The sequence below is a fragment of the Sorangium sp. So ce381 genome (assembly GCF_051473845.1).
Taxonomy (GTDB): domain Bacteria; phylum Myxococcota_A; class Polyangia; order Polyangiales; family Polyangiaceae; genus Sorangium; species Sorangium atrum.
On record NZ_CP150336.1, the window covers coordinates 7,942,401 to 8,057,743 of the forward strand.

Genomic DNA, 115,343 nt, shown 5'->3' on the forward strand with positions numbered 1-115,343 from the left:
TCTACGAGATGCTGACGGGCGCCCTGCCCTTCCAGGCCAGCGATCCCGTCGAGTGGGTCTATTGCCATATCGCGCAGAGCCCGGTCCCACCCCACGCGCTCGTCCCCTCGATTCCACCGGTCCTGTCCGAGGTCGTCCTCAAGCTGCTCTCCAAGGCCGCCGAGGAGCGCTACCAGAGCGCGGCGGGCCTGCGGCACGACCTCGACGAGTGCTTCGCGAGGTGGCGGGCGAGCGGCGCCATACAGCCCTTCGCGCTCGGGGAGCGCGATCTCTCCGACCGGTTCCGCGTCCCCCAGCGGCTCTACGGCCGCGAGCGCGACATGGAGGCGCTGCTCGCCGCGTTCGAGCGCGTGGTGGCGAACGGCCGGCCAGAGCTCGCGCTCGTCTCGGGCTACTCGGGCATCGGCAAGTCCTCGCTCGTCGCCGAGCTGCACAGGCCTGTCGTGCGCGAGCGCGGCTTCTTCCTCTCCGGAAAGTTCGATCAGACCACGAGGGATGTCCCCTACCTTCCTTTCCTTCAGGCGTTCCGGGCGCTGTTTCAGGAGATCCTCGGCGCGACCGAAGAACAGGTCGAGCGCTGGAGACGCCACCTGCGGGAGGCGCTCGGCCAGGACGGCAGTCTGCTCGCCGATGTGCTCCCCGAGCTCACGCCCCTCCTCGGCCCGCAGCCGCCGGTGCCCGAGCTCCCGCCCACCGAGGCCCAGAGCCGGCTCCTCGCCGCGCTCCAGCGCTTCGTCGCCGCCTGCGCCCGGAAGGAGCACCCCGTCGCGCTCTTTCTCGATGATCTCCAGTGGGCCGACGCGGCCAGCCTCCTCTTGCTCGAACAGCTCGCCACCTACGCCGAGCCCGAATACCTCCTGCTGATCGGCGCCTACCGGGACAATGAGGTAGGCCCGGCGCACCCGCTCCGGCTCACGCTCGCCGAGGCCCGAAAGCGCGGCGCCGCCCTCTCCGAGCTCGTCCTCGCGCCGCTCTCCGCCGCCCACGTCGGCGCGCTCGTCGCCGAGGCGGTCCACGCGCCCGAAGCGCAGGTCGAGCCGCTCTCGCAGCTCGTCTACGAGAAGACCGGCGGCAACCCCTTCTTCGTGCTCCAGTTCCTCTTCGAGCTGCACCAGGAAGGTCTCATCACCCTCGACGCCGAGCAGCGCGTATGGCGCTGGGACGTCGCCGCCATCCGCGACAAGGGCTTCACCGACAACGTCGTCGAGCTGATGGTGGGCAAGCTCAAGCGGCTCTCCATCCCGGCGCGGGACGCGCTCAAGCTCGCCGCGTGCATCGGCAACACGCTGGACCTCGACCCCCTCGCGATCATCGCACGCCGTCCGGCGGAGGAGCTCCGCGACGCGCTCGGGGAGGCCGTGCGGGAGGGGCTGCTCCTCCGCCGGGGCTCTGGCTATCGCTTCCTCCATGACCGGGTGCAGCAGGCCGCGTATTCGCTGATCCCGCCCGAGCAGCTCGCCGAGGTGCACCTCTGCATCGGCCAGCTGCTCGTGAAGGCGCAGCGCGCCGACGAGCGCGACGCGTCGCTCTTCGACGTCGTCGGCCACCTCAACCGCGGCGCCGCGCTCCTCCGTTCCCGGGCCGAGCGGGACGAGGTCGCCGCGCTGAACCTCCGCGCCGGCAGGAAGGCCAAGGCCGCCGCGGCCTTCCAGGCCGCCGCCGCGCTCTTCGCCGCGGGCCTCTCCCTGCTCGCGCCGGACTCCTGGGAGACGCGGCACGCGCTGACGTTCGAGCTGACCTTCGAGCGCGCGCACGTCGCCTACATCACCGGCGGCTTCGACGAGGCCGAGCGGCTCCTCGAAGCGCTCCGCCAGCGCGCGAGGACCCATGGCGAGACAGCCGCCGTCGTCGAGCTCGCGCTCGCCTTCTACCTGACCCGCGGGCAATGCGCCCGCGGGGTGGAGATCGGGCTCTCGTGGCTCCGCGGCTGCGGCATCGAGCTCCCGCTCCACCCCACCGACGCACAGCTCGAAAAGGAGGCGGAGTGCGTCTGGCGGGTCCTGGGCGAACGGGCGATCGAGGACCTGATCCATCTGCCCCCCGTGACGCGCCCGGAGATCAAGATCACGATGGGCGTGCTGCATGCGATGGCCACGCCTGCGTTCTTCGCGGACGTGGACCTGCACTGTCTCATGGTCCTGCGCAGGGTCGAGCTCAGCCTGCGCCACGGCAACGCCGAGAGCTCCGCTTACGCGTACGCCGACTTCGCGAGGGTGCTCGGCCCCAGGTTCGGGCGATACCAGGAGGGGTATCTGTTCGGCAAGCTCGGCCACGACCTGGCGGAGCGGAGCGGACTCCTCACCACGAAATCGGCGGTGTTCACCGTCTTTGGACAGCATGTCCTGTTCTGGACACGCCACTACCGAGAGGCGTATCCGTACTCGCGCGCCGGCTTCAGCGCCGCGGTCGAGTCCGGTGACCTGAACATGGCGTGCCTCAACTGCATCTGGGTCGCGCTGTTCAGGCTGCTCTCCGGCGAGCCGCTGGAGGACGTGCTCCGCGAGGTCGACGAGCGGCTCGGCTTCGTGCGGAGTGCCGGGTACGCGTACGCGCACAGCTCCCTCCTCGGCGCCCACGCGATGATCCAGGCGCTGCGCGGGAGGCCGGTCCGCGTCTCGATGCTGGACGGGTCCGAGCTGGATGCGTCGGCCTTCGAGGCGCGGCTCGACAAGGGGGATCTGCACCGGATCCGCAGCCGCTATTACAGCTTGAAGGCCCAGGCGCTCTTCGTGCTCGGCGCTCACAGCGAGGCGTTCGCGGCGGCGACCCGCGCGATCCACGAGAACCCCTTGAGGACCGAGCCGCACGCGCTCATCGCCGAGAATTGCTACTATCTCGCGCTCTCGCTCGCGGCGCTCGTCGACGCCGGGCGGGAGCGCGAGGCGCGCGAGGCGCATGATGCGCGGCCCTCCCCGCCGGTGGAGCTCCCCGAGCAGCTCCTCGAGTGCGAGCGGCAGCTCGGCGAGTGGGCCAGGAACGGCCCTGACAATTTCCTCCACAAGCACGCCCTGGTCCGCGCCGAGATCGCCCGGCTCCGTGGGCAGGAATCGGAGGCGATCCGGCTCTACGAGCAGGCCGCGTCGTCTGCGCAAGAGGGCGGCTTCGTCCAGCACGAGGCCATCGCCAGCGAGCTCGCCGCGGCGTTTTACCGCGCGCGCGGCCTCGCCACCCCCGCGGACGCCTGCCTGCAAAAGGCCCGCTCCGCCTATTTCCGCTGGGGCGCGCACGCCAAGGTGGAGCAGCTCGATCAGCGCTATCCCCACCTCGCCCCGCGCCAGGCGATCGCGCCCACCGTCACGTTCGCCGTGCGAGCCGAGCAGTTCGACGTCCTGTCCGTGGTCAAGGCCTCTCAGAGCATCTCCGGCGAGCTCCAGCTCCCGCGCCTGCTCGAGATGCTCCTGCGCGTCGCGATCGAGCACGCGGGCGCCGGAGAGGGGCACGTCCTCCTGGTCCGGAAGGATCGCCTGTCGATCGCGGCCGCGCTCTCGACCTCCGGTGGTACGGCGCGGCTGCTCGACGCGCGCGAGGCGGCGGCGGCCGCGCTACCGCAATCCGTGCTCAACTACGTCCGCCGCAGCCACGAGCGTGTGCTGCTCGATGACGCGACCGCGAGGCACCCGTTCCTGGAGGACGAGTATTTCAGGCAGAGGGGGTCGAAATCGGTGCTGTGCCTCCCGATCGTGCGGCATACCCGGCTGCTCGGCCTGCTTTACCTGGAGAACAGGCTCATCACCGGGGCGTTCACCCCCGGGCGGCTCAGCGTGCTCGAGCTGCTTGCGTCGCAATCGGCCATCTCGCTGGAGAACGCCATGCTGTATGCCGAGGTCGAGCGGGAGAACGCCGAGCGGCGGCGGGCCGAGCAGGCGCTGAAGACCAACCAGGCGACCCTCCAGGCCATCGTCGACAACTCCGCTGCGTCCATCTACGTCAAGGATCGCGAAGGCCGGCTCCTGCTCGCCAACCGGCACGTGCGCGCCGTCATGCGCATGCCGATCGAGGCGATCGTCGGAAAGACGGTCGCCGAGATCGTGTGTTCTCCGGTCGTCGAGACCTTGCAGGACCACGACAGGAAGGTGCGCGAGACGGGCGCGCCGATGGAGTGGGAGGAGGAGCTGCCGCTGGAGGACGGGCTTCACACCTTCCTGTCGGTCAAGTTCCCTCTCGGGGAGGAGGTCATGCCCGGCGGGCTCTGCGGCATCTCCACCGACATCACCGAGCGCAAGCGCGCCGAGCTGGCCGAGCGCTTCCTCGCCGAGGCGAGCCGCAAGCTCATGGCCCTCGGCTACGGCGCCACCCTCGAGAGCGTCGCGCAGCTCGCCGTGCCCGCGCTGGCCGACTGGTGCGTCATCCACGTGGACCTCGCCGACCGCGCCCCGGGAACCACGATCACCGCAGGTGTGCCGGACGGCCTCGAAGGTGCGGTGATGGACGCGCTGCGGTCCCCGGCGGCGACCTCGCCGGATCGCCCCGAGGTGGGCGACGTCCGCGCCGCTCCCCGCCTGGAGCAGCTCGGCGTTCACTCCTTTCTCCGCGTTCCGCTCCTCGCGCGCGACCAGTCTTTCGGGGTCATGACGTTGCTGGCGACCGCGCCTCGACGCCGTTATGGCCCTGCCGACCTGCGGCTCGCCGAGGAGCTCGGGAGCCGCGCCGCGCTCGCGCTGGACAACAGCCGTCTGTTCGCCGAGGCCCAGGCGGCGATCGAGCGCCGGAACGAGTTCCTCCTCGTCGCCTCGCACGAGCTCAAGACACCGCTCACCTCGCTGAAGATGCAGGCGCACCTGCTCGAGCGGCTCCTGCCCCGCTACCGGCGCGCGGAGATCTCCCCGGAGCGCATCGACGCCGCGCTCCAGGTCCTCAACCGACAGATCGCGCGCCTCGCCCACCTGGTCAACGAGCTGCTCGACGTCACCCGACTGAACGCCGGCCGGCTGACCCTCACGCGCGCGCCGTTCGATCTGGCGGCCCTGACGCGAGAGGTCGTCGAGCGGATGAGACAGCAGCTCGCGAGCGCGCGCTGCCGCGCCGAGCTCGATCTGGAAGGGCCCGTGGTCGGGCACTGGGATGCCTCTCGCATGGAGCAAGTCCTCATCAACCTCCTGTCCAACGCGATCAAGTACGGCGCGGGGGCTCCCATTCACATCGTCGTGCGCGGCCTGGAAGGCCGCGCGCTCCTCGTCGTCCGCGATCACGGCATGGGCATCGCCGAGGCCGATCAGGCCAGGATCTTCGAGCGCTTCGAGCGCGCCGTCTCCGTCCGCAACTTCGGAGGTCTCGGGCTCGGCCTCTACATCGTCCGGTGGATCGTCACCTCTCACGGCGGCACCATCCGCGTCGAGAGCACGCCAGGCGCGGGCGCCACGTTCGTCGTCGAGCTCCCTTTGCATGCGGCGGAGACAGAGACAGACGGCCAGGATGCGCTGCTCCCGCAGGCGTAGGTGCGCGCTGCGCGCTGCGTGCTCGCTACCCGACTGCGCCTCAGCAGCTCCCTTTCCGTCCCCGCTATCGCCGTGTATGGGCGAGGGAGTCGCCGCAGGCGAGCTGGCGCGAGAACGCGCCGCCGTTTGCTCGTGACGAGGCGCACCGCTTTTGGCAGTGTAGCGAGTTGAGCCGCAACGCGTCGCTGGCGCCTCGGTTTTCAAAGCTCTTCCTATGCCCGATAGTCCACGCTACCGCGTGCTGGAGGTGCTGCACCAAGGTGCGGATACCATCCTCTACCGCGCGCGGCGCGAGGAGGACGGCCGGCCGGTGGTGCTCAAGGCCCTGCGGCGCGACCACGCGAGCCCACGCGCCCTCGGCCGGCTCCAGCACGAGCTCGAGGTCGCCAGAGCGCTCGATTCGCCCGTCGTCATCAAGGCCTATGGGATCGAGCCGTTCCGCGACCAGATGACCCTGGTCCTCGAGGACTTCGGCGGCCGCTCGCTCGACCGGCTGCTCGATGGCGATGGGCCGATGTGCGGGATGCGCGGGATGTCGATCGAGCGCTTCTTCCCCCTCGCCCTCCGCCTCACCGGCGCGCTCGCCGAGCTGCATCGGCACCGCATCATCCACAAGGACATCAAGCCCCAGAACCTGCTCTACAACCCCGACTCCGGCGAGGTGAAGATCACCGATCTCGGCATCGCCTCCCTCTCCCCCCGCGAAGCCCAGGAGCTCGCCCACGACGGCCTCATCGAGGGCACGCTCGCCTACATGGCGCCTGAGCAGACGGGCCGCATGAACCGCCGGATCGACGAGCGGACCGACCTGTACTCCCTCGGTGTCACTTTTTACGAGATGCTAACGGGCACCCTGCCCTTCCAGGCCAGCGACCCCGTCGAATGGGTCTATTGCCACATCGCCCAGGCGCCCCAGCCGCCGCACGCGCTCGTCCCCTCGATTCCACCGCAGCTCTCCGCCGTCGTGCTCAAGCTGCTCTCCAAGGCCGCCGAGGAGCGTTACCAGAGCGCCCTCGGCCTGCGCCACGACCTCGACACGTGCTTCGCAAGGTGGCAGTCGGCCGGCGCCATCGAGCCCTTCGCGCTCGGCGGTCGCGATCTCTCCGACCGGTTCCAGGTCCCGCAGCGGCTCTACGGCCGCGAGCGCGAGGTGGAGGCGCTGCTCGCCGCGTTCGAGCGCGTGGTCGCGAACGGCCGTCCAGAGCTCGTGCTCGTCTCGGGCTATTCGGGCATCGGCAAGTCCTCGCTCGTCGCCGAGCTGCACAGGCCCGTCGTGCGCGAGCGCGGCTTCTTTCTCTCCGGCAAGTTCGAGCAATTCAAGCGCGACGTCCCTTACCACGCCTTTCTCCAGTCGTTCCGGGCGCTCTTGCGGGAGCTCCTGTGCGCGAGCGAGGAGCAGCTCGAGCGCTGGGGACAACGCCTCCGCGAGGCCCTCGGCCAGGACGCCAGTCTGCTCGCCGACGTGGTCCCGGAGCTCGCCTTCCTCCTCGGCCCGCAACCGCCCGTGCCCGCGCTCCCCCCCGCCGAGGCCCAGAGCCGGCTGCTCGCCACGCTCCAGCGCTTCGTCGCCGCCTGCGCCCGCAAGGAGCACCCCGTCGCCCTCTTCCTCGACGACCTGCAATGGGCCGACGCGGCCAGCCTCCTTTTGCTCGAGCAGCTCGCCACCTATACCGGCTCCGAGCACCTCCTGCTGATCGGCGCCTACCGCGACAACGAGGTCGGCCCCGCGCACCCGCTCCGGCTCACGCTCGCCGAGGCCCAGAAGCGCGGCGCCGCCGTCTCCGAGCTCGTCCTCGCGCCGCTCTCCGCAGCCCACGTCGGCGCGCTCGTCGCCGAGGCCGTCCACGCCGACGCCGAGCAGGTCGAGCCGATCGCGCAGCTCGTCCACGAGAAGACCGGCGGCAACCCCTTCTTCGCGCTCCAGTTCCTCATCGCCTTGCACGAAGAGCGGCTCATCACCTTCGACGCCGACGAGGGCGCATGGCGGTGGGACATCGCCGCCATCCGCGACAAGGGCTTCACCGACAACGTCGTCGAGCTGATGGCGGGCAAGCTCAAGCGGCTCTCGGCCACTGCGCACGACGCGCTCAAGCTGGCCGCGTGCCTCGGCAGCAGCCTCGACCTCGAACCCCTCGCGGTGGTCGCGGGCCGTCCAGCGGCGGAGCTCCGCGACGCGCTCGAGGAGGCCGTCCGGGAGGGGCTCCTGCTCCGCCGGGGCTCTGACTATCGCTTCCTCCATGACCGGGTGCAGCAGGCCGCCTATTCGCTCATCCCGGCAGAGCAGCTGGCCGAGATGCACCTCCGGATCGGCCAGCTGCTCTTGAAGGCACGGCGCGCCGACGAGTCGGACGAGGCGCTCTTCGACGTCGTCGGCCACCTCAACCGCGGCGCCGCGCTCCTCCGTTCCCAGGCCGAGCGCGACGAGCTCGCCGCGCTGAACCTCCACGCCGGAAGGAAGGCCAAGGCCGCCGCGGCCTTCCAGTCCGCCGCGGCGCTCTTCACCACGGGCCTCTCCCTGCTCGCGCAGGCCTCCTGGGACGCGCAGCACGAGCTGACCTACGACCTGACGCTCGAGAGCGCGCGCGCCGCGTACATCACAGGCAGCTTCGACGAGGCCGAGCGGCTCCTCGAAGAGCTCATGGAGCGCGCGAGCACCAGGACCGAGACGGCCGCCGCCGTCGAGCTCATCGTCACGCTCCGTATGATCCGCGGGCAATCCGCCCGGGCCGTGGAGATCGGCCTCTCGTGGCTCCGCACCTGCGGCATCGATCTTCCGCGCCTCCCCACGGACACACAGCTCGAAGAGGAGACGAAGAGCGTCTGGCAGGCCCTGGGCGACCGGGCGATCGAGGACCTGCTCCACCTGCCCCTCATGACCGACCGGGAGATCAAGCTGACGATGGGTGTGCTGGAGGGCACAGGGATCGCTGCGTCCTTCATGACCCCGAACCTGTTCTTCCTCGTTTTCCTGCGCATGGTCCAGCTCAGCCTGCGCCACGGCAACGCGGAGAGCTCCGCTGTCGCATACGCGGCTTTCGCGAGGATGTTCGGCCCCAGGTTCGGGCGATACCAGGAGGCCTATCGGTTCGGCAAGCTCGGCCACGACCTGGCGCAGAGGAGCGGCCTCCTCACCACCCGATCGATGGTGTTCGCCACCTTCGGACACCATATCGCCTTCTGGACACGCCACTACAGAGAGACGTATCCGTACGGGCGCGCCGGCTTCAGCGCCGCGGTCGAGTCCGGCGTGCTCAGCATGGCGTGCTTCAGTTGCATGTGGGACGCGCTGTTCCACCTGCTCTCCGGCGAGGCGCTCGAGGACGTGCTCCACGAGGTCGAAGAGCGCCTCGGCTTCATACGCAGGGCTGGTTTCGAGTTCGCGCATGGCGCCCTCCTCAGCGCCCACGCCATGATCCAGGCGCTGCGCGGCAGGCCGGTCCGCTTCGCGATGTTCGACGGCTCCGAGCTCGATGCTCCGGCCTTCGAGGCGCGGCTGCAGGAGGGAGCGCTGGAGAGCACCCGCGAATTCTATTACAGCTTGAAGGCGCAGGCGCTCTTCGTGCTCGGCGCTCCCGGGGAGGCGCTCGAGGCGGCGACCCGCGTCGTCACCGAGCAACCCTTCTGGAACCAGCCGCACGCGCTCATGGCCGAGAGCTTCTATTATCTCGCGCTCTCGCTCGCGGCCCTCTCCAGCGCGCCGCACGCGGAGCGCGACCCCCCGCCGCGGGAGCTCCCGGACCAGCTGCTCGACTGCGAGCGGCAGCTCGGCGAGTGGGCCGCGAGCGGCCCAGACAACTTCCTCCACAAACACGCCCTGGTCCGCGCCGAGATCGCGCGGCTCCGCGGGCAGGACCTGGAGGCCATCGGCCTCTACGAGCAGGCCATCGCCTCGGCGCGCGAGGGCGGCTTCGTCCAGCACGAGGCCATCGCCTGCGAGCTCGCCGCCCGGCTCTACCGCGACCGCGGCCTGTCCACGCCCGCCGACGCTTACCTCCAGAAGGCCCGCGCCGCCTACTTCCGCTGGGGCGCCCACGCCAAGGTCGAGCAGCTCGACCAGCGTTATCCCTTCCTCGCCCCGCGAAAGCCGATCGCCCCCACCGTCACCTTCGCCGTCCGCGCCGAGCAGTTCGACGTCCTTTCCGTCGTCAAGGCCTCTCAGAGCATCTCGGGAGAGCTCAAGCTCCCGCGCCTGCTCGAGATGCTCCTGCGCACCATGGTCGAGCACGCGGGCGCCGAGCAGGGGTGCGTCCTCCTGGTCCGGGGCGAACGCCTGTGGAGCGCGGCGATCGAGGCGCCGAGAGGCGCGGTGCGGGTGCGCGACGCGGGCGAGGCCCCGCCGGCCGCGCTGCCGCAATCCATTCTCAACTACGTCCGCCGGAGCCACGAGCGCGTCCTGCTCGACGACGCCTCCGCCAGACACCCGTTCTCGGAGGACGAGTATTTCAGCCGGAAGAAGCCGAGATCGGTGCTGTGCCTCCCCATCGTGCGGCAGGCGCGGCTGCTCGGCCTGCTCTATCTGGAGAACAACCTCGTCACCGGCGCGTTCACCCCAGGGCGGCTCACGGTGCTCGAGCTGCTCGCCTCGCAGTCGGCCATCTCGCTCGAAAACGCGATGCTCTATACCGATATCGAGCAGGAGAACGCCGAGCGACGCCGGGCGGAGCGCGAGCTCCGCGAGAGCCAGGCCACGCTGCAGGCCATCGTCGACAACTCCGCCGCCGCCATCTTCCTCAAGGATCGCGAGGGCCGGTATCTGCTCGTCAACCGCCAGGCGAGCAACGTCGCCGGCCTGCCGGGCCATCGGCTCCTCGGGAGGACCGACGCCGAGCTCTTGCCTGCTGCGCTCGCCGAGATCATCGGCGATCACGATCGTCGCGTGCTCGAGGCAGGCGAGCCGCTCGAGTTCGAGGAAGAGGTGACGATGGAGGGCGAGCCGCGCACCTACCTGTCGCTCAAGTTCCCTCTCGGCGACAGCGTCATGCCCGGCGTGCTCTGCGGCATTTCCACCGACATCACCGAGCGCAAGCGGGCCGAGCTCGCCGAGCGTTTCCTGGCCGACGCGAGCCGCAAGCTCATGGCCCTCGGCTACGGAGCCACCCTCGAGAGCGTCGCGCAGCTCGCCGTGCCCGAGCTCGCCGACCGGTGCGTCATCCACGTGGAGCTCCCCAGCTGCACCGCGGGACACGCGGTGACCGCGGTCACGGCGGGCGTGCCGGCCGAGCTCGCGGTCGCGGTGACGGACGCGCTGCGGCCCCTGACAGCGACCTCGCCGGACCGCCCAGAGGTGGGCGACGTCCACGCCGCGCCCCTCCTGGAGCCGCTCGGCGTTCACTCCTTCCTTCGCGTCCCGCTCGTCGCCCGCGACCGGCGCTTCGGGGTCATGACCCTGCTGGCGGCCGCGCCCCGGCGCCGGTTCGGCCCTGCCGACCTGTGGCTCGCCGAGGAGCTCGGGTTCCGTGCGGCGCTCGCGCTCGACAACACCCGCCTGTTCGCCGAGGCGCAGGAGGCGATCGAGCGCCGGAACGAGTTCCTCCTCGTCGCATCGCACGAGCTCAAGACACCGCTCACCTCGCTCACGATGCAGGCTCACCTCCTCGCCCGGCTCCTGCCCCGCCTCCAGCGCGCGGAGGTCGCTCCGGAGCGCATCGACGCCGCGCTCCAGCTCCTCAACCGCCAGATCGCGCGCCTCGCCCACCTGGTCAACGAGCTGCTCGACGTCACTCGCCTGAACGCCGGACGGCTCTCCCTCGCGCGCGCGCCCGTCGACCTGGCGGCCCTGACGCGCGAGGCCGTCGAGCGAATGAGACAGCAGCTCGCGGACGCCCGCTGCCGCATTCAGCTCGATCTGGACGAGCCCGTGGTCGGGGACTGGGATGCTTCTCGCATGGAGCAGGTCCTCATCAACCTGCTGTCCAACGCCCTCAAGTACGGCGCGGGGGCCCCCATTCACGTCGTCGTGCGCGGCATGGAAGGCCGCGCGCTGCTCGTCGTCCGAGATCACGGCATGGGCATCGCCGAGGCCGACCAGGCCAGGATCTTCGAGCGCTTCGAGCGCGCCGTCTCCGTCCGCAACTTCGGCGGCCTCGGACTCGGCCTCTACATCGTTCGGTGGATCATCACCTCCCACGGCGGCAGCATCCGCGTCGAGAGCACGCCAGGCGCGGGCGCCTCCTTCATCGTCGAGCTGCCTTTGCACGCGGCGGAGGCAGAGACGGACGGCCAGGGCACCTTCCTCCCGCCGGCGTAAGCGTTCTCCGGGAGCCTCAGGCGGCGCTGACGCGCCGCCGTTTGCTCGTGACGAGGCGCGGCGCTTTTGGCAGTGTACCGGGTTGAACGGCAGCACGCCGCCGGTGCCCCGGATTTCAAAGATCCTCCTATGCTCGATAGTCCACGTTACCGCGTGCTGGAGGTGTTGCACCAAGGCGCGGACACGATCCTCTACCGCGCGCGGCGCGAGGAGGACGGCCGGCCGGTGGTGCTCAAGGTCCTGCGGCGCGACCACGCGAGCCCACGCGCCCTCGGCAGGCTCCAGCACGAGCTCGAGGTCGCCACCGCCCTGAAGTCGCCCGTCGTCGTCCGGGCCTACGGGATCGAGCCGTTCCGCGATCAGATGACCCTGGTCCTCGAGGACTTCGGCGGCCGCTCGCTCGACCGGCTGCTCGATGGCGACGGGCCGATGCGCGCGATGTCGATCGAGCGCTTCCTCCCCCTCGCCCTGCGCCTCGCCGCCGCGCTCGCCGAGATGCACCGGCGGCACGTCATTCACAAGGACATCAAGCCCCAGAACCTCCTCTACAACCCCGACTCCGGCGAGGTGAAGATCACCGATCTCGGCATCGCCTCTCTCTCCCCCCGCGAGGCCCAGGAGCTCGCGCACGGCGGCCTCATCGAGGGCACGCTCGCCTACATGGCGCCTGAGCAGACGGGCCGCATGAACCGCCGGGTCGACGAGCGGACCGACCTGTACTCCCTCGGCGTCACCTTCTACGAGATGCTGACTGGCACCCTTCCCTTCCGCGCCAGCGATCCCGTCGAGTGGGTCTATTGCCACATCGCCCAGGCGCCGGAGGCGCCACACACGCTCGTCCCATCGATACCACCGCAGCTCTCCGCCGTCGTCCTCAAGCTGCTCTCCAAGGCCGCCGAGGAGCGCTACCAGAGCGCCCTCGGCCTGCGCCACGATCTCGACCGGTGCTTTTCCCAGCTGCGCCAGAGCGGCGCCATCGAGCCCTTCCCGCTCGGACAGCGCGACGTCTCCGACCAGTTCCAGGTCCCGCAGCGGCTCTATGGCCGCGAGCGCGAACTCCAGGCCTTGGCCGCCGCGTTCGAGCGCGTGGTCGCGAACGGCCGGCCAGAGCTCGTGCTCGTCTCGGGCTATTCGGGCATCGGCAAGTCGTCGCTCGTCGCCGAGCTGCACAGGCCCATCGTACGGGAGCGCGGCTTCTTCCTCTCCGGCAAGTTCGAGCAGCTGAAGCGCGACGTCCCCTACCGCCCCCTCCTTCACGCCTTCCGGGGGCTCGTGCAGGAGATCCTCGGCGCGAGCGAGCAGCAGGTCGAGCGCTGGCGAGAGCGCCTCCGCGAGGCCCTCGGCGCGAGCGGCGGGTTGCTCACCGACATGGTCCCCGAGCTCGCCCTGCTCCTCGGCCCGCAGCCGCCCGTGCCCGAGCTCCCGCCCGCCGAGGCCCAGAGCCGGCTGCTCGCCACGCTCCAGCGCTTCGTCGCCGCCTGCGCCCGCAAGGAGCACCCCGTCGCCCTCTTCCTCGACGACCTGCAATGGGCCGACGCCGGCAGCCTCCTTTTGCTCGAGCAGCTCGCCTCGCTCTCCGGCGACGCCCACCTCCTGCTGATAGGCGCCTACCGCGACAACGAGGTCGGCCCCGCGCACCCGCTCCGGCTCACGCTCGCCGAGGCCCGAAAGCGCGGCGCCGCCGTCTCCGAGCTCGTCCTCGCGCCGCTCTCCGCAGCCCACGTCGGCGCGCTCGTCGCCGAGGCGGTGCATGCCCCCGAAGCGGAGGTCGGGCCGCTCTCACAGCTGGTTTACGAGAAGACCGGCGGCAACCCGTTCTTCGTGCTCCAGTTCCTCATCGCGCTGCACGACGAGGGGCTCATCACGTTCGACGCCGACGAGGGCGCATGGCGGTGGAACATCGCCGCCATCCGCGACAAGGGCTTCACCGACAACGTCGTCGAGCTGATGTTGGGCAAGCTGGAGCGGCTCCCCGTCCCCACGCGCGACGCCGTCAAGCTCGCCGCCTGCCTCGGCGGCAGCTTCGCCCTCGACACCCTCGAGATCGTCGCGCGCCGGCCGGCGGAAGCGCTCCGCGAGGCGCTCGAGGAGGCCGTCCGCGAAGGGCTGCTGCTCCGCCGGGACAGCGCCTATCGGTTCCTCCACGACCGGGTGCAGCAGGCGGCTTATTCGCTCATCCCGCCAGGACAGCTCGCCGAGGTGCATCTCCGGATCGGCCAGCTGCTCTTGAAGGCGCAGCGCGAGGACGCGCTCTTCGACATCGTCGGCCACCTCAACCGCGGCGCCGCGCTCCTCCGTTCCCAGGCCGAGCGCGACGAGCTCGCCGCCCTCAACCTCCGCGCCGGCAGGATGGCCAAGGCCGCCGCGGCCTACCAGTCCGCCGCCGCGCTCTTCGCCGCGGGCATGGCCCTCCTCGCGCAAGATCCCCGCGAGCGCTGGGAGACTCGGTACGATCTGACCTACGACCTGAGCCTCGAGCGCGCGCACGCCGCCTACGCCACCGGCAGCTTCGAGGAGGCCGAGCGGCTGCTCGAAGAGCTCATGGAGCGCGCGAGGACCAGGATCGAGCGCGCCTCCGTCGTCGAGCTCGCCGTCGCCTTGCACGTGACCCGCGGGCAGAGCGCCCGCGCCGTCGAGCTCGGGCTCTCGTGCCTCCGCGCCTGGGACATCGAGCTATCGCTCCCCGTCACCGACGCGCAGGTCAAGGAAGAGACCGAGGGCGTCTGGCAGGCGCTGGGCGACCGGAGGATCGAGGCGCTGGTCGACCTGCCGCCCATGGATCACCCCGAGATCAAGGTCGCGATGCGCATCCTGCTCGGCGTGATGATCCCTGCCTACTTCGTGGATCTGAAGCTGCACTATCTGCTCCTCGTGCGCATGGTCAAGCTCAGCTTGCGCCACGGCAACGCGGAGAGCTCCGCCCAGGCGTACACCGCCTTCGCGCGGATGTTCGGCCCGCTCTTCGGTCGTTATCGTGAGGCGTACCTGTTCGGGAAGCTCGGTCACGACCTCGCGGACAGGGGCCACGCCCTCGCCACGAAGGGCGCGGTGTTCACCCTGTTCGGGCAGCAGGTCGTCTTCTGGACGCGCCACTACCGGGAGACCGGCTTCACTGCGCGCCGCGGCTTCAACGCCGCGCTGGAGGGCGGCGACTGGAACAACGCGTGTTACAACTGCATCTGGGCTGCGATGTTCCCGCTGCTCTCCGGCGAGCCGCTCGAGGACGCCCTCCACCTGACCGAGGACCGCCTCGGCTTCGTGCGCAAGGCCGGCTACGCGTTCGTCTATGACGTCCTCCTCGGCGCACGGCACCTCATCCAGACGCTGCGCGGCAGGCCGGTCCATTACGCGATGCTGGATGGCGCCGAGCTGGATCAGGCGGCCTTCGAGGCGCGGCTCGTCCAGGAGGGCGGGGTCGTCCCTGGCTGCTTCCACTTCAGCATGAAGGCGCAGGCGACGTTCGTCCTCGGCGCGCCCCGGGAGACGGTCGCGGCGACGGCCCATGTGGTCGTCGACTACGACTGGAAGATGGACACGAACGCGCTGTACGCCGAGTGCTTCTATTATCGCGCGCTCGCGCTGGCCGCGCTCGCCGACGACGACGAGGGCCGCGCCGCGGCGCCGTCGCCCCGGCCGGAGCTCCCGGACGGGCTGCTCGCCTGCGAGCGGCAGCTCGGCGAGTGGGCCGCGAGCGGCCCCGACAACTTCCTCCACAAACACGCCCTGGTCCGCGCCGAGATCGCGCGGCTCCGCGGCCAGGACCTGGAGGCCATCGGGCTCTACGAGCAGGCCATCTCCTCGGCGCGCGAGGGCGGCTTCGTCCAGCACGAGGCCATCGCCTGCGAGCTCGCCGCCCGGCTCTACCGCGACCGCGGCCTGTCCACGCCCGCCGACGCTTACCTCCAGAGAGCCCGCGCCGCCTATTTCCGCTGGGGCGCGCACGCCAAGGTCGAGCAGCTCGATCAGCGCTATCCCTTCCTCGTCGAGCGGAAGCCGATCGCCCCCACCGTCACCTTCGCCGTCCGCGCCGAGCAGTTCGACGTCCTCTCCGTCGTCAAGGCCTCCCAGAGCATCTCGGGAGAGCTCAAGCTCCCGCGTCTGCTCGAGATGCTCCTGCGCATCGTGGTCGAGCACGCCGGCGCCGGAGAGGGGTACGTGCTCCTGCTCCGGGAAGATCGCCTGTCCACGGCGGCGGCGATCGCCGCGTCCGGGAGCGCCGCGCGGCTGGTCGACGCGGGCGAAGCGGCGGCGGACGCGCTGCCGCAATCCATCCTCAACTACGTTCGCCGCAGCCACGAGCGCGTGCTGCTCGACGACGCCGCCGGGCGACACCCCTTCTCGGAGGACGCGTATTTCGCGCGCAAGAGGCCGAGATCGGTGCTGTGCCTCCCGATTGTGCGGCAGGCGCGGCTGCTCGGCCTGCTCTACCTGGAGAACAAGCTGGTGGCCGGCGCGTTCACCCCCGGGCGGCTCACCGTGCTCGAGCTGCTCGCGTCGCAATCGGCGATCTCGCTCGAGAACGCCATGCTCTACACCGATATCGAGCAGGAGAACGCAGAGCGACGGCGGGCTGAGCGCGAGCTCCGCGGAAGCCAGGCCACGCTGCAAGCCATCGTCGACAACTCCGCTGCGACCATCTACCTCAAGGATCGCGACGGCCGGCACCTGCTCGCCAACCGCGAGGTGGGCCGCCTCCTGGGCGTGCCGCCCGCTCAGATCATCGGCAAGACGACCGCCGAGCTCTTCCCTTCCACGAAACTAGAGATCATCGCCGACAACGACCGGCGGGTGCTCGACTCGGGCGAGCCGCTCGAGTTCGAGGAGGAGGTGATGATGGAAGACGGGCCGCACACCTTCCTCTCGCTCAAGTTCCCTCTCGGCGAGAGCGTCATGCCCGGCGTGCTCTGCGGCATCTCCACCGACATCACCGAGCGCAAGCGCGCCGAGCTCGCCGAGCGCTTCCTGGCCGACGCGAGCCGCAAGCTCATGGCCCTCGGCTACGGCGCCACCCTCGAGAGCGTCGCGCAGCTCGCCGTGCCCGAGCTCGCCGACCGGTGCGTCATCGACGACGTGCACCTCGCCCAGGACACCGCGGGGCGGACGGTCACCGCGGTCACCGCAGGCGTGCCGGCCGAGCTTGCAGGCGCGGTGATGGATGCGCTGCGGCCCCTGGCAGGGATGTCGCCGGACAGGCCCGAGGTGGGTGACGTCCGCGCGGCGCCGCTCCTCGAGGGGCTCGGCGTTCACTCCTTCCTCCGGGTCCCGCTCCTCGCGCGCGACCGGCGCTTCGGCGTCATGACCCTGCTGGCGACCGCGCCGAGGCGCCATTACCGCCCCGCCGACCTGTGGCTGGCCCAGGAGCTGGCGAGCCGCGCCGCGCTCGCGCTCGACAACAGCCGCCTGTTCGCCGAGGCCCAGGTGGCGATCGAGCGCCGCGACGAGTTCCTCCTCGTCGCTTCGCACGAGCTCAAGACTCCCCTCACCTCGCTCAAGATGCAGGCCCACCTCCTCGCCCGCCTCCTGCCCCGCCTCCAGCGCGCCGAGGTCGCTCCGGAGCGCATCGACGCGGCGATACAGGTCCTCAACCGCCAGATCGCGCGCCTCGCCCACCTGATCAACGAGCTGCTCGACGTCACCCGCATGAACGCCGGACGGCTCTCGCTCGCGCGCGCGCCGGTCGATCTGGCGGCCCTGACGCGCGAGGTCGTCGAGCGGATGCACCAGCAGCTCGACGACGCCCGCTGCCGCACCGAGCTCGATCTGGACGGGCCCGTGGTGGGCGACTGGGATGCGTCGCGCCTGGAGCAGGTCCTCATCAACCTGCTGTCCAACGCCCTCAAGTACGGCGCGGGAGCCCCCATTCACGTCGTCGTGCGTGGCCTGGAAGGCCGTGCGCTGCTCGTCGTGCGCGATCACGGCATGGGGATCGCCGAGGCCGATCAGGCCAGGATCTTCGAGCGCTTCGAGCGCGCCGTCTCCGTCCGCAACTTCGGGGGTCTCGGCCTCGGCCTCTACATCGTCCGGTGGATCGTCACCTCTCACGGCGGCACCATCCGCGTCGAGAGCGCGCCGGGCGCGGGCGCCACCTTCATCGTCGAGCTGCCTTTGCACCCGGCGGAGGCTGGGTCGGAGACGGACGGCCGAGGGGACTTGCTCCCACAGGCCTAACTCCCTTGAACAGTCGCTGGATGAACGTCATGCGCTGAGCTCCCTCTCCTCCGCGAGCTTGCCTCCAGCGCGAGATCGAAATGGCGACAAGCGCATGAAGGCAGTACGTTCAGGCTGACGGGGAAGGCTGGCGGGATCGATCGAGCACCATGATCCCGCTGGCGCGCAGCGGGCCCCGATCGGCACAAGTCGGCACGACTCGGCACGAATTCACGGGGCGGCCAGCGCCGAGCGCCGCGTCTCCAGATGAGCGGAATCAGCGGGAGACGAGGTCCGTCATCCAGGGCACGTCGGGGGTCGTTCTCAGGACCGTACGGGCCCACTGCTGGTCGTCCATCCGCTCGAAGTCCTCGGTGACGGCCTCGAAGTACGACGAGGCGAGCCCCACGAACGCGCGAGGCGCGCCGCCGCAGGGATCGGCCGTCACGACCATGAGCCGCGGCAGGCCGGTGCCCACGTGCAGCACGCGGCCGACCGGCGCGCCGTTCTCGGTCGGCTGGGTGTGCACGTCGGCGATCGTCGGATCCTGCTCCAGCATCTTCATCCGGTCGAAGAAGAGCTGCATGTACCACCCCTCGACATAGGGCGCACCGCACCCTACCGACTGAACCTTCACGGCCTGGTTGATGAAATCGAGGTGCTCCTGGGTGAGGGGCAGGCCGGCGCGCTCGTTCGCGGCCATCTCGCCGAGCGTCCGCGCGACGTCGTGGAGCTGCGAGAAGTACGCCGACACCCTCTCCCCGAGCTGCGGCGCGCTCGACAGATCGAGCGCGCCGACGATCTCGACGCCGTGCTCGGCCAGCTCGGCGATGCGCGTGAAGAAAGACGGGTACGGGTCGACGTACGCGTCCGGGAACTCGCACGTGTCGCCGCCCGTGTACGACTGCTTGGCGTAGAGCAGGGTGTCGTGGCGGAGCTCGGCCCAGGAGGCGAGCTGGGTGCTCAGCAGGCGACGGCCCCACGCCTCGGTCTTCGTCACGCCCGGCAGCCCCTCGCCGTCGCCGATCGCCCGCGCCGGCGACAGCTCCCGCAGCGCGCCGAGCCAGCGGTTGTAGAGGTTCTTGCCCCAGAAGTCCTCGGGGTGCGCGTCGACGAGCACGCGCATCATGTGCAGATCGGGCGCGTAGCCGAACTGCCCGAGCTCGGGGGCGAGCAGCTGGCCCGCCTGATCGTTGCCGAGCGCGGCGAAGCCCACGTCGAGCGGGTCCGGCATCATGCGCTTGACGGCGCCGCCCTGCACCCGGTCGAAGACCACGTTCGAGAAGACGTGGGAGTCGACGACGTACCGCTGGCCGAGCAGCGCGAAGCTCGACGAGAGGGGCAATGTGCCCTTGCCGAGCCCGTTGATCATGATGTGGCTCGAGATCCGCTGGGTGCCGTAGCCCTCCTTCACGATCACGTCGGCGATCCGCGCGTCCGGGACGCCGGCGAGGCCGGAGGCGTCGCTGAGGCCGAGGTCGGCGAGCAGGTCGTCGAGCTCCGGCAGGGTCATGTAGTCGCTCTCGCCGACGAAGGCCTGGACGGCGTCGTCGATGCGCTTGTAGCGCGCGAGGGTCTCCGCGTCGGCCAAGGCGCGCAGCACGTAGGCGCCCTCGAGGTGCCGCCGCTGGAAGCGCTGGGTGCCGTCCTGCTGGGTCTCGAGGAAGCGGAAATCCACGCGGCCGAGCCACATCATGCTGCGGAAGTAGCGCGCGAGCTCGGGGTACAGCTCGTCGACGTAGTGGCCGCGGGGCTCGAACTGCGAGAAGTCCATGAGCCGCTCCGAGCCGAAGAGGCGGACCGCCGCCATGCCGTCGTGGGCCTCGGCGCCCGCGACGAGCTCGTCGATCACCGCGGCGCTGGCGCCCGCGACGGGGGCGACGGGCGCGCCCTCGAGCAGCGCGAGCGCGACGGCCGTGAAGAGATCCGCGTCCGCGCGCGCCTCGGCGCCGAGCTCTGCTCCGGCGCCCTCGGCGAGCCGCGCGCGCATCTGCTTCAGCATCGTCCCGAGCTCGGGCGCGAGCGAGGCGTGCTCCACCTCCTTGAGGATCGCGTCGTACGAGCGGTGGACCGCGAACAGGATCGAGTCCGCGGACACGTAGAGCGGCAGGTCGAGCGCGTAGATGCTGCTGTAGCCGTAGGCGAAGGTCGGGAAGGACTTCTTGCTCGAGATGACGAAGCCGTTCTCGGAGAGCTTCGCGAGCTCGCCCTCGTCGAGGGCGAGCGCGGTGCCCTGGAGGAGCGAGAGGCCCGCGGCCTCCGCCGGCGCATAGGACAGGCCCGACGCGAAGGGGACGGGGTACCGCGAGGCGAAGTCCTCGGCCGTCATGCTCGCCGAGGCCTCCTGTTCGGCGAGCAGCGCGGTGAGCTCCGCCTGCTGCTCGGGCCCGAGCTCCGTGGCCGGCAGCTGGGTGCCGCCGGCGCCGGGCGCGGGCTGGCTCCCCTCGCCCGAACAGCCGGCGGCGAGGGCAACGAGGATCGGGACGACGTGAAGGCGAAGAAGCAGGTTGCGCATCGTGCTCCCCTTTCGAAGCGTGCCCCTCGGCCCGGGGCGCGACGGCCTCGCAGGCAAAGGTGGTGCCGTGGGCTCTTCTCCGGCCTCGGGGACGATCGCGCGACCCCCTGAGCCGTGAGCCTCCCCTCGCGGGACTTCAGCAGAGGAGCCCCGTTTGACCCGCCCCTTGAAGCTCGTCCGACCACCGCCGCCCGCCCCGAAGCGGGCCTTCGCTGGCGACGATGCGACCCTCGTGCACGCGTTCCGGCGGGGCGACCCGGGGGCGCGCGCCGCGCTCTACGACCGGTTCGCGGATCACGTCCACCGGGTGCTTTACCGGCTGCTGGGCTTCAGCCACGACCTGGCCGACCTGCACCACGACGTCTTCGTCCGCGCGCTCGGCTCGCTGCCGGGCCTGGAGGACCCGAGCGCGCTCAAGGGCTGGCTCACGATGATCGCCGTGCACGTGGCGCGATCGTCGATCACCCGCAGGAAGCGGCGCAGCTGGCTCTGGTTCCTGCCGAGCGAGGAGCTGCCCGAGGTCGAGTCCGGCGCGGCGTCGGGCGACGTGCTGGACGCCTTGCGCGCGACCTACGCGGTCCTCGACGCGCTCCCGGTGGACGAGCGCATCGCCTTCGCGCTCCGGTTCATCGACGGGATGGAGCTCACCGAGGTCGCCGCGGCGTGCGAGACCTCGCTCGCGACCATCAAGCGGCGGCTCGCCCGCGCCAGCGCCCGCTTCGAGGCCGAAGCCCGCAAGCAACCCGCGCTCGAGGCGTGGCTGGATGGAGGTACCCGGTGGGGCAATCCGAGCGCCCGCTGACCGCCCTGGGGCGGCACGTGGCCGAGCTGCAGGACCGGACGCCGGCGGCGCGGCTCGATCGCGAGCGCGGGCGAGCGCGGCTGCTCGCGGCGGCGCGGCTGCCCGATACGGAGCAAGCCGATCGTGGATGGGGGCTCCGCCACGGGTCCCCCGGAGCGCCGCGGCTGGCGAGGCTCCGCGGCGATGGCGCGGCGAGCGGCCCCGGACTGCCGGCGCCTGGAAGGCCGTTCGCGGCGCGGCGCGCCGTCTCGCTGGCGGCGGCGGCGGCGCTGGTCGTCGCCGCGCTCGCCGTGGCGTTCGTGGCGCGCCCCCGCGCTCCCATGCGCTTCGAGCTCGGGACGGCCGAGCCAGGGGTCGTCGGCGCGTGGATCGCCGCGCCGACCACGGCGGAGCTGCCGATCCGGTTCTCCGACGGCTCGCTGCTCCGCCTCGCGCCCGGGGGGCGCGCCCGCGTCGCCTCGGTGGACGCGGACGGCGCGGAGCTCTCCCTCGAGCGAGGCGCGCTCGATCTCTCGGTCATCCACCGCGAGGGCGCGCGCTGGACGGTGCGGGTCGGGCCGTTCCAGGTCCACGTGATCGGGACGCGCTTCGAGACCCGCTGGAACCCGGAGACCGAGCAGCTCGTGGTCGCGCTGCGCGAGGGGGAGATCACGGTCTCCGGGCCGGTGGTGGGTGATGCGCGCGCCGTCCGCGCCGGCGAGCGGCTCACCATCTCGGCCGCGACGAACACCCTCGCGGTGGGCTCGATCGACGCCGCCTCGGGCCTCACCTCGACGGCGGCCCCCCAGGGCGCGCCTGCCCCGAGCGAAGCCGCTCCAGGCGCGGCGGCCACGAGCGCGGCCGCTCCGAGCGCGGCGCCCACGACGAGAGGGCCTTTCGCGACCGCCCGCGCCCCGGACGCCCGGACGGCCGCGCAGGAACGGCAAGCGGGCGGCGGGGGCTCGGTCGCTCCCCTGCCCGCGCGCCGAGAGGCGTCGTCGTGGCGCGCCCTGGCCCTCGAGGCCAGGTACAGGGACGCCCTGGCCGCCGCGGAGGGCGACGGCTTCGACGCGCTCTGCGATGCCGCGAGCGCGAGCGATCTGCGCGCGCTCGGCGACGCCGCCCGGCTCGGCGGGAGCCCGGCGCGCGCCGCCCAGGCCTTCGCCTCCCTCCGCGCCCGGTTCCCTGGCTCGCCCGAGGCGGCGTCGGCCGCGTTCATGCTGGGGAGGATCGCCCAGGACCAGAGCAAGGACCACGCGGCCGCCGCAGGCTGGTTCGCCCGGTACCTGAGCGAGCAGCCGGCGGGCCCGTTCGCCGCCGACGCCGCGGGGCGCCTCGTCGAGGCGGAGGACAGGCGGGGCGATGAGGCAGGCGCCCGGAGGGCGGCCGAGCAGTACCTCGCCGCTCATCCGAGCGGCTCGCACGCGGGGTACGCGAAGCACGTGCTCGCGCGCGGCGCGAAGGCGGTCACCCCCGGAGGCTCGCCTGGCAGGCCAGTCACCCCCGGAGGCTCGCCCGGCGAGCCGGGCCCTGCCGCCGAGCCTCCGACGCCGTGAGACGCCGCTCCGCGACGCTCCTCTTCCTCGCCGGGGCCGCGCTCGCCGCCGGGGCCTCGCTCGCAGAGGGCGCGCGCGCCGACGAGACCCGGACCGAAGCCCCCTCGACCATCGCTGTCCTCTGCGCCCCCGGTGATCGCTTCGGCCTGCGGATCGTGGCCGAGATCGAGTCGCTGGGCTTCCGGGCGGAGCGCCTCGACCCCGCGGCCGAGCCCGCGTCGCGCGCGTCCCTCGAGGCCTCGGCGCGCGAGGTGGGCGCCATCGCCGCGATCCGCGCCGTCCCCTCCGAGCGCGGCGTCGAGATCTGGATCGCCGATCGGGTGACCGGCAAGACCGTCCTCCGCGAGATGGCGGACGACGGCGGCACGCCCGACCGCGACGCGGCGCTCGCGCTCCGCGCCGTCGAGCTCCTGCGCGCCAGCCTCCTCGAGGTCGGCCTGCCCGCGCCCCCGCCCGGAGAGGTGCCCGCGACGCCCGAGATCCGCGAGAAGCTGCGGGTGCGCGCGCCGGACACGCCGCCCGCGCCGGCCCAGAGGCCGTCGCCGGCGCTCCGCCTCTCGCTCGCTCCCGGCGTGCTGCTGAGCCCAGGCGGCTTCGGCGCGGAGGTCAGCGTCGACGTCGGCCTCTCCTGGATGCCGAGCGAGCACGTCGGCGCGATCGCGTTCGCCGCGATTCCGCTCAGCCCTCACCGGGTCGAGCGATCGCAAGGCACCGCCGATCTCTCCGTCCTGCTCGCCGGTGGGGGCGCGCGCCTCCAGCTGGCCCCGCGCGACAGCCCATGGACGGCCTCGGCAGACCTCGGCCTCTCGGCCGTGTTGCTCTGGAGCTCGGGGGTGTCCAGCCAGGGCTTCCGCTCGAGCGCATCCGCCGCGGTGGCCGCCAGCCCCTTCGCGGGCGTCGGCCTCTCCTTCGCCCTGACCCCGCGTCTCCGGCTGCGCGCCGACGCCCTCGCCAGCGTGCTCGTCCAGGGTGTCTCCGTCCGGTTCGTCGAGCGAGAGACAGCGACCTGGGGCAAACCGTTCATCCTCTCTTCAGCCGGCATCGAGCTGGATCTGTTTTTATGAGCCGCCGTCACGCGCCGGAGGGACTTCACCTCTGGAGCCTGACCTGGAGGTCGTTCGAATGAAACGATGGATGATGGTCCTCGGAGCGATGGCGGTGATGAACAGCGGATGTGGCGAGATCGTCTTCAATCCCATTCAGAATGGGGATTGGGAGGGCTCTCCGGAGGCCATCACGCCTATTGACGAGGCCCCGGACGAGGAAGACAACGACGCCTCGACCCCCCACGTGATCGCGCTGCGAGGCAGCGACGTGGACTTCGAGTCGCTCCCCTTCAGACCCACGCTCAACCCGCACCCCTGGGCTGATCCCGACGCGCTCGTACTGTTCTTCAGCAGCGCTGTCCAGCAGTGTACCCAGCCCGTGATCCCGATCGAGATAGAGTCCGACGGCACGTGCAAAACCGAGCCTGTCTGGCAACACATCTTGATGATCCCGCCCGAGCTCAACACGCCCGGGTTGATCGATCTTTCCAATCCACGGATCGGCTTCCATCAGTTCATAGCCATGGCCGGGTGCGCCGGCGGCGGCGGGGGTGGGACAGGCAACAGGTACTGGGGCACGCTCGAGATCGTCGAGAGCGACGAGACCTCGCTCTTCGTGAAGGTGCGCGGCACGGAGAACCCGAGCTTTCCGATCGACGGAGATCACACGGTCCAGCGCTGCGGCTCGTAGCTCCACGGTCGCACGGCGGCTTGCCGTCAGGCTCCCGGAGGAGCAGCGCAGCGCGCCCGTGCGGTAGGCGTCGGAGGATCCTCGGCGAATTCCCTCTCTTCCCTCGTCGTCGCAGGCGAGCCGGCGCGAGGGCGCTTCGCCATTTTCCATGGCGGAGCGCGGCGCTTTTGGCAACATGCACCCACGCTCGACGCCTCGGAGGCCGCCGCGTTGGCCTTCGAAGATCCCCCTATGGCCGATAGTCCACGCTACCTCGTGATCGAGGTCCTGCACGACGGGCCCGAGACGATCCTCTACCGAGCCCGGCGCGAGGAGGACGGCCGGCCGGTGGTGCTCAAGGTCCTGCGGCGCGACCACGCGAGCCCCCGCGCCCTCGGCCGGCTGCGCCACGAGCACGAGGTCGCCAGGGCGCTCGACTCGACGGCCATCGTCAAGGCCCACGGGATCGAGGCGTTCCGGGACCAGATGACGCTGGTCCTCGAGGATTTCGGCGGCCGCTCGCTCGACCGGCTCATCCAGGGGCCGACGCCGCTCGAGCGCTTCTTCCCCCTCGCTCTCCGCCTCTCGGACGCGGTCGCCGAGCTGCATCGACACCACGTCATCCACAGGGACATCAAGCCCCAGAACCTGCTCTACAACCCCGACACCGGGGAGGTGAAGATCACCGACCTCGGGATCGCCTGCCTCTCGCCCCGCGAATGCCACGACCTCTCCCACGACGGGCTCATCGTGGGGACGCTGGCGTACATGGCGCCCGAGCAGACGGGCCGGATGAACCGCCCCATCGATGAGCGGACCGACCTGTACTCCCTCGGCGTCACCTTCTACGAGCTGCTGACCGGCGCCTTGCCCTTCCAGGCGAACGATCCCGTGGGATGGGTGTATTGCCACGTCGCCCTGCGCCCATCCCCACCCCACGCGCTCGTCCCCTCGATTCCCCCGCAGCTGTCGGCGGTCGTCCTCAAGCTGCTCTCCAAGTCCGCCGAGGATCGCTACCAGAGCGCGCTCGGCCTGCAGCGCGACCTCGAGGAGTGCTCCGCCAGGTGGCGAGCGAGCGGGGCGATTCCGCCCTTCCCGCTCGGTGAGCGCGATCTCTCCGATCGGTTCCAGATCCCGCAGCGGCTCTACGGCCGCGAGCGCGAGCTGAGGGACCTGCTCGCCGCGTTCGACCGGACGGTCGCGAGCGGCCGCCCCGAGCTCGTGCTCGTGTCGGGCTACTCGGGTGTCGGCAAGTCGTCGCTCGTCGCCGAGCTGCGCGGGCCGGTGGTGCGCGAGCGGGGCTTCTTCCTCTCCGGCAAGTTCGAACAGCTGAGGCGCGACGTCCCTTACCACGCCTTCCTCCAGGCGTTCCGGGCGCTCTTGCGGGAGATCCTGTGCGTGAGCGAGGAGGAGCTCGAGCGCTGGCGGCAGCGCCTCCGGGAGGCCGTCGGCTCGACCGGCGCGCTGCTCGCCGGCGTGCTCCCCGAGCTCGCGCTGCTCCTCGGCCAGCAGCCGCCCGTGCCGGAGCTCCCGGCCGTCGAGGCCCGGCACCGGTTCCACGCGGCGCTCCAGCGCTTCGTGGCGGCGTGCGTCCAGAAGGAGCACCCCATGGTGCTCTTCCTCGATGATCTCCAGTGGGCCGACGCCGGGAGCCTCCAGCTGCTCGAGCAGCTCATCACCTACACCGAGACCGAGCACCTCCTGATCATCGGCGCTTACAGGGACAACGAGGTCGGCCCGGCGCACCCGCTGCCGCTCATGCTGGCCGACGCGCGGAAGCGCGGCGCGACCTTCAGCGACCTCGTCCTCGCGCCGCTCTCCACCTCCGACGTCGGGGCGCTCGTCGCGGGGGCGGTCCACGCCGCGGCCCAGCGCGCCGAGCCGCTCGCGCGGCTCGTCCACGAGAAGACCGGCGGCAACCCCTTCTTCGCGATCCAGTTCCTCTTCGAGCTGCACCAGGACGGCCTCATCGCCTTCGACGCGAAGGCCGGCGCCTTTCGCTGGGACATCGCCGCGATCCGCGACAAGGGCTTCACCGACAACGTCGTCGATCTGATGGTGGGCAAGCTGAAGCGGCTCCCCGTCTCGACGCAGGACGCGCTCAAGCTCGCCGCGTGCCTCGGCGCCAGCCTGGACCTCGACACCCTCGCCCTGGTCGCGAGCCGCCCTGCGGCCGAGCTCGGCGAGGCGCTCGCCGAGGCCGTGCGCGAGGGGCTGCTGCTCCGCCGGGGCGCCGCCTACCGGTTCCTCCACGATCGGGTGCAGCAGGCCGCCCATGCGCTGATCCCCGCCGGACAGCTCGCGGAGGTGCACCTCTGCATCGGCCGGCTGCTCCTGAAGGGTCAGCGCGCGGACGAGCGCGAGGAGGCGCTCTTCGACGTCGTGGGGCACCTGAACCGCGGCGCCGCGCTCCTCCGTTGCCAGGCGGAGCGGGACCAGGTCGCCGCGCTGAACCTCCGCGCCGGCAGGAAGGCCAAGGCCGCCGCGGCCTTCCAGTCCGCCGCCGCGCTCTTCGCCGCGGGCCTCTCCCTGCTCGCGCCCGGCTGCTGGGAAGCGCGGCACGCGCTGACCTACGATCTGACCTTCGAGCGCGCGCACGCCGCATACATCACCGGCGGGTTCGACGAGGCGGAGCGGCTCCTGCGAGAGCTCATCGATCACGCGAGCACCGAGGCCGAGCGAGCCGCGGCCGTCGAGCTCGCCATCGCCCTGAGCGTGACCCGCGGGCAGTGCGCCCGCGCGGTGGAGATCGGGCTCTCGTTCCTCCGCTCCTGCGACGTCGACCTGTCGATCCCGCTCACCGAAGCGCGGCTCGCGGAGGAGACCGAGGGCGTCTGGCAGGCCCTCGGCGACCGGGCGATCGAGGGCCTGATCCGCCTGCCTCCCATGACGCACCCGACGTGCAAGATCGCGATGAGCGTCCTGGCGAGCGTGTCTGTCCCCGCGTACTTCGTGAACCCGGACCTGAACTACCTCGTCGTCGCGCGCATGGTGAAGCTCAGCCTGCAGCACGGGAATGCCGCGAGCTCCCCTCACGCGTATGGGGCCTTCGCGAAGGCGGTCGGCCCGAGGTACGGGCGATACGAGGAGGGATATCTGTTCGGCAAGCTCGGTCATGACCTGGTGGAGAGGGACAACCTCCTCGCCATGAAGGCCATGGTCTTTTCCTTGTTCGGCAATCTGATCATCTTCTGGAAGCGCCACTACCGAGAGACGTATCCGTACACGCGCGCCGGCTTCAACGCCGCGGTCGAGACAGGCAACCTGAACGAGGCGTGCTTCCTCTGCATCTGGGCCCCGCTGTTCCCGCTGCTCGCCGGCGAGCCGCTGGAGGACGTCCTCCGCGAGGTCGAGGAGCACCTCCGCTTCGTGCGCAAGATCGGATACGAGTTCGTCTACAACATCCTCCTGGGCGCCTACGCGCTTGTCCAGGCGCTGCGAGGCAGGCCGGCCCGGCTCCCGATGATGGATGGATCCGAGCTGGATCCGGGCGCGCTCGAGGCGCGGCTGCCTCCCGGGGACATGGGCGGCGTGCTCAGCTTTTATTGCAGCTTGAAGGCCCAGGGGCTGTTCTTGCTCGGCTCCCCCGCGGAGGCGTGCGAGGCGACGCGCCGGGTGATCGTCGACAGGCCCTGGAGGACCGAGCCGCACGCGCTCGTGGCGGAGGACTTCTATTATCACGCGCTCGCGCTCGCGGCGCTCGTCGACGACGACGAGGCGCGCAGCCCGCACGAGGCGCGCAGCCCGCACGAGGCGCCGCCGTCGCCGGAGCTGGAGCTGCCGGACGAGCTGCTCGACTGCGAGCGGCAGCTCGGCGAGTGGGCCAGGAGCGGCCCCGAAAATTACCTCCACAAGCACGCCCTGGTCCGCGCCGAGATCGCCCGGCTCCGCGGGCAGGAACCGGAGGCGACCCGGCTCTACGAGCAGGCCGCGTCGGCCGCGCGGGAGGGCGGGTTCGTCCAGCACGAGGCCATCGCCTGCGAGCTCGCCGCGGCGTTTTACCGCGCGCGCGGCCTCGCCACGGCCGCCGACGCCCACCTCCAGAAGGCGCGCGCCGCCTACTTCCGCTGGGGCGCCCACGCCAAGGTGGAGCAGCTCGACCAGCGTTATCCCTTCCTCGTCGAGCGAAAGCCGATCGCCCCCACCGTCACCTTCGCCGTCCGCGCCGAGCAGTTTGACGTCCTGTCCATCGTCAAGGCCTCTCAGAGCATCTCCGGAGAGCTCAAGCTCCCGCGCCTGCTCGAGATGCTCCTGCGCACGGTGATCGAGCACGCGGGCGCAGAGGAAGGCTATGTGCTCCTGGCCCGAGGAGATCGCCTGTCGACGGCGGCGGCGATCGCCGCTTCCGGGGGCGCCGCGCGGCTGCTCGACGCGGGCGAGGCGGCGGCGGCCGCGCTGCCGCAATCCATTCTCAACTACGTTCGCCGCAGCCACGAGCGCGTGCTGCTCGATGACGCCGCCGGGAGGCACCCTTTCCTCGAAGAGGAGTATTTCACGCGGAAGAATCCGAGGTCGGTGCTGTGCCTGCCGATCGTGCGCCAGGCGCGGCTGCTCGGCCTGCTCTACCTGGAGAACCGGCTCGTGGCCGGGGCGTTCACCCCGGGGCGGCTCACCGTGCTCGAGCTGCTCGCCTCGCAGTCGGCCATCTCGCTCGAGAACGCCATGCTCTACGCCGATATCGAGCAGGAGAACGCCGAGCGGCGCCGGGCGGAGCGCGAGCTCCGCGAGAGCCAGGCCGCGCTGCAGGCCATCATCGACAACTCCGCGGCGGCCATCTACCTCAAGGATCGCGACGGCCGGCACCTGCTCGCCAACCGCGGGGTGAGCCGCGCCCTGGGCAGGCCGCTCGATCAGATCATCGGAAAGACCAGCGCCGAGCTCATGCCTGCCGCGCGCGCCGAGGCGCTGGACGCGCACGACCGGCAGGTGCTCGACGGGGGCGAGCCGCTCGAGTTCGAGGAAGAGCTGATCATGGAGGACGGGCCGCACACCTACCTGTCGGTCAAGTTCCCGCTCGGCGAGGACGTGATGCCCGGCGTGATCTGCGGCGTCTCCACCGACATCACCGAGCGCAAGCGCGCCGAGCTGGCCGAGCGCTTCCTCGCCGAGGCGAGCCGCAAGCTCATGGCCCTCGGCTACGGCGCCACCCTCGAGAGCGTCGCGCAGCTCGCCGTGCCCGAGCTGGCCGACCAGTGCGTGGTCGACGTGCGCCTCGATCCGGACGCTCCGGAGCGCACGGCCACCGCGGGGGTGCCGGCCGAGCTCGCAGCGGCGGTGATGGACGCGCTGCAGCCGCTCTCGGCGGCGTCGCTGAGCCGCCCCGAGGTGGGCGACGTCCGCGCCGCGCCCCTCCTGGAGCCGCTCGGCGTTCACTCCTTGCTCCGGGCTCCGCTCCTCGCGCGCGACCGGTGCTTCGGCGTCATGACCCTGCTGGCAACCTCGCCACGGCGCCGCTACGGCCCCGCCGACCTGTGGCTGGCCCAGGAGCTGGCGGGCCGCGCCGCGCTCACCCTCGACAACAGCCGCCTGTTCACCGAGGCCCAGGAGGCGATCGAGCGCCGGGACGAGTTCCTCCTCGTCGCATCGCACGAGCTCAAGACTCCCCTCACCTCGCTCAAGATGCAGGCCCACCTCCTCGCCCGGCTCCTGCCCCGCTTCCAGCGCGCCGAGGTCGCCCCGGAGCGCATCGACGCCGCCATCCAGGTCCTCAACCGACAGATCGCGCGCCTCGCCCACCTGGTCAACGAGCTGCTCGACGTCACCCGCATGAACGCCGGCCGCCTCACCCTCGCGCGCGCGCCCCTCGACCTGGCCGCCCTGACGCGCGAGGTCGTCGAGCGGATGCACCAGCGGCTCGCCGACGCCCGCTGCCGCGCCCAGCTCGACCTGGACGAGCCCGTGATCGGGCACTGGGATGCTTCTCGCATGGAGCAGGTCCTCATCAACCTCCTGTCCAACGCGCTCACGTACGGCGCGGGAGGCCCCATTCAGGTCGTCGTGCGCGGCCTGGAGGGCCGCGCGCTGCTCGTCGTCCGCGATCACGGCATCGGCGTCGCGGAGGCCGACCAGGCCAGGATCTTCGAGCGCTTCGAGCGCGCCGTCTCCGTCCGCAACTTCGGCGGCCTCGGCCTCGGCCTCTACATCGTTCGGTGGATCGTCACCTCCCACGGCGGCACCATCCGCGTCGAGAGCACGCCGGGCGCGGGCGCTGCGTTCATCGTCGAGCTCCCTTTGTGCCCAGCCGAGGCGGAGACGGCGACCCATGGCCGAGGGGCTCTGCTCCCATCGGCCTAGGCGCTCATGCGCTCACGACAGCGCTTCCCGAGCCCGCCGTGCACGCTCACGCGACGGCGCTGACAGGCGCTTTGCTCCTCTGATAGGGTAGTCGTCCTAGGAGACTGCCATGCCTCGCTTGAACCAGATCATCGCCATCGAGAAGGGCGTCAAGGCCCGCTCCCACCAGCGCCTCACCGAGGCGCACCACGCGCTGCAGAAGCCGGCGCTGCTCTCCGGGATCTCGCGCACCTACCGGTCGAAGGACGAGGAGGGCGAGCAGCTCCCGCCCGAGGCGACGAGGGTGCAGGCGAAGGCCGAGGACATCATCCGGAGCACCGTCGACATCCTGAGCGAGCTCTTCGACGTCACGGCCACCAAGGACTACGCGAACTGCAAGGCCCGCGCGGACGTGGTCGTCGACGGCAAGGTGCTCCTCACGGGGGCGCCCGTGACTTACCTGCTCTTCCTGGAGAAGCAGCTGGTCGACATGAACACCTTCATCAAGAAGCTGCCGGTGCTCGACGCGTCGGAGAGCTGGACGTTCGATCCCTCCGCGGACTCCTGGGCGACGGAGCCGGTGCAGACGGCGCGGACCAAGAAGATCCCACGCAACCACGTCAAGGCCGAGGCGACGGACAAACACCCGGCGCAGGTGGAGGTCTATCACGAGGACGTGGTCGTCGGTTACTGGAAGACGGTCAAGTTCTCGGGCGCGCTGCCGGCGCGGCGCATCAACGAGCTGCTCGATCGGGTGGAGAAGCTGCAAAAGGCGGTCAAGTTCGCCCGCGAGGAGGCGAACAACCAGGCGGTCGAGGAGCAGAAGGTCGGCGCCGCCGTCCTCGGGTACCTCTTCAGCGCCTGACGCGCGCCGCCCAGGCCGCGCTTGCGCCGCGGCCGCCGGAGCGATATCGTGGCGGCGGAGTGCAAGTTGAAGCTCAAGCTCAGCTTGATGGGCTCGGCGCCCAAGCGCAGGTTCGAATCCTGCCCCCGCCACCTCATCTTCTCTCGCGGCGGGGTAGCCCAACTCGGAAGAGGCAGCGCCGGCCCGTTCAATGGTCTCAAGCTCTCACTCCAGGCTCGAGCATTCGCCGCCGATCACCCAATCGAACGGGAGGAGGCTTGAATCGTCGGATGCTGGTTCAATTCCAGCCTGGCCAGCCCGCGCCGAGGTGAGGCGTCGCCTCGCCTCGCGCGGCGCCGGGGCGCTCCCGCCCCGGCGCGCAGTCCGTGATGGCCGGTAGTTCAATGGCAGAACACGGCGGTGTAAGGACTGACCTTCGACCTTAAACGTGTGGGTGTGCGCAGATGGCGGCAAACCGAGGCCCGGGACTAGGCCACAGTCCCGGGTCTCACCTATTTCAGGGGCCTTCGGGTCGCGGGAGCGCGATCGACGACGCCTCGTTTTCCGCCGCTGACGACCGCGGGGCGGGGTGAAGCTGGGCGCAGCGCGCGAGAGCGCCGGCGGTTCAGGCCCTCAGGAGGAGCTCGAACCCTTCGGCCGCGAGCCCCTTGAACACGGTCGGGCCGGTCCGGCAGAATCCTAGCTTCTCCAGCACCTTGACCGACGCGACGTTCTCGAGCATCGCGTGCGCGACGAGGCGTGGGAGCCGGAGCTCCTCGGCTGCATACCGGATGCACGCGGCGGCCGACTCCGTGGCGTAGCCCTTGCCCCAGTGCTTCCGGAAGAAGCGGTACCCGAGGTCCGCGACCTCGAGGTCGTCGTGCCACCTGAGGCCGCACCAGCCGAGCTTTTCCCCCGTCTTCCGGTCCGAGACGATGAGCCGGCCCATGCGGAAGTCCTCGAACTGGCGCGCGAGCCGCGCGACGACCGCGCGCGCTTCGTCCTCGCACCCGAACGCGGTGTCGCCGGTGTAGCGGACCACGTCGGGATCCGAGTTCAGCTCCATCATGAACCGGACGTCCGCCAGCCGGTGGGGGCGGAGGCGCAGGCGCTCCGTCAAGAGGAGGGCGTCGTCGTCTGTGTCGAGGCTGGGCACCCGGCGATCCTACCCGGTCCGCCGCGTGTTCGCCATTTCCTGCCCCGTGCGCGGTCGTCTCCTGATTCTCGCCTTGGTGCTCCTTGGCGCCATTGCGCGCTCCCAGGCGCGAGTTGCGGCCTTTCCACGCGTTCGCCCTGATCTGCTCTCGATGCCTGCAAATACCCCGGCTTCGCGTGGAGGCGCGGCGTTCCTCCGGCGCGAGGACGAACGATCGCCGGCGGCTCGACGGGCGCCGTGGCCGTCAACCCCTCCTCAGGGGCTTGGTGAACCGCCCCCATCAACTTAGGATCGCTCCAGACACAGCGGGTTGGCGACTGGAGCCTTCGAGCGCTGGCTGCACCTGGTCACGCCCGCGTCGTGGCGTGGCCTGTCGGGTGCCGCATCGACGAATCGCCCTGACTTTTCGTGCCGGCAATTGGTGGGACTCTCATCGAGAAGTCGGTGCAGGGCACGGGCGGAGATCCGTCCCGCAGTCGGCCTTCGCCCGATTCACTCGCCTTCTGGGCTCCACCTCATCTGAACGCGGCTGTCTGCGGGATCGAGCGCATTGAAGCTCGGAATCGATAGAAAGGCGGAGTCACATGCGAAAGTATCGAGCGAGTGCGGTTTCTGCTGGAATCCTTGCCGGGCTTGCCGGCGTGATGGCCAGCGCAGGCGCGAGCTGGGCCGGCGATTCGCGAGACGTCAAGGCGGAGGCCGGGGCGTCCGACGAGGTCGGGCACCACATCCCCGGCACGGGCAAGGGGTTCGTGGGCCAGCAGTATCAGCAGTATCAGAAGGGGGAGCGCGGTCCCCAGGGGCCCATGGGGCAGCGGGGGCCCGCTGGGCCTCAGGGCGAGCGCGGTCCGCAGGGGCCCAAGGGTGAGCGTGGCGAGCCCGGCCCGCAGGGGCAGGCAGGCGCCGCAGGCACCGCGGGGCTCATCGGTCCCCAGGGCCTCCAGGGCTTCAAGGGCACTGACGGCGCGCGCGGTCCGCAGGGGCCCAAGGGCGAGCGCGGCGAGCCCGGTCCGCAGGGGCCGGCAGGCGCCGCGGGCACCGCGGGGCTCATCGGTCCCCAGGGTCTCCAGGGCTTCAAGGGCACTGACGGCGCGCGCGGTCCGCAGGGGCCCAAGGGCGAGCGCGGCGAGCCCGGTCCGCAGGGGCCGGCAGGCGCCGCGGGCACCGCGGGGCTCATCGGCCCGCAGGGCCTGCAGGGCTTCAAGGGCGTCGACGGCGCGCGCGGTCCGCAGGGACCCGCGGGGCCCATGGGACCCAAGGGCGAGGTCGGCCCCCAGGGGCCGGCGGGCACCGCGGGGCTCATCGGCCCGCAGGGCCTCCAGGGCTTCAAGGGCGTCGACGGCGCGCGTGGTCCGCAGGGACCCGCGGGGCCCATGGGACCCAAGGGCGAGGTCGGCCCCCAGGGGCCGGCGGGGCACACCGGCCTCCAGGGGCTCAAGGGCGTCGACGGCACGCGTGGTCCGCAGGGACCCGCGGGGCCCATGGGACCCAAGGGCGAGGTCGGCCCCCAGGGGCCGGCGGGCACCGCGGGGCTCATCGGCCAGCAGGGCCTCCAGGGCCTCAAGGGCGTCGACGGCGCGCGCGGTCCTCAGGGACCCGCGGGACCCGTGGGGCCCAAGGGCGAGATGGGTCCTCAGGGGCCGGCGGGGCACAGCGGTCCTCAGGGCCTCAAGGGCACTGACGGCGCGCATGGTCCGCAGGGGATGACAGGGCCCAAGGGCGAGATGGGTCCTCAGGGGCCGACAGGGCCCAAGGGCGAGATGGGTCCTCAGGGCCTCAAGGGCGCTGACGGCGCGCGTGGTCCGCAGGGGCCGGCAGGGCCCAAGGGCGAGATGGGTCCTCAGGGCCTCAAGGGCGCTGACGGCGCGCGTGGTCCGCAGGGGCCGGCAGGGCCCAAGGGCGAGCGCGGCGAGCCCGGTCCCCAGGGCCCCGCGGGGCTCGTCGGTCCTCAGGGCCTCCAGGGCATCAAGGGCGTCGACGGCGCTCACGGCCTCAAGGGCGCTGACGGCGCTCAGGGCCTCAAGGGCGCTGACGGCGCGCGCGGTCCTCAGGGCCCCGCTGGACCCAAGGGCGAGCTCGGTCCCCAGGGGCCGGCCGGACCCAAGGGCGAGCGCGGCGAGCGCGGCGAGCGCGGCGAGCGCGGCCTCCCGGGGATCGTCGGTCCTCAGGGCCTCCAGGGCATCAAGGGCGTCGACGGCGCTCACGGCCTCAAGGGCGCTGACGGCGCTCAGGGCCTCAAGGGCGCTGACGGCGCGCGCGGTCTTCAGGGTCCCGCTGGACCCAAGGGCGAGCTCGGTCCCCAGGGGCCGGCCGGACCCAAGGGCGAAGCAGGTCCTCAGGGGCCGGCCGGACCCAAGGGCGAGCGCGGCGAGCGCGGCCTCCCGGGCATCGTCGGTCCTCAGGGCCTCCAGGGCCTCCAGGGCATCAAGGGCGTCGACGGCGCTCACGGCCTCAAGGGCGCTGACGGCGCTCAGGGCCTCAAGGGCGCTGACGGCGCGCGCGGTCCTCAGGGTCCCGCTGGACCCAAGGGCGAGGCGGGTCCCCAGGGGCCGGCCGGACCCAAGGGCGAGCGCGGCGAGCGCGGCCTCCCGGGCATCGTCGGTCCTCAGGGCCTCCAGGGCCTCCAGGGCATCAAGGGCGTCGACGGCGCTCACGGCCTCAAGGGCGCTGACGGCGCTCAGGGCCTCAAGGGCGCTGACGGCGCGCGCGGTCCTCAGGGCCCCGCTGGACCCAAGGGCGAGGCGGGTCCCCAGGGGCCGGCCGGACCCAAGGGCGAGCGCGGCGAGCGCGGCCTCCCGGGCATCGTCGGTCCTCAGGGCCTCCAGGGCCTCCAGGGCATCAAGGGCGTCGACGGCGCTCACGGCCTCAAGGGCGCTGACGGCGCTCAGGGCCTCAAGGGCGCTGACGGCGCGCGTGGTCCTCAGGGCCCCGCTGGACCCAAGGGCGAGCGCGGCCCCCAGGGGCCGACCGGATCGCCTGGACTCGTGAAGATCCACGTGGTCTCCGTGACGCGCGAGGCGTCGCCCGGGAGCGCGTTCGTCAACGTCAAGGCGCTCTGCGACGCGGGTGAAGTCGTGCTCGGCGGCGGATTCTCGATCTCCGGCGGCGCACAGGCGACGAGCAGGGTGGTCGAGAACTCGCCGTCCGACGCCACCGAAGGCCGCACGGGCTGGACATCGACCGCCGTGTTCGAGAGCGGCTACGGCAAGAAGGCGCAGACGGTGTCGCTGACCACCTTCGCCGTGTGCGCCGAGCTGTCCGAGCGCTGATCCCGGAAGACCGGAGGGCCCTGCTCGCGTGAGCACGGGCCCATCGCTCGACCCGCTGTCCCCCGCCCGTCCACCGTGATCCGAGGGCGGGGGGCAGCTGGCTCAGCACCTCACCGTTGCTCTCTGCACGCCGCACGGCAGCCGTGCCATCGCCGCACAGCCCCACCTGCCGCCCCGCCTGGACGGGTCACCGCGATCCGCCCGTGCTCCCCAGGAGCACGGTCAGCGACGCCGCCGGACCCCGGTCGCGGCCCTCCCCGGAGCCCCTTACACCGCCGCATCAGCGGCCCCGCGCCACCAGAGAAGCGCCATCGCCACACATTCACCCACAAAAGACGACATCCCTCGCCGTCGTGGCACCGGGGGTACAGCTGTGCCGCAGGGACGCGTGAGGCAGCTTGCACGCTTTTCGCATGAATTCCTGACCGGTGACTGCGTGAACAACGGGCTCTTCCATGTTCCGAAAAAAATGCGCGGCTTCCGGCATTTCTGCCGGAATGTTGGCGTGGCATCGCTGCTGCCCTGGCTCAGGGAGAGCTGCGATGGCACGCACGTGAAGCCGCCGCGACGCTCTTTGTCACAGCTGTTGCCATCTGCCACAGGCGCGATTGCACGTAGTCAGCGGACGGCCCGATGAAGACATCCCCTCACGTCAATCCAGCGATACCCGGCATATCGAGGAGACACACAGAGAAATCTCCTCGCTTCGTAAATGCTGTGGTAATTTGCCCCTCCCCGGGGACGCGGACACGAAGGAGGGGTTTCTCTCAGGTCGGACCACATGCGCCCGAAGCGCACCCCAGAGGGGAACCATGAGCATAGATTACGATATGAAGACCACCGAGCATGCGACGATGACCGGAGCACGCCGCCACGACCGTCTCGTGATTGCACACGTGCTGAACTCCTTCCAGGTGGGCGGCGCCGAGCAGGTCGTGGTGGATCTGGCCGGGCTGCAGCGCGCCGCCGGACATGAGGTGATGGTCGTGGGCATCGAGACGAACCCCGACGGGCCGCGCGCGGCGCAGCTCCGGGAGCGCGACGTCGCGGTGCACATGCTGCCGAAGCGCTCCGGCTTCGACCTCAAGCTCCCCGGGAAGCTCGCGGCGTTCTTCGCGAAGCACGGTGTCTCGATCGTGCACTCGCACAACCAGCTGCCGCTCATCTACGCCACGGCCGCGGGCCGGCTGCACCGTGTACCTGTGTGCCACACGCTGCACGGCGCCATGTTCGATCAGGGACGCAGGGCGTGGCTGCGGCACATGGCGGCCAGGCTCGCCGACGCGCACGTGGCCGTGTCGCAGTCCACGGCCGACTTCATGCTGAAGCACAAAGAGGTGCCGAGCTCGAAGCTCCATGTGGTCTTGAATGGAATCGACCTCTCCCGGTTCAGGCCGGACGCCGCGGCGCGGCACCGCATCCGAGCCGAGCTCGGGATCCCCCAGGCCGCGTGGGTCGCCGGGGCGGTCGGGCGCCTGTCGCAGGTCAAGAACCATGCGCTCTTGCTCCGTGCGGCCGCCGCCGCGGGGGTCCTGTCGGGCGACTCGGACGACGCGCGCCTCCTCCTGGTCGGAGACGGGCCCGAGGCCGCCGCGCTGCGCGCCCTCGCCGAAGAGCTGGGCATCAGCGACCGCGTGGTCTTCGCAGGCGAACGGCACGACGTACCGGGGCTCCTCTCCGCCAGCGACGTCTTCGTCCTGTCGTCGAAGTCCGAGGGTCTGCCGCTCTCCATGGTGGAGGCCATGGCCACAGGGCTGCCGGTGATCTCGACCGCCGTGGGCGGCATCCCTGCCCTGATCGCCGACGGGGAGACGGGCTTCCTCGTGCCGTCGGACGACGAGGGCGCGCTCGCCGCCAAGCTCGCCCTGCTCAAGGGGGATCCCACGCAGTCCGCAGCGATGGGCAAGCGCGGAAGGAAGCTCGCGCTGCGGCGCTACTCGGCCGAACGCATGATGGCGAGCTACATGGATATCTACGAGACCCTCCTCGCCCGGCGCGAGTCGGAGCGGCGAGGCGTGCTGCGGCCGAGCGAGCTGCTCGCAGGCCTGAACGCATAACCCAGCGAGCGGCTCGCAGGCTCGCCCCCATCACCCAGCGAGCGGCTCGCATCCGCCACCTAACGAGCGGCTCGCAGGCTCGCATCCACGATCCACAACCCAGGCGAACCGCGAACGGCGCGGCAAGCGCGTCGCCAGGCTCCGGGGGGCAGGCTGTGGCTGCCTCACGCTCGCTTCAAGGCACGCGGGGGATCGTCGAGCGCGCACGCCGGCTCGTCGCGAGCGACGGCGGCGACGAGAGCGCCGCCGTCCGGGAAAGCCGCGCCTGGGGACGACCCGTAGGCGGCCGTTCGTCCAGCGCGCCGAGGTCGCGCGGGTCCGTCACCGGCGCGAGCGTGCTCCGGGGCGGTGGCACCAGCGTGCTCCGGGGCGGCGGCACCAGTGTGCTCCGGGGTGGCGGCACCAGCGTGCTCCGGGGTGGCGCGAGCGCGAGCGCGGCGTGCGCCTCGCGCAAAGCTGCCAGCATCGACCGCGCATCCGGCCAGCGATCCGCCTGCGCGAACTCGAGCGCGCGGTCCACCACCCGCACCACGGCCGGAAACATCGACGGCGCGACCCGCGCGAGCGACGGAATCGGGCAGGTCATCCTCAGGAAGAAGAGCTCGTTGACGGTCGGCGCCTCCTGGACGTAGCGGTCCGTCAGCAGCGAGAACATCGTCGCCCCCAGCGCCCAGAGGTCCGTCCGCGCATCGACGAGATCCCAGCGCGCGCGGGCCTGCTCGGGCGGCATGTACGCCGGCGTGCCCATCGCACGGAGCCCCACGAGGGAGGTTTGCCCCGAGGGGGCCCGCAGGCGCGCGATGCCGAAGTCGAGGATCTTCACCCCGCGCTCTCGCGTGAGGAAGATGTTGTCAGGCTTCAGATCCCGGTGAACGACGCCCCTCGCGTGCGCCGCCGCGAGCACCTCCAGGATCTGCTCGCTCACGGAGAGGACCTCGGCCGGCGGGAGCGGGCCCCTCTGCGCCTTCCAGCGCTGGAGAAGGCTCTCTCCCTCGAGGAGCTCCATCACGAGGAACGGCGAGCCGTCCTCGGTCACGTCGTCCGCGATCACCGCCGCGACCCCCGGGTGATCGACCGTCTGCGCGATGGCCTTCTCTCGGAGAAACCGCGCGCGATCGCCCCGGTCCCTCGCCCTCTCGGGGTGCAGCAGCTTGATCGCGACCCGCTGGCCCTTCCGGTGCGTCGCGGCATACACGGCCGCCATCCCGCCGAGGCCGATCAGCGCGTCCAGACGCCATGCGCCGTTGAGCGACGTTCCCACCCGCGCCTGCGCTCTCTGGGCGTTCGTGACATTCTCGAACTCCATCGCTGGTCCTCTCCGTACCTCGACCCAACGGCCCTCCCGGCGCAGGAGAGCCTCTCTGCTCTGCGTTTCCCGTGTCCCGGCGACGGCGCTACGGTCGAATCGGCGCTCCACGACGGAAGGCCGGGGTTGCAGCTCGTCGGCACCGCGACCCGCCCGGCCGTCCCGCGTCACCGACACGAGAGCCGCAGGGGGTGGGCGATATCCAACAACACGTCATTTCATGGAAAAGTTCAGCAAAACCCGAGCCACGCCGGCGCGCCTGGAGCGCCGCGGCGAACGCGCGACCGCGTGGGGCGAATCGCCCCATGCGGCAAGATGCCCCGACCATTGTGCCCTCGCCGGGGCCTCCGCCTCGTCATCGTGAGGCTGCCAAGGATGTGCTCGGATGTGCTCGGAGTCGTGGGGCCGCGATCGGACAGGATCGGATGTGCTCGGGCGTGGGCTCAGTGGAGGCCCTTCATCGTCGGATCACCCAGCTTGAACGCCGCCAGCGCTTGCCGGATGAAGGCGGGCACCGAGAGGTAGCTCTCGAGCGCGCCGCAAGCGCGGTTCGAGGAGCACGTGCACTTGTAGAAATCGCTGAAGTCGTCGTCGTCCGCGTCGGCGTCCGCCTTGCAGCCGTCCACGCCTTCCCGCAGGACCTCGCCGTCGTCCGCGATGGCGGCGATCGTCGGATCCCACCGCACGATCGGCTGACCGGTCTCCGGGTTCGGCTTCACCTTGTACCAGTCCGCCTTGCCGTCGCCGTCGAGGTCGGGTCCAGGCTCCGTGACATACGCCTTTGCCAGGAGCTCATTCCCGTACTCCAGGACGCGCGCGCCGATGCCCTTCTGCACGACCTTGCCAAAGACGGTCTCGGTCCCGTAGGCCTTCGCCACGAACACCTTCCCGGACGGGTGGTGGAGCTCGATCCGGTCCGGGAAGCCGGGATCGGTGTCTGCCCCGGCCTCCCAGACGTGCATCATGTCCAGCCACTTCTGCTTCTGGTTCTCCGGCAGGTAGAGGAGGGTCCACGCGATGAGGAACTTCTGCTGCTCCCAGCCGATCTGCGGGTCGAGGATGGCGACCTTGGCCGGGGCCCGCGGGTTCCACGGCGCGCTGTCGGGCGCGCCGTAGGAGCTGCAGACGATGCTCCCGGCCCCGGGGAAGCAGCTCTCCGGCCCGCTCTCGGCCCACCACGAGGTCCAGCCGAGCGCGCCGGCCGGGTACCCGCTCGCGTCCCGGACCGGCCGCCCGCGCTGGTCGGCCTCGACGCGCACGCCCTTCAAGGCGTCGTCGCCCGTCAGGTTGTTGGCGAGCCAGCGGCGGTACCCTTCCGGGAAGACGTCGGCGAGCGAGACCGCGCGGTAGCGCGCGTCGAGGAAGTCGTGCCGCGAGTCGCTGATGAAGTTGTCGACCGACTCGGTCATCAGCATCGACACCCACGCCTTGTCGTAATAGGCCCCGGCGTTCATCGTGTACGACGAGTCGTACTCGCCCTTGTCCTCCGCGAGCGCGTTCTCGAGCGGCTTGCCCCCGATGGCGATGTCGCCGAAATAGCCCGTCGCGCCGTTCGGCACGACCACCAGCGGCTCCCCGGGATCGCCGAAGACATCGCTCGATGACCGGAGGACTGTATCCCCGTCCGGCAGGAAGTGCTCACCCGGCTGCGGGCGCGCCATCTGGAGCGAGAAGTGATCGAACGCGATCCCGGCCGCGAGGGTGTTCTCCTTGAAGAGGCTGTTCGCGGCCTGGACCCAGAACGTGTCGAAATCGTAGCCGCGGCCCAGCGCGAACTCGCGGTAGATGTTCATGATGAGCCCGAGGCCCTTCGCGCCGTCGCGCATCTTCGCGTTGTACCGGTTCAGGGTCCGCTCCGACGCCGCGCGCACGCTGAACGCCTGCCGGCCGCGGCGGTAGTTGTCGAAGATGTGGTTCACCTCCTGCTGCGTGACGAAGAAATTGAAGAGCTCGTAGGCGTCCGCGCCGTTGTCGTGCCGGTACACGCTCAGGTTGCCGAGATCGGCCCACCGGTCGCTCGCGAAGCCGTAGGGCAGGCGCGTCCGCCCCGCCGGGTCCACCGAGGGCCCCTTCACGTCCTTCGGCGTCGCCAGCGCGCGCCAGGTGACATAATCGACCTTCTGCTGCCGGCACCGCGTGGTCTTGCCGCCGATCGACACGATCTGGCCGTCGAGCAAGGGGTGCCAGGCGCCGTTCCGCTCCTCGTCCCAGTCCGAGGGCACGTACGCGCTCGGGTCGACCTCGACGCAGCTGCGCGGCTTGATCAGCTCGTACTTGCTCTGCAGCTCGGAGTAATGGATGTCCTCGTCGTCGTACTCGGGCTGGATGCCGAGGATGCCGCCGAAATCGTCGATCTTCGCGAGCATGCCCTTGCCGCGCGGGGTGGTCGCCTTGTAGCTCGGGTCGGCGTGCACGGCGACGGCATCGCCGTAGAACATGCGGGCCGCGGCGAAATCGTAGGCGCCGAGCCCGATGAGGTCCTGCGTGGGCTCGCCGGCGTAGTCCATCGTCGACGACTGCATGAACATCCAGATCAGGTTCTTCCGCTCGTTCTCGGTGACGGGGTCGTAGTACCTCGGCCCGACGCAGGCCTCGCCGTCCTCCGAGAGCGTCTCGCATTGCGTCTTCACCCGTCCATCGTTCGTGCGAAGCTGCCAGTACTGCGGCCGGTAGCCCCAGGCATCGGAAGAGCTCACGAAATTGTGCCGCAGCCCGACGGAGTGGCCCATCTCGTGGAGGATCACCGAGGTGTGCGCCCGCTGCGCGAGGTAGCGCCGCATGGCCTCGGCGCGCCGCGCCTTCTGCGCGTCGTCCCCCTCGCCGAAGCGCCCGTATTTACTCGCGAATTTTTCCTCGAGGACGTCCGCCAGGTTGGCGGTCGCGAGCGGCGCCGGCGCCTCCTGCATCACGCACGCGCCGCGCTCGGCGAGCGCGAGCTCCTTCAGGTTCCCGAGCTCGCGCCGCACGCTCGGGTTCGCCCCTCGGAGCGGCGAGGCGAAGCGCATCACCTCGTCGGTGAGCGGCAGCCCCTCGACGCCGGTGAGCTCCTGGATCGCCTTCGTCGTGAGCTCGGCCTCGAGCTCGGTGCCCACGGCAGCCCTGCGGCGCGCCTCGTAGACCCCGCGCATGCTGTCGGGCGCCGTGGCGTCGGCCGCGATGCCGCGCACCTCCTTCGAGAGCCGCCGGAGGCTCTCGCGCAGCGCCGGGTTCTGCGGCATCTGGCCGGCGCCCTCGGAGACGGCGGCCTCGTCCACCCCGGCGGAGCGGGCGATCCGCCGCGCCAGCTCCTCCCGCGTGAGCCGCGGCAGCGCGCCGCTGCGCGACGCGCCCTCGCTCGCCTGCGCCCAGTCCCGGACGTAGTCGCCGTCGGTCACGTCTTCGGTCTTGAGCTCTCCCTTGATGTAGCGGGCCGTGTCGACGACGCCCTGGCTCCAGATGTCGCTGACGTGCGTCCAGACATTGATGCTCGCCGCGACCTTCTCGCCGGTGAGCGGGTCTTCCGAGTCGCTGTAGATGCCCCAGGCGGAGGGCGATTGCGGCGCCTGGAAGTTGTTGATCTGGTGGTAGCGCAGGTCGCCGATCCGCGCGTTCAGCGCGTCGCCGCACGACTTCATCAGCTCGGGATCCCGCCCTGTCTCCTTGCGGCGCTCGTCGCTGCACATCCTGGCGGTCACGCCCGCCGGCAGCCGCGGACCGCCGCACGCCTCGGGGTCGGCCGCCTCGACGGGGCTGTGACAGAGCACGATCATCTCGGGCATCTTCGCGAGCGCGATGACGCCCCTCGAGTACCCGCGCCGCGCGCCGATCTCGTCGGCGAGGGCCTCGCAGCGCTGCCCCTCGCGCGCCGCGCCGCGCCGGCACGCGTCGACCTCGCGCGCGAGCGCGACGGCGTCGGCGTCATCGTCCATCTGCCCGTCGTAGACCGGGAACGCCTCGCCGCAGCGCGCCGCGTCCCCTTGCGTCCGGACGCACTCGGCGTACTTGGCGGTGACGACGGCGCTGCGCAGGGCGACGTCCCACTCGTGGGCTGCCATGTCCGTGGCGGCGAAATAGTCGGGGTTGCTGTCCGAGGTCACGTACCACGCCTGCGGCACGGCCTCGCGCCGCTGGTACGGCAGGGTGCACCGTTGCTTGAAGGTATCGCACCGCGAGCCGGGCCCCACTGCCTCGATCCCTCCATCCCGGGCCATCGAGGCCCCGGTGACGGCCTCGCACTCGTCCTCGGTCCCGTTCCGGTCCTGGTCGCGGTGCGGATCTGCGCCGGCGGGGGTGGTCTCGGGCGTGAAGCACGGGATCTCGCCCGTCATGCTCTCCGGATCGTCGTAGTAGTGGCTGCGTTCCCAGATGTTGTAACGGGAGATCATGCGGTGCCACTTGGCGTCGCTCATGCCGTAGTTGCGGGCGTAGCCGAAGCGCTCTCGCACGAAGGCGCCGAACGCTCGGAACCGGTAGCCGTCCCACTCGGCCGGCTCGTAGTCCCGATCGACGACGCGCCGGAACGACTGCCGGAGGGTGATCTCGACCGGGTTGCACGAGCCGACCGGCGCGGTGCCGCCCGCGAAGTCCGTGTCGAGCATGCAGGCCGGGAAGCTGTCGATGCCCCACCCGAGGTGGCTGAGATCGACGAGCTGGGGCACCGCGAAGGCCTTGTTGGTGACGTCGAAATACCCCTCCTCGGGGTCGAAATGGGGCGCGTCGGGGTGGCTCGGGTCGCTGACGTAGTAGGAGAGCGGCTCGTACTGCACGCCGCCGTAGACGCCGATGAGCGACAGCGTGTCGAAGTCGTAGGAGTCGACGTTCAGGTTCTTCGACCAATCGACCCGCATGTACTCGCGCTCATACCATGGACGGTCGGTCGTATTTTCGACGACGACGTTGCTCTCTTCCCCCGTCGCCCGGTTGTAGTCGCGCTGGATGTCGAAGTGCGAGAGGATCTTGTAGGCGACGACCACGACGCCATCGTCCGTGGCGGCGCCGGCGCCCTTGCCGTCGCTGTCTTTCACGCGCTCGTAGGTGAGGCGCCCCAGCAGGAGGTCTTCCTGGATGATCCACTTGATGCGCGCGACTTCGGCCTGAGCGTACGAGGAGGAGAAGAGCCCGTCCTGCGAGGCGCCGTAGCCCACGTCGACCACCGTGGTCCGCGCCCAGAACTCTGGATCGTCCTCCTTGCTCTGCAGATCCGCGCCGACGAAGAACGATTTCGCCAGCGCGTTCGCCTGAACCTGGCGGATGGCCGGCCGCTCCTCGGCGCAGCCCGCGATCGAGCACACCGCTGCCGCGAGCAATGCCTGTCTCACAATCCAACTCATCGCAGAGTCCTCCTCTGGCAGCTCGGTCCCGAGCGCGCATGCCCCCATGAGAACCTCGGCGTCAGTCGCCGCGACGACCGCCCCGGTCGCGCGAGGGGCGTGCCTGCTCGCCCTCGCCGGCACAGCGGCATACCACGTACCACGCGCGCAACACCCTCGCCATTCCTGGCCAATCCACGGGCATTCAATGCCTTTTCGCCGCGCGTCCCCCTCACCGCGCGACGGCGCTGCGCCGCCGGGCGTTAGGCGATTGACAGCCGCTACCCCCTTTGTCGCGCGCCTCTCCGTGCGTGGACGGAATAGCCTGTTCCAATCGTCCAACAGCCCGGGTGTTCCAGTCGTTCGCGGTAGGCCCCAGGGGCATAGACGTTAACCAAGATCGTTCGGTCACGTTCAGGGCACGAAACCCGCCCCCATCCGTCATTAACGTGAACGTGAACGTTTACGTGGTCGTGAACGTGAACGTTTACGTGGTCGTGGTCGTGAACGTTTACGTGGTCGTGGTCGTGGTCGTGGACGTTCACGGCCTGCCGTTGACGACCACGACCACGACCACGACTACGACTACGACCACGACCACGACCACGACCACGACCACGACCACGACCACGTAAACGTTCGGATGTAGGAGAACGCGGCGCGAAGCTTGGTCAGCGCCCGAGGCCCCCGGAGGCTCGGCACGACCTTCTCTCCCCTCGCCTCGCCCCCGAGGCCGCGGTATTCGACCACCTCACCCGATCGGGAGGACCGCAGTGCCTGACGGAGACGTCCTGCTCTCGAACACCGACGGCACCATCCTGGCGCAAGGCCCCGCCGTGCTCGTCTGCGAGTGCCGTGGCGACGGCCTGGACCTCGCCGTCCGCCGCGTCGCCACGTTCGCGCTCGTCGCCTCGCTCGTCGTGGCGGGCATCGTGGCCGCGCGCGCGGCCCCCTTTCCCATCCTCTTCATCGCGGGTACCTGGACCGCCGGAGCCGCCGCCGCGCTGCTCGCCGTCCGCCGGCGCCGCCGGCTCCACGGGCTGTTCCGCCTCGACTTCGAGCGGCACGAGCTCATCCAGGACGGCCGTGGCTTCCGGCGGACCCTGCCGATCGAGGCGATCGTCGGCGTCTCGACCCCGCCCGCCTCGGACACGGACATCGACGAGCCGGGCCTCGCGCCGCGCTGGCTGCTCCTCCACCTGTCGACCGGGGAGCAGCTGCGCCTGGGCAGGGCGCCCGCCTACGCGCTCGGACCGGCGCTCGCCTTCCTCAGGCGGGCCGGCGTCGAGCCGTGAGGGGCGCGCCCGCCGCCGGCCAGCTCCGCGCCGTCAGGGCCTCGGCAGGCTGGGGTAGGCCGGACCGAAGTCGTTGCGCATGTCGCGGACCGTCGAGAGGAACGGCGTCTTCACGGCCTCGTCCCGGTAGATCGGCCTGACGACGCACGTATCGTCTCCGCACTCCCCCGCTTCGGGGAAGATCACGTCGGCGACGAGCCAGAACCTGTCGCCTGAGTCCTCCGGAACGAACGCGACGGGCACCTCGGGGTCGTAGAAGCCGGTGGGCCCGAGGTCGGCCCCGAGCTCGCCGTTGCAGTAGATCTTGACCCGCGGGTGCACGTCGAACGACACGCTGCCGCCGAAGTAGTGCACGGCGATGCGCATCCAGCTGGCCTTGGGCGGGAAATCGACGTTGATGTTCTCGGGCGCGCAGAAGGTCGGGTCGTCCGGATCCGTGGTGCGGTGGGCGCACGAGATGTTGTCGAGATCGAGCCGCGGGCTGTGGCACCCCCTGCCGTGTTCGCGCCATTCCTCCCCCACGCCGCGAGGCGCGTAGAAGCAGCTGTTGTTGGTCTCCTCCGGATCCAGGTACCAGTTCACCGGCTCGGGGGGCGTCGCCGCGTCGCTGAACCACGTGATGGCCGAGCCGCCCGAGAGGCTGTCGAGCGTGCAGTTCCCGTAGCCGCACGCGGCGCTGGAGCCGCCGACCGTCCAGGGCTGCATGTTGCTCGGCTTGTGGAGGTAGAGATCCATATCGACGCTGGCCGGCTCGTGCTCCCACTCGAGCTCGACGCGGAGGCCGCGGGCGCCGACGAACAGCGGGTAAACGCAGGTCGCGGTCTCGCCGCTCGCCAGGCTCTTCGTGTACGTGACCGTGTACTCGCCCGACTGGAGCGGCTTGAAGTCGTCCGCCGGCCCCTGCCCCCCCACGGAGGGGCACGGGTTCACGCCCGGCGGGCACGTCACCGTCCACACCTCGGAGCCCGGCTGCGCGTCCTCGCTGAACGTGCCGGTGCCCTCCTTCAGATCGACGGTGGTGAACGGCGCCGCCTGGAGCGGGTGGCAGCCCGCCACGTCGTTCCGGTGGCAGTCCTGGTCCGCGTGCACGCCGCCGACGCACGGGCCCCACGTGCCCGTCTCGTCGCAGATCTGGGTCCCGGGGAAGCACCCCGGGCTGCGCCGGTACGACGGATCGCCCCGGAAGCAGGAGTGCGCCTGCCCGGCGATGCACCCGCAGCTCTCGTCGATCATCCCGTTGCAGTCGTCGTCCAGCCCGGCGTGATCCACGCCGAGCTCATCCACGCCGCACAGCTCCGTCGGACCGCAGGCGCTCCCGCACGGGTTGACCGTCACCGGCAAGCCCTCGTGCGTCCCTTCATCGATATCGCCGAGGAAGCCGCCGTAACCTTCCGAGTCGCCGGGCTGGGCGGTCGCCACGCCGGCGCCGCCCGCCCCGCCGGCGCTGCCGGCCTCGTCGGCGCGCGAGCCGCCGCCCGTCGCCGGATCGAACGTGAGCCGCTTTCCCTCGGCGCTGCAGCCGGCCGCGGAACCGGCGCCCGACGCCGCGATCGCGATCGCGACGGGGAGCACGGAGGAGACACGAAGACGAGACATGATACCTCCACTTGGAGACCTAGACGCGGTGTCGCCGCGGCCTGCGCCCGCTCCGCGCGACGGCGAAGCGCGCCGTGCACCAGGCACTACGGCGTGAAGCAAAGCGGGTACCGGTGTCCCCAGCGCGCGCGGACGCGCGGCTCGGGACGCCAGATCACGAAGCCCCGCCCCTCATCGAGTAACAAGAACCACTGTCATGCAGACTCAGCAGGGTGAGTCGCAGGAGGAGGACTCCCTAGCACGGACTCCGTCCGGCGATGGACACAATGAGCCGCCTTCAGCCGGCGAGAGGCGCCCTCGCCAGAGGCAGAGTCAGGCAAATCACCAGCTCAGCCAAGGAGCCAGACAAATCATCCTCAGACAGATCGCCACGGAGCTTGCCTTGCTGGCCGGTGTGGCGTTGCGCCTCACCGCTCCTCTGCGTGGGGCAAGGCGGCGCCTGCAGAGCTCGTGCGCTCGCGACGGCGCGCTCGTGCGCGCTGACGTGGCGAGGCCTGGCCGGTGAGCTGGAGGGGATACGGCTCAGGGCGCGCGGCGCGCGCTCTCTTCAGGGCAGCGGGGGGTAGGCGGGACCGAAGTTCGCCTCGACGTCGTCCCGCGTGGTGAGCAGCGGCGTCATCGCGCTGGCGTTCTCATAGAGTGGCTGCACGATGCAGGCCGCCTGGCCGCACTCGTCCGGCTCGGGGAAGAGCACGTCGGCGACGAGCCAGAACCTCTTGTGTCCGTCCGTGGGCTTGAACGCGACGGGCCGCTCCGGGCTGTAGAACCCCGTGTGCCCCAGATCGGCCCCGAGCGCGCTGTCGCAGAAGATCTTGATCCGGGGGTGGATATCGTGCTTCGCGCTGCCCTGACCATAGTAATACACGCCGATGCGCATCCACTGACCCTTCGGCGGATAGTCGAGGTTGATGTTCTCCGGCGCGCAGAAGTCTACGTCGTTGGGGTCCGTCACGGTGGGGTCGCATTTCCAGTTGTCGAGGTCGAGCCGCGGGTTGTGGCAGCCAAGACCGTTGGCCTCCCATTGCTTCCCCACGCCCCGAGGGGCGTTGAAGCAGCCATTGTTGCCCGGCACCGGGTCGAGGTACCAGTTCACGGGATCCGGGAGCCTCGCGCTGTTCAAGAACCAGCGGATATCCGAGCCCTTTGACGAGAAGTGGTCGATGGTGCAGTTGTAAAAGCCGCAGTCCACCGACGAGCCCGACATGCTCCAGGGTTGCGTGTTGTTCGGCTTGTGGAGGTGTAGATCGAGATCGATGTCGCCGACGTCGTGCTCCCACTCGAGCTCGACGCGCAGGCCGCCAGCGCTGACGAAGAGCGGGTACTGGCAGCTCTGGGTAGCGCCGCTCGCGACGCGCTTCGTGTACGTGACGGTGTACTCGCCCGACTGCAGAGGCTTGAAATCGTCCGCTGGATCGGTGCCGGCCACTCCGGGGCACGGGTCGACGCCGTCGGGGCAATCCACCGTCCACAGCTCGGATCCCGCGACCGCGTCCGCGCCGAACGCGCCGGTGCCTGCCTTGAGGTTCACATCGGCGAAGGGCGACGCCTGCATCGGGCGGCACGGAGCGCCGCTATCCATATGGCAGTTCTCGTCGGCGTGCACGCCGCCGACGCACGGGCCCCAGGTGCCGGTCTCGTCGCAGATCTGGGTGCCAGGAAAGCAGCCCTCGCTGTTCCGGAACGACGGATCGCCGCGGAAGCAGGAGTGCGCCTGACCGGGGATGCAGGCGCACGTCTCGTCGATCGAACCATCGCAGTCGTCGTCGAGGCCGAGGGTCGCGCCGGTACATAGCTCCCTGTCGCCGCACGCGCTCCCACAGGAGTTCACCACCACATCGCCCTGCGGCTCGCGCCCTCCATCGATGTCGAGGAGCCCACCCAGCCCGTCGACTCCGCCGGTCGTGCCGCCCCCTCCCACCCCTGTATCGTGAGCTCCGCTCGAGTCGAGCTGGTTGGACGGACCCGTCGCGCTACAGCTGGCCGCGAAGCCAGCGCTGGACACGGCAGCGCCAACCACGATGAGGAGCGAGAAGGAGAACCGACGTCGACCCATGACACCTCCGCTTGAGGGATGCTCGATGCCGCGACAAAGCGGGCTCACACCCCGCTCGATACCCCGGCATTCCAGGAGCTCACGCGAGTGTAGCAAAATCAGCAAGCGACAATCGCACTGCAAGCGCGACAGGAGAACGTCGCTCGCTCACCGTATGCTGTTGTCGATCCAGGAGCGGTCGATTGCCCACATCCACCGATGCGCTGCGGGCGCCAGAGCGGCCTAGACGCGGCGTCCTGCGGCGCCCCATAACGCGGCGCCAGGGCGCCGCCTCATTGCCGGCGAGCGGAGCGCGGCGCCATTGCGCCGTGGCGTACCATTGCGCCGCAGCGTGCAGGACGGCGCCCACGCACGCACAGGGCGCGAAGCTGGCGCCAGGGGATCGCCTATCCGATGATCGGGAGCTGCCGAGCGCCCTTGGCCCTCGCAGGCTGCGGCTCCGGCTGCGGCTGCGCCACGGACGAAGCGGCCGTCTCCTCGATGTGCACGCCGGAGCGGAAGCGCTGCTCGCCGCCCGCGATCTTGCGGTGCGCCAGCGTGTGCTGCATGAAATTCAGCGGGAAGAAGCCCGCCAGCTGGATCCAGCTCGACTGCCGCGTGAGGGTGAACCTGCGCCATATCGACGACGGCGAGTAGAATTTCGTCCACGCGGACACCCACCCCTCCCGGAGCCGCTCCCGCGACATCTGCTTGGGAACGAAATAGGGTGAGCCGGCGTCGTGGTCGCGGCGCAGCCACCAGCGCTCGTCCGTGAGGCGCCCCTCCGCCTTGAGGCGGCGGTACAGCTGCGTCGCGGGGTACGGGGTGAGGATGGCATACAGCGCCATCGTCAGCTTCATGTCGATGCCGAACTCCACGGTGCGATCGAACACCTCGGGATCGTCCGTATCGAAGCCGAAGACGAAGCTCCCCCAGACGGAGATGCCGTGATCGTGGAGCATCGCCATCGTGTCCTTGTACTGGGAGGGCCGGTTCTGCCGCTTTCCGGTGAACTTCACCGTCTCCTCGTCGATGCTCTCGAAGCCGATGAAGAGCGCCTTGCACCCGCTCTCGGCCATGAGCTTCACGTTCTCGAGGCGCTTGACCGCGGCGAGCGAGCACTGGCCTATCCAGTGCTTCTTCAGCGGGACCATCCGGGTGAAGAGCTCTTTCGAGTAAGCCCGGTGGATCATCACGTTGTCGTCCGCGAACATGATGAGCTTGCCGAGCGACCGGAGCTCGCTCAGCACCTCGTCGGTCGGGCGGAACCGCATCGTGGTGCCGTTCGCCGTCGACACGCTGCAGAACTCGCACGGATACGGGCAGCCGCGCATCGTCTGCACGACCTGGAACGGGATGTACTTCTTGGAGGTGAACAGGTCGCGCCGCGGCGGGGGCCTGCCCGCGAGGCTCGGCAGCTCCGGGCGGTAGAACGGCTTGAGCTCGCCGCGCTTCACGTCCGCGAGCAGGGCGGGCCAGGCGTCCTCCGCCTCGCCGACCACGACGGCGTCCGCGTGCTGCAGGGCCTCGTCGGGGCAGGCCGTCGGGTGGATGCCGCCGAGCACCACCTTCACGCCGCGCCTGCGGTAAGCGGCGGCGATATCGTAGCTGCGGCGGGCGGTCTTGCTGTCGACGCTGATCCCGACGAGGTCGACGTCCTTGACGTCGCGCTGGAGATCGAAGGGCTGTACGACGTCATCGGTGTAGATGATCTCATCCTCGGGGGGCGTGAGCGCCGCGAGGGTGCCGAGCCCCACCCGGGGCAGGTACGCGGAATCTTCGCTTGCCGTGGCGATGAGCTCGATCTGCATGGCCGATCGTGCTTATCACGGAGCCCCAAGGAGACCCACGACGAATGAGCTTGCTCTCTGACGCCGCAGTCTTTCTCGGCGCGGCCGTGGTCGCCGTGCCGCTGTTCAAGCGGATCGGCCTCGGCGCGGTGCTCGGCTACCTCGTCGCGGGCGCGCTGCTCGGCCCGTGGGGGCTGCGGATCATCACCAACGTCGAAGACATCCTCCACTTCTCGGAGCTCGGCGTGGTGCTGCTGCTCTTCCTCATCGGCCTCGAGCTCCAGCCGTCGCGGCTCTGGGTGCTGCGCCGCGCCGTGTTCGGCCTCGGCGGCGCGCAGGTCGCCGTCACGGGCGCGCTCATCGGGCTGATCGGCGCCGCGCTCGGCCTGCGCGCCGACACGGCGGCCATCGCGGGCGTCGGGCTCTCGCTCTCGTCGACGGCGTTCGTCCTGCAGATCCTGGCCGAGAAGGGCCAGATGCAGTCGCAGCACGGCCGCTCCGCGTTCGGCATCCTGCTCTTCCAGGACCTCGCCGTGATCCCGCTGCTCGCGGTGCTCCCCCTGCTCAGCCACGCGGGCGGGGCCCCCGCCGAGGGGAGCGCCGTCGCCTCGTCGCTCAAGGCGGTGGCCGTGCTGCTCGCGGTCGTCGCCGGCGGCCGCTACCTCGTGCGCCCCGTCTTCCGGGCCATCGCCGCCACCCACGCCCACGAGATCTTCACCGCGGCGGCCCTGCTCGTCGTGCTCGGCACGGCGCTCCTCATGGTGCAGGTGGGCCTCTCCATGTCGCTCGGCGCCTTCATGGCGGGCGTGCTGCTCGCCGACTCGGAGTACCGCCACGAGCTCGAGGCGGACATCGAGCCGTTCAAGGGCCTGCTCATGGGGCTCTTCTTCATCGCCGTCGGCATGTCGGCGAACATCGGCCTCGTCGTCGCGCGGCCGCTGCTCGTCCTCGGGCTCGTCCTCGGCGTGATGGCGCTCAAGGCCGCCGTCCTGTTCGTCCTGGGCAGGGCGACCGGGCACGCGCGGGGCTCCGCGCGCGACCTCGCGCTCGCGCTCCCGCAGGGGGGCGAGTTCGCCTTCGTCCTCTTCGGGATGGCCGCGGGACAGGGCATCATGGACAGGCTCCTCGCCGACCTCCTGATCGTCGTGGTCACCCTGTCGATGGCGCTCACGCCGCTCGTCATCGCGCTCGGCGACGCGCTCGTGAAGCGATGGCGGCGGGGCGCGCCAGAGCGCGAGTTCGACGCGATCGACGACAACGACCCCAGGGTCATCATCGCCGGATACGGCCGCTTCGGGCAGATCGTCTCTCGCGTCCTCCGCACGAGGAAGATCCCCTTCACCGCGCTCGACGCGAGCGCGACGCAGGTCGACTTCGTCCGCAGGTACGGCAACAAGATCTACTACGGGGACGCCTCCCGGCTCGACCTGCTCCGCGCGGCGCGCGCCGACAAGGCGAAGATCTTCGTGCTGGCGATCGACGACGTCGCGTCGTCGGTGAAGACGGCGGAGGTGGTGAAGCAGCACTTCCCGGACATCCGGATCTACGCGCGCGCCAGGAACCGCCAGCACGCGTATCAGCTCATGGATATCGGCGTTACGGTGCTGGAGCGGGAGACGTTCCTGTCGTCGCTCGAGGTGGCGGCGCGCGTGCTCGAGGGCCTCGGGATGCGGGAGCGGGACGCCCGCGCGACCATCGAGCGGTTCAGGGCCCACGACGAGAAGGTGCTGCTCCGCGGGCACGCTGTGCACAACGACGAGGTCAAGCTCATCGAGGCGGCGAAGCAGGCGGCGCAGGAGCTCGAAGGGCTGTTCGAGTCCGACGAGATCGCGCCGTCCGGAAGGGACGACAAGGCCGCGGCGGTGTGACGCGAGGCGAGCGAGCCGCCGTCGCGCCCGCTCACTCCTGTTCCTGCTTCGCGCCGATGCCGTGGCGGCGCAGGTAAGCCCGCACGTGCGCCCGCTCCATGCCCGCGCGCCGCGCCATCTCGCTCACGTTGCCCTTCGCGTCCTCGGACAGGGCGGCGAAGTAGTCGCGCTCGAACCGCGCGAGGACGTCGCGCTTCGCCTCCTGGAACTGGCGGCCCTTCATCGACGCGAACGAGCTGCCGGCCGCGCTGCCGCCGGCGCCCGGGGGGATCGACGGCGAGGAGGAGCTCGGGTGCACCGGCGTCTCGGTGAGGGCGCCGAGGTGCGCCGCGATGTCGATCTCCTCGCCCTCGGCGGCGAGCGCGAACGCGACGGCGACGGCGTTCCGGAGCTCGCGGACGTTGCCCGGCCAGTCGTGCCGCATCAGCCGCTCGAGCGTCATGTTCGAGACGCGCTCGTAGGCGCTCTCGTCGCCGAGATCCTTCAGCATCCGGCGGACGAGCACGGGGATGTCCTCCACGCGCTGCCGGAGCGCCGGCAGCTCGATCTTGATCTGCGCGACGCGGAAGTAGAGGTCGCTCCGGAAGTTGCCGCCGTTGACGGCCCGCACGAGGTCGCGGCGCGTCGCCGCGAGCACGCGCACGTCGACCTCGCGGTAGCTCGAGCCGCCGACGCTCTTGATGCGGCGCTCGGCGAGCGCGCGGAGGAGCTTCGGCTGCACCTCGAGCGGCAGCTCGCCGAGCTCGTCGAGGAAGATCGTGCCGCCGTCCGCCTCGATGAACGGCGAGAGGCGCTTGTCGACCGCGCCCGTGAACGCGCCGCGCTCGTGGCCGAACAGCGTCGCCTCGGCCAGGGTCGGCGGGATCGAGCCGCAGTCCACGACAACGAACGGCTTCTTCGAGCGGGCGCTCGCCAGGTGCAGCGCCTGCGCGACGAGCTCCTTGCCCGTGCCGGTCTCGCCCGTGATGAGCACCGTGAGGTCGGTCGGCGCCATCTTGGACAGGCGCTCGAAGATGGCCCGCATCCCGGGGCTGCTCGCCACGAGCGGGCCGAACGACGGGATCGCCGAGACCGTGATGCGCTCGGGCCGCAGGGGCTCGAACTGGATCTCGGTCTCGCCGAGCCGCAGCTTCGTGCTCGTGAGCAGGTAGATGTCGCCGACCCGCACGCCGCCGACGAAGGTCCCGTTCCGGCTGTCGAGATCGCGCACGCGCACGCCCTGCTCCGTGGCGACGAACTCGGCGTGCACCGCGCTGACCTTGGCGTCGTCGAGGACCAGCTGGCAGGCCGCGTTGCGGCCGACGATGACGGGATCGGTGCCGATCTCGATCCATCCGCCGCCGCGCGCGGCCGACGATTTCGTGAGGCGGATGCGCCCGCCGCGCACCTCGACCCGGTTCTTCGTGCCTACCGTTGCGTCGAGCAACTCAGTGCCTCTCTGTCTTGCGGCGCGAAGGGGGTCCCTCCGGCCGGGGAATCTCTGCGCCCCCGCCCCTGCTCGGCGGTGGCGGCGGCGCGCCTGCGCCCGCCCTGCTCGGCGGTGGCGGCGGCGCGCCTGCGCCCGCCCTGCTCGGCGGTGGCGGCGGCGCGCCTGCGCCTGCCCTGCTCGGCGGTGGCGGCGGCGCGCCTGCGCCCGCCCTGCTCGGCGGTGGCGGCGGCGCGCCCGCGCCCGCCCTGCTCGGCGGTGGCGGCGGCGCGCCTGCGCCCGCCCTGCTCGGCGGTGGCGGCGGCGCGCCCACGCCCGCCCTGCTCGGCGGTGGCGGCGGCGCGCCTGCGCCCGCCCTGCTCGGCGGTGGCGGCGGCGCGCCCACGCCCGTCCTGCTCGGCGGCGCCGGCGGCGCGCCCACGCCCGTCCTGCTCGGCGACGCCGGCGGCGCAGCGGCCCTGCTCGGCGGCGGCGGCGGCACGGTGCTCCCGGCCCTGGGAGGGGCGAGCGGAGCAGGGGGCGGCGAGCTGTGGCCGGCGTCGGTGAAGCCGCCGTTCTCCGTCATCGTCGGGGGGCCGTCGACGACCGTGGGGTTGTCTTCCAGGAACGCGTCGGGCAGCTCGGAGGGATACCTGCTCCGCTGCGAGCGGCGCGTCGCGCGGGTGATGTTCGCCGGCTGGATGGCGCGCCAGCTCGACAGCGCCTCTCCCGCGGAGCCGAAGCGCCCTTCGCGCCGGCGATCGAGCGCCCGCTCGAGGAAGCGCTCGATGCCCACCGGCCATTTCTCGCCGGTCGCCTCGGCGAGCGACGGCGCCGGGCGGTCGAGCTTCATCGCGACGAGCACCGCGGCGTTCGCCCCCTCGAACGGCAGCCGCCCGGACAGGGCCCGGAAGGCCACCGCGCCGACCGCGTAGATGTCGGCCCGCTCGTCGGCCCGCGCGGCGCCCCGCACCTGCTCCGGCGCCATGTACGCGAACGATCCCAGCGTCGCGTCGAAGGCGGTGAGCGTCGGCTCTTCCTTCTCGCGCCGCGTGAGCTTCGAGATGCCGAAATCGAGGATCTTCGCGCGCTCGCGCCGGTCCGGCAGGCCGAGGTGCTCGAGGTAGATGTTGCCCGGCTTCAGATCGCGGTGGATGACGCCCGCGGCGTGCGCGGCCACGAGCCCCTGGAGCACGTCGTCGATGATCGGCCCGACCTCGCTGAACGGCAGGTACTGCTCGCGCTTCAGCCGGTCCGCCAGCGACTCGCCGTCGAGCTGCTCGAACACGAGCAGGTGCTCGCCCTCGTCCGTCTGGCCGACCTCGAGCAGCTGGCAGACGTACGGGCTCTGGATGGCCGAGGCGATCTTCGCCTCGCGGTCGAAGCGCCGCACGAGATCCGGCTTCATCGCGGCGCGCGCCAGCAGGACCTTGATGGCGACCTGCTGATTGTCCGATTCCCGTGTTGCTGCCCAGACTTCGCCCATGCCGCCCCGCCCGAGCAGGCGGGTGACACGGTAGCCAGCAACGACGTCGCCCGGGTGGATCGCCACGTAACCTGGATCGGGACCGTACCACCGCCACTCTCGGACAGGTGAGAAAAAAGCGAGCGTCCGGGGAAAGGCGGTGATTCCCGGAGCGAGCAGAACCGATCACGGAGCGGCGCGCGGCGCGGCTCGCGGCGCGCAATCCAGGCGCGCGGCGCGCAATCCAGGCGCGCGGCGCGCGTCGCGCGCTCGTGACGTGACAGCGCGCCGCTGCGATCGGAGCACGAACCCAACGAAGGGGGCGCGATGGTTCGGAGGGCCACGGCGAGCCGCGCAGGCTCGATGAAAGATCGTCGCGGCGTCGTCGCCGCAGCCCGCAGCCCGCGGCGCGCGGAATCCCGGGAAGAATCCGAGGGACGCGGCACTAGCCCGAGGCGACATGATTCTGTAGGCTCGGCGCGCCATGCCGCGCACAGCCGAGGACGTCGAAACCTACCTCCTGCAGCTCGATCGCCGGTTCGAGAACGACGCCGGTACCTACCTCGTCTCGGGGGGCGCGGGAGCGCCGCCGATCGCGATCCGCATCGACCCGCCGATCGTGGCGGTGCGCGTCTCGATCGGCCCTGTCCCCGGGGACGACGCACACCAGACCAAGCTCTTCCGCCGCCTGCTCGAGTACAACGCGACGGATCTGATGCATGCTTCGTATGGGATCGAGGCGGGCACCGTCGTCCTGTCGGCGGCGCTGGAGCTCGAGAACCTCGACATGAACGAGCTCGAGGCGATCCTGAGCGACATCGATCTCGCGCTCGCCCGCCACGTCCCCGTGCTGCACGATCTCGCGCTCAGCTGAGCAGACCCGCCGCGCCTTTCGACCCTGCGCACCCCGAGAGTTGGAGCTGATCTATGGGAATTTTCGCGCGCCTTGCGACCCTCATCAAGTCGAACCTGAACGACCTCATCAGCCGCTCGGAGGACCCCGAGAAGATGCTGAACCAGGTCGTCATCGACATGGCAAACCAGCTGATCGAGGCGAAGAAGCAGGTCGCCGTCTCGATCGCCGACGAGAAGCGGCTGGCCAAGCAGGCCGAGCAGGAGGCCGCCCACGCCGCGGAGTGGGAGCGCAGGGCGATGCTCGCGATCAAGGCGGGCGACGACGCGCTGGCCAAGGAGGCGCTGAACCGCAAGAAGGAGCACGACCAGCTCGCCACCTCCTACAAGGACCAGTGGCAGAAGCAGAAGCAGGCCGTCGACCAGCTGAAGACGGCGCTGCGCCTCCTGAACAACAAGATCGAGGAGGCGAAGCGCAAGAAGAACGTGCTCATCGCCCGGAAGAAGCGGGCCGAGGCGCAGAAGGCCATCCAGGAGACGATGAGCGGCCTGAACAACGCCTCCGCCTTCGAGACGTTCGACCGGATGGCGAACAAGATCGACCAGATCGAGGCCGAGGCCGAGGCCGCCGGGGAGATCGCCGAGCAGTACACGGGCGACACGCTGGCGCACCGGTTCGGGCAGCTCGAGGCGACGGCGGGCGCGGACGACGAGCTGCTCGCGCTCAAGCGGAAGATGGGCGTGCTCCCGCCCGAGCCGCCGCCCGCCGCGGCGCCGCCGCCTCAGGTGCGCGTGGCCGGCGCGGGCGGCGCGCCGGCCGCCGCGCCCCAGGCCGAGCAGGACGAGCTCGCGGCGGCGATCGCGGAGCTCGAGGCCGAAGAACAACGTGAACAAGCCAGGATGAAGCGCTAGAGCACGCCTGCCCATGAGCCAAGCCGCCACGGCGCTCCGCCCGGCCGGACCGAACGCCTCTCCCGCCGCTCCCATCCCAGTCCACGCCGAGGAGGTCGGCGCCTTCCTCGAGCGCGTCGGGGTCAGCTCGTCCGGCGGGCTCTCCGACGCCGAGGCGCAGAGGCGCCTCGCGGAGCACGGCAAGAACCGGCTGCCCGAGACGAAGAAGAAGAGCGCGCTCGTCCGCATCCTCGAGCAGTTCGCGAACCCGCTCGTGCTCACGCTCCTCGCCGCGGCGGCGATCGCCGTGGTCGTCGGCTTCACGGCCGACCAGGACGAGAGCTTCCTCCACCGGTTCGGCGACGCGATCGCGATCCTGCTCATCGTGATCCTGAACGCCTTCCTCGGTTACTACCAGGAGCGGCGCGCGGAGGCGGCCCTGGAGGCCCTCCAGAAGCTCAGCGCGCCGAACGCGCGCGTCCGACGCGGCGGCAAGACCGTGGTCATCGCGGCCGAGGACGTCGCGCCCGGCGACATCCTCGAGCTCGAGGCGGGCGACTCGGTCCCGGCCGACGCGCGGCTCGTGCAGACGATCAGCTTCGCGACCGAGGAGGCGGCGCTGACGGGCGAGAGCGCGGCCGCTGTCAAGGACGCGCTCGCCCCGGTCGCGCGCGACGCGCCGCTCGGCGACCGGGTCACGATGGTCTTCACGGGCACGAGCGTCGTGCGCGGCAAGGGGCGCGCGGTGGTGACCGCGACCGGCGTGGGCACCGAGCTCGGGCGGATCGGCGAGATGATCCGCTCGGTCGGCGAGCAGAAGACGCCCCTCGAGGAGCGCCTCGATCGCTTCGGCTCCGTGATCCTGCGGGTCTGCCTGGCGCTCTCCGCGGTGCTGCTCGGCTGGGGGTTCATCCGGGGCGGCCGGCCCTGGCACGAGCTCCTGCTCGAGGGCGTGAGCCTCGCGGTGGCCGCCATCCCCGAGGGGCTGCCCGCGATCACGACGATCACGCTCGCGCTGGGGATGCAGCGCATGGCGCGGCGCGGGGCGATCGTGCGCAAGCTGCCCGCGGTCGAGACGCTCGGCGCCGCGACGATCATCGCGTCGGACAAGACGGGCACGCTCACCCAGAACGAGATGACCGTCCGCAACGTGTACGCGGGCGGCCGCCGCTACACGGTGACCGGCGAGGGGTACAACCCGGCGGGCGCGCTGCGGGACGAGCACGGCGCGGAGGTCGTGGACCACGCGGCGCCCCTCACGTACCTGTTCGCGACGGTCGCGCTCTGCAACAACGCGTCGCTCGACGAGGACCGCGCGACGGGCCGCTGGAACATCGTCGGCGATCCGACCGAGGGGGCGCTGCTGACGCTGGCCGCGAAGGGCAACTACTCGCGCGAGTCGGTCGCGCCGTCGCACGCGTTCGTGCACGAGCTGCCGTTCGACAGCGACCGCAAGCGGATGACGGTGATCACGCGGGACGAGCGCGGCCGCGAGATCGCGCACGTGAAGGGGAGCGTCGACGTGCTCCTCCCGCTCTGCGTGAAGTTCGCCGACGACAAGGGCGTGCGGGCGCTGACCGAGGACGACCGCGTCGCGATCGTCGCCGAGGCCGATCGCATGAGCGCGGCCGCGCTGCGCGTGCTCGCGATCTGCCGCCGAGTGCGGCTCAGCCGCGACGAGGACGACATCGAGCGCGAGCTCACGTTCCTCGGCCTGGTCGGGATGATGGACCCGCCGCGGCAGGGGGTGAAGGAGGCGGTGGCCGAGTGCCGCCGCGCCGGCATCCGCGCCGTCATGATCACCGGCGACCACCGGCTCACCGCGACGGCGATCGCCAAGGAGATCGGGCTCTGGGACGAGGGCGACGAGGCGCTCAGCGGCGCGGAGCTCGCGGCGATGGGCGACGAGGAGCTGGCGCGGAGGATCATGCACCTGCGCGTCTTCGCCCGGACGACGGCGGAGCAGAAGCTCCGGCTCGTGCGGGCGTTCAAGGCGCACGGCCACATCGTGGCGATGACGGGCGACGGCGTGAACGACGCGCCCGCGCTCCGGGAGGCGCACATCGGCGTGGCGATGGGGCGCGGGGGCACCGACGTGGCGCGGCAGGCGGCGGACCTCGTGCTGGCGGACGACAACTTCGCGACCATCGTCGAGGCGGTGCGCGAGGGGCGCGCCATCTACCGCAACATCCAGAAGTTCATCTTCTTCCTGCTCTCGTCGAACATGGGCCTCCTCGTGGCCGTGTTCGTCGTCTCGTTCTTCGGCAAGTGGCCGCCGCTGACGCCGCTCATGATCCTCTGGATCAACCTCGTGACGAACGGCCTGCCGGCGCTCGCGCTCGGGATCGATCCGCCGGATCCGCAGCTCATGTCCGAGGCGCCGCGGCCGCGCGACGAGGGCCTGCTCGTCAAGCGCGACTACCTCGGGATCCTGTACGTCGGCGCGATCATGGGGCTCGCCGCCGTCGCGCTCTACGCGACGTCGGACCAGACCGAGGAGGCGCTGCTCCGCACGCGCGCCGTCGCCTTCTCGCTGCTCGCGCTGTCGCCGCTCTTCCACGCCTGGAGCTGCCGGAGCCCGGTCATCTCGCTCTTCGCGTCGAAGCCGCTCATCAGCCTCCCGCTCCTGCTGGCGGTCGCGGCGAGCGCGGCGATCCACCTGATCGCGCTGCTCGTGCCCGCGCTGCGCCCGGTCTTCCGCACGTACGCGATGTCGTCGAACGAGTGGATGCTCCTGCTCGTCCTCTCGGCGCTCATCGTGCCTGCCGTCGAGATCGCAAAGCTCGTGTACCGCCGGATCCGCCCCGAAGGCGCCGGCCCCGCCCGCCTCACGCCCTCTCCCAGGCCGCACGGATGACAGCAGGCGAGGGCCTCGGCACCGCCGGGCCCCCTCGCCTGCCACGTCGAAATCGTCGCCTCGCGGCGTCCACGGGGCCACATCGGGTGGACGACGTGGGCGACGCGGAGCGATCCGGAAAGAAAGTGCTCGTGGTAAGAACAAGCGGGCGCGGAGAGGCGTCCAAACCCGAGCTTATGAGACGTAAAACACACTCGCACCGTGCGCCGGGGGCGCAAACCTCCGGCTCTCGCTTCGCCGCGCTCGCGCCCGTCGCGCTGGCGGCGCTGACCACCGCCGCCCCCTCCCCCGCCCTCGCCGCCGGCACGCCGATCGCGGCGCCGCTCGTCGAGTCGAAATGGCTCAAGCTCGACGGGGTCCCGAAGGAGTGGCCGGTGGCGTTCACCTCCCTCGGCCTCAAGCTCAAGGGCAAGCCCAGCAAGGCCGATCTCGCCGCCCAGGTGGCCATCGCCTACGACGACGCGCGGATCTACGTGGCGGCGGACGTGACCGACGACACGCTGCGCGGCGGCGCCGATCACGTGAAGGTCGTGATCGGGTTCCCTGGCGGAAAGGTCCAGGAGGTGGCGCTCTACCCTGGGCAGCCGGGCAAGACGGCGGGGAGCGTCAAGGTCCCGGGCGGCAAAGCGGTGGCCGGGGCGAGGGTCATCGAGGCCCCCCGCAGCGGCGGGTACACCCTGGAGGCGAGCGTCCCCTGGACGGCGTTCCCCGAGGCGGCGACGACCCGGGTCGGGCTGCGGGCGGGGCTCTTCGTCCACGACGACGACGGCGGAGGGGTCGACGCCGTCGTCGGCAGCGCCGCCTCGGAGGCGTACGCGTCGCTGTCGCCGCTCGCGACCGAGCCGGAGCTCGCGCTCACCGACGGCCTCCTCCGGAGCAAGGGCATCCAGGGCCGCGCGAGCTACGACCTCGTCGCCGACGTGGCCGGCGATGCGATGCGGGAGCGGGTGCTCGTCTACGAGCGGTACATGATCGTCCTCGGCCCCGGCTTCCGGAAGGGCGCGCAGTACTACTTCGAGGACCTCGGGGTCGACGCCAAGGACGGGATGCTGCCGTCGCTCACGGCGCGCGACCTGACGGGCGACGGCCAGGCGGAGCTCATCCTGCGGAAGCGCTCCGGCAGCAGCGCGAAGTACCGCGAGGTGATCCACGTGCTCCAGTTCGGCGCCGGCGACACGCCGAAGCCGATCTTCCAGCACGAGATCGCGATCGCGACGGAGAAGGGCTCGGTCGTCAACGACGTCGACTTCGTGGCGGACGGCGACAAGGTGGCGATCCGCGTGGAGCCGGGCAAGGCGACCAAGTACGACGCGAGCAACTACGCGGAGGGGGTCGAGACGACGTACGATCCGCTGCTGTTGCCGTGGGGGTCGATCAAGTCGCAGCTCTACAAGCTGACCGGCGGGGTGTTCACCAAGGCGAGCGAGCAGCGGCAGGCGGGCGCCGCGGGGCCGCGCCCGGCGCCGGCGAGGGCCGAGGAGGCGCGGGCCGCGCCGAAGCCGGCCGGCCTCTCGCCGGCCGAGATGCTCGACAAGGTGTACGCCCTCTACCGGCGCGACCGGAGCGCCTCGGCGAGCAAGCCGCAGTTCGACCTCGGCGCCGACGTGGCCGGCGGCAAGGAGCCCGAGCGGGTGCTCCTGCACGACCGCGACATCGTGGTGTTCGGCAAGGGGTTCCGGGGCGGCGCGGGGTACGCGTTCATGACGCTCGCGCAGTTCGCCTCTCCGGCCGACATCCGCTCGGTCCGCGCGCTCGATCTCACCGGCGACGGCAAGGCGGAGATCATCGTCCACGGCACCGTCCGCGCGGCGGCGCCGAAGGAGGCGGGCGGCGGGACCGTGGACCGCGACGTCGTGATGATCTTCCGGGTCGACGGCGAGAGCCTCCAGCGGATCTTCGCGGCCGAGGTGGCGCGCAGCGTCGGCGACAAGAAGATCGCCGGAGAGCTCAGGTTCGTGCGCGTGGGCGACAAGATGGGGATCGAGCTCGCCCCGGGGAAGGCCGTCGAGTGGACGGAGCAGACGTACCCCTTCAACCAGGACAAGGCGCCCGTCGGCGGCTTCGAGCCGCTGCTGCTGCCGTGGGGGGGCGCGCAGCCGGCGCGGTACGTCTGGAACGGGTCGATCTTTGCCAAGTAGGCGGGAAGAGGGCCTCGCGGGGTCAGAAAACGCTGGGTCTCACCGCGAGCGGCGCGCGTCGAGTCGGCGATCGTGGAGCCGGGGCCGTACCCGACCGCGCTCGGCAGGAACATGCTGGCGCCCGCGGAGCCCGCGCGCCTCGCGGGCTACGGCGAGCTCGCCGAGCTGCCCGCGCGCATGAACGCCGGTCTCGCCGCCATGTTCGAGGCGGCGGGCGCGCCCGACCCGCGCGAGGTGGCCGACGCCGTCGTGGCGCTCGTCGAGGCGCCGGCCGGCAAGCGGCCGCTGCGCACGATCGTGGGCGGCGGCTCCGGCCAGGCGCTCGGCGAGCTCAACGCGGTCGCGGAGCGGCTCCAGGCCGAGACGCTGCGCGCGCAGGGGCTGGGGCACCTCCTAGAGCGACAAACGGGTTGAAACGGCGAGCAAACAGCGAGAATTCGAACCGCCAAGCCCGCCAAGGACGCCAAGATTTTATTGTCTTCTTGGCGTCCTTGGCGTCTTGGCGGCTATTTTCTCGGGTTTCCAAGCTGATCGATGTTCTAGAGGTGGTCACTCGGGAATGACGCGGAAGTCCCGAGCTCGGCAGGCGCGCGAGCGCCGCCCTCCCGGTACGGCCCTTCGGGGTTGTGCTCCACGTCGAGGATCTCCCAGCGGTAGTAGCTGAAACTCCCGCTCTCGAGCTTCCACAGGACCTCCCCTTGGCTCGGAATCCGGCTGCTGCTGCCGTGGGGGGGCGCGCAGCCGGCGCGGTACGTCTGGAACGGGTCGATCTTTGCCAAGTAGGCGGGAAGAGGGCCTCGCGGGGTCAGAAAACGCTGGGTCTCACCGCGAGCGGCGCGCGTCGAGTCGGCGATCGTGGAGCCGGGGCCGTACCCGACCGCGCTCGGCAGGAACATGCTGGCGCCCGCGGAGCCCGCGCGCCTCGCGGGCTACGGCGAGCTCGCCGAGCTGCCCGCGCGCATGAACGCCGGTCTCGCCGCCATGTTCGAGGCGGCGGGCGCGCCCGACCCGCGCGAGGTGGCCGACGCCGTCGTGGCGCTCGTCGAGGCGCCGGCCGGCAAGCGGCCGCTGCGCACGATCGTGGGCGGCGGCTCCGGCCAGGCGCTCGGCGAGCTCAACGCGGTCGCGGAGCGGCTCCAGGCCGAGACGCTGCGCGCGCAGGGGCTGGGGCACCTCCTAGAGCGACAAACGGGTTGAAACGGCGAGCAAACAGCGAGAATTCGAACCGCCAAGCCCGCCAAGGACGCCAAGATTTTATTGTCTTCTTGGCGTCCTTGGCGTCTTGGCGGCTATTTTCTCGGGTTTCCAAGCTGATCGATGTTCTAGAGGTGGTCACTCGGGAATGACGCGGAAGTCCCGAGCTCGGCAGGCGCGCGAGCGCCGCCCTCCCGGTACGGCCCTTCGGGGTTGTGCTCCACGTCGAGGATCTCCCAGCGGTAGTAGCTGAAACTCCCGCTCTCGAGCTTCCACAGGACCTCCCCTTGGCTCGGAATCCGGATACCCCGGAACGTGCGCCAGTCCGAGCACGACACGGACCAGGGGGTGAGCTTCGCGTCCGCGCCACCGCCGAGATAACGCTCTGCCTGGAGCCCGACCACGCGCCCCTGCGGATCGAACGTGAACACCGCCGACGCGACCTTCCCTGCGTGCCGCATCGTCGCCTTCGCGCTCGTCGCGTCGATAGACTCCCACGCGATGTAGGGGCGGAGCGCCGCTGACGGGAACCAGACGATCTCTCCCAGAAATCGCAGCATGGCCCCCTGGTCGATCTTCTCGTCGGCCGCGTCGACGAGGTTGACGAGCGACGCCGCCTTGATGAGCATCTGGCCCTTGCCAGCGGCGTACTTGTCGCGGCCGTCGATCGGGAGGATGCCCATCATCGCCGTGGTGACCTTCCAGACGAACCCAGGCTCGTCGACGGAGAAGTACTGCTCGGCTTCCGCGGGCATCCAGGCGGCGTCGGGGCTGGTCCGGAGCTCGCCGCGCTGTTTCAGCCGGACCGTCTGAGCCCTCTCCCGGCCGACGACGCCCGAGGCCTCCAGCCAGGTGCGCACCGGCGCGGGCAGGTGCTCGATCTCGGAGGGCTCGACGCTGGAGGCGTGCGGCTCGACGGGGCGCGCGAGCAGCGCTCGGACCTCCGAATCGACCTCGTGGTGGAAGCGTGTGTGTTTGGCAACGGACACGATCGCCAGGAGGATGAGCACGTTGACGAGCGTCCCGAACTTCGCCTGGGGCCACGCGAGGACGATGAGGCCCTGGGACAGGAGCACGCCGGAGAACGCCAGCGCCCCCCACGCGTCGCGCCGCAGGACCCAGAGCGCTGCCGCGGCGAGCAGCACGAGCAGCGCCGCGAGCCAGAGCAGGGCGAAGGCTCGACTGCCTGCGGGAGAGAGGGGCACGAGCGTGCGATCGCTCGGCTGACCGGCGGCCGCGAGCTTCGACCACTCGCGGTATCCGATGAGGTGAATCGCGCCGTGGAGCGCGATCAGGATCGCCAATCCGAGCCGCATGACGTGCCTCTTTCTCGGAATCGCCTGCTGCGCCCAGCCGTCGCCTGGTCCTAGGCGGACGACTCCGTCTCTCACGTGCTCATTTTTACTTTTGCAGCACGCGTGCCAAACCAGGAGCGACGCCGAGGGCGCGGTCCATTCGCGCCGAACCGAGCACCGAGACGCGCAGCCCGACCGCCGTCCACGCAGATCTTGCGCGCCCATTCGCCGTCGCCGCTGCTCCTGGGCTCAACTTCGACGAGGTGTTGCGGACGCTGCTGACGAAGCTCGCAATCGAGGCGTTAGATGTCACCACCGCATGGTACCGTCCCACGTCGACTGACGTGGACCGCTGCTTGCGTCGGTCGCCAATGTCATACGCACCGTCTGGCCACCGATTGAGAGCGCGCGTAGAACTCGGCTTGCCGCGCCGCGCGCTTCCAGTCTGGTCCGAACAGAGAATCCATGAGGTCGACAACTTCCGGTGCAGCGAAGCATCCCGGCGCCGGCCCGTGGTGCCGCATGGCGCTGGCAAGAGAGCTCGGGCCTCGGCCAGAAGGCCGAGATACAAGAAGTGCTGTTCAAGGTTCGGGAAAGACGCCCCCGCAAGAAGCCTTGAAGCGGCCGAGGGAGACCGCCGCGTGCAGCCTGCGGGGATTGAAGAGGACCGCGTCCGCGTGGCCATCGCCGTTCACGGCCACGTCATCCGGCGGGCTCCGGCAGGCAGCAGACGGTCGTCGGGCGCGGCTCGCCGCCGGCCGGCTCGCAGAGCCCCAGCTCGTTGACGTCCCATTCGGCGCGGATGCTGCCGAGCGCCGCACCATCCTCCTCGGGAAGCAGGCAGCGATCCGCCCCGCCCTCCGTCACCGTCGTCGTCCCGAGGAGCGCGCCCTCGCTGCACGCGCGATCCGAGTAGGCGCTCACCCGCGCGACGCACTCCCTCGGCGTGTGGCTGGGCACGCAGACGCACGGCGCGCAGCCCCGCGTGAGGTCCCGGTCATAGAAGGTGAGCTTGTCCGAGAACCTGGGCCGCTCCCCGGGACCGGCGGGCGGATAGCATTCGTGAGGCCCCTCGTACTGCGCGATCATGCAGTACCGCCACCCGGGGGGCACGTTGGTCTCTTGCTGGTTGACCATGCACACGTCGCCGATCTCCGGACACGAATTACTCCACACGACGCCACTGCACGCGACCGCAATCTTCGCAGGGCTCTTCGGCGGAGAGGGCTCGCCCTCGGCGGACGGCGTGCACGAGCCATCCGGCACCGGCGCGATCCAGATCGCGCTGAACTCCTCTGCCGGCACGGTCCCCGGAGACGTGCATTCGCCTTGCCAGTTCCAGGGCGGATTGAACGGCCGGAGCGTCTCCGCGGGGGTGTTCTCACACGAGGCGTCCGAGTGCGCCGCCACGATCCCAGGCATGCGGCAGTACGGAACGCTGCATTTGCACGTGGGACAGGGCTCGTCGCCCGACAGCAGCGTCCGGAACCGGAAGGACGTCCTCGGGGCGATCTGCTCCGTGTCGCGACTCTGGAGGTCGAAGCCGGTGAGGTCCTCGCACGCCGGCTCGGGGTCGTCAGCGTCTCCGATCCACAGGAGCATCGGCTTGTGAAAGCTGTCCATCGGCTGTATCACGCACTTCCCGCCGCAGACGCCGTTGCTCGTGCCGTCCTCGTTGGTGATGAGGCAGGGATTCCACGGCTCGCCGCACGGCGGCTCCGCGCTCCCGCAGCCGGCCGCGACCAGCGCGCCGCCCAGGCTCCCCAGCGACAGCGAGATCGACGCGCGCAGGAGCCACCCTCTTCCGTTCCAAGTCATCGCGACCTCACCGCCTTCCCTACGCGCTCCCGAGGAGCCCCTACCCCCTGAACCTTCGGTTGGCTCCTGCCGCCGGCGGCGCGCCCGCCGCCCGCCCGTATTCTCGACCACGCCCTCACGGCGCCTCCAGCGCCTTCGGCAGACAGCAGACCGTCTTGGCCCTGGCGACCACATCGTCCTTGATGGGTTCACCGCGCGTCGGCTTGCACGTCCCGGGCTCGTTCGAGAGCCACGTTGCGCTCACGCTGGCCAAGCTGGAGGTCGGCTCAGGAACCAGGCAGATCCCACGCTCGGCCACATCGGCGCCGACGAGGATGTCGCTGCAAGCGGCATCTTCCCAGGCGACCACGAGCGCCTCGCACCGGCTCGTCGCCGGCGCCTCGCAGGTGCACGGCGAGCACGCGGGCGCGGTCACCAGGTCCTCGTAGAACACCCCCAGCCTGTCCGAGAAGATCTTCCGAGGGTCCGCCCCTCCCTCGGGCTGCTGGCAGCCGAGAATGCCGCTCCCGACGATGCAGTGGCGCCAGCCGTCGGGCAGATGGGCCGGCTGCTGCTCGAGCATGCAGAGCTCCGCCTCGTCCGGACACAGCTTGCTCTCCACCACACCGCTGCACCCGACGGCGACCTCGCCCACGCCTCCCGAGAGGGGCTGCGGGGGCTCGTCGGCCACGATCGGCGTGCACGGCTCCCAGATCGCCGGGCCGATCGAGAGCGAGCCGAGCTGCTCCGCCGTCACCGTGCCGGGCGACATGCACGATCCGTCCCAGCCTGCCGGCAGAAGGAACGACGTCTGCGTCCCCGTGCTGCCGTCTCCGCACGCCTCGATCGATTTCGCCGTCACGGTCTGCGGGAGCGCGCACGCCGGCGCCGTGCAAGCGCACGCCGGGCAGCCGTGCGTTGGCTCCGGGATGGCCCGCGCGAAGAGCGTCCGCGTGGCGCCACCGAACGGGATCCGCTCGCCGGTCCCGGGGACGATCCGCACGAGCTCGGCGCACGACGCCGGCGCGAGCACCTCGGGCCCCGTCCAGACGAGCGTCGGCTCGCCAAAGGATTCCGGCGGCGCGTGGACGCACTGCCCCCAGCAGTGCCCGTTGCTGGTGCCGTCGTCGTTCCAGATCTCGCACGTGACCGCCTCCGCGCAGTCGTACGCCCCGGCGCCGCCGCACCCGCTGGCCGCCGCCGCCCCTCCGAAGCCGAGGAGCCAAAGCCCTGCCAGCCTTCTCTGCCGCACGCTCCGCATCAGCACCGCTCCTTCCGGCTCCGGCGCAGCCTCACCAGCTGCCGGAGAAGATCACGCCCCCGCCATGCGCCGCCGCGAGCGGCGCCGCGCGCACGGCGCGCCTTCCCGGAACCGGCGCCCACAGGAGCGACGAGAGCGCGACCGCACCGACGACGCCGGCGCCGATGAAGCTCCCCCATGCCGCGACCTTCATTGTGTCGCGTGCGTCGCTCATCTCGAGCAGCACACCGCATCGTTCGGCGTAGGCCTTGGACACGCATGCCGCCGCCCCGTTGTCCTGGCGGATCTGAGCGGCCTGCGCCTCCACCTCCTCGTCGCGCACCGTCGCTGCCACGGCGAAGCTCATGCCCAGTACAACACCGGCCGACGCGAGCGCGAACCCACCGATGCGGAACACCGTACCCGCCGGCGGCCCCCCGGGCGCCGCGGCCGGCGCAGGCGCAGCCGGCACAGGCGCCACCGGCGCCGCGACCGGCGCACGCGCAGCAGGCGGCGGAGGCTTGGGCTCCAGGTGAAGGCCGACCATCGACTCCCGTCCCCGCTGCGCCTCGAACGGATAAACGTCGTCGACATACCCATCGAGCTTGCCGCGCGCCTCGTGCCGCCCCGGCTCGAGATAGACGAAATACATGCCCTGTCCGCGGCCGATCCGCCGGCCGTCGATGAACACCTCGGCCTCGGGTCGGCTCACCGCGACGGTCGCGGACGAGATCTCGCGCTCCGCCTTCTGGAGCCCCGCCCGGAAGCGCCGCTCCGCCGCCGGCTGGAGCGTCTCCGGATACAGCAGCGACTCCCTCAAGTGCTCCGCCGCGTCCCGGGGCCGCCCGAGCGCGAGCTCCGAAAGCCCGAGCTCCCCCGCGAACTCCGGCCGCGGATCCGCCTTCCACGCCGCGCGATACGACGCCTCCGCGTCCTCCCACCGCCCCGCGCGCCGCGCCCGATCGCCCCGGGCGAACGCCTCCTCTGCCTCGGAGCGCATCGTGGCCGCGCCGGACGGTCCAGCAGAAGGACCTTCCCCGGCGGCCACCGCCACGCGACTCCACACGGCAGACGCGGCGGCCACCGCGAGGAGCAACCGTCCTGTGGACGCCATCTCCGCGGCATACTACGTGGCGAGTCTCGTTTCGGTCAAGCCACCTTGGTCCGGAGAAAACGACGGAATCGGCTCTACCGTCAGGCAATTCTGGTCGCGCCGCGAGAATGCTCGTCCTGCTGCGCGGCGCGCCGAGGGGGCCGCGCGCACTCGAACGCCGCGCGCCTGGCTCGGTTCAGCGCGGCATGTCGATTCTCAAATGGCCGACGAGGTCACCAGGTAACTACGCTGGCATGAGGAAATCGTCTCGCACGACGGGCACCGCCGCCGATCAACCGCCGCTCACCATCGAGGCGATCATGGCCGAGCACCTGGATCTCGTCCGCCGCTACGTGGAGCGGCAGGGCTTCCGCGGCGCGGATCGGGACGACCTGCTCCAGGAGATCTTCCTCGGCGCCTCACGGTCGCTCCCCCGGTACGATCCCCGCCTTGCCAGCGTGCGCACCTGGCTCCTGCGGATCGCGTTCAACCACATCTCCAACGAGCGCAAGCGCGCCCATCGCCGGCACGAGGAGCCCTGGCCGGAGGAGGCGCTGGACGGGCTCTCCAGCCCAGCGCCTGACTCCGAGACACGGCTCATCGAGGCGCAGCAGCGCGAGCTCCTCGCGGATCTGCTCCTGGAGGTGCCCCCGATGCGCCGGGAGATCCTCGTCGCGCATGACCTGGAGGAGGAGGCGGTCCAGGACATCGCCGAGGAGCGCGCGATGCCGCGCAACACCGCATGGAATCACCTCCGGCTCGCGCGGCAGAGCCTCGTCGCCGCCGCGCGCCGCTGGCGGGCCCGGAGCCACGGCCGCGGCGCCCTGATCGCGCCGCTCGCCATCGCCTTCGGCGCGCTCGAGGCGCGCGCCGCCTCGCGGCCTCTCCACGAAGGCCGTTTGCGGCGGCTGCTCGACCGGGCCTGCCGGGCCCTCCGGCGCGCGCCGGCTCGCGGCGAGGCCGGCCCCGCGGCGAGCTCGTGGCGCAGGCCGCTCCTGGCCCGGAGGGCCGGCAGACGCAGCGTGGCCAGCACCGCGACCGGCGCCGTGGCCGCCGTGGCGGGCGCGCTCGTCCTGCTGGTCCCGGGCCCGCGCAGCGAGAGCCCGCTGCCGCAAGCTCACGCCGTCGCGCTGCGCTCCCCAGCGGCCGCGACAGAGCGCCGCAGCGCCCTGCCCTCAGGCCCGGAGCTGCGCCCGGAGGAGCCGCCCACCGGCGCCCTCAAGGCGCTTCGCCCCGAGGAGCCGCCCACCGGCGCCCTCAAAGCGCTGCGCCCCGACGCGGCGCCTCCGCGCGCTCCGCACAGCCTTCCTCGACGCGACGCCGCCGTCTCGATGCCGGAGGACCGGTTGATGCGGCAGGCCTTCGCGGCGCTCACCTCCGGTGAATACGGCGCTGTTCGGCTCCTGCTCGAGCAACACCGGCGCGACTTCCCGAAGGGCTCCTACGCCGGAGATCGCGAGGTGCTCCTGCAGCGGCTACGAGCGGTGGCGCGCCGCGACTGAAACGGGACTGCGGCCAGGTCAGTCAGCCCGGCTGAGCGTCCGATTCGTGCCATTCCATGCCGATGAGGCAATGAGCCATTGCCATGGCCCGAGGAGCTCTGCCAGCATCGGCGCGTTTTGCTCAACCCAAGGAGGCGCCTATGGCAGACCCCTACATCGATCCTTTCGAGACGAAGATTTACGGGAAGTTCGCGCGCGAGCAGATGGCCGCGGTCCTGATGGGCAAGGTCGCTGCCCTCGACGGCATGGTCGAGTTCGCGATGGGCAAGCAGCTCCTCGCCGATCAGGCGATGTCCGACGTCCTCGACCGCCAGCCCAAGCCGGCGCCGGAGCTCGACACCGCCGAGGTGCTCGACGAGGCGCGCGACGTCGTCGTGCGGTTCGCCTCCTACCTCGACTCGCTCAAGGGGAGGCCGGTCGATACCCGGCTGTTCTTCCGCGGCGAGGCGCCGAGCGTCCTCGCGCGCCGGCGGCTCACGAAGCTCACCGCCGCGGTCGGGCACATCGCGGACGAGCTCGAGAGACAGCGCGACAAGGTCCGCGGCGCGGACATGTGGCTGGCCGAGCTCCGGGAGGCGCACGAGAAGCTCGGGATCATCGAGCGGCAGCAGCGCGCCACGCGCGTCGAGCGGCTCGAGCTCGGCCCCGAGGTGTCGACCGCGCGCGAGGCCTGGCTTGGTGTCTACAACGCGAACAAGAGCCTCGTCCGTGGGCTGCTCGCCCACCTCGGCAAGCCCGAGCTCCTGCCGCTCATCTTCGACGACCTGGCCGAGATCCACCGCGCGTCCGGCGTCAGCGACGCGGTCCCGCCGGGCCAGCCGGCCGCGCCGACGGCGCCGGCCGCCGCCCAGCCGGGGCCCTCGCCGGAGGCGTGAGCCGACGGCCCGCTGCAACGCTCGATGCAAGCGTTGCAGCGGGCGACTCGGTCGCCGAGTTGGCCCTTTCAAGGCTCGAAAGGGCCAACTCGGCGGCCGAGCGGGTCGTTTCAAGCCTTGAGACGGCCGACTGGGCGGCCCAGTGGGCCGTCTCGAGCCTTGAAATGGCCAACTCGGCGACCGAGTCGGGCATTTCAAGCCTTGAAGCGGGTGACTGTGCGCCAGGGAAGGCGATCTCGACGCAGAAGAGGGCTCACCGCCGCCCCGGCCGGCGCGCGAGGCCGAGCCCCTGACGGCCTCTGCGCTTCCGGGACTGTCCGGGACCGCTACGTGCCAGTGCGGCCGGTCTCGTCAGTAGACCTCGACCGCGGCGTAGATGTCGCTCCGGCTGCGGAACACGACGATTGCCCCCTGGCTGTTGGGCAGCCCCGCGACGCCCGGCGCCGCGCCGGCCGGCGCGATCAGCCGGGCATCCGCGGCCGAGATGACGCCCGATGGGTACACCATGCGGTCGAGCTGGATGCTCTCGTCGTTGAGCTGGCTGACGACGTACGCATTGCCGACCGGATCGGCGTCGATCGCGCGGAGGGGGTCAGGACCGTTGGCGGGGAGCCCTTTCACCTGGGTCGATGTCCCGGGCGCGGAGAGGGGGATGATGTCGATGTCCGTGCCGCCGAAGGTGCCCGTCGTGTAAAGGAGCCCGTTCGAGCCCGCCCAGTCCGAGTAGAATGCTTGCCCGGGGGGGTTGGCCTCGGGGCCGAAGGTGACGCCGCCGTCCGTGCTCGTGCGGATGTGGAAAGCAGGGTCGTCCGACGCCGAGATCACGGCGCCGCTGATCTTGTCGACGATCACCTCGTGGAAAGCGCTCGACTGGGCGATGGTCGTGGAGGCCCACGCACCGGAGTCGCCGCCCTGATCGTTGCGCAGGATCTGGAGCTGCCCGGCGGCCGGGACGACCGAGATGTAGACGCGCTGTCCGAGCGAGTCGATGCTCACCTCCGCGTCGACGATGGGCTCCACGAGCTCCTGGACGGCCTCCCAGCTCGCGCCGCCGTCCGTCGAGCGCGTGAAGCCGAGCTTGCCGGAGCCGCGGGTCGCCGCGACGTACGCGGTATTGCCGGCGCCGCCTTCGATCGCCGCCTCGAACACGCCGGTGAGGCCGGTCGAGATCGGCGCGCTCCAGGTCTGGCCGAAATCCCGGCTCACGACCGCAAAGGCCTCACCCCCACAGAGCATCACGACGTAGACGTTGCCGAACACATCGCTGGAGATCTTGCGCCCTGTGTTCGAGAATTCACTGTTCGGGCACGAGAGGGCGCCGTTGATCTTCCGGGCGGGCACGCTCGTGATCGCAAGCCACTGGCACCTGTGACAGCTGTCGGCCGGATCGGCGTCGTCACCGTCGTCACATTGCTCCGTGGGGTAGTCGGTCAAGCCGTCCCCACAGACCTCCAGGCCCTTGCAGTCCGCGCGGCAACCGTCGCCGGCGGTCTGGTTTCCATCGTCGCAGACCTCCTCAGGCGCCTCGACGAAGCCGTTGCCGCAGCCGGGCAGGACGCACGTCACGCCGTCGCCGACGTATCCCTCGTTGCAGGCGCAGGTGAACGAGCCCGGCGTGTTGGAGCACGCGGCGTTCGCGTCGCAGTCGTCCGTGCCCAGGGCGCACTCGTCCACGTCGGTGCACGTGCCGCTCTGGCAGGTGAGGCCGCCGCAGCACGGCACCGTGGCGTCGCACGGCGCGCCCACAGGCAGGCAGCCCTGGCCGCTGCAGGTCGGGTCCTAGAGCGGCGAGCTCGGGTCGAGGCTCGTCACGTAATCGCCGGCGTGGGCGCTGTGGTCGTCGATGCACGCCCGCCTGCTGACGCGAATCATCGTGTACGGCTTCGTCGCGGAGCCGGTCCTGTGACAGAGCTGGACCGTCCCATTGACGTCGACGTAGTCGCACTGCTCGGGGGTGAGCGCACCATGGGCCTCGCCCGCGGCCTCGTCGTCGCCGTCGGCCGCGGAGGGGCCGGCGCTGGCGCAGTTCGCGACCGACAGCGCGGAGAACGCCGGGATCGCCAGATAGCCGAGAAGAGAGCTCTTACGGACGCTGCCGTTCATGCGCGGGCGGCGCTGTTCGCGGACAGACGCCGCCGTTCGTGCACGAGCGATATCGCTCATGACAGATCCTCGGTCGCGACCCGCGCAATCCGCCGCGATCGACGGCTGGCCAACGGCACATCACGAGCCGTGCGGGCGGCGAGCTCGCCGGGCTTCCGCCGCCCGAGCGCGGCTCAGGCGTCCTGCAAGCGCTCGATATCGAGGCAGGTGCAGGCCACCGCGGGGGCGCGCCGCACCGGCACGAGCGGCCGCGGCCGTGCTACGCCGCCGTCCCCTCTTCAACCGAGCCCTGCGAGCGCGAGCGCCTCCACGAGCTCATCGACAAGGGCCTGGTCCGCTGTCAGTCGGTTGACAACGGCCCGGGGATCCCGCGAGACCTGGGGCAGGACGGCGGCGAGCTGGCAGCCGGCGACGCGGGCCTCGGCGATGCGGCCGAGGCGGGCCAGGGCGACAGCGCCACGCCGATCACGGCGTTCGATTGCGCGTACCTGAATAGGCATTTCTACCATCGGTCGTCCGCGCCCTGGCTCTCCGCACCGAAAGAGCTTCCGGCGGCGTCGCTGCCGTGAGATAAGAGAGAGTTTCTCCACGCTCGTTTGAACGGACCTGTCGCGGCGCCCTGGCGCGAGGACGCGCCGAGAGCACGCGCACCGATCCGTGGAAAGGATCGAAACGTATGCGCAAAAAGCTCCTATTTGCTCTCTCGTTGCTCCCGCTCGCGGCCCTCGGGCTCACGCTCCGGCCGGCGCCGACGCTGGCCGGCGGCTTCCCTTCCAGGTGCGCCGGGACCTACCTGATCTCGGAAGGGGGCGGCGCCAGGGATTTCTGGACGTTCGCGGCCGACGGGTCCTTCTTCGGGACCACCTCGACGCAGCCCCTCTACAACTTCTCCAACCAGCAGGGGAGCTGGGAGAAGGTAGGCCACGACGGCGCTCGAGGCGCCCTGTTCGCCTTCGTCTACGACGAGGACAACACCCTGATGACGACGGCCCGGATCGACATCGTCCTCGACACGGTCGGCCAGGGCTGCGACGAGATCGCCGGCTCCCTCGTCGTGCGCACCTTCGAGGACGGGGAAGATCCGCTCGACCCTTCGACCGACACCGGCGAGCCCATCGCCTCCGACACCTTCACCGGCCGCCGCGCGAAGGCGAGCCCCTGACGGCCTCCAAGCGGCGGGGGTCCAGGAAGTGATCCCCTCCCTCTCTCCCCCCGCCTCGCAGACGTCCTACGACGTGCCTGCGGGAGGGGGGAGAGCGTGAGTCACTCCGTCGAGCTTCCGGGACTGCTACGTGCCAGTCCAGCCGATGTCGTCAGTAGACTTCCCGGACGACACGCAGCATAAGGGCGATCAGGCGGCTCAGAGTCCGTTGGGGACCACGCTGAGGGTGCCGGATCCCCTGTTGGTCAGGACGAGATCGTCGTACCCATCGCCATCCAGGTCCGCGACGGCGATGGCGTTGGGGCCGGGCGAGGTGCCGGTCGGGACGACCGAGCCCGCGCTGAAGGTCCCGTTGCCGTTGCCGGTCATCGGGCGGACGCCGCCCGATGACGTGGTGACCAGGATGTAGGCGTCGAGCTTCCCATCACCGTTGAAATCACTGGCCACGACCCCCAGCGCCGAGTTGGCGATCGCGCTGGACGACGCGGTGGACTGAACGCCGCTCGCGAACGTGCCGTCGCCGTTCCCTCTGAAGAAGAAGAGGTACCGGCCGGCCGCGCCGTTCGAGAGGATGTCGAGCTTGCCGTCCCCATCGGCGTCGCCGAAGGCGATGCCCGCCGTCTGGCCGTTGGCGGAGTTGGTGTAGGCGGCCGGCGCGGCGAACGAGCCGTTGCCCTGGTTGAGGAGGATCGACAGGCGCGCGGAGCCGGGGCTCGTCACCACGATATCGGAGGAGCCGTCGCCGTTCAGATCACGGCAGGCGATGCTCGACTGCACGCCCCCGGTGGCCGCGATGGAGATGAGCGTGGGCGCGCCGAAGCTGCCCGTGCCGGTGCCGAACATCACGCTCACCTGGCTCAGGGTCACGCTGGTGGTGGCGATGTCGGCCGCCCCGTCGTGATCGAAGTCCCCGGCGCAGAGGTGGACGGAGCCCGGGGTGCCGGTGGTGAAGCTCGTCGGCGCGCCGAGGGTTCCTGGCGCGCTCGGGCCCAGGTTCCGGTAGACGCTGATGCTCCCGTTGCTGCTGGGCAGGTTGGTCTGGCCGTCGACGGTGACCGCGTCGAGCCACCCGTCGCCGTCCACGTCCACCGCCACGACTGCGTTGCTGGAGAGCGGGGCGCCCGTGGTGTAGAGCTCCGACTTGACGGTCGCGTCGCCGTTGCCGTGAAACACGGAGAGCGACCCGGAGGGGGTCGTCGACGACCCGGATTCGGCGTTGGCCACCAAGACGTCGAGCTTGCCGTCGTTATTCACATCGGCGACCGCGGGAGCCAGCGGGTTGTGGGGCACGGAGACGGTGATCGGCGTGCCGGGGACCTGGCCGGAGGGCGGGTCCTGGCAGCCGCCGTTCGAGCAGATTTGGCCCGCCGCGCACGCGCTGTCGCAGGCGTTGCAGTGGGAGGGGTCGCTCTGGAGGTTCACCTCGCAGCCGTCGGACGTGAGCCCGTTGCAGTCCGCCAGGGTGCCTTCGCACGCCTCGCAGCTGGTCCCCTCGTAGGTGGGCAAGCACTCACAGGTGTGGCTGTTGATGCCGTCGACGCAGGTCCCGCCGTTCTGGCACGGGCTTTCGGCGCACTCGTCGATGTCGGTCTCGCAGTTGTCGCCGGTGAAGCCGGGCAAGCACGCGCAGGTGTAGCCGTTGATGCCGTCGATGCAGGTCCCGCCGTTCTGGCATGGGCTCTCGGCGCACTCGTCGATGTTGGTGCAGGTCACGCCGTCACCGGAGTACCCCGCGTTGCAAGCGCAGGTGAAGGAGCCCGATGTATCGATGCATGTAGCGTTCGCGTCACAGTCGTCGGTGCCCAAGGCGCACTCGTCGACGTCGGTGCACGTCACGCCATCGCCGGAGTACCCTGCGCTGCAAGCGCAGGTGAAGGAGCCTGCCGCGTTGGTGCACGTCGCGTTCGCGTCGCAGTCGTCGGTGCCCAGGGCGCACTCGTCCACGTCGGTGCACGTCACGCCGTCTCCGGAGTACCCTGCGTTGCAAGCGCAGGTGAAGGAGCCTGCCGTGTTGGTACACGCCGCGTTCGCGTCGCAGTTGTCGGTGTCCAGGGCGCACTCGTTCACATCGGTGCATGTGCCGCTCTGGCAGGTGAGGCCGTCGCAGCACGGCACCGTGGGGTCGCACGGCGCGTTCACGGCCAGGCAGCCCTGGCCGCCCGCATCCTCGTTGTCATCGCCGTCGGCCGCGGAGGGGCCGGCGCTGGTGCAGCTCGCGAGCAGCAGGGTGGTGAAAGCAGGGATCGCCAGACAGCCGAGAAGAGAGCTCTTGCGATAGCTCATGGTTTGTCCTCTGTTTTTGTTGAAGCCGGGGGCTGCCGCGCGAGCCGCCGGATCCCGCGCTGAGTTCGCGCGAAAATCAGTGCACGCCACCTCATCGGGCCCGTTTGCCCGGTACCGCGCACATCACGGGTTCAAGCACGAGCAGCCCCTCGGGTTCAGGCGCGCTCCGCTGCTACTGCTGCCTGAATGCCTCAGCTGCAGAGCGCGCCCCTCATCGTGCGAAACGGCTCCATACGATCCGCCGTCGATGGAGAGCTTTCAGCTCACGTAGGATGCTCCAACCAGGCGAGCCACGTAAATAAAAAAAGGGCGGAAAGGCGGGTCAGAGTCCGTTGGGGATCACAGTGAGGGTTCCGGATCCCCTGTTGGTCAGGATGAGATCGTCGTACCCATCGGCATCCAGGTCCGCGGCGGCGATGGCGTTGGCGCCGGGCGAGGTGCCGGTCGAGACGACGGTGCCAGCGACGAAGGTCCCGTTGCCGTTGCCGGTCATCGGGCGGACGCCGCCCGACGACGTGGTGACCAGGATGTAGGCGTCGAGCTTCCCATCGCCGTTGAAATCACTGGCCACGACCCCCAGCGCCGAGTTGGCGCTCGTGGTCGGCGCGGCGGCGGACTGAACGCCGCTCGCGAACGTGCCGTTACCGTTCCCCTTGAAGAAGAAGAGGTACCGGCCGGCCGCGCCGTTCGAGAGGATGTCGAGCTTGCCGTCCCCGTCGGCGTCGCCGAAGGCGATGCCCGCCGTCTGGCCGCCAACGGCGTTGGTGTAGGCGACCGGCGCGGCGAACGAGCCGTTGCCCTGGTTGAGGAGGATCGACAGGCGTGCGGAGCCGGGGCTCGTCACCACGAGATCGGAAGAGCCGTCGCCGTTCAGATCGCGGCAGGCGATGCTCGACTGCACGCCGCCCGTGCTCAAGATGGAGATGAGCGTGGGCGCGCCGAAGCTGCCCGTGCCGGAGCCGAACATCACGCTCACCTGGTTCAGGGTCACGCTGGTGGTGGCGATGTCGGCCGCCCCGTCGTGATCGAAGTCCCCGGTGCAGAGGTGGACGGAGCCCGGGGTGCCGGTGGTGAAGCTCGTCGGCGCGCCGAAGGTCCCGGGCGCGCTCGGGCCCAGGTTCCGGTAGACGCTGATGCTCCCGCTGATGAGGGGCAGGTTGGCCTGGCCGTCGACGGTGACGGCGTCGAGCCACCCGTCGCCGTCCACGTCCACCGCCACGACCGCGTTGCTGGAGAGCGGGGCGCCGGTGGTGTAGAGTTCCGGCTGGACGGTCGCGTCGCCGTTGCCGTGAAACACGGAGAGCGACCCGGAGGGAAGCAGCAACGACCCGGATTCGGCGTTGGCCACCAGGACGTCGAGCTTGCCGTCGCCATTCACATCCGCGATCGCCGGAGCCAGCGGGTTGTGGGGCACGGAGACGCTGGTCGGCGTGCCGGGGACCTGGCCGGAGGGCGGGGTCTGGCAGCTGCCGTTCGAGCAGATTTGACCCGCCGCGCACGCGCTGTTGCAGGCGCCGCAGTGGGAGGCGTCGCTCTGGACGTTCGCCTCGCAGCCGTCGGACGTGAGCCCGTTGCAGTCCGCGAGGGTGCCTTCACATGCCTCGCAGTTGGTCCCCTCGTAGGTGGGCGCGCACTCGCAGGTGTAGCTGTTGAGACCGTCGGTGCAGGTCCCGTCGTTCTGGCACGGGTTGGGCGCGCACTCGTCGATCTCCGTGCACGTGGCGCCGTCGCCGGAGTAGCCCACGTTGCAGGCGCAGGTGAACGAGCCCGGCGTGTTGGTGCACGTCGCGTTCGCGTCGCAGTTGGCCGTGGCGGCGGCGCACTCGTCGACGTCGGTGCACGTCACGCCGTCGCCGGAGTAGCCCGCGCCGCAGGCGCAGGTGAACGAGCCCGCCGTGTTGGTGCACGTGGCGTTCGCGCCGCAGCTGTCGGTGCCGAGGGCGCACTCGTCGTTGTCCGTGCACGTGACGCCGTCGCCGGAGTACCCTGCGTTGCAGGCGCAGGTGAACGAGCCCGGCGTGTTGGTGCACGCAGCGTTCGCGTCGCAGTTGTCGGTGCCCAGGGCGCACTCGTCGACATCCGTGCAGGTGCCGCTCTTACAGGTGAGGCCGTCGCAACACGGCACCGTGGGGTCGCACGGCGCGTTCACAGCCAGACATCCCTGGCCGCCGCAGGTCGGGTCGTAGGTCGGCGAGCTCGGGTCGAGGCTGGTGACGTAGTCGCCGGCATGAGCGCTGTGCGCGTTGACGCACGCCTGCTCGCTGACGCGAATGATCGTGTACGGCTTCGTCGCAGAGCCGGTCCTGTGACAGAGCTGGACCGTACCGTTGACGTCGAAGTAGTTGCACTGCGCAGGGGTGAGCGCGCCATGGGCTTCGCCCACGACATCGTCCCCATCGCGGTCGGCCGCGGAGGGGCCGGCGCTGGTGCAGCTTGCGAGCAGCAGGGTGGTGAAAGCAGGGATCGCCAGATAGCCGAGAAGAGAGCTCTTGCGAGAGCGCATCGTTTGTCCTCTGTTTGGGTTCAAGCGGGGGGGTGCCGCGCGATGGCGAGCCTGCGCTGGCTGAAGAAACCTCAGGTCGTCCGACTCAACAATTCAAGATCGATGCCAGCGTGAACACTCCGTCTGCGGAGGTGATGTCGAGGCAGCCCCATGCGCGTCTTTCAGCGCGCCGCCGCACGAACCACCGGCTCCCGTGCTGAAATCGCGCTGAAAACAGGGCACACCGCCTCATCAGGCCCGTTTTCCCGGTCTCGCGCACACCGCGACACCGGTCACGAACAGCCCCGGAGCCCCGCCGCGCCCCGCTGCTGCCTGAATGCCTCAGCCGCGGAGCGCACCCCTCACTTCCCTGAACGACGGCGGGCACTCTGTCGAAAACGACCGAGGAGTGTCCGCCCGGATGCTACGGACCGGTCGAGTCACGCAAATCGAAAATGCATCGACCCATGTCATTCACGTTTGTGAATCACGCCGGCGGAGAGGCGCTATCGTTTGTCTGCTGCACAGACGGCGACGTTTGTGCACAGGCGACATAACTCTCAACACATCGCTGAACCGACCCGGGTGACCTAACGCGATTCTGCCCCGGACGGCGCCTCAGCTGTTACCGAGCACCGTCGTTGCTTCCTGGCATCGCTCGCTCCTCTTCGCTCGGCGAGGGCACGGCGCTCATCTGACGTCACGTAGCGTGCAACCGAATCTGGCCAGCGAAAAGACGCGGTCTGCGGAGCGCCTACCCTTGGAGGATCTCGAGGGAGGGCGAGCGACGATTCGAGGCGCGAGCAGCTTTGCCGACACGCCCTAGCGAGATTCCCTTGCCAATCAGTAGCTCGGCGGCAGTGGGCACGCCCGCGGAGTCGTCGCGGTCGTGCGCTCCGCTGCCAGGAGCGAAAGGTTCTGCTCGATGCCGGGCAAGTGCGGATTGGCGTTGCAAGCGCGAAGGTAGCTTGCCTCCGCGCTCTCGAGATTACCGAGCAGCTGTTCGACGGCGCCAAGGCTGGCGTGGGCCTCGGACAGCTCCGGAAAGAAGCCGGTGGCGCGGATGAAGGCCGCTCGCGCTTCGGTCAGCCGTAGCTGCCGGCGCCGTTCGTTGCCGACGTTGTATTCGACGACGCCCAGCACCTCGGATTGGCTGAGTGGACGCGCGTATTCGCGCGCCGAGCCGCCCGGTACCGGAAAGCGCTGGCCGTACCACGCGTCCGGCATCGCCTCACCGGCGCGCAGCAGCTCCACGTTGCGCGCGCCGCCCTGTTCCTGCACCCGCACGTAGAAGTGCCCAGGCATCATCACCCCGGACGCCGAATAGCCGAGCGCGTCAGCCAGCGCGAGAAACAAGGTACCAAGGCCAACGCAGCTTCCGCGGCGGCGCTCCAGCACGCCGGGCAGGCACACGAAGGCTAGATTCGTGTCGGTCACTTCGCGCACGAAGCTCCAACGACCGAACAAGAGCTCACTCAACACCGAAGCAGGTGAGCGCTGGGGCGACGAAGCGAGCGCGCTCTCCGCCTCGTCGACGAGACGCGAGAGCTCCGTCAGGCTCCAGGTCACCTGGCCCTCGTCGACAAACGCGGCGTCACGGGCCAGGCCGATCAGGGCGCGGCCGAACGCAAGCTCTCGGCGCGGAGCGCGCCAGCAGCCGCTGCCCGCGAGCAACAGCAGGAGCGAGCGGCGCTTCATGGCTTCTTCAGCGGCTCCCAGTCTTCCCAGTAGTTGTAGAGATCACGCGCCGTCATCATCCAGATGACCAGCTTCTTCGTGCCGAGCGCCTCGACGCTGCGGCGCAGTAGCTTTTGCCGCACGTTGGGGCCACCGCCGTAGCTCATGACCAAGTCGAGCGGATACGCGATGCCACGCGCGACGTGCGCCGAGACGCCAGCGTGCTCGGCGTCCGTCAGCTCATAGACGGCGGTGAAGCTGTCGCCCAAGAGCACGACCGGGCTATCCGGGTCGTCGTCGTACGGCTTGCCGTCGGCAACGACCTGGTGCGCCACGAGCGTCTCAGGCGCGTATTTTTTCTGCTCAGCTTCCGGCAGTCGCGAATGCAGATCGCCGAACCGGGTGAAGCTGGTTTCGCGCAAGTCGTAAGCGCGCTTCTGCTTGGCGAGATCGGCGTACCAGGGGTACTTCTTCACGCGGGTGGCCAAGAGGTCTGCGGCCAAGCGCAGCCCACGGTCGGTCCAGTGCGTGTCTTGGTGCTGGAACAGAAACGGCTCCGCTGCGCTCGTGACCTTTGCCTGCAGGAATGCCGGCAGCAGGTCCACGATCTCCACGCCTTCCTTGCTGAGCCTCTCGACCAGCTTGCGGAACGCCGGATTGATGACCTGACCCGAGAGCGCTGTGAAAGCGGGGTCCAACTTTTCCGGATACACCTCGAGCTTCGTCGGGACCGGCACGAACAAGAAGTCGACCCCCTGCTCGTCGAGCAGCTTCTTGAACTCGAGGATCACCGGCAGCGGGTTCTTTCCCTTGGGTTGCTGCTCGAGATCACCACCGCTGACGTATTCGAGGTCGTTGCGGTAGAACAGAAAGCCATCTCGCCCAGCCAGCGCCTTGACCTTCGGCGGCATGCCTTTGAGCCGCTTCTTCAGGGCGTCATGGGTCGGCGCGAGCTTGGCCATCCACTTCGGCCAAGAGCCGCCCGCCTGGGCCAGCTCGCGCTGCACCGTCTCGAGCCCCGGCGCGGGATTCGGCGACGGACGTGTCTTGCTCAGCCGGAGCGCCGGCTTCGCGGGCGCAGCGGCCGCGAGCGCCGCGTCTTCGCCACGCACCAGAAAGACGTTGTACGTCGCTTTGCCTTGCGGCTTGCCGCGCAGCACGATGGTCGGCGCCGGAAAGGCGCGCCCGCCCAGCTCTTGCTTGATGTAGGGCTCGGTCTGCGCGTCCGGAAAGCTCGGTCCCACCGGCATGAGATCGGTGTTGAAGGACGGGTACCAATACGACGAGAGCTGGTTCGCCCAAGCCTTCACCTCGCTCGGCGACAGCACTGGCGCCACGTAGTCCTTCTGAATCGCAGCCACAAGCACGGGAGTGACGACGCCAGGCGCCACCCGGCCATAGAGCTCGGGAAAGCCGTCCCCGTCCTGATCGGCGGAGCCCGCAAAAGGCTTGAACCAAGGCTGAAACTCTACCTTGGCCCACAACTCCACTGCGCCCGACGCGGCCTGATGAACGAACACCTCGCTCAGGAGCTGGCCGGAGGTGCCGGGCGGCAACTGCAGGCCCCACCGCTCGCTGCGCACGGCTGAGCCAACCTCGGCCAGCGCTTCGGCCCCCGCTACCTTGTGCGCTTGCAAGAACTCCGACAGCGGCGCGAAAGCCAACGCTTGCTGCTGCTCGACCGGCGAGAGCGGCGTCTTCGCGAGATCGCTCGTCAGGCTGCCCTGGTCGAGCTGACCCGCGAACGCGTGCGAGGTATCGGGCGTGCCCGCAGCCGACATGGGCGTCTCTGGCTCCGGGTCGGCGATCATGAAGTTGCTGTGATAGGCGGCGTAGTCGAGCGCGGCGCGCGTCGGGCGTGCCACCTCACGCACCCAGACCTGCGAGCGCGTTCGCGCATAGCCTTCGTTCAGCGTATGGACGTAAGCGTGCTCGACGCGCGTGCCCGCTCTCGCATCACCCCAGGGAAATTTCGCAGACCCGGCGTGACAAGCAACAATGCCAAGCGCCGATGCGGCGGCGAGCAAGCCCCAAACCCCAAGTGCGCGCTTACGCTGCGTCATAGCGACCTCGACGATAGTTCCACATCACTCGAAGCACCCGGAGCCCGTACGTCAGCGGGTTCAGGTGCGAGACCTCGTCCCCGTAGTGCGTGGGCACCGGCGCCTCGCCGACCGAAAGCCCACGTGCCCGCGCCGAGGCGATGACCTCCAGATCGAAATCGAAGCTGTCAGACAGGTCGTGAAACGGCAGCGCTAGCGCGCGCGGTCCATAGAGAAGGTAGCCGCTGTGGTAGTCAGTCATCGAAAGCGACAGCGTCCGGTTCTCGATGCGGTTCAGCAGCGCATTGCCGACGTACTTGTAGAGGGGCATACCCCCCTGCAAGGCCGTGCCCGCCGCGATGCGCGAGCCCTGCAGCAGATCGAGCCCGCGACGCGAAAGCTCCCCGATCAGCCCAGGCAAGGCCTCGGGCGCGTACTGACCGTCGGCGTGGATACAGGCGACCAGCTCCGGCGCATCGGCGCAAGCCTTGGCCAGACCGTCCTTCATCGCCGCACCGTAACCGCCGTTGTTGCGCCGCCGGAGCAAGCTGAGGCGAAACGCCGACGAGCTGTAGCGCTCGACCCGACGGGCCGTGTCGTCGCGACTGCCGTCGTCGACGACCACCACGTGGGTGAGCCCCGACGAAGCCAAGCCGCCGACGCGCTCCAGCACCGACTCGATGTGCCGGGCAGCGTTGTACGCAGGGATGACGACCGTTACCTTCATGCGGAGCTCGCGAGCTGGGAGAGCGAGGATGCCGCTGCGACGCGAGCGCCGTAGCGCTCGACGTAGTCGTGCACGATCGGCGGCAAGGAGGTGGCCAGGCGCTGCTGGGGCTTCCAACCGAGCAGCCGCTGCGCTTTCTGAACGTCGGGGACGCGTTCCTGCGTGTCGTCGTAGCCGGGGCCATAGAACTCGGCGGCCGACACCGCGCGAAACTGGGCAGGCGCGCGCCCGGGTAACCGCTCAGCGAAAGCGTCGGCCAACAGCCGAGCGAGCTCCGCGATACTGACGTTATTGTCCGGGTTACCGATGTTGAAGATCTGACCTCTACTTTGCTTCGGCCGCTCGAGCACGCGGCACACGGCTTCGACCATGTCGCTCACGTCCATGAACGCCCGCCGTTGCGCGCCGCCGCCCACGAGCGGCAGAGGCTCCCCTCGCAGCAGCGCGCTCATGAAGCAGGCCAGTACGCGGGGTGTCCCCTCCCCGTCGATGCCGGGCAGGAAGTCCATGCGCGCGCCGATGGTGTTGAAAGGCCGAATGATCGTGAACGGCAACGCGCCGTGCTGACCGTGCGCCCAGATCACCCGCTCGAGCAGCTGCTTGGCGCACGCGTACGTCCAGCGCTCGCGCCCCACCGGGCCGAGCAAGAAGCACGAGTCGTCCTCGTGCATACGCGCGGTCGGCAGCCCCTGCGCGTCCAGCGCGGTGCGCCCGTAAACCTCGGCGGTCGAGAAATGAATCAAGCGCACGGCGCGCTCCGCGCAGCGCTTCACGAGCGGCAACAGGTGCGTGAAGCTGGCGTCGATGACCTCCAGCGGGATGGTCGAGTACTGGGCTGGGTTGCAAAGCGCCGTGAGCGAGATCACGACCTGACAGCGCTCGGTCACGTCCTCGACGAGCCCCGGCGCCTCGACGCGCGCCTCGATGCGCCGCACGCGCGGGTCCCAACACTCGAGCTTGGTCAGATCCACGTCGACGGCGTCGACCTGGCAGGCGAAGCGTTCAAGCAAAGCCGGCACCAGGTGCGAGCCGATGAAGCCGCCCGCGCCGACCACGGCGATGCGCGTTTCCCTCACGGTGAGCCGCTCCCGGCGGACGGAATGAAGATGTCGGGCCAGCGATCATTGGCCGAGTTGTAGGTGAGGCGCGCGGCCTTCTCGGGCGGCGTGCCCACCTCCCACAGGTAAATCTCGTAGTCGGCGGTGTCGTGGTCGTGACCGCGCTGGGTGATGCCCCAGACCAGCCATTTGCCGTCGCGCGACAGCTGCGGGAAGTACTCGTGCGAGCGGCGCCCCGGCAAGTCCATGAACTGGAGCTTGTCCAGGTCGACGTCCTTCGGCGGCGTGCCGTCATCGATCGGCATGCGCAGCAGCCGGCTATCGCCGTTCCCGGTCGGGTGAACCCAGTAGATGGCCGTGTGATCCGGCGTCCAGTTCACCTGGCAGCCCAGCCCGGTCTGGGTCCAGGCCTTCTTGGCGATGTTCCAGATGCCGGTTTCGCGCTTCGAACCGCGCAGCGTGATGGCGAGGTACTTGCCGTCACTCGAAAGCTCCGGCTGCTGCAGCAAGGCGCCGTCCAGCTCGGATACGCCCTCGCTGTCCATCAACTGCGTCTCTTCGCCGCTGCCGAGCTTGCTGCGAAAGACCTTCGTGCCGCGTACGAACAGGATCTCATCCTCCGAAATCCAGCTACCCCAGCTCGCGCTCTCGACGACCTTCTTCGGCTCGGCCCCGTCCGGCTTGATCGTGTAGATGTCCCATTTGTCGCTGGTGTTGGCGTCGCGTTCGCTCACCCAGCCTTGTTTGCTGCGACAAAACAGGATCTGCGCGCCGCTCGGAGAGAACCTCGGGAACCAGTCGACCTCGTCGCCCTTGGTGATCTGTTTGACGTCCGAGCCGTCGGTCTTCATCGTGAACAGGTCGTGATTGCCCACGCGGGAGCTGGACCAGACGATGGTGCCGTTGGCCTTCTCGCCGACCTCGCGCATCAGCGCGACGTCCTCCGCGGGCGGGGCTTCGTCGGCCCCCTTCGGGGGCTCGCCCGAAAAGGCCGAGCATCCGAGCACAGCCGAGCAGCACAGAGTACCAACTTGCCGCAGTGGGAAACGCAGGCTCATCTAATTTGTCCTTTCTCGAGCTCCACTCGCGCGAGGTGCGAGGGTGGCCGCCTCGACGGCGGGTGAAGGGAAACAGCGACGCAACCCGGCGCGCACGCCGAGCGGCGCGTAGCCGAGGTCGTTCATGGCTTCGGTCGGGTCGAGATCGGCGTCGTTGACGATGCCGGCTATCGCGCTCGAGGTGAGCGGGGGCCGCTTCATGAACACGGGGAGCACGGCTGCTAGCGCCCGGCACGCCCACACCGGTAGGTGCAAGAAGGGCCGAGGCCGATCGTGATGCAGCAGCAGCAGCTCCGCCAGCTCGCGCATCGAAATCACCTCCGCGCCGCTGAAGTTGTAGATCTTGCCGTGCGCGATCGGCGCATTGGCGAGCCGCACGAGGCCGTCGACGATATCCTCGGACCAAACGGGCCTCTTGAGCGCGCCCCCGGCGCCGATGAACGGCACCACCGGAAACCGCCGCAAGTAGTCGAGGAACATCAGGAGCTCCTGACCGCCGCCCTGCTCGTAAACCAGCGTGGGCCGCACGATCGTGTAGGTGAGCCCTGAGCCCTGGACGAGACGCTCGGCCTCTAGCTTGGACTCGGCATAGCGCGTGCGACGGGGGTAAACGACCGAGGCCGACGAGACGTACACGAAGTGCGGCACCCCCGCTCTTCGCGCCTCCGCAACGAGGTGCGCCGTGCCGTCGCGGTTGACGCGCTGATACATCGTGGGGTCGTGGGTAATGATGATGGCGGCCAGGTGGTAGACGAGGTCGACGCCGCGACACACGCCGGCCAATGTGTTCGGATCGCTGATGTCGCCTTCGCGCACCTCGCAGCCCAGCGCGTCGATGCGCGCTCGCAACGGATCACCGGGCAGCACGAGCGCTCGCACTTGCCAGCCCGCCTTGCGCAGCCGCGCCGTCAAGCGGGCACCCATCACGCCGGCGGCGCCAGTGACCAGGGCTGTCGGCATCCTACGGAGCCCCCGCAGGCTTGGGAGTCGGGAAATCCAGGGGAATCCAATTTCCGACCGACAGCTCGCGCGAAGCGAACTCCCAGACCACCACGCGCTTGCCCGCCAGGCGATCTTGGCCGGCGTTCAGCTCGCGCGCGAGCGCCTGGCGCGTAGCGAAGGCACCGGAGTCGTTCTGCGCGATCACGTCGAGGGGGCGACCAAGCGCCAGGGCCAAGTGCGGGGCCAGGCCGGACGCATTGCCCCAGCCCATCCCCTCGAGCGTGAAGATGTTGGTGAAGCTGTCGCCGAGCAGGAGCACATCGGCGCTCTCGTCAGGCTCCCAGGGCGTGCCGGCCGCGTCCTGCACCTGGTGCACGACCACGCTCTCCGGTTGAAACAGGCTCTGATCGTCGGGCAGCTTGAGCATGTCGACCAGATCACCGACGCGCGAAGCCGGCTGCGGAACGCCGTGCAGCACGGGCTTCTCTGCCAGCTCTGGCAACACCCCGAGCCCGATCACGAGCTGGCCGAGGTCGGCGGCGATGCGCTCCATGTAGCCGGGCGTAAAATGCGTGTCTTGAGCCAGGAAGAGCGGCTCGGTACGGGGCTCAGGCACGCTGCGGCGCGCGTCGAGGACGGCCACGCCGGCTGCTCGGAGCTCGCTCAAGAAGCGGTCATAGTCGACATTCTGCGCCATTTCGACGCGCCCATCACGCCCGAGGAGTGGACCCGGCTCGATCCCAGCCTTGTCCGGCATCGGCAGGAGGACGAGGCGAATCCCGCGTTGCGCGAGCGCTTGCTGGAACGCCAAGATGGCGGGTCGCGGATCCGGGTGGATGGGCTCCTCGCCTGCGTCGAGGGCTTCCCTGGCGCGGCCCCGCAGCACCTCGGGCTCCAAGAATCCGGGCCCGCTGACGTGCTGCACACCGGGCGTGTAATAGAGCCAGCCGCCGTGTCCGACGACCGCGAGCTTGTTGCCAACACGAGCCAGACGGGTGAGCAGCAGCTGCACGCGGGGCTGGACCCAGGACTTGGCGTACGAAGCGTCCTCGATGCCCTTCTCGAGCTGACGCAGGTTCTCGGCCGTCGGTGGGCGGCGCACCAAATCCGCGAGAGGCGATTCCTCACCCTCGCGCTTCTCGAGGTAGGCCTGCGCGAGCGGAACAGCGTAGATCGCCCCCAGGAACAGCAGCGTGAGCAACCAGGCCGCGCCGCGACTCACGTCGGTCGCGATGATGCCGCGGCGCAGCTGCTCGTCGCCTGTGGGGTCGGTCGGACCGCCACTGCGTTCGATTGCGGAGGACGAGGGAGGCAAGGTACGTTGCATCGCGCGGCCTCAGAACTGAAAGTACAGGAACGGGTTGATGGTCTGCGTCCACATCATCAACGTCGCGAGCACCATCGCGGCCGTCACGAACGCGGTACGGGGCCAGGACAAGCGCCGCGTGAGCTCCCAACTGTTGGGCATGCCGAAGATCACGACCGCGGCCAAAGCGAAGAGCCCCACGTAGTACTGTGGGTGGAGCGCGCCCGCCACGACGTCCGCCGCCGGCGAAACGGCGGCGAGCCCAAACAGCGAGCCCAGGTAGGTCACCGCCTGCTCGAGCGTCTTGGCGCGGAAGAACACCCACGACAAGCACACGATCAAGAAGGTGAAGGCGACGCCGACAGCAGGTGGCAGGCGGCGCAGCGGATGAGCTTTACCGAGCCAGCGCTCCACCCCGAGCATGCCACCGTGAATGCCGCCCCAGATGACGAAGTTCCAGCTGGCGCCGTGCCAGAGCCCACCGAGCAGCATGACAACCATCAAGTTGGCGTACGTGCGCAGAGGGCCTTTGCGATTGCCACCGAGCGGGATGTACAAATAGTCGCGCAGCCACGTGGACAGGCTGATATGCCAGCGCCGCCAGAACTCCGTGATGCTGCGCGACTTGTAGGGTGAGTCGAAGTTCTGGATCAGCACGAAGCCGAGCATCAGCGCCAGGCCCACGGCCATGTCTGAGTAGCCGGAGAAATCGAAGTAGATCTGGAACGCGTAAGCGACCAGCCCGAACCACGCGTCGTAGAAGTGCTTGGCGCCGCCGGCGAACGCCGTATCGGCGATGTGCCCCATCGGGTTGGCCAGCAGAATCTTCTTGCCCATTCCCAGCGAGAAGAACGCGACGCCGCGCGCGAACTTGTCGAGCGTGTGCTGGCGCACGCGCATTTGTTCCTCGAGCGCCGCATAACGGATGATGGGGCCCGCCACCAAGTCGGGGAAAAAGGCCTCGAAACACATGTAGTCGGTGAAGCGCCGCATCGGTCGGGCGTCACCGCGGTACACGTCGATGGCGTAGCTCATCGCCTTGAACGTGTAAAAGGAGATGCCCACCGGCAAAACGACGTGCAAGACCGGCACGATTTGCGTCGAGCTGCCGAAGAGCGCGCCGAGCGCGTTGATGTTCTCGGCGACGAAGCCCGTGTATTTGAACACCGCGAGCAGCCCGAGGTTGGTGACGATGGACGTCGCCAGCACCAGCTTCATCTGGCGGGTCCGCACGACCTCGGGGCCGATCACGGGCGGTAAGCCGTCGACGTCGGGCAGCCGTGACATCTTCAGAAGCAAGAGGCCGCACACGTAGTCGACGCTCGAGCCGAAGAACATGATCACGGCCCAGCGCGGGTTCGCCCAGCCGTAAAATACGTAGCTCGACACGGCGATGAGGGCCGTGCGAGCCCGGACCGGCAGGGCGTAGTACGCGGCCAGTACCAGCGGCAAGAAGTAGAACAGGAAGATATGGCTGGAAAAGACCATATCAGCGGCTCACGGGGCCCACGGGCGCCAGCCCTTGTCCTTCATCGTCGCGAGCGCTCGTTGCACCCAGGTGCGATGGCCGTCCAGATTGAAGTGATGGTCGTCTTGCATGCCCACGCCCTCGGCCGAGACGAGCGCGAAGTTCGACACCACGCTCGGGCATTTTTCGATCTCGGGACGGATGGCGTTCGCCACGGCGCCGCCGACCACGAACTCGCCCGAGCCTTCCACCTCGTAGTCGTTCATCATTGCAGGCAGCGTCGGCTCGCCGACGTCGTTGCGAATGGCGGTCACGAGAGTATTGATGCATTGGGCAAAGCCGGAGCGATCGGCGGCAGAGCCGTGTCGCTCGGTGATCCCGAGATAGATGAAGATACCGCCGAAGGTCACCCGCCCCTTGATGGCCTTCGGTGCGGCGATCAGCTTGTCGTAATAGAGGCCGCCCGGGATGAACTGGGAGCAGTAGGCCGAGGGCCACCCAAACCCGAGCGAGATGAAATAGTAGTCGGGCGCGAGCATCGCGGCTTCCTTGACCAGCGCCGTACCCGGCCCGCCGGCGTCGGTGTCACCCGCGGTTTTCGGCTCGATCGCGAGCTCCGGCGCCGAGCCAGGGTGGTACATGAAGGCGTGCGGATGGGTCTCCGTGAAATGGAACGGGCGTGAGCTTTGGGGCCTCGTGGCGCGACCGGCCATGTTGGAGTGACCGATGTGAATGAAGGCGATCGCGTGCTCCCTCGGAACGTCGACGCCTCCAAGGTTGATGGTCACGCCCGAAGGCGCCGACCCACCGCCGGACCCCACGTCGCTGGTCCCGCTGCTCCCGCCGCCGCCGCTCCCGCTCGCCGCGGTCATGGCACCGCCAACCGAAGCTCCACCCGTAGTGGTCGCCGCCCCAGCGCCGCTCGATGCCCCGAAGTCGTCGTCCGTCTCGACGGCCTGCGTGTCGTGCGGGTGCTCGACGACCCCGCAGGCGAGCCCGCCGACCAGCGCGAACAACGAAACGAGCGCCCACCGAGACCTGGACAGGCTCACGTTGAGAAGTGTTTTCATCGTCGACTCTCCTCCAAGTTCACCAGAATCCGCGTCGCTTCGGGGTCGAAAGGCCGGACGCGCAAGGCACGCCGTAGAAAGCCCAGGCCTTGCGCCGATTCGCCCCTTCGCAGGGCGATCAACGCCATGAGATTCAGGCTCCCGACGTCGTCGTGCTGGGAAACCAAGCTCTGCCGGGCGAGCCGCTCGGCGGCATCGAGCTCACCCGCTGCAAAGCGAAGACGCGCTTCGAGGGCTCGGGCTTGCGGCGTGTCGAGGCCTGCGAGCGCACGCTCCGCTTGCTCGAACTGACCGAGCACGCCGTGCAACGTGGCCAGGCTCAGACGTGCCGCGGCGTGCACCTTTGGGGAATCCGCTAAGCGCTGCCCCAGCTGGACCAAGGTGCGGTCCGTCTCGCTGACTTCACGGAGCGGCTGCTCCGCGACGCCGGGCGTAAGGTCGCGGCGAGCAAACAGCACCTCCGAGCCGTCCGTGTAGAGTAGCTTCCAATCGGCGCTCGCGTAGAGGTGGCCAATCAAGCGCTGGTAGCGCTCGGGGAACATCACCGGCAAGACCACGTAGGCGAAGGAATGACGCGCCTGAAAAGCTTCGAAACGCTCTGGCTCGTCCGCGAGCCTCAGGTATTCGGCAAACTCGTCGGCGGTGCGCAACACGAGCCGGGTGTCGATGTACGGCCGAAACCGCGGATAGAGCCGCCAGATCAGGTAGCCTCCGTAATGATCGGCCGCAAAGACGTCGCCCCCGGGCAGCGCGTCGAGGCGCACAGCGCTCTCGGCCGGCACCCGGAACGGGCTCGGATCCGCCAGCGGCGACTCGCGCGCCGCCGCCGATGCCGAAACGAGCAGCAGCGCGCTCAGGAGCACCGCGTTGAGACCCACCGCCACGCGCACGCCCGCGCGGCGAAAGCGCGAGACACAAAGCCGCCGGAGCGCCGGGGCCAGGTTGACCGCGAAGATCGGCGCCCCGACCCAGTACAGCAGGAGCACGTTGCGGTTGCTCATCAACGCCAGCCCGGCGAAGCCGAGCAGCAGCAGCGCATGGCTCAGTCTCAAGCGGCGCCCGGCCAGGAGCACGGACAGAGCGAGCAGGGCCAAACACCATTTGAAGTGCCAGAACTCGCCGTCTGAAAGGCGTTCGAGCTCGAAGGGCGGTAGGTTCTCCGCCACGTCGTGGGCGAAGACCTGGTGCTCGCCGGGCAACAAGCGCCCGAGCAGGAGCGCCGGCAACGCTGCGCCGCGCAAGCCGAACGGCGTGAGGCACGTCGCCAGCAAACACCCCCCTAGCGTCGCGAACAGCTGCTGTACCCGCGCCCACGGTGCCAGCGCACCGGCGTGTTCGCGCGCAAATGGCCACGCACGCGTCTGGCCAAAGCTCGCCCAGCCGAGCGCCGCCACCGCGTACGCCGCGATCACCGCGGGGCCAAGCGCCGAAAGGCCCTGGAAATTCGCCCAAACCAGCTGCGCCAAGGGCAATAGCAGCAGATGCCGGACCCGGCCGTCGCGCCGAAAGCGCTCGAGCGCGAACCAGAAGAACGCGAGCAGGACGAGCGTGCCTATCACGGGCCGGACGAGCAAGAGCGAGCGAGCCGCCAGGAGCCCGCCGACCAGCGACGTCACGAGGAGCCCCCTCGCCCACGAGCCGCGCCGCGCTTCGACCGCGAAGTAGAGGAAGCCCGCGCCCAGGCCGATCAGCGCGCACTTGACCAGAACAAGCCCGACGAGGCCGACCGCCTGGTGCACCGCGTACACCGCAAGCTGAAAAAGCCAGTGCACGTCGACCCAGGCACGCCCTTGCGCGCTGACCGAGAAGGGATCGGTGAACAGGAGCCCGCGCCGAGCGACCATTTCGCGACCTGCCGCGAGGTGCCACCAGATGTCACCGTCGGCCGAAGGCGCGAGCCCCGTCGAGGCCGCACCCAGGCCGAGCAACGCCGCGACGAGCGGCGTGCGATGGCGGATCAGGGCGGCGACGGGCAACATGACCACTTCTCAGAACGGTGAGACGGTGAAGCCGATGCCTGCCGTCCACGGCTGCAGGCTCGCGCCCTGGCTGCTGCTCTCGGCGCCGTCGACGACTCCGCGCTTGTCCCAGCCGAGCGGCAGCGACACGCCCCCCAGGATCGCCAGCCAGGCGTTCGACCACTCCACGGCGAGCGTGCCGGTGACTGCCCACAGCTGCACCTCCTGGTCAAGCCCACGGTCACGATCCGCACCGAAGAAATGCGACAGCGAAAGGCCGAGCGACGGCACCAGCGGCCCCCAGAAATAGCCCGAGTAGCCGTAGATCGCGGCCGCCGGTGCGCGGTAGTTGCCCAGCTCGTTTTCCCCGCCGCGGTAGCCGAACGAGCCGCCCAGCACGATCAGCCCCCACGTCTTGTCGATCGTGTGGTCGAGCGTCAGGCTGCCGCTCACCTTGCCAAGGCCGAGCTGCTTTTCCTGCGTGAGATAGTCGTTCTTGTACTGGGCGTCGTGCACGCCGGTCGGGACACCGACCTGCAACGTCAGGCTGGTGGAGTTGATCTCGCCGAAGCGCCGCGTGACGAACCCCGCGACGTCGCCCACGCCGGAGTTCGAGATGTCCACGGGCAGGCCGTAGTAGTCGCGGTAGTACTTGTAGAGCAGCGGAACCACGAGCCCCACATTCCATTTCTCGTTCAAATTACGCGAGACTTGAGGGCTGAGGCTGAGGTTGTAGCCGTCGTCCAGGTGCGTGTACGTGCCGAGTGTCTGCTGCTCGAATAGCCCCCCGGTCACGCTGTGGCCGATCCATTTGATTCCGCCCCCCGCGCCCGTGGAGGCACCGGCTCCGCAGCCGCCGATCGTCTCCCAGCTCGAGAGCAGGCCTTCCAGCCGTGAAACTCGTAAAGACAGCGCTGGTCCGAGCTCGGCGAGCGCGCCGCCTCGCTCGCCGAGGGTCGCCTCCAGGCGGGCCACTCGCACATCGTTTTGCCGAGCCGCCCGCTCGGCCGCAATGAACGGAAAGCTGGCGACCGCGGCCAAACCACATGTTACCAGCCAGGCGCCCGGGACACGTAGTCGTCTGAAGTTCAATCGAGTTTCTCCCGAGCGCAAGGTCAAGCTGGGTCGACCTGGAGGCACCAGTAGCGAACGCTCCCGCGATCCGTGGCGGCATATTCGTCTACGAGTGCACCTTTCCAGATGGCTTTCAGATCAGCCGTCAATTTCATCTGGTGAACGTCGCCTTGGTTGAAGCTGCGCAGCTTGCCGCCGACCTGCTCCTTCATCTTGTCCTTGATCTTGGAGCGCGGCACGAGCGGCTTGTAGTGCGCGACAAGGATGAACTGCTTGTCGAGCGGCCCGCCCTGGACCTGGTAGCGCATCACGTAGGCGTAATCGTACAGGTCATCGGGGGGCATCTTGGAGGGAATTTCAACGAGCTTCGCCGTCAATTCCAGGGGTGCGACCCCGTCCGCCCGGGCGCTCCGCTCGACACCGGCTATTGCGAGCAGCAGCACGCTCATAAACGCTTGGCGACCAAACTGGCGTCGGCTTGAATGAATCATCGTCGCAGAATAGGGCGAGAAAGGTTGATCTTGCAACAAGGCAAGCGCCGATTCTGGAGATGAAGCAACCCACGCCGGAGATCGCTCCAGGCTGTCGGCATCTTTCCACCGTGAAGGCAGCACTACCGCTGGTAATTTACGGCGGGGTGCGCGAGAGCCGCCATGGTGACCGAGCCAAGCAGCATCGCCCGCTTCCTCTCCGCGCTCGGCGAGCCGACCGACGTTCCTGGCCGCTCACCCGACCGGGGACCGCCGTACTGGAAGAACACCGTCCTGCGCCATAAGGCGCTCGGCGACGCCGCGTAGCGCATCGCGACAAACATCCCGGGCCAGATCGACGCCCGGAGGGCGAGGTGTGCCCGCGGCACGCCGACGCGCCACTTGTCTCGCTCTGCGCCGGCTGCCGTAGGAAGATCCTCGCGGCTCAGGAGCGGCCTTAGGCCAAGGTGATCCTCATCGGGATCAACCCGATCGGCAACTCCTTCATTGAGGCGCTGCCCGACCTCTCCGGTCGATTCCGGATCATCCAGATGGGTCGCCAGAAGGACATCAAGCTCGCCGAGCTGATCATCAAAGGAGAGCAAGCGGCGAACATGCGATTCACGCGTCGCGATGAGCTCATCACGGTGCGACATGAGCCCGGGCGGCAGGCGGCTCGAGCGCGTCTCCGCCGGCACCTTCGGCGCGCCCGCGCCGCAATGGGTGCCGGGATACCCGCTCCAGGACAATCTCCTCCTGTTCTCCGGGGGGACGATGACGGCCGAGACGCGCTGCCGCGAGGAGATGAACGGCGCGTGGCGGCCCGACGCCAGGTGGCTGCGGGGGACGAGCAGAGACCCGTTGCCTCGGTATCAGATCCAGCTGGAGTGACGCGCCGCCCCACTGCCCGGCGCGCGCCGCCGCCTCAGATCACCCTGTCCGCGAGCGGCTCCCCCCGCTCGAACCGCCGCAGGTTCGCCAGGAAATGCTCGACCTGCGCCATCGGCTCCTCGCGCCGCCCGCCAGCCGTGTGCGGCGTGATGGTGCAGCCCGGGGCGCGCCAGAGCGGGTGCTCCGGCGGCAGCGGCTCGGGATCCGTCACGTCGATGTACGCGCCCGCGATGCGGCGCGCCTCGAGCGCCTCGAGCAGCGCGGCCTGGTCCACCGTGACGCCCCGGCCGACGTTGTAGAACCACGCGTCCGGCCGCATCCGCGCGAGCAGCGCGGCCGAGACCAGCCGCCGCGTGCCCTCGGCCTCGGGCAGGCTCGAGACCACGTGATCCGCCCAGGCGAACGCGTCGCCCAGCTCCTCCCTCACGACCACGCGGAAAGGCTCGCCGCCGCGGGGGCGGGCGCGCAGGACGCGCAGATCCACATCGAACGGGGCGAGCAGCTCGGCGAGGCGGCGGCCGATGGCGCCGAAGCCGAGCAGGAGCACCCGCCGGCCGCGCAGGAGCGCGCTCCTCGACCGCACGGAGGCGTCGGGCCAGCCGCGCGGGCCGAGCTGGTTCTCGAGGCACTCGGGCAGCCGCCGCGAGGCCGAGAGCAGGAACGCGAGCGCGTGCTCCGCGCAGGGATCGGCGTAGACACCGCTGCTCGTCGTCAGGGCGGCGCCGCGGGCGGCGAGCGCGGCGCGCACGGCTGCCACGTCGTAGCGGGCGTACCCCGCGGTGCTGAGGTGCACCCAGCGGAGCCGCGGCGCCGCGCACACGTCGTCCGGGTGCGGCTGGCCGAAGACGACCTCGGCGCCCAGAACGAGCGGATCCGGCTCGACGACGGCGAGGTTCTTCGCGGAGCGCGCCGCGGCCAGCTCAAGCGCGTGCGGCGCGACGCCCTCCGAGAGCGAGCGCGCCGCCTCCGCCGGCAGAACAACGGTGCTCACGATGATCAGCCGATCCACCGACGCCTCCCCCCTCACCCGTGCACGGCGCGCCCGAACTCCCGCATCCACGCCTCCTCGTCCGCGGTGAGCGGGCCCTTCGCGAGCGCGTCGAGGTTCGCCTCCACCTCGGCGCGGCTCTTCGGCCCCGTCAGCGCGAGATCCACGTGCGGGCTGGAGAGCTGGAATCGATAGCAGTCGCCGGCCGTCATCGCCGGGCGCTCCCAGCCCTTCGGCTGCTTCAGCAGCCGACGCCACGCCGTCGCCGTGTAGGCGAGGATGCTCGGCTTCGCGTCGCGCACGCGCGGGAAGATGTCACGCTCCGCGCCGGGGTGCGCGGCGTTGTAGCGGATCATGAGCAGGTCGAGCGGCGACGACTCGGCCAGGCTGCCTGCCCGCGCGCGATCGTGGATGCTCACCCCGAGCGCCCGCACCTTGCCGCTCTCGCGCAGGTGCACGAGCTCGCGCTCGGTCGCGCTCGTCCAGGCAGACCCGACGCCGAGCCAGCCGAGCAGATAGACATCGAGGTGTTCGGTCCCGAGCTCCCGGAGCAGCTTCTCGGCGCCCCGGCGCACGCCCCAGCCGAACCAGCCGGCCTGCGCGAAACCGACCACCGCCACGCTGTCGCGGCGCCCCTTCAGCGCCTCGCGCAGCGGGTTGCCGAGCCCGCCCGAGCGCATCGTCCAGAGGAAGAGGTTGACGCCGCGGTCCATCGCCGCGCGCACCCCGCCCTCGTCGATGCCGTAGTTCGCCGCGAGCCCGAGCCGGAAGATGCGCTTGCCGCGAAAGGCGGTCGGCGCGCGGTGGAGCCAGTCGTCCATGGGCCGGATCTTACATCACCTCCGTCGATGTCACCGGCCCCGGGGCGCCACACATTCGCCGCCCACGGCCGCCCCGACCTGTGCGAGACTCCCGGGCCACCGATGGGCCAGGACTCGCCTCCCCGGTGCGCCGGCTGCAGCGCTCCGCTCCCGGAGAACGCCCGCTTCTGCCCCTCGTGCGGCCGGCTCGTCACCGCCCCGGATCCCGGCCCCGCCCTCGCCCCGACGGCGTTCCCCGCGACGCAGCCCGGCGCCGTCGGGCTGCCGCCAACCTCCCTGCCGCTGCCGCCGGTGCGGCTCTTGCCCGGGACGGAGATCAGCGTCTATCGCATCGAGTCGACGCTCGGCGAGGGCGGCATGGGCGTCGTCTACCGCGCTTACGACCGGGCGCGCGAGCGCGTCGTGGCCGTCAAATGCCTGCACTCGAACCTCTGCGGCAACCCGGAGATCCGGCGGCGGTTCGCGCGGGAAGCGCGGGTGCTCCGCTCGTGGAGCCACGACAACGTGGTCGCCGTCTACGATTTCGTCGAGCGCGATCACCTGCTCGCGATCGTCATGGAGTACGTCGACGGGTCGACGCTGGTGAGGCACCTCGAGCGGTGGCGCGGGCGCATCCCCTTCCAGGAGATCCGCGCGCTGTTCGGCGGCGTCCTCGACGCGATGGACGAGGGGCACCGCATGGGCATCATCCACCGCGACCTCAAGCCCGACAACATCCTCGTCACGACCGGGAAAGACGGCCTGTCCCCCAAGATCGTCGACTTCGGCATCGCCAAGATCCTGGAGGGGACGACGTACACGCTGAGCGGCGCGTTCCTCGGGACGTGTTGTTACATGTCGCCCGAGCAGGTGAAGAGCCCCCACGCCGCGGATAGGCGCTCGGACATCTACTCTCTCGGCGTGACGCTCTACAAGCTGACGACAGGGCAGGTGCCGTTCGACAGCCCCAACCACTTCGCCGTGATGATGGCCCACGTCGCCGACGCCCCGGCGCCCCCCTCGTCGCTGCGCCCCGACCTCCCGCCGGCCCTCGACCGGCTCGTGCTCGACGCGCTGTCGAAGGACCCGGCAGGGAGGCCGGCGTCGTGCGCGGAGTTCCGGGCGCGGCTCGACGAGGCGCTCTCGGAGTTCTCGCCCGCCCCGTCGCGGCCCTCGTCCGATGGGCGCGAGCTCGCGCCGACGGTCCGCGAGAAGACCGGCGAGCAGATGATCCTCGTCCCCGGCGGGCCGTTCCTGAGCGGGCAGCAGCGCAGGAAGGTCCATGTCGACGCCTTCTACATGGATCGCACGCCGGTCACGAACCGCCAGTTCAAGGCGTTCCTCGACGTGACCGGGTATCGCCCCGACGACGACGACGCGAGCAGGCTCCTCGCCCATTTCAGGCGCGGCGAGATCCCCGCGGGCCTCGAGGACCACCCGGTGGTGTACGTGTCGTGGGACGACGCGCGGGCCTACGCCAACTGGGCCGGCAAGCGCCTGCCGACCGAGGCCGAGTGGGAGAAGGCCGCGCGCGGCACCGACGGCCGCAAATACCCGTGGGGGCGCGCCGAGCCCGGGCCCACGCGCGCGAACTACGACAACCGCGAGGGCGGGACGGTGCCGGTCGGCTCGCTGCCGGGGGGCGCCTCCCCGTATGGCATCCTCGACCTCGCCGGCAACGTGTGGGAGTGGTGCGAGGACTACGACGATCCGCACTTCTACGCGGACGGCCCCTCCCACAACCCGCGCAACACGCGGCCTTCAGATCGGCCGCTGCTCGTGATGCGCGGCGGCTCGTGGATGTACGGCGCGCAGTCGCTCCGCACCTGGGCGCGCACGAGCTTCGAGGCGCACTACCGCTTCGCCGGCGGCGGCTTCCGCTGCGTGCGAACGGCATCGGCGAGCTGAGGGCGCGCGGCGCACGAGCGCCTGGTCAACCGGCGGCGGCGCGGATAGAACGCCGGGCGCAGATGCAGACGAACAAGGCCAGGGCGAGCGGCGGCGTCCGCGTGCGGCTGACCGGCGTCCGGCGCGTCTTCCCGGTGCTGGACGACGCGGGCCGCGGGCCGAGGGACGGCGTCCCCGGCGTGATCGCGATCGACGGCATCGATCTCGACATCGCGCCCGGCGCGTTCGTCGCGCTGCTCGGGCCCTCCGGGTGCGGCAAATCCACCCTGCTGCGGCTCGTCGCCGGGCTGGACCGCGCCGACGCCGGCGCGGCCGTCGTGGAGGCCGAGGAGGCGCAGGGCGGCGGAAGCGGCGCAGGCGGCGCGCGCGCGCCCCTCGCGTACGTCTTCCAGGACGCCCACCTCCTGCCCTGGCGGAGCGTCCTCGAGAACGCCGCCCTGCCGCTCGAGCTCGCCGGCGCGCCGCTCGACGAGCGCCACGCGGCGGCGCGGGCCGCGCTCGTCCAGGTCGGCCTGGCCGACGCGGGCGCGCGCTACCCGGCCGAGCTCTCCGGCGGCATGCGCATGCGCGTATCGCTGGCCCGCGCGCTGGTCACGCGCCCGCGGCTGCTCCTGCTCGACGAGCCGTTCGCCGCGCTCGACGAGCTCACGAGGAGCCGGCTCGACGACGAGCTCCGCGCGCTCTGGGCCGAGCTCGGCATGACGGTGCTCTTCGTGACGCACTCGATCACCGAGGCCGCCTACCTCGCCGAGCGCGCCGTCGTCCTGTCCCCGCGGCCGGCGCGCGTCGTCGCCGACCGCACGCTGGCGCTGCCGGACGAGCGGACGGCCGCGCTGCGCACCGAGCCCGCGTTCGCGCGCGAGGTGCGCGCGCTGCAAGAGGCGCTGGAGAGCGGCGGGGCGTGAGGCCCCGCGGGCGGAACTAGCGCGCTGTCGGACTCCGGCGCTGCACGACACTCCCGCTATCGAGCGTGGGCAGCGCGATCGGCAGTCGCACCCAGGTCGCCCCCAATACCCTCCGTGCGCCGGAGCTCTCCGCCCCCACAGCGGCCGTCCCCACGGCCCGCGTGGCCCGCTTCTACTCTCCCCGCTTGCCGCTGACCGCCGCCGCGAGCGACGCCGATCGTGGGCAGAGCTCCCACTCGCCGCACGATCCCGCGCGCGAACGCGCTTCCATGCCGACAGCGCGCTCGTACAATCGCCTCATGCCCACGTGCCCCCGGCGGTTGCTTCCCCGCGCCCTTCCTTGGTTTTTGTTCGCTGTAGCCGCCTGCGGCGGCGATCCGGATGTCGTGATGCCGCCCGGCGATGGCGGCGGGGGCGACGGCGGCGCGAGCAGCAGCTCGAGCGAAGGCGGCGGTTTCGTCGGGTCGATGGCCGCCTCGGGCGGCGCCGGCGGCGGGACTGGCTGTGAGGGCGTGAGCTGCCGGGCGGACCAGCACTGCGAGGAGGAGGACGGACAAGGCACCTGCGTCAACAACACGTGCGACGACCTCACCTGCGACGCGACCGAGGTGTGCGAGACGCCCCCGGATGCAGGGGCGCGCTGCGTCGATATCGCGTGCGAGAGCGACCTCCAGTGCGCCGTCGACCAGTTCTGCAACGGCACCATCTGCGTCGTCGACGCCTGCACGGCCGGCGCCCGGACGTGCGACGGCGACAGCCTCCGGCTGTGCGTGTCGAACGGCAGCACGACGAGCGAGCTCTTCACGTGCGGCGGAGCGGCCTACTTCGAGAGCACGTGCACCGACGACGGCGCGGGGCACGCCAGCTGCCCCTGCGAGGACGACTGGGACTGCCCGACGTACGCCGCCTGCGAGGTCGGCTCCTGCGCAGGCACCGGCGCCGCGCCGACGTGCCTCTTGCCGCCGGAGCCGTTCGCGGGCGCCCTGCCGCAGAACGAGATCCAGTGGGGAGGGCAGAACCGCGCCAACTCCGACGCCGCCAACAGCCCGTTCAAGACCTCGGCGCAGACCGTCATGACGCCGCTCGTCGCCAACCTCGACGACGACAACGGCGACGGGCTCATCAACGAGCTCGACTTCCCCGAGATCATCTTCACGACGTTCTGCGGCTCGAATTTCGGCAAGCAGGGCGTCCTCCGGGCGATCCACGGCGGCGGGCCCCGCAAGGGAGAGAACTACTTCGCGGTGCTCGGCGGGCAGGTCTGGCACGAAGGCGACCCCATCGACGCGCCCTACGCCTGCGCCGACGCGACGCTGATGCCGACCGCCGGGCTGGCCGTCGGCGATCTCGACGGCGACGGCGTCCCCGAGATCGTCGCGATCACCGCCGTCGTGACGGGGTCTGGGGCCACGGAGGTGACGAAGACAGGGCTCCAGATCTTCAGCAACACGGGCGAGACCAAGGTCCTCATGAACGAGATCTGGACGGGCTACAACGAGCCGTCGCCCGCGCTCGCCAACATCGACGGAGAGGGGCTCCCGGAGATCGTGGTCGGGCCGCACGTGTTCACGCTCAGCGTCGACAAGGACACCCGCGCGCTCTCGATCGTCGACCACTTCAAGGGCGACAAGGCTCAAGGGATACAGGGGTCACCGACGAACCCGCAGAACCGGCTCGGGCCCATCGCGTGCGTCGCGAACCTCGACGACGACCCCCGGCTTGAGATCGTCGCGGGCAGCACCGCCTACCGGCTGCCCCGCCCGCCGGCCGGCGTGACGAGCAGGGCCGGGTGCACGCCGCCCTACGCCAACGAGGACGCGACGGCGTTCTGCGAGGGGAGGCTCCTCGAGCTCTGGGACGGGCAGATCGTCAACGGCACGGCCCAGATCCCGAACGCGCAGCGAGACGGCCTCTGCGCCGTGGCCGACATCCTCGGGCGCAACCAGGCCGCCGCGCCCGGGCCGAACAACCCGCTCGATCAGCGCCCGGAGGTGATCCTGTTCAACAACGGGCACTTCTTCGTGCTCAACGGGCAGAACGGCACCATCCAGCGCCACCAGGTGATGACGGCCGAGGGCACCACCTTCGACGGCGGCGCCCCGAACGTGGACGACTTCGACGGCGACGGCTTCCCCGAGGTCGGCACGGCGTTCGGCCTCCGCTACATGATGTTCGATCTCCAGGAGCCGACGGCCGAGTGCCCGGCGTGGCCCAACGCGTTCACCGACGCGGGGACGGGGCTCCAGGGCAACCCGCCGCGGACCCCGAACGGGAAGCCGTGCACCACCGACGAGGACTGCGGCGCCCCGGGCGCGGCGACGTGCAACCAGCAGCGGGGCACCTGCGTCTGCTACCACAACGGCTGGCAGCGCTTGACCGAGGACGACTCGAGCCGCACCACCGGGTCGAGCGTGTTCGACTTCAACGGCGACGGCGCCGCCGAGGTCATCTACAACGACGAGTGCTACTTCCGCATCTACGACGGCGTGACGGCCGACGTCCTGTTCAAGGAGCACTCGCCGAGCCGAACCCGGTCCGAGTACCCGATCGTCGCCGACGTCGACAACGACGGCAACGCGGAGATCGTGTTCGGCACCTCGAACGAGTCCAACCACTGCTCGGAGGGCGCCGACTACAACAACGGCCTCGAGGTCTGGGGCGCGCAGAAGGACCTCTGGGTCTCGGCGCGCCGCATCTGGAACCAGCACAGCTACCACGTGACGAACGTGCTCGAGAACGGCGGCATCCCCGTGCGGGAGCCCGAGAGCTGGAAGGCGTACGGCGGCCGCGTCTACAACACCTACCGCTCGAACCCGCGGTCGTACGGCATCGCGCCGGATCTCGCGCTGAGCGGCATCCAGGTCTCGTCCCCGGACGCGACCTGCGGCGAGCTCACCGACGAGATCGCCATCACGGTGCGCGTCGAGAACCTCGGCGATCTCCGCGTGGGCCCCGGCGTCGCCATCAACTTCTACGGCGAGTGGGACACGCCGGACGTCGATGAGCCGCTCTACGGTGAGGACCTCGCCCCGCTGCAGTTCGTCCTCCAGAGCAGCATCGAGCCGCACAGCTCGCTGCTCCTGACGGTGAGGTACGACGCCGCGAACAACGCGCAGGGGACGCTGCCCGCCCGCCTGCGCGCGGTCGTCGACGAGGACGCCGTCGAGCGCGAGTGCCACGAGGACAACAACGCGCTCACCGCGCCGCTCGACGCCGGCAGCGCGCGCCCGGACCTCCAGATCGAGATCGGCCGGGTGACCGGCGCGAAGTGCAACAGGAAGCAGGTCGACGTCCCGACGACCGTCACCAACGCCGGCTCCGCGCCGGCCAGCGACGTGCGGATCCGGTACTACGCGGGCGATCCCGGCCAGGGCGGGACGGTGCTCCACGAGGAGGTCATCCCGGGGCCGATCGCGCCAGGGGCGAGCGTGGATCTCACCGCCACCATCGAGAAGTTCCCGTCGAACCTGTCGATCCTGATCTACGCCGTCGTCGATCCGGACGGGGCGATCGACGAGTGCAACGACGGGAACAACAAGGACGCCGCCTCGGACAAGCTCCTGTGCCCGGAGATCAATTGACGCGCCGGCGTCCGGCCGGCGGGCCTCCCCGCCGGCCGCGCCGCGCGCCGCGCTGACGCACGAACACAGGCTCCCGCCCGGAGCGCGGTGCTATGCCTGTGCGCCCCGCCGCGCCGCTGACGGCGCGCCGCCCCGGCGCGCGGAGCCCCGCGCCCCGCGCGCCGCGACCCAAGCCCCCACAGCGCCATGCTCGGAACCTCGAACCTCGCAAAATCATTCGGTGATCGGACCCTCTTCGAGGGCGTCTCGCTCAAGCTGAACGCCGGGTCCCGCTACGGCCTGGTGGGCGCGAACGGCTCGGGGAAGACCACCTTCCTGAAGATCGTGGCGGGCGACGAGCCCGCGAGCGACGGGAGCGTCAGCTTCCCGAAGGACGCCCGCGTGGGTGTGCTCCGGCAGGACCGGTTCCTCAGCGACGACCAGATCATCCTGGATCTCGCGATGATGGGTGATCGCGTCGTGTGGGAGGCGCTCGTCGAGTCGCGGCGGCTCGCGGAGGACGGCGGCGACGCCGGCCGGGTGGCCGACCTGGAGGATCGCATCCGCGCCCACGACGGGTACACGCTGGAGGCGCGCGCGAGCGCCGTCCTCGAGGGGCTCGGCATCCCCGTGGAGGCGCACCGGAGGCCGCTCTCCACGCTCTCGGGCGGCTTCAAGCTGCGCGTGCTGCTCGCGCAGGTGCTCCTCGGCGGCGCGGACGTGCTGCTGCTCGACGAGCCCACGAACCACCTCGACATCCTCTCCATCCGCTGGCTCGAGAAGTTCCTCGCCGGCTACAAGGGCTGCGCGGTCGTCATCTCCCACGACCAGCGCTTCCTCGACAACGTCGCCACGCACGTCCTCGACGTCGACTACGAGACCATCACGCTCTACACGGGCAACTACGCCGCGTTCGTCGTCGAGAAGCAGGCGATCCGCGAGCGCAAGCAGGCCGAGATCGCCCGCGCCGAGAAGATCATCGCGGACAAGCGCGCGTTCGTGGAGCGGTTCGGCGCGAAGGCGACCAAGGCGCGCCAGGCGCAGAGCCGGCTCAAGCAGATCGAGAAGATCGAGGTCGAGGAGCTCGCCGACACGTCGCGGCGTTCACCGGTGTTCCGGTTCGCGATCCAGAGGCCGAGCGGGCGCGAGGTGCTCGAGGCGAAGGGGATCTCGAAATCGTACGGCGCGAAGCAGGTGCTGCGCGACGTCTCGCTGTCGGTGCGGCGGGGCGAGCGGGTCGCGGTGATCGGGCCGAACGGGCTCGGCAAATCGACCCTGCTCAAGATCCTCGTGGGCCGGCTCGCCGCCGACGCCGGCGCCGCGTCGTGGGGGCACGAGGCCCGCATCGGCTACTTCGCCCAGGATCACCGCGAGCTGCTCGTCGACGGGTCGATGACGCCGCTCTCCTTCCTGTGGGCGGCGTGCCCCGACGAGTCGCCGAGCTACGTCCGCGGCCAGCTCGGCAAGGCGCTGTTCTCTGGCAACGACGTCGAGAAGAGCGTCGGCTCGCTCTCCGGCGGCGAGGCGGCGCGGCTCATCTTCTGCCGGATCATCGTCGAGCGGCCCAACGTGCTCGTGCTCGACGAGCCGACCAACCACCTCGATCTCGAGGCGATCCAGGGGCTCGTCGAGGGGCTCAAGGCGTTCGAGGGGACGGTGCTCTTCGTCTCGCACGATCGCTATTTCGTGTCCGAGCTGGCGACGCGCATCCTCGAGGTCACGCCGAGCGGGCCGCGCGATTTCCCAGGCACCTACGAGGAGTACCTGGCCGGCTGCGGCGACGATCACCTCGACGCCGACACGGTGGTGCTCAAGGCGAAGCGCGACCACCAGAAGGCGGCGGCGCCGGCCGAGGCGGGCGGCTCCTGGGAGGAGCAGAAGCGGCGTCGCAACCGGCAGAAGGAGCTGCCCGCGCGGCGCGACAAGGTGCTCGCGGCCATCGAGGCGGCCGAGGCGCGAAAGAAGGCGATCCACGACCTCTACTGCAGCGACGGCTTCTTCGAGCGCACCGGACAGGCCGAGATCGCGGCGCTCCAGGCCGAGGACGAGGCGCTCGGGCCGCGCATCGACGCGCTCATGGCGGAGTGGGAGCAGCTCGAGCAGGAGATCGCGGAGCTCGGGGTGGCGCAGCCGCAGTGAGGTCGTGCCGGGCTGCCCGGCCCCGGGAGAGGGGGTCCGCCGCGCGGCGCGGGGGCCCCGCCGAACTCGCCTGAGACGATGATCCTCCGGCTTCGCCGGAGGATCATCGTCTCAGGCTCAAACATCGGCCCATCCCCCGCGCCGCGCGGCGGACCCCCTCTCCCGGGGCCTACCGGTGCTCTGTTGATGACCCGCTCAGCACGCGGCGGCTCCCCTTGGCGACGCGAGCGGCGGCTCCCCTTGGCGACGCGAGCGGCGGCTCACCCGCACAGGAGACGGACCCAGATCGGCGTTTTCGGCGCGGAAGCGCACTCAAGTGCGCTGAGCACCGAAAACGTCGAGATGGGCCCGTATCCGAAGCGGGTGGGCCGTCGCTCAGTGGCTGCGGGTTTTGCGGCTGGCCATGTCGATGCCGACGGCCAGGATGAGGATGATGCCCTTGATGATCGGCTGCCAGAAGCTCTCCGTGTTCATCAGGCTCATGCCGTTGTCGAGCGAGGCCATGACGAGCGCGCCGAGCAGCGCGCCCCAGATGGTGCCCTGACCGCCGAGGAGCGACGTGCCGCCGATCACGGCGGCCGCGATCGCGTCGAGCTCCATCATCCGGCCGGCGTCCGAGGTCGCGGAGCCGACGCGGGCGGTGAGCACCACGCCCGCGATGCCCGCCATCACGCCCATCAGCGTGAACACGGCGATGAGGTGACGATCGATGCTGATGCCGGAGTAGAAGGCCGCCTCTCGGTTGCCGCCGATCGCGTAGAGGTGCCGCCCGAACGTCGTGTGCTTCGCGAGCACGGTGAACACGGTCGCGAGCACGAGCACGACCAGCACGGGGAACGGGACACCCTCGTAGGAGTTCATCAGGGCGGCGAACGCGACGGAGAACACGGCGAGCCCGATCCACGGGTAGCGCGCCGAGCCGGTCGCGCGCGCCGCCTTGTACAGCAGCCCGACGCAGAGGACGCCGGCGCCCGCCCAGCCGAGGGCGTGCGGCACGTACGCCTGGCCCACGAACAGGTAAGGACGCGCCGGCGAGATGGACACGCCGCCCGTCAAGCCGAGCATGGAGCCCTGGAAGATGAGCATCCCGCCGAGCGTGACGATGAAGGGGGGAATCCGCAGCCGCGCCACGAGGGTGCCCTGCACGAAGCCAAGGACTGCCCCGAGCAGGAGCGGCAGGACGAAGGCGGCCGGCAGCGGCCAGCCGAGGCTCACGTAGATCATCGCCGATGAGGCGCCGAGCAGACCGGCGAGCGCGCCCACCGAGAGATCGATCTGCCCCGAGACGATGACCATCACCATGCCGACGGCCAGGATCGAGGTCACCGACATCTGCCGCGCGAGGAGCGTCAGGTTGCGCGGCGTCACGAACGTCCCATCCGTCGTGATGGAGAAGGCAATCCAGATCGCGATGAGCGAGCCCACCATCGAGAGGGCGCGCCAGGGGATACGCACGCGAAGCTTGGCCTCGCTCATTCCGTCACCTTCCTCGTTGCAGCAGCCATCACGCGCTCCGCGGTCGCGTCCTTCCGATCGAGGCAGGCCGTCGGCCTGCCCTGGTTGAGGACCAGCACGCGGTGGCTCATGCCGAGCAGCTCCGGTAGATCGGAGGACACGAGCACCACCGCGAGCCCATCCGAAGCGAGCTTGTGGATGAGCTGGTAGATCTCCGCCTTCGCACCGACGTCGATTCCCCGGGTCGGCTCGTCGAGCAGCAGCACGCGCGGCCCCGTCATCAGCCATTTGCCGATCACGATCTTCTGCTGGTTGCCGCCCGAGAGCTGGTTCGCGAGCGCGAGCGGCCCAGACGCCTTGGTCCGGAGCGCCTTCATCTGCTCGACCGCAGTGACCTCCCGATCGGCGTGATCGAGGAAGAGCCCCTTGACGAACCGCCGCAGGGTAGCGAGCGTGATGTTGTCGAGGAGGGTCGCCTCGAGCACGAGGCCGTAGCGCTTGCGATCCTCGCTGACGAGCGCGATGCCCGCGTCGATCGCCTGCGCGGGCTCCTTGAACGGCGGCGTCGCGGGCCCGCCTCGGACCGAGATCGCGCCGGTGACGCGGCTCGTTGCAGCGCCAAATATCGTCGAGAGGAGCGCGGTGCGGCCGGCGCCCATGAGGCCGCCGACGCCCAGCACCTCGCCGGCGCGCACCTCGAAGCTCACGTCGCGCAGCACGTACCGCCCGGGGTGCCCCGCGTCCTCGACCGACCAGCCCTGGACCGACATCGCGACAGGGCCCTCCGGCGGCGGGGGGCAGGGATAGAGGTTCGTCACCTCGCGGCCGACCATGTACGAGATGACGTTGTCGGGCGTGAGCGCGGTCCGCGGCTGGGTCGTGATCGACTTCCCGTCACGGAGGACCGTGATGCGATCGGCGATCTCGAAGACCTCCTCGAGCCGGTGGCTGATGTAGATGCAGGAGACGCCGCGGGCGCGCAGGTCGCGGAGCAGGCCGAGCAACGTCCTCACGCCAGACTCGGTGAGCGCCGCCGTGGGCTCGTCGAGGACGAGGATCTTCGCGTCCTTGAGCAGCGCCTTCGCGATCTCGACCATCTGCTGCTGGCCGATGCCCAGCTCCTTGATCGGGCGCTCGGGATCGATGTCGAGCCCGACGCGCGCGAGCGCCTCCCGCGCCAGGGCCCGCACCGCGTCCCAGTCGATGAGCCCCCCGCGGACGGGCTCGCGCCCGAGCACGAGGTTCTCGGCGACGGTGAGATCGGGCACGAGCGCGAGCTCCTGCGCGATCAGCGCAATGCGGTGCTCCTCGGCGCTGCGCATGCTGCTGAACTGCACGACGCCGCCGTTCAAGCGGATCTCGCCGCCGTAGGTGCCTGCGGGGTAGTAGCCGCAGAGGATCTTGATGAGGGTACTCTTACCCGCGCCGTTCTCGCCGCAGAGGGCGTGAATCTCGCCTTCCTGGAGGTCGAACGAGACGCCATCGAGGGCTTTCACCCCGGGGAACTGCTTCGTGATCGATGCGAGCTCGAGGAGAGGCATTGTCCTGGGCGCAAGGGGCGTCAGCGCGCGGCCACGTTCGCCTGGGAGGGGCCTGCGATGCAAGCACTTTGTTGGAAGCGCGAAGAGGAGCTGGGCGCTCGGGTCGCCGCGTGGCGCGCGACGCGGGTCACGCGGCGCGCGTCACGCGTGTTCCCTGGGAAGCGCGGGGGGCGAAGAGTGGATGAGAGCCCCCGGCGCGAGGGCTCCCGGGGCGGCCCGGGCGAGGGCGCTCAGTTGTAGAAGCCGAGGTCGTCGATGTAGAGGTCGAACTTGGGCGCGATGCCGATCTGGAACTGGATCGCGTAGAGCTTCGTCGCGTCGATCTGGTCGGTGCCCGCCGGATCGCCCCAGCCGCCCTGCTTCAGGTCCGCGAAGGGAATCGTGAACTGCTGCCACTCCTCGGTGACGGCGAGCGACTTTTGCCACGCGTCGCACTCCGAGCAGGAGCCGCCGGTCGGATCCGTGCCCGGATCCGAGATCAGGACGGTCACGCTCGTGCCGGAGCCCGGGCCGAGTTTGGCCCAGAACGTGATTCCTGTGTACGCCGAGGCGTCATAGGCCGCCTTGACGCCCTCGGGGCTGTTCAGATCGAAGCCGAAGCCAGCGCCCCACGTCTCGAAGCCCTCTCCCCACGAGCGCGCCGCGTACGTGCTCTGCGAGCGCGCCGGCTCGAGCGCCGTCATCGTGAAAGGCTCTTCCCCGGTCCCCTCCGGATCGGGCGGCGGGGTCTGCGTGGCCCCCTCCGTCGCGTCATTGAAGGTGTACCAGTAACCGACCCGCCCGCCCTTGGCGAGGATGGCGTTGTCGTTGTCCTCCATGTCATCGATCATCTCGATCGTCTGGGGGCCGGCGCCCGAGCCCGTCGAGGCCGAGGTGCTCGCGGCCGTCGAGGTCGTGGTGGGATCGGTGGTCCCCGTGCTCGCCGCCGTCGTCGTCGACGGGTCCACGCTGCCCGAGGAGGTGGTGCTGCCAGCGCTGCCGGCGCCGCCAGCGCCCCCGCTCCCGCCGCCATCGTCGTCGCCGCCGCACGCTGCGAACGCCGCGACAGCCAGTCCGCACACCGTCAAGTTAAAAGCACGCAGGAAAATTCTAGTCTTCATACGTTCATATCTCCGAACCTAGGTTATGCTAATCAGCGCTCGCACTGGGCCGGACGTCAATTGAATCAAGGAGCGTCCTGGCGCGGCGAGTATCGCCTGGAAGCTCAGGCCCTGCAACCTTCTTCTTCCTTCTCTGCAATCCGTCTTTCTCATCGTTCGCCTTCGTTCGCCATGGAGACGAGGCTCGCGCGAATGTCCTTGTTGGGGCCGCTCGTGACGGCGGTGGCACGTTCGAAGCGTCGTTGAGACGTGAGCGCCTGGATCAGCGCGAGTGGCCGCCTGCTTGCAAGGCGCCTTCGCGGGCTCTCTCGGCGAGGCTCGAAGGAGGAAAGATGGCACGGGCGAAGGCTGGCCGGCGAGCGCGCGCCGCGGCGCAGAGGGGCGCGCAGGGCGCGGACCGGGAGCGGAGCGAAGGCGAAGGCGAAGGCGCGCCCCCGACGGAGCAGGAGAGAGCCCCGCGGAGAGAGCGGCAGAGCGCGGCGGCGCAGCGCGGGAGCTGCGCGCGGCTGCCGGGGAGGAGGGGAGTCGCGGGGCTGCTCTTGAGCCGGCTGGAGACGGCGGCATACCGCATCTACGAGCGGGTCGCCGGGCTGTCCGAGGAGCGGCCGGCGCTCGGGGTCGAGATCGCGGCGTCGGCGCTGCGGGCGTTCGGGGCCCGCACCCCGCGGGTCGTGAGCAGCGTCACGGTGAGCCGCGCGCGGGCGGCGGTCCTGAACGCGCTGCAGGACGCGGCGGGCGTGCGGCGCCTCCTGCCGAGCATCGGGCGCGTGGAGGCCGGCGCGAAGAGGCAGGCCTCCACGACTCGGGCGGCCGGCGCGGGTGGCCCGGAGCGCACGCCGGCAGGCGTCGTTTCGCTCGCGACCGCGCCGGGCGACAGGGGCACGGAGATCAAGGTGGTGCTGCCGGGCGCGCGGCCGAGGGGGCGGCTCGCGCGCGCGGCGGGCGAGCTGCTCGCGGAGCTGCCCAGGCGGCAGCTGCGGGGCGAGCTGCGCCGGCTGAGGCAATGGATCGAGATCGGCGAGATCCCGACGACGGCGGGGCAGCCGTCCGGCCGGACAGACCGTGAGGGGGAGTGACCATGCGCGCGATCTGCTGGAACGGGGTGGATGACATCGTCGTGGAGTCGGTGCCCGAGCCGAGGCTCATCAGCCCGCACGACGCCATCGTCCGCGTCTCGCTGTCGTCGGTGTGCGGCTCGGATCTGCACCTGCTCCACGGGTACGTCCCGACGATGAAGCAGGGCGACATCCTCGGGCACGAGTTCCTCGGCGAGGTCGTGGAGACCGGCGCGGAGGTGAAGCGGGTCCAGCGGGGCGATCGCGTCGTCGTGGCGTCGATCATCGGGTGTGGGCGGTGCGCGTATTGCCAGCGCGAGCTGTGGTCGCTCTGCGAAAACTCGAATCCTCATCACGTGGTGGCGGACAGGGTGTTCGGGGACACGACTGCCGCGATCTTCGGCTACTCGCACGCCTTCGGGGGCTTCGCGGGGAGCCACGCCGAGTACGTGCGCGTGCCGTTCGCCGATCACGGCGCGTTCAAGGTCCCCGACGGGGTGCGGGACGAGAGCGCCCTGTTCGCCTCCGACGCGCTCTCGACGGGCTACATGGCGGCCGAGCTCTGCGACATCCGCCCGGGCCAGGTCGTGGCCGTCTGGGGGTGCGGGGGCGTCGGTCAGATGGCGATCAAGAGCGCCTATCTCCTCGGCGCCGAGCGCGTCATCGCGATCGACCGGATCGCGGACCGCCTGGCGATGGCGAAGGCGCACGGGGGCGCCGACGCCCTCAACTACGCCGAGGTCGACGTCCAGGAGGCGCTCCGCGAGATGACGGGAGGGCGCGGCCCCGACGCCTGCATCGACGCGGTGGGCATGGAAGCCGACGGGACGGGCCTGCAGTACGCGGTCGATCGGGTGAAGCAGGCGTTCCGGATGCAGAGCGACCGGCCGCTCGTGCTGCGCGAGGCGATGCTGGCGTGCCGCAAGGGCGGCACGGTGTCCATCGTGGGCGTCTATTCCGGGTTCGCCGACAAGATCCCGCTCGGCGCGCTCATGAACAAGGCGCTCATCGTCAGGACCGGTCAGCAGCACGGACAGCGGTACATCCCGAGGCTGCTCGATCACATCCAGCGCGGCGACGTCGATCCGTCGTACCTCCTGACGCACCGGATGTGCCTGGATGACGGGCCGCGCGGATACCGCCTGTTCGAGGCGCGCACGGAGGGGTGCATGCGCGCGGTGTTCGCCCCCTGACCCTGGCGAGGCCGCCGCGCCCTGGCGAGGCCGCCGCGCGGGATCTAGCGCTCCTGCCCCTCCGCCAGCGTCGCCTGGATGGCCTGCGCCCGCTTCAGGTGGCTCGCCGCCGTGTCGCGAATGCGCTGGAGCTCCTGCTTGAGCTCCTGGTCTTCCACCCGCGGGATGACCTGCTCGTCCAGAATCCGCACGGCATAGCTGTGCATCCTCACCTGGATGGCCATGTACTCCTGGTCGAACCTCTCGACCGGCTGCGCGCGGAGGTGCGCCGCGATGATGGACGAGTGCGCGGCGAGCATGGCGCTCGCCCGCGTCGGCTCCGCCTTGATCCCGAGGCGCCGGAGGTGCGCGCCCAGGTCGTTCTCCGCCTGGGTGTGGGCCTTGATCATCTCCCGGGCGAAGTCCTTCACCTCGCGCGACTTCGCCAGCTCGAGGGCGATCTTCGCCTGGGCGATCTCACCCTGGTTCGCCGCGGAGATCACCTTGACGAGGGCGCCGTCCGATACCCGCTTCTCCGCTGGCTGCAGCCTCGCCAGTTGCGGCCTCTGCTGCTGGGAGATCTGCGCGCCCTGATGGATATAACCTCCCCGCCCACCCGCGTGCGCGGTGCTGCCGATGACGCTCGCGGCGAGCGCGGCGATCACCGCGACGCGATGCTTGAAATGATGGCGCATCATGGTGGATTCCCTTCCTGGATTTCCGCGGCGCGCTTCACGGGCCGATCCGTGGATGCCCGCGGCTCACGACGTCTCGAACGTCAAGCAAGCGGCGGACCCGCTCTCGACGTAACTCTCGACGTAGACCGAGGGACTGCCCTGCTCATGGCGCTGCGCGCGGGCGCGCTCGCGGGGCGCTCGCCGCACACCCGGCGAGTCGTCCTCGCCGTGTCTCGGGATTCCACGTCGAGCCAAGAGGGCCCGTTATCCCCCGTTCAATCTACCGTGCAAGGGAGGTCGCCTCCTCGAAAGGCGCCCTCTCCGGCGGAAGCCCCGCTCCCTCGGCAATCGGGCTCCTCCGGGAAATCCCCTGCGCCGGGGGCGAGAGGGGCTTGCGGGGCGCCGGTCCCGGTGGTCAAGTGCAGCGTGGCGCGGCCCCCGGGCCGCCTCGCGCGCTGGCGAAGAGCTCGCCTGGGGGCCTCCGCGAATTCGCACATGCCTGACCGCGGCTTCATCCTCACGCCCACGACCCGCGTCGTCGCCGGGTGCCCGGAGATCCGCCTCCACGCGGTGATGGAGGACGGCGCGCCGGCGCTCGTCATCGAGGACAGGTTCAGGCCCTACTTCTTCGTTCGCGCCCGCGACGAGGACGTCGCGCGGCGGCTCGCGGACCGCCGCGTCTCCCCGCAGGCTCTCGAGACGCTCGACGGAGAGCCGGTCCTGCGCGTCGACGCGGCGCTCCCCCGGGACGTCGCGGCGCTGCGCGACAGGCTGGCCGAGGCCGGCGCCGACGCCCTCGAGGCGGACGTGCGCTTTCCCTACCGCTTTCTCATCGATCGCGGCATCCGCGGGGCGTTCGCGGTCTCCGGGCCTTTCGAGCTCCGCCCGGGTGTGGGGCGCGTGTACCGCAATCCCACGCTCGTGCCCGCGAGCTTCGTCCCCCGCCTCCGCGTGCTCTCGCTCGATATCGAGACGAGCCTCGACGGCGAGAGCCTCTATGCCATTGCCCTCGCGGGGGCGGGCGGCGAGCGCTGCCTCCTCGTCCGCGACGAGCCGGTGCCCGGCGGACTCCCCTCCTTCGTCGAGCGCTTCCCTGACGAGCGGGCGCTCCTCGAGCGCTTCCTCGAGCTCGTCGCCCAGGCGGACCCCGACGTCCTCACCGGCTGGAACATCCCGGATTTCGATCTGCCCGCGCTCCAGCGCTATTGCCGGCGCGCCGGGCTCCCGTGCGCGCTCGGGAGGGGCGATGACGAGATCACGATCCTGCGCGATCCGGGCTTCTCGCGCGAGGCGCGCGCCGTCCTGCCGGGGCGGGTGGTGCTCGACGGCCTCGCGCTCCTCCGCGGCGCCTTCCTGCGGCTCGACGATTACCGCCTCGAGACCGCCGCTCGGACGATCCTCGGGCGCGGCAAGCTGTTCGGCCCAGACGACCGGGGCGAGCAGATCGAGGCGTCGTACCGCGACGACCCGGCGCGGCTCGCGGAGTACAACCTCGAGGACGCGCGCCTCGTCCGGGATCTGCTGGAGAAGACGGGGCTCATCGAGCTCTCGGTGCGGAGGAGCCTGCTCACCGGAATGCAGCTCGACCGCGTGGGGGCGCAGATCGCCGCGATCGACTCGCTCTACCTGCCCGCGCTCCGCGCCCGCGGCAAGGTCGCGCCCTCGGTATCGAGGGAGGGGCCGGAGGGAGAGGCGGAGATCGCCGGCGGCCTGGTGCTCGATTCGCTCCCGGGGCTCTACCGCAACATCGTGGTGTACGATTACAAGAGCCTCTATCCGAGCCTCATTCGCACCTTCAACATCGACCCGCTGACGTTCGTCGCCGGGGGCGCCGGGCCGCCCGAGGCGCTCATCGTCACGCCGGGCGGCGCGGCCTTCCGGCGCGGCGAGCCGGGCATCTTGCCCGAGCTCGTCGCGCGCCTCTGGGACGAGCGGGCCGAGGCGCGGCGGGCGGGCGACGAGCGGGGCGCGATGGCCATCAAGATCCTCATGAACTCGCTCTTCGGCGTGCTCGGCTCGCCCGCGTCGCGCCTGTTCTCCCCGGAGGTCGCGAACGCGATCACGCGCGCCGGGCAGCACGTCATCCGGCTCACGGCCGAGGCGGTGCGGAGGGCCGGGCACCGGGTGCTTTACGGAGACACCGACTCTCTCTTCGTCGATATCGGCGAGCCCGACACGGGGCGCGCCGCCGCCCGGGCCGAGGAGCTCCGCGACGCCGTCTCCGGGTCGGTCGCCGCCGAGATCGCGAGGACGTTCGGCTGCGAGAGCCGGCTGGAGCTCGAGTTCGAGAAGGTCTATGCGCGCTTCCTCCTGCCCGAGCTGCGCGGCGCCGCGCAGGGCAGCAAGAAGCGCTATGCCGGCCTGGTCGCCGGGGAGGGCGGCGACAAGCTCGAGATCGTCGGGCTCGAGGCGGTCCGGCGGGACGCGAGCGCGGTGGCGCGGCGCTTCCAGCGGGAGCTGCTCGACCTGGTCTTCCACGATCGCCCGGTGGAGGGCT

68 protein-coding genes (2 of these 68 cut by a window edge) are annotated in these 115,343 nt (G+C 70.4%); 32 read left to right on the top strand and 36 right to left on the bottom strand.

Features of this window, described 5'->3' with window-relative positions:
* The 3 genes from WMF29_RS29415 to WMF29_RS29425 form a co-directional block, all read left to right on the top strand.
* Window positions 1-5,435, top strand: partial view of an AAA family ATPase gene (locus tag WMF29_RS29415; protein ID WP_437323461.1) — the 3' portion only. The gene continues 616 nt to the left of window position 1, outside the view; the window shows 5,435 of its 6,051 coding nt (coding positions 617-6,051); the start codon falls outside the window, past its left edge; its stop codon occupies window positions 5,433-5,435.
* A gap of 214 nt (window positions 5,436-5,649) precedes the next feature.
* Window positions 5,650-11,682, top strand: a complete 6,033-nt coding sequence (locus WMF29_RS29420; protein WP_437323462.1) for an AAA family ATPase — start codon at window positions 5,650-5,652, stop codon at window positions 11,680-11,682.
* A 129-nt stretch (window positions 11,683-11,811) separates the two neighbouring features.
* Window positions 11,812-17,850 (top strand): AAA family ATPase, encoded by a 6,039-nt coding sequence (locus WMF29_RS29425; protein ID WP_437323463.1) that lies wholly within the window; start codon window positions 11,812-11,814, stop codon window positions 17,848-17,850.
* A 256-nt stretch (window positions 17,851-18,106) separates the two neighbouring features.
* Here WMF29_RS29425 and WMF29_RS29430 read toward each other — a convergent pair whose 3' ends face one another.
* Window positions 18,107-20,344: a DUF3160 domain-containing protein gene (locus WMF29_RS29430; protein ID WP_437323464.1), complete on the bottom strand. Its 2,238-nt coding sequence runs from the start codon at window positions 20,342-20,344 to the stop codon at window positions 18,107-18,109.
* Window positions 20,345-20,498: 154 nt separating this feature from the next.
* Here WMF29_RS29430 and WMF29_RS29435 point away from each other — a divergent pair, with 154 nt between their 5' ends.
* The 6 genes from WMF29_RS29435 (at window position 20,499) to WMF29_RS29460 (ending at window position 31,535) form a co-directional block, all read left to right on the top strand.
* A complete protein-coding gene (locus WMF29_RS29435; RefSeq protein ID WP_012238084.1) occupies window positions 20,499-21,146 on the top strand; it encodes an RNA polymerase sigma factor in 648 nt (215 codons plus the stop codon).
* Window positions 21,122-22,681, top strand: a complete 1,560-nt coding sequence (locus tag WMF29_RS29440) for a FecR domain-containing protein (RefSeq protein ID WP_437323465.1) — start codon at window positions 21,122-21,124, stop codon at window positions 22,679-22,681. Before WMF29_RS29435 ends, WMF29_RS29440 begins: the two co-directional genes overlap by 25 nt.
* Window positions 22,678-23,745, top strand: coding sequence for a hypothetical protein (locus WMF29_RS29445; RefSeq protein WP_437323466.1), 1,068 nt, complete (start codon window positions 22,678-22,680; stop codon window positions 23,743-23,745). The genes WMF29_RS29440 and WMF29_RS29445 overlap by 4 nt, the downstream gene beginning before the upstream one ends.
* 58 nt (window positions 23,746-23,803) lie before the next feature.
* Window positions 23,804-24,418: a hypothetical protein gene (locus WMF29_RS29450; protein WP_437323467.1), complete on the top strand. Its 615-nt coding sequence runs from the start codon at window positions 23,804-23,806 to the stop codon at window positions 24,416-24,418.
* A 231-nt stretch (window positions 24,419-24,649) separates the two neighbouring features.
* Window positions 24,650-30,691: an AAA family ATPase gene (locus WMF29_RS29455; RefSeq protein ID WP_437323468.1), complete on the top strand. Its 6,042-nt coding sequence runs from the start codon at window positions 24,650-24,652 to the stop codon at window positions 30,689-30,691.
* Between the two features lie 109 nt (window positions 30,692-30,800).
* Entirely contained in the window at window positions 30,801-31,535 is a 735-nt protein-coding gene (locus tag WMF29_RS29460; protein ID WP_437323469.1) for a DUF7873 family protein, read from the top strand.
* A gap of 604 nt (window positions 31,536-32,139) precedes the next feature.
* Here WMF29_RS29460 and WMF29_RS29465 read toward each other — a convergent pair.
* Window positions 32,140-32,670, bottom strand: a complete 531-nt coding sequence (locus WMF29_RS29465) for a GNAT family N-acetyltransferase (protein WP_437323470.1) — start codon at window positions 32,668-32,670, stop codon at window positions 32,140-32,142.
* Between the two features lie 644 nt (window positions 32,671-33,314).
* Between WMF29_RS29465 and WMF29_RS29470 the strand changes: the two genes are divergently transcribed.
* Both WMF29_RS29470 and WMF29_RS29475 read left to right on the top strand, forming a co-directional pair.
* Window positions 33,315-35,939 carry a collagen-like triple helix repeat-containing protein gene (locus WMF29_RS29470; RefSeq protein ID WP_437323471.1) on the top strand — a complete coding sequence of 875 codons (2,625 nt, stop codon included), beginning with the start codon at window positions 33,315-33,317 and terminating at the stop codon, window positions 35,937-35,939.
* An 812-nt stretch (window positions 35,940-36,751) separates the two neighbouring features.
* Window positions 36,752-37,996, top strand: coding sequence for a glycosyltransferase (locus WMF29_RS29475; RefSeq protein ID WP_437323472.1), 1,245 nt, complete (start codon window positions 36,752-36,754; stop codon window positions 37,994-37,996).
* Window positions 37,997-38,171: 175 nt separating this feature from the next.
* Here the strand turns inward: WMF29_RS29475 and WMF29_RS29480 are convergent, their stop codons facing one another.
* Together WMF29_RS29480 and WMF29_RS29485 are read right to left on the bottom strand one after the other, a co-directional pair.
* Complete coding sequence (locus WMF29_RS29480) at window positions 38,172-39,302, bottom strand: protein kinase domain-containing protein (RefSeq protein ID WP_437323473.1); 1,131 nt, start codon at window positions 39,300-39,302, stop codon at window positions 38,172-38,174.
* 443 nt (window positions 39,303-39,745) lie between these two features.
* Window positions 39,746-44,611 (bottom strand): hypothetical protein, encoded by a 4,866-nt coding sequence (locus tag WMF29_RS29485; RefSeq protein WP_437323474.1) that lies wholly within the window; start codon window positions 44,609-44,611, stop codon window positions 39,746-39,748.
* A gap of 434 nt (window positions 44,612-45,045) precedes the next feature.
* Between WMF29_RS29485 and WMF29_RS29490 the strand changes: the two genes are divergently transcribed.
* The gene (locus tag WMF29_RS29490) at window positions 45,046-45,225 is read left to right on the top strand and encodes a hypothetical protein (RefSeq protein WP_437323475.1); all 180 of its coding nucleotides are present in this window, start codon (window positions 45,046-45,048) and stop codon (window positions 45,223-45,225) included.
* A 138-nt stretch (window positions 45,226-45,363) separates the two neighbouring features.
* Window positions 45,364-45,885 carry a hypothetical protein gene (locus WMF29_RS29495; RefSeq protein ID WP_437323476.1) on the top strand — a complete coding sequence of 174 codons (522 nt, stop codon included), beginning with the start codon at window positions 45,364-45,366 and terminating at the stop codon, window positions 45,883-45,885.
* Between the two features lie 33 nt (window positions 45,886-45,918).
* Here WMF29_RS29495 and WMF29_RS29500 read toward each other — a convergent pair whose 3' ends face one another.
* From WMF29_RS29500 to WMF29_RS29510, 3 genes are all read right to left on the bottom strand, one after another.
* The gene (locus WMF29_RS29500) at window positions 45,919-47,481 is read right to left on the bottom strand and encodes a hypothetical protein (RefSeq protein ID WP_437323477.1); all 1,563 of its coding nucleotides are present in this window, start codon (window positions 47,479-47,481) and stop codon (window positions 45,919-45,921) included.
* Window positions 47,482-48,028: 547 nt separating this feature from the next.
* Window positions 48,029-49,534, bottom strand: a complete 1,506-nt coding sequence (locus tag WMF29_RS29505) for a hypothetical protein (RefSeq protein WP_437323478.1) — start codon at window positions 49,532-49,534, stop codon at window positions 48,029-48,031.
* A gap of 386 nt (window positions 49,535-49,920) precedes the next feature.
* On the bottom strand, window positions 49,921-51,324 hold the full coding sequence (locus tag WMF29_RS29510; RefSeq protein WP_437323479.1) for a B12-binding domain-containing radical SAM protein: 1,404 nt from the start codon (window positions 51,322-51,324) through the stop codon (window positions 49,921-49,923).
* A gap of 44 nt (window positions 51,325-51,368) precedes the next feature.
* On the opposite strand from WMF29_RS29510, the gene WMF29_RS29515 reads away from it, so the two are divergent.
* Window positions 51,369-53,171 carry a monovalent cation:proton antiporter-2 (CPA2) family protein gene (locus WMF29_RS29515; RefSeq protein WP_437323480.1) on the top strand — a complete coding sequence of 601 codons (1,803 nt, stop codon included), beginning with the start codon at window positions 51,369-51,371 and terminating at the stop codon, window positions 53,169-53,171.
* Between the two features lie 31 nt (window positions 53,172-53,202).
* Here WMF29_RS29515 and WMF29_RS29520 read toward each other — a convergent pair whose 3' ends face one another.
* Both WMF29_RS29520 and WMF29_RS29525 read right to left on the bottom strand, forming a co-directional pair.
* The gene (locus WMF29_RS29520; RefSeq protein ID WP_272094392.1) at window positions 53,203-54,597 is read right to left on the bottom strand and encodes a sigma 54-interacting transcriptional regulator; all 1,395 of its coding nucleotides are present in this window, start codon (window positions 54,595-54,597) and stop codon (window positions 53,203-53,205) included.
* Between the two features lies 1 nt (window position 54,598).
* Window positions 54,599-56,128, bottom strand: coding sequence for a serine/threonine-protein kinase (locus WMF29_RS29525; RefSeq protein ID WP_437323481.1), 1,530 nt, complete (start codon window positions 56,126-56,128; stop codon window positions 54,599-54,601).
* A 397-nt stretch (window positions 56,129-56,525) separates the two neighbouring features.
* On the opposite strand from WMF29_RS29525, the gene WMF29_RS29530 reads away from it, so the two are divergent.
* From WMF29_RS29530 to WMF29_RS29550, 5 genes are all read left to right on the top strand, one after another.
* On the top strand, window positions 56,526-56,915 hold the full coding sequence (locus WMF29_RS29530) for a hypothetical protein (RefSeq protein ID WP_272094394.1): 390 nt from the start codon (window positions 56,526-56,528) through the stop codon (window positions 56,913-56,915).
* Window positions 56,916-56,968: 53 nt separating this feature from the next.
* Complete coding sequence (locus WMF29_RS29535; RefSeq protein ID WP_272094395.1) at window positions 56,969-57,805, top strand: PspA/IM30 family protein; 837 nt, start codon at window positions 56,969-56,971, stop codon at window positions 57,803-57,805.
* 13 nt (window positions 57,806-57,818) lie between these two features.
* Entirely contained in the window at window positions 57,819-60,641 is a 2,823-nt protein-coding gene (locus WMF29_RS29540; RefSeq protein ID WP_437323482.1) for a cation-translocating P-type ATPase, read from the top strand.
* Between the two features lie 176 nt (window positions 60,642-60,817).
* Complete coding sequence (locus tag WMF29_RS29545; protein ID WP_437323483.1) at window positions 60,818-62,779, top strand: sugar-binding protein; 1,962 nt, start codon at window positions 60,818-60,820, stop codon at window positions 62,777-62,779.
* Between the two features lie 72 nt (window positions 62,780-62,851).
* Window positions 62,852-63,193: a hypothetical protein gene (locus WMF29_RS29550; RefSeq protein WP_437323484.1), complete on the top strand. Its 342-nt coding sequence runs from the start codon at window positions 62,852-62,854 to the stop codon at window positions 63,191-63,193.
* 125 nt (window positions 63,194-63,318) lie between these two features.
* Here WMF29_RS29550 and WMF29_RS29555 read toward each other — a convergent pair whose 3' ends face one another.
* Window positions 63,319-63,558, bottom strand: coding sequence for a hypothetical protein (locus WMF29_RS29555; RefSeq protein ID WP_437323485.1), 240 nt, complete (start codon window positions 63,556-63,558; stop codon window positions 63,319-63,321).
* Window positions 63,559-63,634: 76 nt separating this feature from the next.
* On the opposite strand from WMF29_RS29555, the gene WMF29_RS29560 reads away from it, so the two are divergent.
* On the top strand, window positions 63,635-63,976 hold the full coding sequence (locus tag WMF29_RS29560) for a hypothetical protein (RefSeq protein ID WP_437323484.1): 342 nt from the start codon (window positions 63,635-63,637) through the stop codon (window positions 63,974-63,976).
* A 125-nt stretch (window positions 63,977-64,101) separates the two neighbouring features.
* Here the strand turns inward: WMF29_RS29560 and WMF29_RS29565 are convergent, their stop codons facing one another.
* The 4 genes from WMF29_RS29565 to WMF29_RS29580 all read right to left on the bottom strand — a co-directional run bounded on the left by WMF29_RS29565 (window position 64,102) and on the right by WMF29_RS29580 (window position 69,419).
* A complete protein-coding gene (locus tag WMF29_RS29565) occupies window positions 64,102-65,289 on the bottom strand; it encodes a DUF6544 family protein (RefSeq protein WP_437323486.1) in 1,188 nt (395 codons plus the stop codon).
* Window positions 65,290-65,970: 681 nt separating this feature from the next.
* Entirely contained in the window at window positions 65,971-67,086 is a 1,116-nt protein-coding gene (locus tag WMF29_RS29570) for a hypothetical protein (RefSeq protein ID WP_437323487.1), read from the bottom strand.
* Window positions 67,087-67,201: 115 nt separating this feature from the next.
* Window positions 67,202-68,317 carry a hypothetical protein gene (locus WMF29_RS29575; RefSeq protein WP_437323488.1) on the bottom strand — a complete coding sequence of 372 codons (1,116 nt, stop codon included), beginning with the start codon at window positions 68,315-68,317 and terminating at the stop codon, window positions 67,202-67,204.
* A 40-nt stretch (window positions 68,318-68,357) separates the two neighbouring features.
* Complete coding sequence (locus tag WMF29_RS29580; protein WP_437323489.1) at window positions 68,358-69,419, bottom strand: hypothetical protein; 1,062 nt, start codon at window positions 69,417-69,419, stop codon at window positions 68,358-68,360.
* A gap of 233 nt (window positions 69,420-69,652) precedes the next feature.
* On the opposite strand from WMF29_RS29580, the gene WMF29_RS29585 reads away from it, so the two are divergent.
* Together WMF29_RS29585 and WMF29_RS29590 are read left to right on the top strand one after the other, a co-directional pair.
* On the top strand, window positions 69,653-70,900 hold the full coding sequence (locus WMF29_RS29585) for a sigma-70 family RNA polymerase sigma factor (RefSeq protein ID WP_437323490.1): 1,248 nt from the start codon (window positions 69,653-69,655) through the stop codon (window positions 70,898-70,900).
* 140 nt (window positions 70,901-71,040) lie between these two features.
* Entirely contained in the window at window positions 71,041-71,775 is a 735-nt protein-coding gene (locus tag WMF29_RS29590) for a hypothetical protein (RefSeq protein WP_437323491.1), read from the top strand.
* Between the two features lie 351 nt (window positions 71,776-72,126).
* On the opposite strand, the gene WMF29_RS29595 is transcribed toward WMF29_RS29590, so the two are convergent.
* Window positions 72,127-73,521, bottom strand: coding sequence for an EGF domain-containing protein (locus WMF29_RS29595; RefSeq protein ID WP_437323492.1), 1,395 nt, complete (start codon window positions 73,519-73,521; stop codon window positions 72,127-72,129).
* Between the two features lie 33 nt (window positions 73,522-73,554).
* Window positions 73,555-73,938, bottom strand: a complete 384-nt coding sequence (locus WMF29_RS29600) for a hypothetical protein (RefSeq protein WP_437323493.1) — start codon at window positions 73,936-73,938, stop codon at window positions 73,555-73,557.
* A gap of 616 nt (window positions 73,939-74,554) precedes the next feature.
* Between WMF29_RS29600 and WMF29_RS29605 the strand changes: the two genes are divergently transcribed.
* Window positions 74,555-75,040 carry a hypothetical protein gene (locus WMF29_RS29605; RefSeq protein WP_437323494.1) on the top strand — a complete coding sequence of 162 codons (486 nt, stop codon included), beginning with the start codon at window positions 74,555-74,557 and terminating at the stop codon, window positions 75,038-75,040.
* 198 nt (window positions 75,041-75,238) lie between these two features.
* Here the strand turns inward: WMF29_RS29605 and WMF29_RS29610 are convergent, their stop codons facing one another.
* The 14 genes from WMF29_RS29610 to WMF29_RS29675 all read right to left on the bottom strand — a co-directional run bounded on the left by WMF29_RS29610 (window position 75,239) and on the right by WMF29_RS29675 (window position 94,634).
* A complete protein-coding gene (locus tag WMF29_RS29610) occupies window positions 75,239-77,323 on the bottom strand; it encodes an FG-GAP-like repeat-containing protein (RefSeq protein WP_437323495.1) in 2,085 nt (694 codons plus the stop codon).
* Between the two features lie 322 nt (window positions 77,324-77,645).
* On the bottom strand, window positions 77,646-79,826 hold the full coding sequence (locus WMF29_RS29615; protein ID WP_437323496.1) for an FG-GAP-like repeat-containing protein: 2,181 nt from the start codon (window positions 79,824-79,826) through the stop codon (window positions 77,646-77,648).
* A gap of 822 nt (window positions 79,827-80,648) precedes the next feature.
* The gene (locus tag WMF29_RS29620) at window positions 80,649-81,503 is read right to left on the bottom strand and encodes a transglutaminase family protein (protein WP_437323497.1); all 855 of its coding nucleotides are present in this window, start codon (window positions 81,501-81,503) and stop codon (window positions 80,649-80,651) included.
* Window positions 81,500-83,545, bottom strand: coding sequence for an alginate O-acetyltransferase AlgX-related protein (locus WMF29_RS29625; RefSeq protein ID WP_437323498.1), 2,046 nt, complete (start codon window positions 83,543-83,545; stop codon window positions 81,500-81,502). The genes WMF29_RS29620 and WMF29_RS29625 overlap by 4 nt, the downstream gene beginning before the upstream one ends.
* On the bottom strand, window positions 83,532-84,251 hold the full coding sequence (locus tag WMF29_RS29630; protein WP_437323499.1) for a glycosyltransferase family 2 protein: 720 nt from the start codon (window positions 84,249-84,251) through the stop codon (window positions 83,532-83,534). Before WMF29_RS29630 ends, WMF29_RS29625 begins: the two co-directional genes overlap by 14 nt.
* Window positions 84,248-85,306, bottom strand: a complete 1,059-nt coding sequence (locus WMF29_RS29635) for an NAD-dependent epimerase/dehydratase family protein (protein ID WP_437323500.1) — start codon at window positions 85,304-85,306, stop codon at window positions 84,248-84,250. The genes WMF29_RS29630 and WMF29_RS29635 overlap by 4 nt, the downstream gene beginning before the upstream one ends.
* A gap of 17 nt (window positions 85,307-85,323) precedes the next feature.
* Window positions 85,324-86,367, bottom strand: a complete 1,044-nt coding sequence (locus WMF29_RS29640) for a hypothetical protein (RefSeq protein ID WP_437323501.1) — start codon at window positions 86,365-86,367, stop codon at window positions 85,324-85,326.
* Window positions 86,368-87,327, bottom strand: a complete 960-nt coding sequence (locus tag WMF29_RS29645; protein ID WP_437323502.1) for an NAD-dependent epimerase/dehydratase family protein — start codon at window positions 87,325-87,327, stop codon at window positions 86,368-86,370. It lies immediately after the preceding gene.
* A 1-nt stretch (window position 87,328) separates the two neighbouring features.
* On the bottom strand, window positions 87,329-88,636 hold the full coding sequence (locus WMF29_RS29650) for an alginate O-acetyltransferase AlgX-related protein (RefSeq protein WP_437323503.1): 1,308 nt from the start codon (window positions 88,634-88,636) through the stop codon (window positions 87,329-87,331).
* A gap of 9 nt (window positions 88,637-88,645) precedes the next feature.
* The gene (locus WMF29_RS29655; protein ID WP_437323504.1) at window positions 88,646-90,103 is read right to left on the bottom strand and encodes an MBOAT family O-acyltransferase; all 1,458 of its coding nucleotides are present in this window, start codon (window positions 90,101-90,103) and stop codon (window positions 88,646-88,648) included.
* Window positions 90,104-90,112: 9 nt separating this feature from the next.
* On the bottom strand, window positions 90,113-90,871 hold the full coding sequence (locus WMF29_RS29660) for a sialate O-acetylesterase (protein ID WP_437323505.1): 759 nt from the start codon (window positions 90,869-90,871) through the stop codon (window positions 90,113-90,115).
* Window positions 90,872-91,149: 278 nt separating this feature from the next.
* Window positions 91,150-93,132 (bottom strand): tetratricopeptide repeat protein, encoded by a 1,983-nt coding sequence (locus WMF29_RS29665; RefSeq protein ID WP_437323506.1) that lies wholly within the window; start codon window positions 93,130-93,132, stop codon window positions 91,150-91,152.
* A gap of 9 nt (window positions 93,133-93,141) precedes the next feature.
* Window positions 93,142-94,152 (bottom strand): hypothetical protein, encoded by a 1,011-nt coding sequence (locus tag WMF29_RS29670; RefSeq protein ID WP_437323507.1) that lies wholly within the window; start codon window positions 94,150-94,152, stop codon window positions 93,142-93,144.
* A 74-nt stretch (window positions 94,153-94,226) separates the two neighbouring features.
* The gene (locus WMF29_RS29675) at window positions 94,227-94,634 is read right to left on the bottom strand and encodes a hypothetical protein (RefSeq protein WP_437323508.1); all 408 of its coding nucleotides are present in this window, start codon (window positions 94,632-94,634) and stop codon (window positions 94,227-94,229) included.
* A gap of 204 nt (window positions 94,635-94,838) precedes the next feature.
* On the opposite strand from WMF29_RS29675, the gene WMF29_RS29680 reads away from it, so the two are divergent.
* The gene (locus tag WMF29_RS29680) at window positions 94,839-94,982 is read left to right on the top strand and encodes a hypothetical protein (protein WP_272094423.1); all 144 of its coding nucleotides are present in this window, start codon (window positions 94,839-94,841) and stop codon (window positions 94,980-94,982) included.
* Window positions 94,983-95,288: 306 nt separating this feature from the next.
* A complete protein-coding gene (locus WMF29_RS29685) occupies window positions 95,289-95,546 on the top strand; it encodes a hypothetical protein (RefSeq protein WP_437323509.1) in 258 nt (85 codons plus the stop codon).
* Between the two features lie 34 nt (window positions 95,547-95,580).
* On the opposite strand, the gene WMF29_RS29690 is transcribed toward WMF29_RS29685, so the two are convergent.
* Entirely contained in the window at window positions 95,581-96,555 is a 975-nt protein-coding gene (locus WMF29_RS29690; RefSeq protein WP_437323510.1) for an NAD(P)-dependent oxidoreductase, read from the bottom strand.
* A 14-nt stretch (window positions 96,556-96,569) separates the two neighbouring features.
* Complete coding sequence (locus WMF29_RS29695; RefSeq protein ID WP_437323511.1) at window positions 96,570-97,355, bottom strand: aldo/keto reductase; 786 nt, start codon at window positions 97,353-97,355, stop codon at window positions 96,570-96,572.
* Between the two features lie 102 nt (window positions 97,356-97,457).
* Here WMF29_RS29695 and WMF29_RS29700 point away from each other — a divergent pair, with 102 nt between their 5' ends.
* The 4 genes from WMF29_RS29700 (at window position 97,458) to WMF29_RS29715 (ending at window position 105,846) form a co-directional block, all read left to right on the top strand.
* A complete protein-coding gene (locus WMF29_RS29700; protein ID WP_437323512.1) occupies window positions 97,458-99,242 on the top strand; it encodes an SUMF1/EgtB/PvdO family nonheme iron enzyme in 1,785 nt (594 codons plus the stop codon).
* Window positions 99,243-99,304: 62 nt separating this feature from the next.
* The gene (locus WMF29_RS29705; RefSeq protein WP_437323513.1) at window positions 99,305-100,147 is read left to right on the top strand and encodes an ABC transporter ATP-binding protein; all 843 of its coding nucleotides are present in this window, start codon (window positions 99,305-99,307) and stop codon (window positions 100,145-100,147) included.
* 389 nt (window positions 100,148-100,536) lie between these two features.
* Window positions 100,537-103,728, top strand: a complete 3,192-nt coding sequence (locus tag WMF29_RS29710) for a CARDB domain-containing protein (RefSeq protein ID WP_437323514.1) — start codon at window positions 100,537-100,539, stop codon at window positions 103,726-103,728.
* A gap of 186 nt (window positions 103,729-103,914) precedes the next feature.
* Window positions 103,915-105,846, top strand: coding sequence for an ABC-F family ATP-binding cassette domain-containing protein (locus WMF29_RS29715; protein ID WP_437323515.1), 1,932 nt, complete (start codon window positions 103,915-103,917; stop codon window positions 105,844-105,846).
* 375 nt (window positions 105,847-106,221) lie between these two features.
* Here WMF29_RS29715 and WMF29_RS29720 read toward each other — a convergent pair whose 3' ends face one another.
* From WMF29_RS29720 to WMF29_RS29730, 3 genes are all read right to left on the bottom strand, one after another.
* A complete protein-coding gene (locus WMF29_RS29720) occupies window positions 106,222-107,322 on the bottom strand; it encodes a sugar ABC transporter permease (RefSeq protein ID WP_437323516.1) in 1,101 nt (366 codons plus the stop codon).
* Window positions 107,319-108,842 (bottom strand): sugar ABC transporter ATP-binding protein, encoded by a 1,524-nt coding sequence (locus WMF29_RS29725; RefSeq protein WP_437323517.1) that lies wholly within the window; start codon window positions 108,840-108,842, stop codon window positions 107,319-107,321. Before WMF29_RS29725 ends, WMF29_RS29720 begins: the two co-directional genes overlap by 4 nt.
* Before the next feature lie 230 nt (window positions 108,843-109,072).
* Window positions 109,073-109,903: a hypothetical protein gene (locus WMF29_RS29730; protein ID WP_437323518.1), complete on the bottom strand. Its 831-nt coding sequence runs from the start codon at window positions 109,901-109,903 to the stop codon at window positions 109,073-109,075.
* A 371-nt stretch (window positions 109,904-110,274) separates the two neighbouring features.
* On the opposite strand from WMF29_RS29730, the gene WMF29_RS29735 reads away from it, so the two are divergent.
* On the top strand, window positions 110,275-111,018 hold the full coding sequence (locus WMF29_RS29735; protein ID WP_437323519.1) for a hypothetical protein: 744 nt from the start codon (window positions 110,275-110,277) through the stop codon (window positions 111,016-111,018).
* A 2-nt stretch (window positions 111,019-111,020) separates the two neighbouring features.
* On the top strand, window positions 111,021-112,190 hold the full coding sequence (locus WMF29_RS29740; protein WP_437323520.1) for a zinc-dependent alcohol dehydrogenase: 1,170 nt from the start codon (window positions 111,021-111,023) through the stop codon (window positions 112,188-112,190).
* A gap of 44 nt (window positions 112,191-112,234) precedes the next feature.
* On the opposite strand, the gene WMF29_RS29745 is transcribed toward WMF29_RS29740, so the two are convergent.
* Entirely contained in the window at window positions 112,235-112,867 is a 633-nt protein-coding gene (locus WMF29_RS29745) for a DUF4142 domain-containing protein (RefSeq protein WP_437323521.1), read from the bottom strand.
* Between the two features lie 474 nt (window positions 112,868-113,341).
* Between WMF29_RS29745 and WMF29_RS29750 the strand changes: the two genes are divergently transcribed.
* Window positions 113,342-115,343, top strand: partial view of a DNA polymerase II gene (locus WMF29_RS29750; protein WP_437323522.1) — the 5' portion only. The gene runs 335 nt beyond the window's last position; only the first 2,002 of its 2,337 coding nucleotides appear in the window; the start codon lies at window positions 113,342-113,344; its stop codon lies beyond the right edge, outside the window.

Excerpts from the sequence above, each read along its gene's own strand:
- WMF29_RS29720 (WP_437323516.1), bottom strand. The coding sequence starts at position 107,322 with ATGAGCGAGGCCAAGCTTCGCGTGCGTATCCCCTGGCGCGCCCTCTCG.
- WMF29_RS29745 (WP_437323521.1), bottom strand. The coding sequence starts at position 112,867 with ATGATGCGCCATCATTTCAAGCATCGCGTCGCGGTGATCGCCGCGCTC.
- WMF29_RS29455 (WP_437323468.1), top strand. The coding sequence starts at position 24,650 with ATGGCCGATAGTCCACGCTACCTCGTGATCGAGGTCCTGCACGACGGG.
- WMF29_RS29480 (WP_437323473.1), bottom strand. The coding sequence starts at position 39,302 with ATGGAGTTCGAGAATGTCACGAACGCCCAGAGAGCGCAGGCGCGGGTG.
- WMF29_RS29625 (WP_437323498.1), bottom strand. The coding sequence starts at position 83,545 with ATGACGCAGCGTAAGCGCGCACTTGGGGTTTGGGGCTTGCTCGCCGCC.
- WMF29_RS29515 (WP_437323480.1), top strand. The coding sequence starts at position 51,369 with ATGAGCTTGCTCTCTGACGCCGCAGTCTTTCTCGGCGCGGCCGTGGTC.
- WMF29_RS29710 (WP_437323514.1), top strand. The coding sequence starts at position 100,537 with ATGCCGCCCGGCGATGGCGGCGGGGGCGACGGCGGCGCGAGCAGCAGC.
- WMF29_RS29420 (WP_437323462.1), top strand. The coding sequence starts at position 5,650 with ATGCCCGATAGTCCACGCTACCGCGTGCTGGAGGTGCTGCACCAAGGT.
- WMF29_RS29685 (WP_437323509.1), top strand. The coding sequence starts at position 95,289 with ATGAGCTCATCACGGTGCGACATGAGCCCGGGCGGCAGGCGGCTCGAG.
- WMF29_RS29450 (WP_437323467.1), top strand. The coding sequence starts at position 23,804 with ATGAAACGATGGATGATGGTCCTCGGAGCGATGGCGGTGATGAACAGC.
- WMF29_RS29700 (WP_437323512.1), top strand. The coding sequence starts at position 97,458 with ATGGGCCAGGACTCGCCTCCCCGGTGCGCCGGCTGCAGCGCTCCGCTC.
- WMF29_RS29470 (WP_437323471.1), top strand. The coding sequence starts at position 33,315 with ATGGCCAGCGCAGGCGCGAGCTGGGCCGGCGATTCGCGAGACGTCAAG.
- WMF29_RS29460 (WP_437323469.1), top strand. The coding sequence starts at position 30,801 with ATGCCTCGCTTGAACCAGATCATCGCCATCGAGAAGGGCGTCAAGGCC.
- WMF29_RS29605 (WP_437323494.1), top strand. The coding sequence starts at position 74,555 with ATGCGCAAAAAGCTCCTATTTGCTCTCTCGTTGCTCCCGCTCGCGGCC.
- WMF29_RS29665 (WP_437323506.1), bottom strand. The coding sequence starts at position 93,132 with ATGTTGCCCGTCGCCGCCCTGATCCGCCATCGCACGCCGCTCGTCGCG.
- WMF29_RS29570 (WP_437323487.1), bottom strand. The coding sequence starts at position 67,086 with ATGACTTGGAACGGAAGAGGGTGGCTCCTGCGCGCGTCGATCTCGCTG.
- WMF29_RS29425 (WP_437323463.1), top strand. The coding sequence starts at position 11,812 with ATGCTCGATAGTCCACGTTACCGCGTGCTGGAGGTGTTGCACCAAGGC.
- WMF29_RS29675 (WP_437323508.1), bottom strand. The coding sequence starts at position 94,634 with ATGAGCGTGCTGCTGCTCGCAATAGCCGGTGTCGAGCGGAGCGCCCGG.
- WMF29_RS29620 (WP_437323497.1), bottom strand. The coding sequence starts at position 81,503 with ATGAAGCGCCGCTCGCTCCTGCTGTTGCTCGCGGGCAGCGGCTGCTGG.
- WMF29_RS29580 (WP_437323489.1), bottom strand. The coding sequence starts at position 69,419 with ATGGCGTCCACAGGACGGTTGCTCCTCGCGGTGGCCGCCGCGTCTGCC.
- WMF29_RS29540 (WP_437323482.1), top strand. The coding sequence starts at position 57,819 with ATGAGCCAAGCCGCCACGGCGCTCCGCCCGGCCGGACCGAACGCCTCT.
- WMF29_RS29530 (WP_272094394.1), top strand. The coding sequence starts at position 56,526 with ATGCCGCGCACAGCCGAGGACGTCGAAACCTACCTCCTGCAGCTCGAT.
- WMF29_RS29430 (WP_437323464.1), bottom strand. The coding sequence starts at position 20,344 with ATGCGCAACCTGCTTCTTCGCCTTCACGTCGTCCCGATCCTCGTTGCC.
- WMF29_RS29735 (WP_437323519.1), top strand. The coding sequence starts at position 110,275 with ATGGCACGGGCGAAGGCTGGCCGGCGAGCGCGCGCCGCGGCGCAGAGG.
- WMF29_RS29610 (WP_437323495.1), bottom strand. The coding sequence starts at position 77,323 with ATGAGCTATCGCAAGAGCTCTCTTCTCGGCTGTCTGGCGATCCCTGCT.
- WMF29_RS29655 (WP_437323504.1), bottom strand. The coding sequence starts at position 90,103 with ATGGTCTTTTCCAGCCATATCTTCCTGTTCTACTTCTTGCCGCTGGTA.
- WMF29_RS29645 (WP_437323502.1), bottom strand. The coding sequence starts at position 87,327 with ATGCCGACAGCCCTGGTCACTGGCGCCGCCGGCGTGATGGGTGCCCGC.
- WMF29_RS29725 (WP_437323517.1), bottom strand. The coding sequence starts at position 108,842 with ATGCCTCTCCTCGAGCTCGCATCGATCACGAAGCAGTTCCCCGGGGTG.
- WMF29_RS29695 (WP_437323511.1), bottom strand. The coding sequence starts at position 97,355 with ATGGACGACTGGCTCCACCGCGCGCCGACCGCCTTTCGCGGCAAGCGC.
- WMF29_RS29585 (WP_437323490.1), top strand. The coding sequence starts at position 69,653 with ATGAGGAAATCGTCTCGCACGACGGGCACCGCCGCCGATCAACCGCCG.
- WMF29_RS29535 (WP_272094395.1), top strand. The coding sequence starts at position 56,969 with ATGGGAATTTTCGCGCGCCTTGCGACCCTCATCAAGTCGAACCTGAAC.
- WMF29_RS29715 (WP_437323515.1), top strand. The coding sequence starts at position 103,915 with ATGCTCGGAACCTCGAACCTCGCAAAATCATTCGGTGATCGGACCCTC.
- WMF29_RS29545 (WP_437323483.1), top strand. The coding sequence starts at position 60,818 with ATGAGACGTAAAACACACTCGCACCGTGCGCCGGGGGCGCAAACCTCC.
- WMF29_RS29630 (WP_437323499.1), bottom strand. The coding sequence starts at position 84,251 with ATGAAGGTAACGGTCGTCATCCCTGCGTACAACGCTGCCCGGCACATC.
- WMF29_RS29740 (WP_437323520.1), top strand. The coding sequence starts at position 111,021 with ATGCGCGCGATCTGCTGGAACGGGGTGGATGACATCGTCGTGGAGTCG.
- WMF29_RS29505 (WP_437323478.1), bottom strand. The coding sequence starts at position 49,534 with ATGGGTCGACGTCGGTTCTCCTTCTCGCTCCTCATCGTGGTTGGCGCT.
- WMF29_RS29640 (WP_437323501.1), bottom strand. The coding sequence starts at position 86,367 with ATGAGCCTGCGTTTCCCACTGCGGCAAGTTGGTACTCTGTGCTGCTCG.
- WMF29_RS29510 (WP_437323479.1), bottom strand. The coding sequence starts at position 51,324 with ATGCAGATCGAGCTCATCGCCACGGCAAGCGAAGATTCCGCGTACCTG.
- WMF29_RS29500 (WP_437323477.1), bottom strand. The coding sequence starts at position 47,481 with ATGTCTCGTCTTCGTGTCTCCTCCGTGCTCCCCGTCGCGATCGCGATC.
- WMF29_RS29615 (WP_437323496.1), bottom strand. The coding sequence starts at position 79,826 with ATGCGCTCTCGCAAGAGCTCTCTTCTCGGCTATCTGGCGATCCCTGCT.
- WMF29_RS29680 (WP_272094423.1), top strand. The coding sequence starts at position 94,839 with ATGGTGACCGAGCCAAGCAGCATCGCCCGCTTCCTCTCCGCGCTCGGC.
- WMF29_RS29590 (WP_437323491.1), top strand. The coding sequence starts at position 71,041 with ATGGCAGACCCCTACATCGATCCTTTCGAGACGAAGATTTACGGGAAG.
- WMF29_RS29485 (WP_437323474.1), bottom strand. The coding sequence starts at position 44,611 with ATGAGTTGGATTGTGAGACAGGCATTGCTCGCGGCAGCGGTGTGCTCG.
- WMF29_RS29650 (WP_437323503.1), bottom strand. The coding sequence starts at position 88,636 with ATGCAACGTACCTTGCCTCCCTCGTCCTCCGCAATCGAACGCAGTGGC.
- WMF29_RS29705 (WP_437323513.1), top strand. The coding sequence starts at position 99,305 with ATGCAGACGAACAAGGCCAGGGCGAGCGGCGGCGTCCGCGTGCGGCTG.
- WMF29_RS29565 (WP_437323486.1), bottom strand. The coding sequence starts at position 65,289 with ATGCGGCTCGGATTGGCGATCCTGATCGCGCTCCACGGCGCGATTCAC.
- WMF29_RS29475 (WP_437323472.1), top strand. The coding sequence starts at position 36,752 with ATGAGCATAGATTACGATATGAAGACCACCGAGCATGCGACGATGACC.
- WMF29_RS29600 (WP_437323493.1), bottom strand. The coding sequence starts at position 73,938 with ATGAGCGATATCGCTCGTGCACGAACGGCGGCGTCTGTCCGCGAACAG.